93 protein-coding genes, 1 pseudogene and 1 riboswitch (1 of these 95 cut by a window edge) are annotated in these 110313 nt (G+C 70.8%); of the genes and pseudogenes, 23 read left to right on the top strand and 71 right to left on the bottom strand.

What is annotated here, in order from left to right:
- Positions 1 to 186: 186 nt before the first annotated feature.
- From ACIBBB_RS21365 to ACIBBB_RS21355, 3 genes are all read right to left on the bottom strand, one after another.
- Positions 187 to 1290, bottom strand: coding sequence for a branched-chain amino acid aminotransferase (locus ACIBBB_RS21365; protein ID WP_398984222.1), 1104 nt, complete (start codon positions 1288 to 1290; stop codon positions 187 to 189).
- Between the two features lie 228 nt (positions 1291 to 1518).
- Positions 1519 to 2559, bottom strand: coding sequence for a 3-isopropylmalate dehydrogenase (locus ACIBBB_RS21360; RefSeq protein WP_398984220.1), 1041 nt, complete (start codon positions 2557 to 2559; stop codon positions 1519 to 1521).
- 145 nt (positions 2560 to 2704) lie between these two features.
- Positions 2705 to 2833 (bottom strand): hypothetical protein, encoded by a 129-nt coding sequence (locus ACIBBB_RS21355; RefSeq protein WP_398984218.1) that lies wholly within the window; start codon positions 2831 to 2833, stop codon positions 2705 to 2707.
- 292 nt (positions 2834 to 3125) lie between these two features.
- Here ACIBBB_RS21355 and ACIBBB_RS21350 point away from each other — a divergent pair, with 292 nt between their 5' ends.
- On the top strand, positions 3126 to 3464 hold the full coding sequence (locus tag ACIBBB_RS21350; protein ID WP_398984216.1) for a PadR family transcriptional regulator: 339 nt from the start codon (positions 3126 to 3128) through the stop codon (positions 3462 to 3464).
- 108 nt (positions 3465 to 3572) lie between these two features.
- On the opposite strand, the gene ACIBBB_RS21345 is transcribed toward ACIBBB_RS21350, so the two are convergent.
- Positions 3573 to 4118 carry a GNAT family N-acetyltransferase gene (locus ACIBBB_RS21345; protein WP_398984214.1) on the bottom strand — a complete coding sequence of 182 codons (546 nt, stop codon included), beginning with the start codon at positions 4116 to 4118 and terminating at the stop codon, positions 3573 to 3575.
- Between the two features lie 101 nt (positions 4119 to 4219).
- Between ACIBBB_RS21345 and ACIBBB_RS21340 the strand changes: the two genes are divergently transcribed.
- From ACIBBB_RS21340 to ACIBBB_RS21325, 4 genes are all read left to right on the top strand, one after another.
- Complete coding sequence (locus ACIBBB_RS21340; RefSeq protein ID WP_398984212.1) at positions 4220 to 4795, top strand: CDP-alcohol phosphatidyltransferase family protein; 576 nt, start codon at positions 4220 to 4222, stop codon at positions 4793 to 4795.
- Positions 4792 to 5670: a phosphatidate cytidylyltransferase gene (locus ACIBBB_RS21335; RefSeq protein ID WP_398984210.1), complete on the top strand. Its 879-nt coding sequence runs from the start codon at positions 4792 to 4794 to the stop codon at positions 5668 to 5670. Before ACIBBB_RS21340 ends, ACIBBB_RS21335 begins: the two co-directional genes overlap by 4 nt.
- A complete protein-coding gene (locus tag ACIBBB_RS21330; RefSeq protein ID WP_398984208.1) occupies positions 5667 to 7106 on the top strand; it encodes a lysophospholipid acyltransferase family protein in 1440 nt (479 codons plus the stop codon). Before ACIBBB_RS21335 ends, ACIBBB_RS21330 begins: the two co-directional genes overlap by 4 nt.
- A 67-nt stretch (positions 7107 to 7173) precedes the next feature.
- Positions 7174 to 8007, top strand: coding sequence for a DUF1206 domain-containing protein (locus ACIBBB_RS21325; protein ID WP_398984205.1), 834 nt, complete (start codon positions 7174 to 7176; stop codon positions 8005 to 8007).
- Positions 8008 to 8139: 132 nt separating this feature from the next.
- Here ACIBBB_RS21325 and pruA read toward each other — a convergent pair whose 3' ends face one another.
- Both pruA and ACIBBB_RS21315 read right to left on the bottom strand, forming a co-directional pair.
- Positions 8140 to 9771: an L-glutamate gamma-semialdehyde dehydrogenase gene (pruA, locus tag ACIBBB_RS21320; RefSeq protein ID WP_398984203.1), complete on the bottom strand. Its 1632-nt coding sequence runs from the start codon at positions 9769 to 9771 to the stop codon at positions 8140 to 8142.
- A 59-nt stretch (positions 9772 to 9830) separates the two neighbouring features.
- Positions 9831 to 10757: a proline dehydrogenase family protein gene (locus tag ACIBBB_RS21315; RefSeq protein WP_398984201.1), complete on the bottom strand. Its 927-nt coding sequence runs from the start codon at positions 10755 to 10757 to the stop codon at positions 9831 to 9833.
- 174 nt (positions 10758 to 10931) lie between these two features.
- Here ACIBBB_RS21315 and ACIBBB_RS21310 point away from each other — a divergent pair, with 174 nt between their 5' ends.
- Together ACIBBB_RS21310 and ACIBBB_RS21305 are read left to right on the top strand one after the other, a co-directional pair.
- On the top strand, positions 10932 to 12134 hold the full coding sequence (locus ACIBBB_RS21310) for a PucR family transcriptional regulator (protein WP_398984199.1): 1203 nt from the start codon (positions 10932 to 10934) through the stop codon (positions 12132 to 12134).
- 94 nt (positions 12135 to 12228) lie between these two features.
- Entirely contained in the window at positions 12229 to 12759 is a 531-nt protein-coding gene (locus tag ACIBBB_RS21305; protein WP_398984197.1) for a hypothetical protein, read from the top strand.
- Positions 12760 to 12924: 165 nt separating this feature from the next.
- Here ACIBBB_RS21305 and serA read toward each other — a convergent pair whose 3' ends face one another.
- The 6 genes from serA to ACIBBB_RS21275 all read right to left on the bottom strand — a co-directional run bounded on the left by serA (position 12925) and on the right by ACIBBB_RS21275 (position 22999).
- Positions 12925 to 14529 (bottom strand): phosphoglycerate dehydrogenase, encoded by a 1605-nt coding sequence (serA, locus tag ACIBBB_RS21300; RefSeq protein WP_398984195.1) that lies wholly within the window; start codon positions 14527 to 14529, stop codon positions 12925 to 12927.
- 337 nt (positions 14530 to 14866) lie between these two features.
- Positions 14867 to 15865, bottom strand: a complete 999-nt coding sequence (ilvC, locus tag ACIBBB_RS21295; protein WP_398984192.1) for a ketol-acid reductoisomerase — start codon at positions 15863 to 15865, stop codon at positions 14867 to 14869.
- A gap of 127 nt (positions 15866 to 15992) precedes the next feature.
- Positions 15993 to 16520, bottom strand: coding sequence for an acetolactate synthase small subunit (gene ilvN / locus ACIBBB_RS21290; protein ID WP_078074922.1), 528 nt, complete (start codon positions 16518 to 16520; stop codon positions 15993 to 15995).
- A gap of 35 nt (positions 16521 to 16555) precedes the next feature.
- Positions 16556 to 18442, bottom strand: coding sequence for an acetolactate synthase large subunit (locus tag ACIBBB_RS21285; protein ID WP_398984190.1), 1887 nt, complete (start codon positions 18440 to 18442; stop codon positions 16556 to 16558).
- 210 nt (positions 18443 to 18652) lie between these two features.
- A complete protein-coding gene (locus ACIBBB_RS21280) occupies positions 18653 to 21565 on the bottom strand; it encodes a putative bifunctional diguanylate cyclase/phosphodiesterase (protein ID WP_398984454.1) in 2913 nt (970 codons plus the stop codon).
- Between the two features lie 495 nt (positions 21566 to 22060).
- The gene (locus tag ACIBBB_RS21275; protein ID WP_398984188.1) at positions 22061 to 22999 is read right to left on the bottom strand and encodes a 2-hydroxyacid dehydrogenase; all 939 of its coding nucleotides are present in this window, start codon (positions 22997 to 22999) and stop codon (positions 22061 to 22063) included.
- Between the two features lie 240 nt (positions 23000 to 23239).
- On the opposite strand from ACIBBB_RS21275, the gene ACIBBB_RS21270 reads away from it, so the two are divergent.
- Both ACIBBB_RS21270 and ACIBBB_RS21265 read left to right on the top strand, forming a co-directional pair.
- Positions 23240 to 24385: a PQQ-dependent sugar dehydrogenase gene (locus ACIBBB_RS21270; RefSeq protein WP_398984186.1), complete on the top strand. Its 1146-nt coding sequence runs from the start codon at positions 23240 to 23242 to the stop codon at positions 24383 to 24385.
- Between the two features lie 99 nt (positions 24386 to 24484).
- On the top strand, positions 24485 to 25396 hold the full coding sequence (locus ACIBBB_RS21265; protein WP_398984184.1) for a helix-turn-helix transcriptional regulator: 912 nt from the start codon (positions 24485 to 24487) through the stop codon (positions 25394 to 25396).
- Here ACIBBB_RS21265 and ACIBBB_RS21260 read toward each other — a convergent pair.
- The 6 genes from ACIBBB_RS21260 to ACIBBB_RS21235 all read right to left on the bottom strand — a co-directional run bounded on the left by ACIBBB_RS21260 (position 25368) and on the right by ACIBBB_RS21235 (position 34767).
- The gene (locus tag ACIBBB_RS21260) at positions 25368 to 28412 is read right to left on the bottom strand and encodes an AAA family ATPase (protein WP_398984452.1); all 3045 of its coding nucleotides are present in this window, start codon (positions 28410 to 28412) and stop codon (positions 25368 to 25370) included. The two genes, ACIBBB_RS21265 and ACIBBB_RS21260, sit on opposite strands and share 29 nt — an antisense overlap.
- Before the next feature lie 126 nt (positions 28413 to 28538).
- Positions 28539 to 28712, bottom strand: a complete 174-nt coding sequence (locus tag ACIBBB_RS21255) for a hypothetical protein (protein WP_398984182.1) — start codon at positions 28710 to 28712, stop codon at positions 28539 to 28541.
- A 184-nt stretch (positions 28713 to 28896) separates the two neighbouring features.
- Complete coding sequence (locus ACIBBB_RS21250) at positions 28897 to 29598, bottom strand: hypothetical protein (RefSeq protein WP_398984180.1); 702 nt, start codon at positions 29596 to 29598, stop codon at positions 28897 to 28899.
- A gap of 46 nt (positions 29599 to 29644) precedes the next feature.
- On the bottom strand, positions 29645 to 30208 hold the full coding sequence (locus tag ACIBBB_RS21245) for a GNAT family N-acetyltransferase (RefSeq protein WP_398984178.1): 564 nt from the start codon (positions 30206 to 30208) through the stop codon (positions 29645 to 29647).
- 44 nt (positions 30209 to 30252) lie between these two features.
- Complete coding sequence (locus ACIBBB_RS21240; protein ID WP_398984176.1) at positions 30253 to 32511, bottom strand: MMPL family transporter; 2259 nt, start codon at positions 32509 to 32511, stop codon at positions 30253 to 30255.
- A 129-nt stretch (positions 32512 to 32640) separates the two neighbouring features.
- Entirely contained in the window at positions 32641 to 34767 is a 2127-nt protein-coding gene (locus ACIBBB_RS21235) for a phosphocholine-specific phospholipase C (protein ID WP_398984173.1), read from the bottom strand.
- 287 nt (positions 34768 to 35054) lie between these two features.
- On the opposite strand from ACIBBB_RS21235, the gene ACIBBB_RS21230 reads away from it, so the two are divergent.
- The gene (locus tag ACIBBB_RS21230; RefSeq protein WP_398984171.1) at positions 35055 to 35672 is read left to right on the top strand and encodes an NAD(P)-dependent oxidoreductase; all 618 of its coding nucleotides are present in this window, start codon (positions 35055 to 35057) and stop codon (positions 35670 to 35672) included.
- 35 nt (positions 35673 to 35707) lie between these two features.
- On the opposite strand, the gene ACIBBB_RS21225 is transcribed toward ACIBBB_RS21230, so the two are convergent.
- From ACIBBB_RS21225 to ACIBBB_RS21170, 12 genes are all read right to left on the bottom strand, one after another.
- On the bottom strand, positions 35708 to 36220 hold the full coding sequence (locus ACIBBB_RS21225; protein ID WP_398984169.1) for a tetratricopeptide repeat protein: 513 nt from the start codon (positions 36218 to 36220) through the stop codon (positions 35708 to 35710).
- 66 nt (positions 36221 to 36286) lie between these two features.
- Entirely contained in the window at positions 36287 to 36751 is a 465-nt protein-coding gene (locus ACIBBB_RS21220) for a universal stress protein (protein WP_398984167.1), read from the bottom strand.
- Entirely contained in the window at positions 36748 to 37995 is a 1248-nt protein-coding gene (locus ACIBBB_RS21215; protein WP_398984165.1) for an SLC13 family permease, read from the bottom strand. The genes ACIBBB_RS21220 and ACIBBB_RS21215 overlap by 4 nt, the downstream gene beginning before the upstream one ends.
- A 672-nt stretch (positions 37996 to 38667) precedes the next feature.
- On the bottom strand, positions 38668 to 40185 hold the full coding sequence (gene gatB / locus ACIBBB_RS21210; protein ID WP_398984163.1) for an Asp-tRNA(Asn)/Glu-tRNA(Gln) amidotransferase subunit GatB: 1518 nt from the start codon (positions 40183 to 40185) through the stop codon (positions 38668 to 38670).
- A gap of 25 nt (positions 40186 to 40210) precedes the next feature.
- A complete protein-coding gene (locus ACIBBB_RS21205) occupies positions 40211 to 40453 on the bottom strand; it encodes a hypothetical protein (RefSeq protein WP_398984161.1) in 243 nt (80 codons plus the stop codon).
- Complete coding sequence (gene gatA, locus ACIBBB_RS21200; RefSeq protein WP_398984159.1) at positions 40450 to 41955, bottom strand: Asp-tRNA(Asn)/Glu-tRNA(Gln) amidotransferase subunit GatA; 1506 nt, start codon at positions 41953 to 41955, stop codon at positions 40450 to 40452. The genes ACIBBB_RS21205 and gatA overlap by 4 nt, the downstream gene beginning before the upstream one ends.
- Before the next feature lie 5 nt (positions 41956 to 41960).
- Positions 41961 to 42257, bottom strand: coding sequence for an Asp-tRNA(Asn)/Glu-tRNA(Gln) amidotransferase subunit GatC (gene gatC / locus ACIBBB_RS21195; protein ID WP_015036350.1), 297 nt, complete (start codon positions 42255 to 42257; stop codon positions 41961 to 41963).
- Positions 42258 to 42394: 137 nt separating this feature from the next.
- Positions 42395 to 44521, bottom strand: a complete 2127-nt coding sequence (locus ACIBBB_RS21190; protein ID WP_398984157.1) for a putative bifunctional diguanylate cyclase/phosphodiesterase — start codon at positions 44519 to 44521, stop codon at positions 42395 to 42397.
- Positions 44522 to 44755: 234 nt separating this feature from the next.
- Positions 44756 to 47020: an NAD-dependent DNA ligase LigA gene (gene ligA / locus ACIBBB_RS21185; protein WP_398984155.1), complete on the bottom strand. Its 2265-nt coding sequence runs from the start codon at positions 47018 to 47020 to the stop codon at positions 44756 to 44758.
- Between the two features lie 68 nt (positions 47021 to 47088).
- Positions 47089 to 48171, bottom strand: coding sequence for a methionine synthase (locus tag ACIBBB_RS21180; protein ID WP_398984153.1), 1083 nt, complete (start codon positions 48169 to 48171; stop codon positions 47089 to 47091).
- Positions 48168 to 48857 (bottom strand): SDR family oxidoreductase, encoded by a 690-nt coding sequence (locus ACIBBB_RS21175; protein ID WP_398984150.1) that lies wholly within the window; start codon positions 48855 to 48857, stop codon positions 48168 to 48170. The genes ACIBBB_RS21180 and ACIBBB_RS21175 overlap by 4 nt, the downstream gene beginning before the upstream one ends.
- A 61-nt stretch (positions 48858 to 48918) precedes the next feature.
- On the bottom strand, positions 48919 to 49458 hold the full coding sequence (locus ACIBBB_RS21170) for a TIGR00730 family Rossman fold protein (RefSeq protein WP_398984148.1): 540 nt from the start codon (positions 49456 to 49458) through the stop codon (positions 48919 to 48921).
- 114 nt (positions 49459 to 49572) lie between these two features.
- Here ACIBBB_RS21170 and ACIBBB_RS21165 point away from each other — a divergent pair, with 114 nt between their 5' ends.
- The gene (locus ACIBBB_RS21165; RefSeq protein ID WP_398984146.1) at positions 49573 to 49902 is read left to right on the top strand and encodes a DUF427 domain-containing protein; all 330 of its coding nucleotides are present in this window, start codon (positions 49573 to 49575) and stop codon (positions 49900 to 49902) included.
- A 110-nt stretch (positions 49903 to 50012) separates the two neighbouring features.
- On the top strand, positions 50013 to 50798 hold the full coding sequence (locus ACIBBB_RS21160) for an alpha/beta fold hydrolase (RefSeq protein WP_398984450.1): 786 nt from the start codon (positions 50013 to 50015) through the stop codon (positions 50796 to 50798).
- 148 nt (positions 50799 to 50946) lie between these two features.
- On the opposite strand, the gene ACIBBB_RS21155 is transcribed toward ACIBBB_RS21160, so the two are convergent.
- From ACIBBB_RS21155 to mnmA, 3 genes are all read right to left on the bottom strand, one after another.
- Positions 50947 to 51870, bottom strand: coding sequence for an acetamidase/formamidase family protein (locus ACIBBB_RS21155; RefSeq protein WP_398984144.1), 924 nt, complete (start codon positions 51868 to 51870; stop codon positions 50947 to 50949).
- Positions 51871 to 52066: 196 nt separating this feature from the next.
- Positions 52067 to 54637, bottom strand: a complete 2571-nt coding sequence (locus tag ACIBBB_RS21150) for a beta-galactosidase (RefSeq protein ID WP_398984142.1) — start codon at positions 54635 to 54637, stop codon at positions 52067 to 52069.
- Positions 54638 to 54841: 204 nt separating this feature from the next.
- Positions 54842 to 55972 carry a tRNA 2-thiouridine(34) synthase MnmA gene (mnmA, locus tag ACIBBB_RS21145; protein ID WP_398984140.1) on the bottom strand — a complete coding sequence of 377 codons (1131 nt, stop codon included), beginning with the start codon at positions 55970 to 55972 and terminating at the stop codon, positions 54842 to 54844.
- Between the two features lie 84 nt (positions 55973 to 56056).
- On the opposite strand from mnmA, the gene ACIBBB_RS21140 reads away from it, so the two are divergent.
- On the top strand, positions 56057 to 56824 hold the full coding sequence (locus ACIBBB_RS21140; protein WP_398984138.1) for an N-acetylmuramoyl-L-alanine amidase: 768 nt from the start codon (positions 56057 to 56059) through the stop codon (positions 56822 to 56824).
- 479 nt (positions 56825 to 57303) lie between these two features.
- Here the strand turns inward: ACIBBB_RS21140 and ACIBBB_RS21135 are convergent, their stop codons facing one another.
- On the bottom strand, positions 57304 to 58467 hold the full coding sequence (locus tag ACIBBB_RS21135; protein WP_398984136.1) for a cysteine desulfurase family protein: 1164 nt from the start codon (positions 58465 to 58467) through the stop codon (positions 57304 to 57306).
- A gap of 175 nt (positions 58468 to 58642) precedes the next feature.
- Here ACIBBB_RS21135 and ACIBBB_RS21130 point away from each other — a divergent pair, with 175 nt between their 5' ends.
- Together ACIBBB_RS21130 and ACIBBB_RS21125 are read left to right on the top strand one after the other, a co-directional pair.
- Positions 58643 to 59197 (top strand): DinB family protein, encoded by a 555-nt coding sequence (locus tag ACIBBB_RS21130; protein ID WP_398984134.1) that lies wholly within the window; start codon positions 58643 to 58645, stop codon positions 59195 to 59197.
- A 51-nt stretch (positions 59198 to 59248) separates the two neighbouring features.
- On the top strand, positions 59249 to 60100 hold the full coding sequence (locus tag ACIBBB_RS21125; RefSeq protein ID WP_398984132.1) for an alpha/beta fold hydrolase: 852 nt from the start codon (positions 59249 to 59251) through the stop codon (positions 60098 to 60100).
- A 38-nt stretch (positions 60101 to 60138) separates the two neighbouring features.
- On the opposite strand, the gene ACIBBB_RS21120 is transcribed toward ACIBBB_RS21125, so the two are convergent.
- From ACIBBB_RS21120 to ACIBBB_RS21050, 15 genes are all read right to left on the bottom strand, one after another.
- Positions 60139 to 61005: a thioesterase family protein gene (locus tag ACIBBB_RS21120; RefSeq protein ID WP_398984130.1), complete on the bottom strand. Its 867-nt coding sequence runs from the start codon at positions 61003 to 61005 to the stop codon at positions 60139 to 60141.
- A 38-nt stretch (positions 61006 to 61043) separates the two neighbouring features.
- Positions 61044 to 61718, bottom strand: a complete 675-nt coding sequence (locus ACIBBB_RS21115) for a trimeric intracellular cation channel family protein (protein ID WP_398984128.1) — start codon at positions 61716 to 61718, stop codon at positions 61044 to 61046.
- A 92-nt stretch (positions 61719 to 61810) separates the two neighbouring features.
- Entirely contained in the window at positions 61811 to 62866 is a 1056-nt protein-coding gene (locus tag ACIBBB_RS21110) for an ABC transporter ATP-binding protein (RefSeq protein WP_398984126.1), read from the bottom strand.
- Positions 62863 to 63900, bottom strand: a complete 1038-nt coding sequence (locus ACIBBB_RS21105) for an ABC transporter ATP-binding protein (protein WP_398984124.1) — start codon at positions 63898 to 63900, stop codon at positions 62863 to 62865. Before ACIBBB_RS21105 ends, ACIBBB_RS21110 begins: the two co-directional genes overlap by 4 nt.
- Before the next feature lie 6 nt (positions 63901 to 63906).
- Complete coding sequence (locus ACIBBB_RS21100; protein WP_398984448.1) at positions 63907 to 64860, bottom strand: ABC transporter permease; 954 nt, start codon at positions 64858 to 64860, stop codon at positions 63907 to 63909.
- Between the two features lie 31 nt (positions 64861 to 64891).
- Positions 64892 to 65896 carry an ABC transporter permease gene (locus tag ACIBBB_RS21095; protein WP_398984122.1) on the bottom strand — a complete coding sequence of 335 codons (1005 nt, stop codon included), beginning with the start codon at positions 65894 to 65896 and terminating at the stop codon, positions 64892 to 64894.
- A gap of 104 nt (positions 65897 to 66000) precedes the next feature.
- Positions 66001 to 67671, bottom strand: coding sequence for an ABC transporter substrate-binding protein (locus ACIBBB_RS21090; RefSeq protein ID WP_398984121.1), 1671 nt, complete (start codon positions 67669 to 67671; stop codon positions 66001 to 66003).
- A 289-nt stretch (positions 67672 to 67960) separates the two neighbouring features.
- Positions 67961 to 69208 carry an ABC transporter ATP-binding protein gene (locus ACIBBB_RS21085; protein ID WP_398984119.1) on the bottom strand — a complete coding sequence of 416 codons (1248 nt, stop codon included), beginning with the start codon at positions 69206 to 69208 and terminating at the stop codon, positions 67961 to 67963.
- An 11-nt stretch (positions 69209 to 69219) separates the two neighbouring features.
- A complete protein-coding gene (locus ACIBBB_RS21080) occupies positions 69220 to 70353 on the bottom strand; it encodes an ABC transporter ATP-binding protein (RefSeq protein WP_398984117.1) in 1134 nt (377 codons plus the stop codon).
- Positions 70350 to 71363: an ABC transporter permease gene (locus ACIBBB_RS21075; RefSeq protein WP_398984115.1), complete on the bottom strand. Its 1014-nt coding sequence runs from the start codon at positions 71361 to 71363 to the stop codon at positions 70350 to 70352. Before ACIBBB_RS21075 ends, ACIBBB_RS21080 begins: the two co-directional genes overlap by 4 nt.
- Before the next feature lie 107 nt (positions 71364 to 71470).
- A complete protein-coding gene (locus tag ACIBBB_RS21070) occupies positions 71471 to 73225 on the bottom strand; it encodes an ABC transporter substrate-binding protein (protein ID WP_398984113.1) in 1755 nt (584 codons plus the stop codon).
- Positions 73226 to 73319: 94 nt separating this feature from the next.
- A complete protein-coding gene (locus ACIBBB_RS21065) occupies positions 73320 to 74318 on the bottom strand; it encodes an ABC transporter permease (protein WP_398984111.1) in 999 nt (332 codons plus the stop codon).
- A gap of 450 nt (positions 74319 to 74768) precedes the next feature.
- Positions 74769 to 75563: an enhanced serine sensitivity protein SseB C-terminal domain-containing protein gene (locus tag ACIBBB_RS21060; protein WP_398984109.1), complete on the bottom strand. Its 795-nt coding sequence runs from the start codon at positions 75561 to 75563 to the stop codon at positions 74769 to 74771.
- A 132-nt stretch (positions 75564 to 75695) separates the two neighbouring features.
- On the bottom strand, positions 75696 to 76445 hold the full coding sequence (locus ACIBBB_RS21055) for an enhanced serine sensitivity protein SseB (RefSeq protein ID WP_398984107.1): 750 nt from the start codon (positions 76443 to 76445) through the stop codon (positions 75696 to 75698).
- A gap of 145 nt (positions 76446 to 76590) precedes the next feature.
- Entirely contained in the window at positions 76591 to 77265 is a 675-nt protein-coding gene (locus ACIBBB_RS21050; RefSeq protein WP_398984105.1) for an AAA family ATPase, read from the bottom strand.
- A gap of 202 nt (positions 77266 to 77467) precedes the next feature.
- A riboswitch (glycine riboswitch) is annotated at positions 77468 to 77565 on the top strand.
- Positions 77566 to 77725: 160 nt separating this feature from the next.
- Here ACIBBB_RS21050 and gcvT point away from each other — a divergent pair.
- The 4 genes from gcvT to ACIBBB_RS21030 all read left to right on the top strand — a co-directional run bounded on the left by gcvT (position 77726) and on the right by ACIBBB_RS21030 (position 82171).
- Positions 77726 to 78892: a glycine cleavage system aminomethyltransferase GcvT gene (gcvT, locus tag ACIBBB_RS21045; RefSeq protein ID WP_398984103.1), complete on the top strand. Its 1167-nt coding sequence runs from the start codon at positions 77726 to 77728 to the stop codon at positions 78890 to 78892.
- 90 nt (positions 78893 to 78982) lie between these two features.
- Positions 78983 to 79360, top strand: coding sequence for a glycine cleavage system protein GcvH (gcvH, locus tag ACIBBB_RS21040; RefSeq protein ID WP_398984101.1), 378 nt, complete (start codon positions 78983 to 78985; stop codon positions 79358 to 79360).
- Between the two features lie 16 nt (positions 79361 to 79376).
- The gene (gene glyA / locus ACIBBB_RS21035; RefSeq protein ID WP_398984099.1) at positions 79377 to 80645 is read left to right on the top strand and encodes a serine hydroxymethyltransferase; all 1269 of its coding nucleotides are present in this window, start codon (positions 79377 to 79379) and stop codon (positions 80643 to 80645) included.
- 143 nt (positions 80646 to 80788) lie between these two features.
- Positions 80789 to 82171, top strand: a complete 1383-nt coding sequence (locus ACIBBB_RS21030) for an L-serine ammonia-lyase (protein WP_398984097.1) — start codon at positions 80789 to 80791, stop codon at positions 82169 to 82171.
- 96 nt (positions 82172 to 82267) lie between these two features.
- On the opposite strand, the gene ACIBBB_RS21025 is transcribed toward ACIBBB_RS21030, so the two are convergent.
- Positions 82268 to 83038, bottom strand: a complete 771-nt coding sequence (locus ACIBBB_RS21025; protein WP_398984095.1) for a hypothetical protein — start codon at positions 83036 to 83038, stop codon at positions 82268 to 82270.
- A 66-nt stretch (positions 83039 to 83104) separates the two neighbouring features.
- A complete protein-coding gene (locus ACIBBB_RS21020) occupies positions 83105 to 83476 on the bottom strand; it encodes a hypothetical protein (RefSeq protein ID WP_398984093.1) in 372 nt (123 codons plus the stop codon).
- Positions 83477 to 83793: 317 nt separating this feature from the next.
- On the opposite strand from ACIBBB_RS21020, the gene ACIBBB_RS21015 reads away from it, so the two are divergent.
- A complete protein-coding gene (locus tag ACIBBB_RS21015) occupies positions 83794 to 84120 on the top strand; it encodes a DUF3140 domain-containing protein (RefSeq protein ID WP_398984091.1) in 327 nt (108 codons plus the stop codon).
- 12 nt (positions 84121 to 84132) lie between these two features.
- On the opposite strand, the gene ACIBBB_RS21010 is transcribed toward ACIBBB_RS21015, so the two are convergent.
- The 15 genes from ACIBBB_RS21010 to ACIBBB_RS20940 form a co-directional block, all read right to left on the bottom strand.
- The gene (locus tag ACIBBB_RS21010) at positions 84133 to 84483 is read right to left on the bottom strand and encodes a hypothetical protein (RefSeq protein WP_398984089.1); all 351 of its coding nucleotides are present in this window, start codon (positions 84481 to 84483) and stop codon (positions 84133 to 84135) included.
- Positions 84480 to 86249, bottom strand: a complete 1770-nt coding sequence (ctaD, locus tag ACIBBB_RS21005; RefSeq protein WP_398984087.1) for a cytochrome c oxidase subunit I — start codon at positions 86247 to 86249, stop codon at positions 84480 to 84482. The genes ACIBBB_RS21010 and ctaD overlap by 4 nt, the downstream gene beginning before the upstream one ends.
- A 282-nt stretch (positions 86250 to 86531) precedes the next feature.
- Entirely contained in the window at positions 86532 to 87785 is a 1254-nt protein-coding gene (locus tag ACIBBB_RS21000) for a cytochrome P450 (RefSeq protein WP_398984085.1), read from the bottom strand.
- Positions 87782 to 89158, bottom strand: a complete 1377-nt coding sequence (locus ACIBBB_RS20995) for a cytochrome P450 (protein ID WP_398984083.1) — start codon at positions 89156 to 89158, stop codon at positions 87782 to 87784. The genes ACIBBB_RS21000 and ACIBBB_RS20995 overlap by 4 nt, the downstream gene beginning before the upstream one ends.
- On the bottom strand, positions 89155 to 89760 hold the full coding sequence (locus ACIBBB_RS20990; RefSeq protein WP_398984081.1) for a GTP-binding protein: 606 nt from the start codon (positions 89758 to 89760) through the stop codon (positions 89155 to 89157). The genes ACIBBB_RS20995 and ACIBBB_RS20990 overlap by 4 nt, the downstream gene beginning before the upstream one ends.
- Positions 89738 to 90106 carry a DUF742 domain-containing protein gene (locus tag ACIBBB_RS20985; protein ID WP_398984079.1) on the bottom strand — a complete coding sequence of 123 codons (369 nt, stop codon included), beginning with the start codon at positions 90104 to 90106 and terminating at the stop codon, positions 89738 to 89740. Before ACIBBB_RS20985 ends, ACIBBB_RS20990 begins: the two co-directional genes overlap by 23 nt.
- A complete protein-coding gene (locus ACIBBB_RS20980) occupies positions 90103 to 90510 on the bottom strand; it encodes a roadblock/LC7 domain-containing protein (protein ID WP_398984077.1) in 408 nt (135 codons plus the stop codon). The genes ACIBBB_RS20985 and ACIBBB_RS20980 overlap by 4 nt, the downstream gene beginning before the upstream one ends.
- A 2-nt stretch (positions 90511 to 90512) precedes the next feature.
- The gene (locus tag ACIBBB_RS20975) at positions 90513 to 92186 is read right to left on the bottom strand and encodes an ATP-binding protein (RefSeq protein ID WP_398984075.1); all 1674 of its coding nucleotides are present in this window, start codon (positions 92184 to 92186) and stop codon (positions 90513 to 90515) included.
- A 259-nt stretch (positions 92187 to 92445) separates the two neighbouring features.
- Positions 92446 to 92826: a DUF6221 family protein gene (locus tag ACIBBB_RS20970; protein WP_398984446.1), complete on the bottom strand. Its 381-nt coding sequence runs from the start codon at positions 92824 to 92826 to the stop codon at positions 92446 to 92448.
- Positions 92827 to 93120: 294 nt separating this feature from the next.
- The gene (locus ACIBBB_RS20965; protein ID WP_398984073.1) at positions 93121 to 94029 is read right to left on the bottom strand and encodes a CopD family protein; all 909 of its coding nucleotides are present in this window, start codon (positions 94027 to 94029) and stop codon (positions 93121 to 93123) included.
- 209 nt (positions 94030 to 94238) lie between these two features.
- Positions 94239 to 94454: an EF-hand domain-containing protein gene (locus tag ACIBBB_RS20960; RefSeq protein WP_398984071.1), complete on the bottom strand. Its 216-nt coding sequence runs from the start codon at positions 94452 to 94454 to the stop codon at positions 94239 to 94241.
- Between the two features lie 117 nt (positions 94455 to 94571).
- A complete protein-coding gene (locus tag ACIBBB_RS20955) occupies positions 94572 to 95081 on the bottom strand; it encodes an ATP-binding protein (protein WP_398984069.1) in 510 nt (169 codons plus the stop codon).
- 262 nt (positions 95082 to 95343) lie between these two features.
- Positions 95344 to 96114, bottom strand: coding sequence for an enoyl-CoA hydratase/isomerase family protein (locus ACIBBB_RS20950; RefSeq protein WP_398984067.1), 771 nt, complete (start codon positions 96112 to 96114; stop codon positions 95344 to 95346).
- Positions 96115 to 96221: 107 nt separating this feature from the next.
- Positions 96222 to 97466, bottom strand: coding sequence for an Ig-like domain-containing protein (locus ACIBBB_RS20945; protein ID WP_398984065.1), 1245 nt, complete (start codon positions 97464 to 97466; stop codon positions 96222 to 96224).
- Between the two features lie 237 nt (positions 97467 to 97703).
- Positions 97704 to 98927, bottom strand: a complete 1224-nt coding sequence (locus ACIBBB_RS20940; RefSeq protein ID WP_398984063.1) for an Ig-like domain-containing protein — start codon at positions 98925 to 98927, stop codon at positions 97704 to 97706.
- Between the two features lie 150 nt (positions 98928 to 99077).
- Here ACIBBB_RS20940 and glgX point away from each other — a divergent pair, with 150 nt between their 5' ends.
- Complete coding sequence (glgX, locus tag ACIBBB_RS20935; RefSeq protein WP_398984061.1) at positions 99078 to 101405, top strand: glycogen debranching protein GlgX; 2328 nt, start codon at positions 99078 to 99080, stop codon at positions 101403 to 101405.
- Positions 101406 to 101474: 69 nt separating this feature from the next.
- Here glgX and ACIBBB_RS20930 read toward each other — a convergent pair whose 3' ends face one another.
- The 4 genes and pseudogenes from ACIBBB_RS20930 to ACIBBB_RS20915 form a co-directional block, all read right to left on the bottom strand.
- Positions 101475 to 102113: a response regulator gene (locus tag ACIBBB_RS20930; protein WP_398984059.1), complete on the bottom strand. Its 639-nt coding sequence runs from the start codon at positions 102111 to 102113 to the stop codon at positions 101475 to 101477.
- Positions 102076 to 103385, bottom strand: a pseudogene (locus ACIBBB_RS20925) (sensor histidine kinase). The gene ACIBBB_RS20930 and the pseudogene ACIBBB_RS20925 overlap by 38 nt, the downstream one beginning before the upstream one ends.
- 127 nt (positions 103386 to 103512) lie before the next feature.
- On the bottom strand, positions 103513 to 104256 hold the full coding sequence (locus ACIBBB_RS20920; RefSeq protein ID WP_398984057.1) for an ABC transporter permease: 744 nt from the start codon (positions 104254 to 104256) through the stop codon (positions 103513 to 103515).
- Between the two features lies 1 nt (position 104257).
- Positions 104258 to 105220: an ABC transporter ATP-binding protein gene (locus ACIBBB_RS20915; protein WP_398984055.1), complete on the bottom strand. Its 963-nt coding sequence runs from the start codon at positions 105218 to 105220 to the stop codon at positions 104258 to 104260.
- A gap of 135 nt (positions 105221 to 105355) precedes the next feature.
- Between ACIBBB_RS20915 and ACIBBB_RS20910 the strand changes: the two genes are divergently transcribed.
- Positions 105356 to 107227, top strand: a complete 1872-nt coding sequence (locus ACIBBB_RS20910) for an ABC transporter ATP-binding protein (RefSeq protein WP_398984053.1) — start codon at positions 105356 to 105358, stop codon at positions 107225 to 107227.
- On the top strand, positions 107224 to 109176 hold the full coding sequence (locus ACIBBB_RS20905) for an ABC transporter ATP-binding protein (RefSeq protein ID WP_398984051.1): 1953 nt from the start codon (positions 107224 to 107226) through the stop codon (positions 109174 to 109176). The genes ACIBBB_RS20910 and ACIBBB_RS20905 overlap by 4 nt, the downstream gene beginning before the upstream one ends.
- A 29-nt stretch (positions 109177 to 109205) precedes the next feature.
- On the opposite strand, the gene ACIBBB_RS20900 is transcribed toward ACIBBB_RS20905, so the two are convergent.
- A protein-coding gene (locus ACIBBB_RS20900; protein ID WP_398984049.1) for a cytochrome P450 crosses the window boundary here: on the bottom strand, positions 109206 to 110313 show its 3' portion. It continues 221 nt past the right edge of the window; the window shows 1108 of its 1329 coding nt (coding positions 222–1329); its start codon lies beyond the right edge, outside the window; the stop codon is at positions 109206 to 109208.

Genomic DNA, 110313 nt, shown 5'->3' with positions numbered 1-110313 from the left:
AACCCGAACGCGCGGGACGCGCCGAACCCGTCCCACGCGCCGAACCCGCCGAAGGCGGCCCCCCCCCCCCCCCCCCCCCCCCCCCCCCCCCCCCCCCCCCCGCGGGGGGGGGGGGGGGCCCCCCCCCCCCCCCCCCCCCCCCCGCGACCATGTCGGCGTCCCCGCCGGCGTCCGCGACAGCGCGCGTCAGACCACGTGGTGCATCCACCCGTGGACGTCCTCCGCCCGGCCCGTCTGGATGTCCAGCAGCGCCTTGCGCAGCTTCGTCGTGACCTCGCCGGTCTCACCGCCCGAGTGCGTCCACTCACCGCTCGTCGACCTGACGAGGCCGACCGGCGTGATGACGGCGGCCGTACCGCAGGCGAAGACCTCGGTGAGGGTGCCGTTCTCGGTGTCGCGGCGCCACTCCTCGGTGGAGATACGGCGCTCCTCGGACGAGTAGCCGAGGTCCTTCGCCATCTTGAGCAGCGAGTCACGGGTGATGCCGGCCAGCAGCGAGCCGGTGAGCTCGGGAGTGACGATCTTGTCCCCGTACACGAAGTACAGATTCATCCCGCCCATCTCCTCGACCCAGCGGTGCTCCAGCGCGTCCAGCCAGACGACCTGGTCGCAGCCCTCGGCCGCCGCCTCGGCCTGCGCGAGCAGCGAGGCCGCGTAGTTGCCGCCGGTCTTGGCGAAGCCCATGCCGCCGGGAACGGCGCGCACATAGTTCTCGGAGAGCCACACCGAGACGGGCTTCACACCGCTCGGGAAGTAGGCGCCGGCGGGGGAGGCGATGACGAGGAACAGATACTCGTTCGACGGCTTCACGCCGAGGCCGACCTCGGTCGCGATCATGAACGGCCGCAGATACAGCGACGCCTCGCCACCGTGCGGCGGCACCCACGCCTCGTCCTGCCGCACCAGCGCGTCGCACGCCTCGATGAACGTCTTGGCCGGCAGCTCGGGCATCGCGAGCCGGCGCGCCGAGACCTGGAAGCGCAGGGCGTTGGTCTCGGGCCGGAAGGTGGCGACGCTGCCGTCGGGACGGCGGTACGCCTTCAGCCCTTCGAAGATCTCCTGCGCGTAGTGCAGCGTCATGTTGGCCGGGTCGAGCGAGAGCGGCCCGTACGGCACCAGCTCCGCGTCGTGCCAGCCCCGGCCCTCCGTCCACCTGATGGTCACCATGTTGTCGGTGAAGTGGCGGCCGAAGCCGGGAGCGGCCAGGATCGCCTCGCGCTGCGCGTCGGACAGCGGATTCGACGAGGGCTTGAGCGCGAGAGTGGGCAACGACGTCGTGGGCGTGGTCATGAGTTCTTGTCCTTCACCGGTTGTGTATGACGGACCGCGCTCACGCCGCTACAGGTACTAGGACGTCCGAGCTTTCCCTCACGCTACGGCCCACTGCCATTGTGGCGCGTGGCTGAGCCGGGCATGAAACGGGGTGAATGCGGCCCTACGGATGATGGTGACACCCGGTGGCCGCAAAGCACAGCCGCCGGGTGCTGGGACCCGGCGGCTGCGGAAGGCGTCGTCGGGTCAGCTCGCTACTCGTACGACGAGCGCGTCACCGATCTCGTCGGTCGTACGGGGAGCGCTGCCGCGCTCCGCGAGGTCGGCCGCGACGGCCTCCTCGATACGGGCGGCCTCGGCGTCGAAGCGGAGGTGCCGCAGCAGCAGTGCGACCGAGAGGATCGTGGCCGTGGGGTCGGCCTTCCCCTGGCCCGCGATGTCCGGCGCCGAGCCGTGGACGGGCTCGAACATGGACGGGAACGCCCGGTCGGGGTTGATGTTCGCGGAGGCGGCCAGGCCGATGCCGCCGGTCACGGCAGCGGCGAGGTCGGTGAGGATGTCACCGAAGAGGTTGTCGGTGACGATCACGTCGAAACGCTCGGGCTGGGTGACGAAGAAGATCGTCGCGGCGTCGACGTGCAGATAGTCGGTGGAGACGTCGGGGTACTCCTGGCCGACCCGGTCGAAGATCCTCTTCCAGAGGTGGCCCGCGTACACGAGGACGTTGTTCTTGTGGACAAGCGTCAGCTTCTTGCGGGGGCGGGAGTTGGCACGCTCGTACGCGTCGCGCACGACCCGCTCCACGCCGTACGCCGTATTGAGGCTGACCTCGGTGGCCACCTCGGCGGGCGTACCGGTGCGCAGGGAACCACCATTGCCCGTGTACGGGCCCTCGGTGCCTTCACGTACGACGACGAAGTCGATGTCCGGACGGCCGGACAGCGGTGTGGCCTGGTTCGGGTAGAGCTTCGACGGCCGCAGGTTCACGTAGTGGTCGAAGGCGAACCGCAGCTTCAGCAGCAGCCCCCGCTCCAGGACCCCGGACGGCACGGAGGGGTCGCCGATGGCACCGAGGAGGATCGCGTCGTGCGTCTTGAGCGCGGCGAGCTCCGCGTCCGGGAGGGTCTCCCCGGTACGGTGCCAGCGCCGGGCGCCGAGGTCGTACTCCTTGGTCTCCAGCTTCACATCCTGCGGGAGTACGGAGCCGAGGACCTTCAGGCCCTGTGCCACGACCTCCTGGCCGATGCCGTCACCGGGGATCACTGCGAGATTGATGCTGCGAGACATGACGGGCACCTTACTGCGCGTCCCAGTGCCTGACACGCGTGGTCCACGATTCGGACAGGGCGTGTTTCACGCGGGGCGTGTGCGCGGGGTAAGGCGCCGGCCGGTCCCGCGGGGGTACGGCGTCGGTGACGGGGCCCGCTCCGGCTCAGTGGCCGGTGGAGCCGCCGTTGTCCCTGCGGTCGAGGGCGCGCTGGAGGGCCGCTGCGGCGTTCTTGCGGTCCGACTCGTTGCCGCGGGCGTGGTGACGGACGCGGCGGGCTGTTGTCTCGGCCATGGTGATCGACTCCTTGAGACAGCTGAGGCATACGGATTGGGGGGCCGTACGAGGCATCTGCTGGGCGCCGGATGGGCGGGGAGCTCGCGCCGCAGGGGTTGCCTGCGTGAGGGCGATCGCTCACGTCCGCCGTTCGCTGGATCAAGCGAGTCGTTCGGCTCCTACAAAGCTAAGGGAGCCGGGCCGTTCTGTCTCCACAGTTACTCGGACTTCCTACTATCTGAGACGGCGGCCTTGATCCGGCATGGCTATCTAGCTCGTATGCCTATCTAGGTGGTGGTGGAATGGAGGCATGGCGGCAGACCGCAGATCAAGCTGGCTCAAGGGGGTCCTCGACCTCCTCGTCCTGTCCTGTCTCACCGGCGGGGAGAGCTACGGGTACGAGATCTCCAAGGCCCTCGCGGGCGCCGGGCTCGGCGACATCAAGGGCGGCACGCTCTATCCGGTGCTCAACCGGCTCGAAGAGGCCGGACTGGTCGTCGGGGAGTTCCGCGCCGCCGAGCGCGGCCCCGGGCGGCGCTACTACCGGCTGACGGACGAGGGCCGGCGCCTGCTCGCCACCGAGAGCGGGAAGTGGCGGGAGTTCCACACCACCGTGCGGAGCATACTGCGCACCGAGGAGGCGTCATGAGCGTCCCGACGGAGTTCGCGCCGGACGGCTGGGAGCCGTGCGGGCAGCGGAGGGGCAGCGCGGGCGGTGAGCGGTGCGGCGAGGGCCGAGCCGACGCGGTCCGCCCGTCTACAGCACGTCGCCGTCGCGCCAGTCGAAGATCAACGCGCCGTCGGGGGACGGAAGTTCACGATCGGGCACCGGCCAGAGAAAGGTCGTCCCCTCCTCCTCCGGCAGCCGCACGACCCCGTCCGGGCCCAGCACCTCGACGCGGCCCTCCCAACGATGCCAGCCCCGTGACCGGTAGAGCCCGGAGCCCGTCTCGGAGGCGGAGAGCGCGCCGACGTCGTACGCCCGGCCGACGACCCGCTCCAGCACCTCCAGAACCCGGCCGCCGAGCCCGTCCCCGCGCCGGTCGGGACGGACGGCGACCGCCTCCACGTAACCCACCCGGTAGGACTGGCCCGCGTGCGTCAGCCGGCGCTGGATCACGCTGCCGTGCGCGACGAGGGCGCCCGCCCCGTCCCGTACGAGGACATGGACGCCGCCGAGCCCGTGCGTCCAGTCCTCCTCACTGAAATTCCCGTCGAAGGCGTCGTCCAGGAGGGTGCGGATCTCGCCGAGGGTCGCCGGGTCGAGCTCGAAGGTGTGCGCGGTGCGCAGCGGGTCTGACATGCGTCTCACTCTTTCAGGCCAGGGGCCCGCGCAGGTACTCAGTGCTCGGTTGAGTAGTTGCTCCATGTCGAAAAAACGTGCCTGCCACGACAGTTGGCCACATGAACGGCCTTTACGCACTCAAGCCCTGGTACGCGTCCCGGCTCTCCGGAGTCCGGGCCGCCCTCGTCCGTCGAGAGGTGTCGCCCGACACGCTCACCGCGGCGGGTGTCGTCAGTGCGGCCGGTGCGGGCGCCGCCGTGGCGTTGCTGCCCGCCGGACCGCTCGCCGCGCTCCCGGTCGCCGTCCTCCTCGCCGCCCGCCTGGCCTTCGCCAATCTCGACGGGGCGCTGGCACGGGACACCGGCCGGACGACCCGGCGCGGCGCCGTCCTCAACGAACTCGGCGACCGCGCCGCCGACTTGGTCGTGCTCGCCGGCTTCATCACGCTCGCGCCGCTGTGGCTGGTCGCGGTGGCGGGGCTGGCGGCGACGCTCCCGTCCTGGGTGTCCCTCGCGGGTACCGCGGCGGGCGCGCCGCGCCGTAACGGCGGCCCCGTCGGCAAAACCGAACGCTGCCTGCTCGTCGTCATCGCCACCGCGACGGGCTGGGCGGTGCCGGTGCTCCTCGTGATCGCGGCGGGCTCGGCGCTCACGGCCGTCGTCCGCTTCGGCTGGGTCTGGAGGAAGCTCGCATGAGCGGCGTCCTGGTCGCGGGCGAGGCCGTTGGGCGCGCCGCGCCCCTCGTCGCCGGCGCCCTCGGGGCGAGCGGCATCGCCGTGGCGGCGCTGCCGGCGCGCGTCGCGATGCGGGCGGAGCTGCGCAAACGATGGCGGACGTGGGCGATCGCCGCGCCTGTCTTCCTCGGGTCGCTGTTCCTGGGAGCCGGGGGCGCGTTCGCGCTGGCCGCGGCGCTCGGGGTGACTGCGGTGAGCGAGTACGTACGGATGGCGGGGCTCCCGCGCGCGGAGCACGCCGTGCTGGCCGTGGCCGCCGTCGTACTTCCGGCGCTCGCGTGGCTGGTGCCCGAGGCCGTGGACCCGGGGGCGGTCGATCTCCGGGTGGTGGTTCTCCTGTTGGTGGCGGCGGCACTGCCGGCGCTGCTGGCCGGCGACCACGAACGGGGCTTCACCCGCTCCGCTCGCACCGTCTTCGCCCTGTTGTGGATTCCCCTTCCGCTCACCGGACTTGTGGTGCTTCAGGACACGGCTGTCGCGGTCGGGCTGGCGGTCGCGCTCGGCGACGTCGGGGCGTGGTGCGGCGGCACGGCGCTGGGTCGGCGCGGCCCGCTGGCGCGGCCGTTGTCGCCCCTCTCCCCCAGCAAGACGTGGGCGGGGGTGCTGGGCGCCGCGGGGGCGACCGGCCTCGCCCTGGCCGCGGTCGGCGCCTTCACACCGCTTCTGTGGGCGGCGGTGCTGATCGGCTGCGTACTGGGCGACTTGCTCGAATCCATGGTCAAGCGGGAGGCGGGCGTGAAGGACGCGGGCAGTTGGCTGCCGGGCTTCGGCGGACTGCTCGACCGGATCGACTCCCTGCTGTTGGCTCTCCTGCTCGCGATGGTGGTGACGGCATGACCGCACGGATCTCTGCCCGAAGGGCGGCGCGGTCGGCTCCGCGACGACTGCGGGAGCGCACCACGCGCGCCGTCGGACACCGACGAGGGCGTACGGGGGTGGGGGCGGGCTCGGTGGCTGTCGCGTTCGCGGCCGACAGGCCCGGCGAGCCCTGCGAGCGGGGGACGCGGGGGCGGCTTCGTGGGCCGGGGCGGCTGGGTGGGCGCGGGCGGGGGCGGCGCACCGTCTCCGGCGGGCGCGGCGGCCCCCCTCCCGCGCCGACGCCCGCCGTCTCGCCCTCCCGGCTCGGCGCGGTGCTGCGGCGCGCCCTGTGGTGGCTCGTCCTCACCGTCACCGGCGGTGTGCGGCGGCACGGTCAACTGCCGCCCCGTGGGTGCGTAGTTGTGGCCAACCACTCCTCGCACGCGGACACCGCCGCGCTGCTGGCGGCGCTCGACGCCCGGCACCGTCCCACCATCGGTGCGGCGGCCGACTACTGGTTCGCCTCCCCGTGGCGGCGCCGAATCTGCCGTGTGCTCGCCGCCGGTTTCCCCGTACGGCGCACCGGCGGCGGTATGGACGACCTGCTGTCCATGGCGGACGGGCTGCGGGCCGGCCGCGCGGTCGTCCTCTTCCCCGAGGGCACGCGCGGGGCGGACGGCGCCGTCGGCGCCTTCCACCGCGGGGCCCTGGTACTCGCCGAGCGCGCGGGCGTCCCCGTCGTACCGGTGGGTATCGGCGGCACGGACCGGCTGCTGCCCAAGCACGGGCGGCTGCGTTCGTCGCTGGTGCGGGTACGGATCGGTGAGCCGCTGCCGCCGTCGGCGACGCCGGAGGACGCGCGGGCGGCGGTCGCGGCGCTGCACGCGCGTGCGGGTTCGGAGCCGTTGCCCGACTCCCCCGTACGGCGCCGGGTCGCGGCGGTGGCCGCGTCCCGCCTGGGGCTGCCGGCCGCCTTCGCCTGGGCCTGCGCGGAGGCGCTGAGCTGGCCGCTGATGCCCGAACTGCTCCTGGGTGTCGCGTGCGTCGCCGTCCCCCGCGCCGCGCTGCGGCTCTCCGTCGCCGCGCTCGCGGGGAGCCTGGCCGGCGGGCTGCTGGCGCTCCAACTCGCGAACACGGGGCTCCAGTTGCCCGCGCCGCTGACGACGGACCGGATGCGGGCGGAGGTACGCCACGAGCTGGCGGTCGAGTCCGCCGGCGCCGTACGCCACCAGCCGTGGAACGGCATCCCGTTCAAGGTGTACGCCGCCGAGGCGGGCCGCGCCGGCGTACCGGCGGCCGGCTGGCTCGCGGAGTCCGCGCAGGCGCGCGGCGCACGGACGCTGACGGTCGGCGCCGCCTTCGCCGCGCTCGGCCTCCTGCTGCGCCGATTCCGACGCCACTACGGCGCGTACGTGGCCCTGCTCGCTGTCGGCTTCGCCGCCGGGCTGTCACTGATCGTGGCGGGCTGGAGCTGAGCGTGCCGGCCGCCCTGTTTCCACGTCCGGCCCCGGGGCACCCGACGGACGAAGGGGAGGGTGCCACATGAACGTACAGGCGATGTCACTCAGAGGCCGTAACAAGGGCCGCCAGGCGGCGAACAGTTCGGCGATGGACGCCGCGGCGCGCTGGGGTTTCGTGGCGCGCGGCGTGATCTATCTGCTGATCGGGCTGCTGGCGCTCCAGATCGCCTTCGGCGGTGGCGGCAAGCAGGCGGACCGCGGTGGCGCGCTGGCCGAGATCGGCGAGAAGCCGATGGGCTCCTTCGTCCTGTGGGCACTGGGCATCGGTCTCGTCGGCATGTCCCTGTGGCGGCTGTCCGAGGCGCTGTTCGGCGCCTCGGGACCGGACGGTCACAAGCCCGGCAAACGGCTGCTGTCGGCCGCGCGCTTCCTGTTCTACGGCTTCGTGGCCTACTCCGTGCTGAGCTTCGCCGCCGGGGACAAGGGCGGCTCCTCGGGCGATCAGCAGTCGCAGGACGTCACGGCCAAGGCTTTGGAACTGCCGGCGGGCCAGTGGCTCGTCGGTGCCGCGGGCATCGGCATCCTGGCCGCCGGTCTGTGGATCGGGGCGCGCGCCGCGAAGCGGTCGTATCACAAGCATCTGAAGCTCGGACAGATGTCCCACAGGGCGAAGCGGTTCATGGACGTGACCGGGGTCGGCGGCGGGCTGGCGCGCGGGCTGCTGTTCGCGGCGATCGGCTGGTTCGTGATCAAGGCGGCCGTCGATTACGAGCCCGACAAGGCGAAGGGCTTCGACGACACGCTGCGCTCCTTCACCGACACTCCCGCCGGCCCCTGGCTGCTGGCACTGGTCGCGCTGGGCCTCGTACTTTTCGGCCTGTTCTCGTTCGGTATGGCGCGCTATCGCAAGGTCTGAGCCCACTGCCGCCGCTGCCGCCCCGCCTCCGTGAAGAGGCGGGGCGGCGGCGTGATCCTTCTGAGGAAGACACCGCCCCCGTACCGGGTTGGGCCGGCACGGGGGCGGGGGTTGTGGGGACGGGGCCCGGCCTCAGCCCATGTGCGGGTAGCGGTAGTCCGTCGGGGACACGAGCGATTCCTTGATCGAACGCGTCAGGGTCCATCGCATGAGGTTCTGCGGGGCACCCGCCTTGTCGTTGGTGCCGGAGGCACGGCCGCCGCCGAAGGGCTGCTGGCCGACCACGGCGCCGGTCGACTTGTCGTTGATGTAGAAGTTGCCCGCCGCGTAGCGGAGCTTGGCCATCGCGTCGGCCGCCGCCGCGCGGTCACCGGCGATGACGGCGCCGGTCAGCGCGTACGCCGAGACCGACTCCATCTGCGCCAGCATCGCCTCGTACTCCGCGTCCTCGTAGACGTGGATTGCGAGAATGGGGCCGAAGTACTCCGTCGTGAAGACCTCGTTGGCCGGGTCGGTGCAGGCGATGACCGTGGGGCGGACGAAGTAGCCGACGGAGTCGTCGTACGTACCACCGGCGACGATCGTGCACGTCGGGTCGGCGGCGGCGCGGTCGATCGCGGCCTTGTTCTTCGCGAAGGCCCGCTCGTCGATGACGGCGCCGATGAAGTTGGACAGGTCGGTGACGTCGCCCATGGCGATGGCGTCGACCTCCGCCGCGAACTCCTCCTTGAAGCCGTCGTTCCAGATCGAGGCCGGGACGTACGCACGCGAGGACGCCGAGCACTTCTGGCCCTGGTACTCGAACGAGCCGCGGGTCAGCGCCGTCTTGAGGACACCGCGGTCGGCGCTCGGGTGGGCGACGACGAAGTCCTTGCCGCCGGTCTCGCCGACGATGCGCGGGTAGGAGCGGTACTTCTCGATGTTGCCGCCGACGGTCTTCCACAGGTGCTGGAAGGTCTTGGTGGAGCCGGTGAAGTGGATGCCCGCCAGCTCGGGGTGGTTGAGCGCCACCTCGGACACGGCCAGTCCGTCACCGGTCACGAGGTTGATGACGCCCTTGGGCAGCCCCGCCTCTTCAAGAAGGCTCATCAGCAGCACGGCGGCGTGCGTCTGCGTCGGCGACGGCTTCCATACGACGACGTTGCCCATCAGCGCGGGCGCGGTCGGCAGGTTTCCGGCGATCGCGGTGAAGTTGAAGGGCGTGATCGCGTAGACGAAGCCTTCGAGCGGCCGGTGGTCGAGCCGGTTCCACACACCGGTGGAGTTGGCCCGCGGCTGCTCGGCGAGGATGTCGCGCGCGTACGAGACGTTGAAGCGCCAGAAGTCGATCAGCTCGCACGGGGTGTCGATCTCCGCCTGCTGGATGGTCTTCGACTGGCCCAGCATGGTCGAGGCGGCCAGGGTCTCGCGCCACGGGCCCGACAGCAGCTCGGCGGCGCGCAGGATGATCGCGGCGCGGTCGTCGAAGGCCATCGCGCGCCAGCCGGGGGCGGCGGCCAGCGCGGCGTCCACGGCGTCCTGCGCGTCCTGCTCGGTGGCGTTGCCGTACGTACCGAGGACGGCCTGGTGGTTGTGCGGCTGCACGACGTCGAAGCGCTCGCCGCCGCCCATCCGCTTCTCGCCGCCGATGGTCATCGGCAGGTCGACGGGGTGGTCGGCCAGCTCCTTGAGCTTCGCTTCGAGGCGGGCGCGCTCCGGGGAACCGGGGGCGTAGCCGCGCACCGGCTCGTTGACCGGCGTGGGGACCTGGGTCACAGCGTCCATGGGGGCCGCATCTCCTTGATCAGTGGACGGTTCACGGTCGACGGTCTCGGTGCGGCGCGTCAGCCGCGGGTGGCGAGCGAGCGCAGGAAGAACGCGAGGTTGGCGGGGCGTTCGGCCAGCCGGCGCATGAAGTAGCCGTACCAGTCGGTGCCGTACGCGATGTAGACGCGCATCCGGTGGCCTTCCGCCGCGAGGCGGCGCTGCTCGGCCTCACGGATGCCGTAGAGCATCTGGAACTCGTACGTGTCGAGCTTGCGTCCGGCCCGTACGGCGAGGTCCTGCGCGATCGCGATGAGGCGCGGGTCGTGAGAACCGACCATCGGGTAGCCGTCACCCGCCATCAGGGTCTTGAGGCACCGTACGTACGCCTTGTCGACCTCACCCTTGTCCTGGTGCGCGACCCGCGCCGACTCCTTGTAGGCGCCCTTGACGAGCCGTACGCGCGATCCCGAGGCGGCGAGAGTGCGGCAGTCGTCCTCCGTACGGAAGAGATACGACTGGACGACGGCGCCGGTTTCCGGGAAGCGCTCCCGCAGCGTCCGGTGGATGGCGAGCGTCGAGTCGACGGTGGTGTGGTCCTCCATGTCCAGCGTAACGGTGGTACCGATCTCGGTGGCGGCCTCGACGACGGTGGTGATGTTGCTCAGCGCCAGGTCGTGACCGCCGCGCAGGGCCTGTCCGAAGGAGGAGAGCTTCACCGACATCTCCGCGCGGGCGCCGAGCCCCAGCGGCGCGAGGGCCTCGATCAGCTTCAGATAGGCGTCTCGGGCGTGCAGTGCCGCGGCCCGGTCCGTGATGTCCTCTCCGAGGACGTCCATCGTGACTTCGAGGCCGCTGTCGGCCATGTCCTGGATGACCGGCGTCGTACCGTCGACGGTCTCACCCGCGATGAAGCGGTCCACCACGGGCCTGGTGACCGGCGCGGCCGAGACGACGCGCCGCATGAGGTCGCTGCGCGACGCGGCGAGAATCACGGGACCCAGCACAGGGCACCTCCACGGGAGAAAAGAGCAGGCCGTACGGGGCGCGAGCGCCCGGCGACGGCACGGAGAACCACTGTGAAATCTAGGGACCGGTCCGATCCTCTGCCATCGACACCTGTCACGCATCCGTGGCCGGGATCTCAGACATATGTCTGAAAGCGGTGCGAGAATGTCCGGGTGAAGGACGATTACCAGGAGCTGGTCGACGAGATCTCGGCGCTGCTCGGAATGCCGCTGACGCTGGAGAACAGGGACTTCGGGCTGATCGCCTTCGGGGTGCACGACAGCGAGGACGAGGGCGTGATGGATCCCGTCAGGACGCGTTCGATCCTGACCCGGAAGTCCACTCCCGCGGTGCGCGCGTGGTTCGAGGGTTTCGGCATCACCCGCGCGACCGGCCCCGTCCGGATCCCGGCCGCGCCGGACGCCGGGGTCTTCCGGGGGCGGATCTGTCTGCCCGTACGGCACCGGGGCACGGTGCTCGGTTACGTATGGCTGCTCGACGACACCGGCCAGGGCCCCACGGACGACCGATTGGCGGCGGCCATGGAGGTGACGGGGCGGATCGGGGCGCTGCTCGCCGAGGAGGTGAAGGCGGGCGCCGATCTGGCGCGTGAGTTCCGCGCCGTACTGACGGCGGAGCGCGGCTGGCAGCGTGACATGGCGGTGGAGGCGCTGCGCAGTGCGCTGGGGCCGGGGGCCGACGGGCCGCACATGGTGGTGTGCGTCGCGCCATGGGCCGGCGCCGACCCGGCGGTGCGCGCCGTGCCCGGTACCGCGGCGCTGTGCACGGTGCCGGAGCTGTCCGCTCTGCCGGAGCTGTCCACCCCGCCGGATGCCGCCTCGGCGCGCCGCGACACCGGGGAGGTGCCCCGGGTGCTGGCCGTGCTCGTACGGCTCCGGTCGCCCGACGCCCTGGCGCCCACGCTCGCGGCCACGGCCCAACTGCGCGAGGCCGCGCCCCCCGGCGCCACCGCCGGGGCGGCGACGCCGCGCCGCGGCCTGGCCGACCTGCCCGCCGCCTGGCACGAGGCGGTCGCGGCGGCCCACGCCTCGGCCGCGCAGCCGCGCTTCGGCGCGGTGGCGCAGTGGTCGGAGATCGGCCCGTTCCGGATGCTGACGTCGCTCCCCCGGGGCATCGACCCGGCGGTACGCCCGCTGCTGACGCCCGCGAACACGGAGCTGACGCACACGGCGGAGGTCTACCTCGACTGCGCGGGCCAGGCGGGCCGTACGGCCTCGAAGCTCGGCATTCACCGCCAGACCCTCTACTACCGGCTGTCGCGCGTCGAAAAGCTCACCGGCCTCGACCTGGCCGACGGCGAGGACCGACTGCTGCTGCACATGGCGCTGAAATCCGCGCGGCTCAGGTCCTCCTGAGCGTCCTGATCCGCCGAGCCTCACCCGCCTCTTCACACTTTCCCCGCATGAGGAATAGTCGGGGCCGACGATTGACTCAGGGGAGGGGACGCACGTGAGCGATGCGACGGCGGGCAACGGGATGGCCAGGGGAAATTCCGGGGAGTTGACCGGCGAGGAGGGCGGGGAACTGGCGGCGAGGTGGTGGCAGTGGGCGCTCTCGGCGCCGGACGCCCACAGCCCGGTCCTCGACGAGACGGGCGAGCACGCCGGCTGGAACCAGCCGCACGATCTCTGGTTCCTGGCGGGGACCTATGGGGGACGCGTCGTGCGACGGTGCGACATGCCCGCCGGGCGACCGGTCTTCTTCCCGGTACTGAACGTCCAGCGGCCCGTCGTGTACGTGAAGGCGCCCCTCGCCATGCCCGTCGCGCGCGCCGAGGCCGCCCTCAACGGTGTCCCGCTCCCCTTGCGGGAGTTCACCTCGCCGACGTTCGAGGCGGAGTCGTACCGGCGTAACGCGTGGGGTGTCTGGGCGGCCATGACGCCGTTGCTCCCGGGGCAGTACGTCCTGGAGATCAAGGCGGCCTACCACAACGGCTTCTGGGTCGACACGACGTACCACCTGAACGTCACAGCCTCCTGATACCGGATCGGCACCGGACCGACGCCCGACCGCCCCCGGCCTGCCCCCGGGCGCCGCCCCGCTCCACGTCGGCCACATTGACGCGAGACCGGACGCGGCGAGGGGCCCGGGAAGAATCCCGGGCCCCTCGCCGCGTTGAACGATCCAGCGGTCGGATCAGTTGGGTCAGTCGGTCAGATCCACCGAGCGAGCCGAGTTCGCGCCGATCTCGTCGGAGATCTCCACCAGCACCGCCGGCGGCACGTTGTCGTCGACGGACAGGACGACCAGCGCCTCGCCGCCCTCCTCCGCGCGCGAGACCTGCATCCCCGCGATGTTCAGCCCCGCCTCGCCGAGAATCCGGCCTACGGTGCCGACGACGCCGGGACGGTCCTCGTACCGCATGACGACCATGTGCTCGGCCAGGGACACATCGACGTCGTACTCACCGATCGCGACGATCTTCTGCAGATGCTTCGGACCGGCGAGCGTGCCGGAGACCGACACCTCCTCGCCGCCCGAGAGCGTGCCCCGCACGGTGACCACGTTGCGGTGGTCGGGCGACTCGCTCGATGTCGTGAGACGCACCTCGACGCCGCGCTCCTGCGCGAACAGCGGCGCGTTCACATACGACACCGTCTCGTCGACGACGTCCTCGAACACGCCCTTCAGCGCGGACAGTTCGAGCACCTTCACGTCGTGCTGCGTGATCTCGCCGTAGACCTCGACATCGAGCCGTACGGCGACCTCGCCCGCCAGCGCCGTGAAGATCCGGCCCAGCTTCTCGGCCAGCGGAAGACCCGGCCGTACGTCCTCGGCGATGACCCCTCCCTGGACGTTGACGGCGTCGGGCACCAGCTCACCGGCGAGCGCGAGCCGCACCGACCTGGCGACCGACACACCCGCCTTCTCCTGTGCCTCGTCCGTCGACGCGCCGAGGTGCGGGGTGCAGACGACCTGGTCGAACTGGAAGAGCGGGGAGTCCGTGCAGGGCTCCTTCGCGTACACGTCCAGACCGGCGCCCGCGACGCGGCCCTCCTTGAGCGCGGAGGCCAGCGCCTCCTCGTCGACGATGCCGCCGCGCGCGGCGTTGACGATCCGCACCGTCGGCTTGACCTTGTGCAGCGCGTCGTCGCCGATCAGACCCAGGGTCTCGGGGGTCTTGGGCAGGTGCACGGTGATGAAGTCCGACACCTCGAGCAGCTCGTCGAGCGAGAGCAGCTTGACGCCCATCTGCGCGGCTCGCGCGGGCTGCACGTACGGGTCGTACGCGACGATCTTCATCCCGAACGCCGACATGCGCTGCGCGACCAGCACACCGATACGGCCGAGGCCGACGACGCCGAGCGTCTTCTCGCTCAGCTCGACGCCCGTGTACTTGCTCCGCTTCCACTCGCCGTTCTTCAGGGCGGAGTTGGCCTGCGGGATGTTGCGCGCCGTGGCGACCAGCAGACCGCAGGCCAGCTCGGCGGCGGTGACGATGTTCGAGGTGGGCGCGTTGACGACCATCACGCCGGCCTTGGTGGCGGCGGAGACGTCGACGTTGTCGAGGCCGACACCGGCGCGCGCGACGACCTTCAGCTTCTTCGCCGCGGCCACGGCCTCGGCGTCGACCTTGGTCGCGGAGCGAACGAGGATGGCGTCCACGTCGGCGATGGCGGGCAGCAGTTCGGCGCGGTCGGCGCCGTTGCAGTGGCGGATCTCGAAGTCCGGACCGAGCGCGTCGACAGTGGCGGGCGACAGCTCTTCGGCGATGAGTACAACCGGCTTTTGATTGGAACGCGAGCTCACGTGGGTCCTCACAGGTCCATTGCGGACGGCCGTCCCGACGGCCGCAGGCGGCGGAGGGTGCCAGGCCCTGGTCCGGGCCTGATCGCGTGGAAGACGCACGACGTTGTGGGCCTGACGCGTATGTGTTCAGCAGTGTAGTGGTGTCGTGGGCGGGGGTTTCCCGCCCTGGCGGGCGGATCACCCGTACGTGGCGGACCCGCCGCAAGCGCTTACCGACGGGCCGTCCGGCGACCGGCCGGACGACCGGTGCGCGCTCGGTTCGTACGACCGGCGCGACGGGCGTCCCTCGACCCGCCCGGTGCCGGACCCGAGGCAGGGGCCCGGCACCTCGGACGGCTCAGGCGTCGTTGTCGACCCAGCTCATGAGCTTGCGCAGCTCACGGCCCGTGCTCTCCAGCAGCGAGTCGCTGTCGGCCTTCTTGTACTCGTTGTACTTCTTCAGACCGCCGTGGTACTCGTCCATCCAGTTCTGGGCGAACGTACCGTCCTGGATCTCGGCCAGGATCTTCTTCATCTCGGCCTTGGTCTGGTCCGTGATGATGCGCGGGCCGCTGACGTAGTCGCCCCACTCGGCGGTCTCGGAGACCGACCAGCGCATCTTGTCCAGGCCGCCCTCGTACATCAGGTCCACGATCAGCTTGAGCTCGTGGAGGCACTCGAAGTACGCGATCTCCGGCTGGTAGCCGGCCTCGACCAGCGTCTCGAAGCCCGCCTTGACCAGCGCGGAGGTACCACCGCAGAGGACGACCTGCTCACCGAAGAGGTCGGTCTCGGTCTCCTCGCTGAAGGTCGTCTTGATGACGCCGGCGCGGGTGCCGCCGATGCCCTTCGCGTAGCTCAGGGCCAGCTCGAAGCCCTTGCCGGTGGCGTCCTGCTCGACGGCCGCGATACACGGCACGCCGCGGCCCTCCTCGTACTGACGGCGGACGAGGTGGCCGGGGCCCTTCGGGGCGACCATCGCGACGTCGACACCCGCGGGCGGCTTGATGAAGCCGAAGCGGATGTTGAGGCCGTGGCCGAAGAAGAGCGCGTCGCCGTCCTTCAGGTTGTCCTTGATGGACTCCTCGTAGACCTGCGCCTGGATCGGGTCCGGCACCAGGATCATGATGACGTCGGCCTCGGTGGCCGCCTCGGCGGGCGTGACCACGCGCAGGCCCTGCTCCTCGGCCTTCGCCTTGGACGTGGAACCCTCGTGCAGGCCGACCCGGACGTCGACACCCGAGTCACGCAGCGACAGCGCGTGGGCGTGGCCCTGGCTGCCGTAGCCGATGACCGCGACCTTACGGCTCTGGATGATGGACAGGTCGGCATCGTCGTCGTAGAACAGCTCGGCCACTGGGTCTTCTCCTTGGTGTGCAAACTGGGTGTCGCTGTGTGCGCCCCACCGTACGGCGGGGCGGGTAAAGGGAGTCTCACGGTCTCGGCATACGAACCGGGATGCCGTACGGCTCCGAGGGCACGGGCTACGCGCTGCGGTCGAGCGCCCGCAGGCTGCGGTCCGTGATGGACCGTGCGCCGCGCCCTATGGCGATCGTGCCGGACTGGACGAGCTCCTTGATGCCGAACTGCTCCAGCATCTTCAGCATCGCGTCGAGCTTGTCACTCGATCCGGTGGCCTCGATGGTGACGGCCTCGGGTGAGACGTCCACCGTCTTGGCGCGGAAGAGCTGCACGATCTCGACGATCTGGGAGCGGGTCTCGTTGTCGGCGCGGACCTTCACCAGGACGAGCTCGCGCTGGATCGCGGCGCCGGGCTCGAGTTCGACGATTTTCAGGACGTTGATCAGCTTGTTGAGCTGCTTGGTGACCTGTTCGAGCGGCAGGTCCTCGACATTGACCACGATGGTGATGCGGGAGATGTCGGGGTGCTCGGTGACACCCACCGCGAGTGAGTCGATGTTGAAGCCGCGCCGGGAGAACAGGGCGGCGATCCTGGCGAGGATGCCGGGGGTGTTCTCCACCAGGACGGAGAGGGTGTGCTTGGAAGACATTTTCGTCGTTCTTTCTCTCGCTCTCGGCATCCGGCTCAGTCGTCCAGGCTGTCGCCGAAGTCGGGGCGCACACCCCGGGCGGCCAGGACCTCGTCGTTGGAGGTGCCCGCGGCGACCATCGGCCAGACCTGGGCGTCCTCGTGGACGATGAAGTCGACCACCACGGGGCGGTCGTTGATGGAGTTGGCCTTGGCGATCACTGCGTCCAGGTCGCCCGGGGACTCGCAGCGCATCGCCACGCAGCCCATGGCCTCGGACAACTTCACGAAGTCCGGGATCCGGGTGCCGCCGTTGGGCTTCGCGTCGTCCGCGCGGCCCGACCCCTCGAAGGAGCCGCCCGCGGCCACGTCGGGGCCGCTGTGCAGGACGGTGTTGGAGTAACGCTGGTTGTAGAAGAGGGTCTGCCACTGGCGGACCATGCCCAGCGCCCCGTTGTTGATGATCGCGACCTTGATGGGGATGCCGTTGAGGGCGCAGGTGACCAGTTCCTGGTTGGTCATCTGGAAGCAGCCGTCGCCGTCGATCGCCCAGACCGTGCGGTCGGGCCGGCCGGCCTTGGCGCCCATCGCGGCGGGGACCGCGTAGCCCATCGTGCCCGCGCCGCCGGAGTTGAGCCAGGTGGCGGGCTGCTCGTAGTCGATGAAGTGGGCGGCCCACATCTGGTGCTGGCCGACGCCCGCCGCGTAGATCGTGTCGTCCGGGGCCAGTTGGCCGATGCGCTGGATGACCTGCTGCGGGGAGAGGCTGCCGTCCGCCGGCTGGTCGAAGCCGAGCGGGTACGTCTCACGCCATCGGCTGAGATCGCGCCACCAGGCGCTGTAGTCACCGACGTTGCCCTCGGTGTGCTCGGCCTGGACCGCCTGGACGAGGTCGGCGAGGACCTCGCGGGCATCGCCGACGATCGGCACGTCGGCGGCACGGTTCTTGCCGATCTCGGCCGGGTCGACGTCGGCGTGGACGATCTTCGCGTACGGGGCGAAGCTGTCCAGCTTGCCGGTGACACGGTCGTCGAAGCGGGCTCCGAGGGCGACGATCAGGTCGGCCTTCTGCAGCGCGGTGACGGCGGTGACCGCACCGTGCATGCCCGGCATTCCCACGTGCAGCGGGTGGCTGTCGGGGAACGCGCCCAGCGCCATCAGGGTGGTGGTGACGGGGGCGTTGGTCAGTTCGGCGAGGACGCGCAGCTCGGCGGTGGCACCGGCCTTGAGGACGCCGCCGCCCACGTACAGCACCGGTCGCTTGGCCTGGGTGATCAGCTTGGCGGCCTCACGGATCTGCTTGGCGTGCGGCTTGGTGACCGGGCGGTAGCCGGGCAGCTCCTGGGTGGGCGGCCAGCTGAAGGTGGTCTTCGCCTGGAGGGCGTCCTTGGCGATGTCGACCAGGACCGGGCCGGGGCGGCCCGTGGAGGCGATGTGGAACGCCTCGGCGATGGTACGGGGGATGTCCTCGGCCTTGGTGACCAGGAAGTTGTGCTTGGTGATCGGCATCGTGATGCCGCAGATGTCCGCCTCCTGGAAGGCGTCCGTGCCGATCGCCTTGCTCGCGACCTGGCCGGTGATCGCCACGAGCGCCACGGAGTCCATGTGCGCGTCGGCGATCGGGGTGACCAGGTTGGTGGCGCCGGGGCCCGAGGTGGCCATGCAGACGCCGACCTTGCCGGTGGCCTGCGCGTAGCCGGTGGCCGCGTGGCCGGCGCCCTGCTCGTGGCGGACGAGGATGTGGCGGACCCGGGTGGAGTCCATCATCGGGTCGTACGCGGGGAGGATGGCGCCGCCGGGGATGCCGAATACGGTCTCGGCCCCCACTTCCTCAAGAGAGCGGATGAGGGACTGCGCGCCCGTGACGTGCTCAACGGTGGCGGATGTGGGTCCGCCGTTACGGGCGCGCGGCGTCGGGTGGGCCCCGGTGGCCTGCTCGGTCATCGTCGGTCTCTTCTCGAAGCTGAGGGTTTTTGCGTGGGTTTGGGCTGTGCCAGTACAACAAAAAACCCCTCGTGCCGGGAGGCAGGCGAGGGGAGCGCGTCGGTGCGGTCTACAGAGCCGGTGGTGGGCACTGCTTCAGCCGACGCGCTGTCCAAGTACGAGAATTCGAGTGCGCATGGCATTGACCCTCCCTCTGACGCGCTACCACTGTCAAGTGGGTGGGACCGGCGTCTCAACATTTGAGCGCACGGAGGGTCGGGTGATCGGCCTGGGGATCATGTCGGGGGTCGCCGCGCGCGTACGGCGCACGGGCAGTGAGCCTCCGGTGAACACGGGAAGCGGGGCCGCGCCGGGGAGCGGATAGTCGCCGCGGACCAGCGCGCGGCGCAGCCGGTACTCGTCGAGGGGGCCGGAGAAGGCCATGCCCTGGCCGTGGGTGCAGCCCATGGCACGCAGCGCGAGCACCTGCTCCGGTACGTCGACGCCCTCGGCCACGGAGACCATGCCCAGGTCACAGGCGATCCGGAGCAGCCCGGCCGTGATCTTGTGCAGCCTGGCGGACTCGACGACGCCCTCGACCAGCCCTCGGTCCAGTTTCACTACGTCGATGGGAAGCCTGCGCAGTGCGTTTATCGCCGCGTAGCCACTGCCGAAGCCGTCCAGCGCGATCCGTACGCCCAGCCGACGCAGCGCGACCAGGCGGTGCTCCAGCTCGTCGATGGACGTGCGGGGGTCGCTGTCGGCCAGCTCGATCAGCAGGGCGCCCGAGGGGAGGCCGTGGCGGGTCAGGAGGGCCTCGATGGAGCCGAGTGGCATGGACCTGTCGAGCAGCCTGCGGGCGGAGAGACGGACGGTGACCGGGACCAGGTGGCCCGTCCGGCCCCGCTCGGCGGCCTGCTCGACGGCTTCTTCGAGCAGCCAGCGTCCTAACTCGGCGGTGCGGTCGCTGTCGTCGGCGACGCGTAAGAACTCGGCGGGCGTGAAGAGGATGCCCTGGGCGGAGCGCCAGCGGGCCTGTGCGGCGACGGCGGAGATCTGCCCGGTGGCCAGGTCGACCACGGGCTGGTGCAGGAGGGCGAACTCGCCGTCGCGCAGGGCGGTGCGGAGCCTGACGGCCAGCTCGGTCCTGCGGACCACGTCGGCCTGCATCTGGGGGGCGTACAGCTCGACCCTGTCCTTGCCGCCCGCCTTGGCTCGGTACATCGCGAGGTCGGCGTTGCGCATCAGGTCGGTGGGGGTGATGCCGGGTTCGGCGAAGGCGACTCCGATGGAGGCGGCGACGCGGACATCGTTGCCTTCGATGCGGTACGGCTGCGAGAGCCTGAGGCGCAGCCGGTCGGCGATCTCGTGGACCTGGTACTCCCGGGCGGTCTGGTCGTCGGTGCCGTCACCGAGGATGAGGGCGGCGAACTCGTCCCCGCCGAGGCGGGCGGCGGTGTCCCCGGCCCGTACGGAGTCCTGGAGGCGGCGGGCCGCGTGGATCAGCAGTTCGTCGCCGACCTGATGGCCGAGGCGGTCGTTGACGCCCTTGAAACCGTCGAGGTCGATGAAGAGCACCGCCGTACCGGGGTCGCCCGCGCGGCGCCCGGAGAGGGACTGGCGGACCCTCTCGGTGAAGAGCGCGCGGTTGGGCAGGTCGGTGAGCGGGTCGTGCTCGGCGTTGTGCTGCAACTGGGCCTGGAGCCTGACGCGTTCGGTGACGTCGCGGCTGTTGAGGATCAGGCCGCCCTGGTGCCGGTTGACGGTCGATTCCACGTTCAGCCAGTCGCCCGAGCCCGATTTGAAGCGGCATTCGATGCGGGTGGTGGGCTCTTCCGCGGGAGGGGCGGCGAGGAAGCGGCGTACTTCGCGTTTGACCCGGCCGCGGTCGTCCGGGTGGATGATCGATTCCAGTTGGGCGCCGACGAGGCCGTCCGCCTCACGTCCGTAGACCCCGGCCGCCGCGGGGCTGACGTAGTCGAGGGTGCCCTCGGGTCCGGCGATCATGATGACGTCGCTCGATCCCTGGACCAGGGAACGGAAGTGGTTCTCCTTCTGGGCCAGTTCATGGGCGAGCGCGATGTTGTCGACGAGCATGATGCCCTGCCGTACGACCAGGGCGAGGACGACCGTGCAGCCGGTGAGGACCACCACGCGGTCGACCCGGCGGCCCTCGATGACGTTGTACAGAATCCCCAGGGTGCACACGGCGGCGGCGAGATACGGCGTGAGGGCGGCCAGGGAACCCGCGATCGGCCTGCTGGAATGCCTGGAGGGGCGAGGGGCCCGCACCGGTGCGGGCACGGTCTCGGCGGCGCTGCGGACGCCCCAGGGCGCGTAGGCGAGCAGCAGGGAGCCGGCGAACCAGCCCGCGTCGAGCAGCTGGCCCGAGCGGTAGGTCTCCCGGAGCAGCGGGGAGGTGAACAGGGCGTCGCACAGGACCGTGAGAGCGAGGGCGGCGATGGCGGAGTTGATGGCCGTACGGCTGCCGGCCGAGCGCCGGAAGTGCAGCGCGAGCACCATGCTGACGAGCACGATGTCCAGCAGCGGATAGGCGAGGGAGAGCGCGGCGTGGGCGACGGTCTCGCCGTCGAAGTGCGTGGTGTGCGCGAGGGCCAGGCTCCAGGAGAGTGTGAGGAGCGAGCCGCCGATCAGCCAGGCGTCGAGGCCGAGGCAGACCCAACCGGCTTTGCTGACCGGGCGTTTGGCCAGGACGAGCAGGCCGACGATGGCGGGCGGCGCGAAGCAGAGGAAGAACAGGTCGGCGAGGGAGGGGCTCGGTACGGGCTGGTCGAGCACGACCTCGTACCAGCCCCAGACCGCGTTCCCTCCCGCGGCCATGGCGGAGGAGAGCGAGAAGAGCAGCCAGGCGGGCCGGAAGCGGCTGTCGTTGCCGCGGGCGTAGAGGAAGCAGGAGATGGAGGCGATGAGGGCGGCGATGCTGAGGCCGAAGTCGCCCATGAACAGAGCCACTTCAGGGGAGCCCCAGCCGAGGGCCGCGCCGGTGGCGTAACCGCCGCAGATCAGGGCGAGGAGGAGCTGCGCGAGGAGGCCCGAGCCGCCGCCTCCTCCGCCGACGTTGCCGCCGTCGGCGCCGTCGCCCGGGGCGGTGCGGCGGCCGAGGAGCGCCCCGGGGGCGCTCACGGGGTCACCTCTGAGGGTGTCGCCGTCACCGCCGACGCGCTCGGTGCGGGCGCCGGTGGGATACGGGTCGGGGAGAGACTGACCGGTGGGACGCGCGGTGGTGACGTGTGCGTCGCCGGGATGCGCGTCGGCGCTGTGCACGCCGGTGGTGAGATGCGCGCCGGTGAGATGCGCGCCGGTGACGTGCGCATCCGCCGAATGCGCGTCAGCGAGACGCACGTTGGCGAGGTGTGCGTCAGCGTGGTTCGCGTCACCGGGCATGGCCCCGTCGGGTTCGAAGGCCGTCGTGGGCGGCCCTTCCGCGTCGGATCGTTCGTCCATCGGCAGTACATCGCCCGTCGCCCCCCTCGGATTCTGATCGCTCCGCCACGCCGCCCGCACGACGCGGCCCCCAGATCGGGACGATACACCAGACTCGTCACTCAGGGACATAGTTCTTCTACTCTCCGTGACGAGCAGGGGACTTGTCGATCCCGAGTGCGGATCGGCGGTGACTCAGCCGGTGGTGAGCACCTCGTTGCGCAGAGCGTCTCCCGCGGCGTAGCGGGTGAGTTGGTCGGCGAGCAGGCGCTTGGCGCGCGGCATGAAGGCCGAGGTGGATCCGCCCACGTGAGGGCTGATGAGGACACCCGGAGCATGCCAGAGAGGGTGGCCCGCCGGGAGGGGTTCCGGATCAGTGACGTCCAGAGCGGCTTTTATCCTTCCGCTTTCCAGCTCGGCGAGGAGCGCCTTGGTGTCGGCGACCTGGCCGCGCGCGACGTTCACGAACAGCGCGCCGTCCTTCATGCGGGCCAGGAACTCCGCGCCCGCGAGGCCCTTCGTCTCGTCGGTGAGCGGCGTCGACACGATCACGATGTCGGCCTCCGGAAGCAGATCCGGCAGATCGGTGAGTGCGTGCACGGGACCGCGCTCGGTGGCGCGGGCGGAGCGCGCCACGCGCGCCACCCGCGCGCACTCGAAGGGCGCGAGCCGGTCCTCGATGGCGGCGCCAATCGAGCCGTAGCCGACGATCAGCACGGACTTGTCGGCCAGCGCGGGGTAGAAGCCGGACCGCCACTCCTCGGCGTCCTGGCCCCGGACGAAACCGGGGATGCCACGCAGGGAGGCGAGGACGAGCCCGACGGTGAGTTCGGCGGTGCTGGCCTCGTGGACGCCCTTGGCGTTGCAGAGGCGCACGCCGGAGGGCAGCGAACCGAGCCCGGGTGCCACGTGGTCGATGCCGGCCGAGAGGGTCTGTACGACGCGTACGGAGGTCATCGCGGCGAGCGGCCGGAGCGCGACCTCCATGCCCTTCATGTACGGGACCACGTAGAAGGCGCAGTCGGCCGGGTCGGCGGGGTAGTCCTCGCCCCCGTCCCAGTGGCGGTAGTCCAGGCCCTCGGGGAGCCCTTCGATCTCGTCGGCCGGGATCGGCAGCCATACGTCTGAAGTCATGGTCGGGAGGCTATGCGACACCCATGGGGGCGTTGAAGAGCGGGCCCTGGGCCTGTGGCTCCCGGAGCGGGGCCCGCCGAGCCGGGCGGGCCGCGGCGCGCTCGCCGCGCAGTCGGCGGCTCGGGACTCGTGGCACGGATACCGGGTCGATGGGAACCTGGACGCGGGTCGCGGTGTATGAAACGTAGAGACGCAGCCGTCGAAGGGATCAAGACCGTGCAACGTGCTCCAGTGACGGCCATGTTGGCCGCAGCGGCGCTATTCGTGGTGACCGCGTGCTCGTCCTCCGACGGCGGGGCGGAGTCGGGGGGCCCGGCGGGTTCCCCGTCCGCGTCTGTGTCCGACGGGGCGACGCCGCCGGACGGCGAGGCGCAGCCGTCGGCGCCGCCCGCGAAGGGCTCGGCGAAGGTGGTGTCCACGCTGACCGAGGGCCTCAAGTCGCCGTGGGGAATGGCGGCGCTGCCCGAGGGCGATCTGCTGGTCTCCTCGCGTGACGAGGGGACGATCACACGGGTCGACGCGGAGAACGGCAAGAAGACAGAGGTGGGTGAGGTGCCCGGGGTCTCCCCCGGCGGTGAGGGCGGTCTGCTGGGCCTCGCGATCTCCCCGTCGTTCGCCTCGGACACCTATGTGTACGCGTACTTCACGACGGACTCGGACAACCGCATCGCCCGGATGCTGTACGACCCGAAGCGGCCGGTGGGCCAGCAGTTGGGCGCGCCGGACACGATCCTGCGGGGCATCCCGAAGGGCAACATCCACAACGGCGGCCGGATCGCCTTCGGTCCGGACAAGATGCTCTACGCGGGCACGGGCGAGTCGGGTGAGACGGGTCTCTCGCAGGACAAGAAGTCCCTGGGCGGGAAGATTCTGCGGATGACCCCGGAGGGCGAGCCTGCGCACGGCAATCCGGAGGCGGATTCGGTCGTGTACACGTACGGGCACCGCAATGTGCAGGGTCTCGCCTGGGACTCGGAGAAGCGGCTGTGGGCGTCGGAGTTCGGCCAGAACACCTGGGACGAGCTCAATCTGATCGAGCCGGGGAAGAACTACGGCTGGCCGGAGGCCGAGGGCAGGGCCGGGAAGCCCGGGTTCGTCGACCCGGTGGAGGAGTGGAGGACGGCCGACGCGTCCCCGAGCGGTATCGCCTTCGCCAAGGGGTCCATCTGGATGGCGGCCCTGCGCGGTGAGCGGCTCTGGCGGATCCCCCTGGCCGGGGTGAAACCGTCGGCCGACGCCCAGGCCTTCCTGGAGGGCGAGCACGGCCGTCTTCGAACCGTGGTGGCGACCGGGGACGGGGCGCTCTGGCTGCTGACGAGCAATACGGACGGCCGGGGCACCCCGGAGCCGGGAGACGACAAGATCGTTCGGGTGGACATCACGTAGCGGAGGCGACCCGACGGCGGGGCGGGGCCCGGGGGCGCCCGCCGGCCTGGTGGTGACAGGGACAGGACTGGCTTCTCGCGCGCGCCTACCGTTGGAGGTATGGAATCGGGAAGCCCCCTGGGCGACTATCTGCGCACCCGGCGCGAACGGATCCGGCCAGAGGACGCCGGGCTGCCGCCCGGTGAGCGTCGGCGCGTGCCGGGGCTGCGCCGCGAGGAGGTGGCGCTCCTCGCGGGTGTCAGCACCGAGTACTACCTCCGGCTGGAGCAGGGGCGGGACCGGCACCCCTCCGATCAGGTGCTGGAGAGCCTGGCCCGCGCGCTTCAGCTGGACGGCACCGAGGCAAGGTATCTGGCTCAGCTGGCACGACCGGCCCGGTCGGCGCGGCGCCGGACACCGAGGGCGGAGAAGGCCGACGCGGGTGTGTCCGCCCTGATCGACCAGTGGAGTACGCCCGCGCAGGTCCAGGGCCTGTATCTGGGCACGCTCGCGGCCAACCCGATGGCCGTGGCGCTGAACCCGTACTTCGCGCCGGGCGTGAACACGTTGAGCGCGCTGTTCCTGGAACCGGAGATGCGCGAGTTCTACCGGGACTGGCACGCCACCACCGCCAAGGCCGTCGCGTATCTGCGCTCGCTCATCGCGGACGCCGGACGGAACGACGATCCCCGGCTGATCGAGCTGGTCGGGGAGCTGAGCCTGCGCAGCGAGCGGTTCCGGGGCCTGTGGGCGCGGCAGGACGTACGCCACTCGACGAGCGGGCTCAGCCTCATCAGGCATCCGCTGGTCGGCGATCTCGACCTGCACTACGAGAAGTTCGCCCTGGCGGGCGCGCCCGGCCAGATGCTGGTGACGTACCACGCCGAGCCGGGGTCGGACTCGTACGAGCGGCTTCAGCTTCTGGGCCACCTCGCCGCCCGGGGCGACGCCGAGCGGCTTCCGCCGGCCGCCCCGCCGGCGGATGCCCGCCCAACAGGACGGCCTAGAGGTGGGTCGGTTCCAGGTCGCTGAAGAGCTGGAGACGGTGCGCCATCGCCGCCGCTTCCGTACGGCCCGAGACACCGAGCTTGGCCAGGATGTTGGAGACGTGCACGCTCGCCGTCTTGGGCGAGATGTACAGCTCCTCGGCTATCTGGCGGTTGCTGCGGCCCTTCGCGACCCGGCGCAGGACGTCCTGTTCGCGCGGGGTCAGGCCCAGCGAGCTGACGGCGTCGGCCTGCGGATCGGATGCCGGGGCGACCCGGGGGGTGGTGGCGAGGCTGATGCGGGCCCGGCCGGCGAGGAGTTCGGTCTGCTCCACGAGGAAGCGTGCGCCGAGCCGCTTCGCCGTGGTGTGGGCCCGGACCAGGAGGGCGGCGGCCTGCTCCCGGTCGGCGGACGCGGCGAGGAGGTCCGCCGCCCAGCGATAGCGGGCGTTGGCCAGTTCGTGCGGCCGGGCCAGCGCCTCGAAGGCGGCAGCCGCGCGGGCCCACAGTTTCGGGGCGACGATGCCGTCGGCGCGGGCGAGTTCGGCTTCGAGCAGCAGGTCGTACGCCTGCCAGACCGGGACGACGGCGGGCAGCCGCTTCGCCTGGTCGCGGACGGTCGCCAGGATCGCGTCCCGTCCCGCGTCGGCCTCCGGCAGTCCGCGCGCGTCAGCTTCCATCCCGGCGACGGAGCAGAGCAGCGGCAGCGCGTACCGCTGCATGCCCGGCGGGAAGCCGTGCGCGACGACCTGTTCGAACTCGACGCGGGCCTCGGCGAGCCGGCCCTGCCGCGCGGCGCTGACCATCGCCAGCCTGGTCGGGCCGATGACATGCTGCGGCTGTGGGTCGTGCGGCCCGAAGACCGCGCGGGCCAAGGCCACTTGGCTCTCCGCCTCGGCGAAGTCGCCGCGCCCGAGGGCGAGCGTCGCGCGCCGTACGGCCACCAGGGCGCGTGCCTTGGGGGTGTGTGCGATCCGGGCCGCTTCGTCGATGGCGGTCTGTACCTCGGTCCAGCGGCCGAGCGAGAAGAGGGATTCGCTCAGGTTGGCCCTGACCCAGGCCTCCTTGTCGGTCAGACCCCGCTGATGGCAGAGGGTGATGCCCAACTCGGCGGCGGCCACCGCCTCCTCGGAGCGGCCCACGCTCTCCAGAGTGGACGGCAGGTTGATGGTGATGCGGCCCAGGAGCGGGAGGGCGGCGACATTGCCCAGTTCGATGACGCGGTCCCGTACCGCGTACATCTCGGCGAGGCCCTCCTCGATCGATCCCGCCTCGGTGGTGAGCCAGCCGCGCGTGATCCTGGCGTTCAGTTCGATGTTCTCCGCGCCGACCAGGCGCGCGTACTCCACGGCGCGGTCGGCGGCGGCCAGGCTGTTGGCGCCGGGACGGTGCAGGGCGCCCCAGCCGGCGACGTCGGAGAGGACGGAGGCATGGACGGCGGACGGCGGGAGGCCGAGCACCAGGTCCTGGGCGGTGGCCAGTTCGGCCCAGCCGTCGCTGCGTGAGAGGTCCTGGACCAGCCGGGAGCGCTGGGTCCAGAACCAGGCGGCGCGCAGCGGGTCGTCCACGGTCTCCAGCACCCGCATGGCCTTCTTCGACAGCGCCAGGGCCCGCTCGCGGTCGCCGCCCGAGCGTGCCGCGACGGTCGCCTCGGACAGCAGGTCGAGGTAGCGCAGCGGGGCGCTCGCGCCGTCGGCGGCGGCCGGGTGGACCTCGGTGTCGTCCGGGGGTCTGAGGCGGGCGCGTACGGACTCGGGCGCCGTGTCCCACAGCTCCATGGCGCGCTCCAGCAGCCGCAGTTGCTCCGCGTGGGCGTAGCGCCGGCGGGCCTCGACGGAGGCGAGCAGGACGACGGGCAGGGCCTTCGCCGCGTCGTGCGCGTAGTACCAGTAGCTGGCGAGGCGGGTGGTGCGCTCGTCGTCCCGTACGAGGGAGGGGTCGGCCTCCAGGGCTTCGGCGAGGCGGCGGTTGAGCCGGGAGCGTTCGCCGGGGAGGAGGTCGTCGCTGATGGCCTCGCGGACGAGCGAGTGCCGGAAGCGGTAGCCGTCGCCGTCCGCCGTGGTGAGGAGGATGTTCGCGCCGACCGCGGCGCGCAGCGCCTCGATCAGGTCGTCCTCGGAGAGCTGCGCGACGGCCAGCAGCAGGGGGAACTCGACGGTGGCGCCGCCCTCGGCGACGATCCGGGCGACCCGCTGGGCGTTCTCCGGCAGCGTTTCGACACGGACGAGCAGCAGATCGCGCAGGGAGTCGGTGAGTCCGGAGCGGCAGCCGGCCTCGATGGCGACGGCCAGTTCCTCCACGAAGAACGCGTTGCCGTCGGAACGCCCGAAGATCTCGTCCACCAGCCGAGGGGCCGGCTCGTCCCCGAAGATGCCGCGCAGCTGCCCTGTGACCTCGGCGTGGCTGAAGCGGGAGAGTTCGATCCTGCTGACCGTACGCAGCCGGTCCAGCTCCGCGAGGAGCGGGCGCAGGGGGTGGCGGCGGTGGATGTCGTCGGCGCGGTAGGTGGCGATGACGAGGAGCCGGCCGCGTCGCAGCGTACGGAAGAGATAGGCGAGCAGATGGCGGGTGGAGGCGTCCGCCCAGTGCAGGTCCTCCAGGACGAGGACGACGGTGCGGCCCGCGGCGACGCGCTCCAGCAGCCGGACGGTGAGTTCGAAGAGACTGGCCCTGCCGTGCTCGCCCAGGGCGCCGCTCTCCGAGGGGCCCAACTCGGGCAGGATCCTGGCCAGTTCGCCTTCCTGTCCCTCGGCCGCCGCGGCGATCTCCTCGGGCAGGCGCCGCCGCAGGGCGCGCAGAGCCGCGGAGAACGGTGCGAAGGGCAGACCGTCGCCGCCGATCTCCACGCAGCCGCCGATCGCGATGACGGCGCCTTCGCCGCAGGCCACCGAGGTCAGCTCCTCGATGAGCCTGGTCTTGCCGACCCCCGCCTCACCGCCGACGAGCATGGCCTGCGGCTCACCGGCGGCGGCGCGGGCGAGCGCTTCGGTGAGTACGGTCAGCTCGCCGTCACGACCGACGAACACGGGACTGACGGACTTGGTCTCCACGATCCCGAGCATCGCACAGGGGTCTGACAGCGCGGCACTCGTTTTCGCGGCGGTCACCGCACGCACCGCCGGCACGTGCGGCGACCGCCGGTCGGCATCTTCAGGAGGCCGGGGCGGGCGCCCATCTCCGTACGCCCGTCACGCCGCGCGCTCGAAGCGGGCGCGGAGCGAGTCCACCCGCCCCTCGCCCTTGTCGCGGGCGTTTCGCGCCGCCTCCTTGCGGGCCTTGCGGACCTGGCGGATCAGCCGCCGGTTGTCGGCCTCACTGATCAGCTCGGCCGCCCGCATCCGGTGCATCTCGTATTCGAACATCCCGACTCCCCTGTCACGAAGTGTTGTGGCGTCCTGCGATGCCTCAACATTCGTCCCCCAGGGGGTGCGCCCGCATCGGGCGAGTGCCGCATCTTCGGGGCGCGGGTGACTTAGGCGGACCGGCAGAGGGCCCGGCCGGGGCCTAAGGCCCGGCCCAGCACCCGCTCGGTACCGCCTTAGTCACCTAGGGCCCGGCCGGCGGAGCGGCCGGGGGCGGCTCGGGCAGGGACACGAAGACGTCGAAGTACATGCCGATGGCGATCAGCAGGCCGAGCGCGGCGAGGGAGATACCGGCCACGGCGAACGGGCGCACCCAGCTCTTGCGCTGCGGCAGGCCGAGCGCCACCAGGCCGACGATGAGCGCCAGTACGGCGAAGATGCCGTTGGTCAGCGCGATGGCGTGCCAGGCGTCGCCGTAGATCTCGGAGATCTGCTGTTCCGCCGTGCCGGTCTGGCCGAGGTCGATCTGGCCGACGAGCGTCTCGCGCTCGGAGATGACCTTGCCGGACCAGGTGCCGATGAGGCCGACGAGCGACAGCAGTACGGAGATGAGCGCCGCCGACGCCGCGGCGAGCCCGCCGGAGGGCGGCGGGGTGTACTCGCCGTCCAGTTCGTCGTCCAGGAGGTCCCCGTCGCCCCCGTCGTCCGCGGTGGTGCCGTCACCGTCGGCGCCGGCGGCGTGGTCGGCGCCGTCCCGGTCACCGGCCGTGCCGTCATTCACGCCCTCGGCGGCGCCCCCCTCAGGGCTCTCACCAGGCTCTTTGGCCAGGCTCGGGCCCGGCGCGTCGTTCTTCTCGGCAGCATCGGCAGCAGCCGGAACGGCGCGCTCCGCCTCGTTGTCGCCGCTGTGGTCAGCGGGCTGTTCTGACTTGGTCGTGGGGTTCATGCGCCGCACGGTAGGCGGCCCGTATGAGAGATCCATGAGAGTTTTCTCAAGTGGTGTTCCGCTGCCGCTCGGACCACTCAGGAGCGAGTACGGACCAGATCTCGTTGTCCTGCCGAACCCCGTGGTGGAGGCTGCTCTCCCGCAGCACACCCTCGCGCCGCATGCCGAGCCGTTCGGCGGTCCTGATGCTCGGCGCGTTGGCCGACGCGACCACCCACTCGACGCGGTGGATGCCGCGCCGTTCCACCGCCCAGTCGACGAGCACCCGCACCGCGCGGGTCACCAGTCCGCGCCCCGTCGCCGCCGGTTCGAGCCAGCAGCCGACCTCGCAGGTGCCCTCCACCGCGTCGAAGAGCCGGAACATCACTCCGCCGACGAGGGTGTCGTGCACCCAGATTCCGTAGATCCGTCCGCCGTCGGCGGCCTGGCTCTGGGCATATCTGACGAGCATGGCCCGCGCCGATTCGAGGTCGAAGACGACCTCCCCGAGCCGGACGTGCCGGTCCACGAACTCCCTGGCGCGGTCCATGTGCGCGAGGAACTCCTCGGCCTGCCACGGCTCCAGCGGTCTCAGTTCCGCCCCGTCGTCACCCAGTGATGTCGCGAACATCGCACTCCTCCGGTCCGGTCGGCTCAGTGCCCCGCGCGGCCGGTTCACCGCGGCATGTGCTCCGCGGGCTCCTCGCGCCGTGCGGGGATCTTCCCAGACGTACGCCGGCGGGCCGCGGGCGCCTCGATGCTGATCCGCGGCAGCCAGCGGTCCAGCCGCCGCGGCAGCCACCAGTTGGCGCCGCCCAGCAGATGCATCAGGGCGGGCACGAGGAGCGTACGGAGGACGAAGGCGTCCAGGGCGACGGCGGCGGCCAGTCCGATGCCGAACATCGCGATGACGCGGTCCCCGCTGAGGACGAAGGCGAGGAAGACCGAAATCATGATCACGGCGGCCGAGTTGATCACCCGGCCGGTCTCGGCGAGGCCGACGCGCACGGCCCGTCTGTTGTCGCCGGTCTCCAGCCACTCCTCGTACATCCGGCTCACCAGGAAGACCTGGTAGTCCATGGAGAGGCCGAAGAGGACCGAAACCATGATCACGGGCAGGAACGGCTCGACCGGGCCGGAACTGCCGAGACCGAGGAGCTCGCTGCCCCATCCCCACTGGAAGATCGCGACGACGATCCCGAAGGACGAGGCGACGGCGGCGACGTTCATCACCGCCGCCTTCAGTGGGATGCCGACGGAGCGGAAGGCGAGCAGGAGCAGCAGGGAGCCGAGGGAGACGACGACTCCGACGAACAGGGGCAGTTTGCCGACGACGACCGCGGCGAAGTCGTCGTGGGCGGCGGTGACTCCGCCGACCGCCACGTCCAGGGAGGTGCCCTCCTGCGCGCGGGGCAGCACATCGTCGCGGAGGTGGTCGACGAGGTCGCTGGTCTCCTTCGACTGGGGCGCCGACTTGGGGACCACGGTGAGCAGGGCCCTGTCGCCGCTGCCGCTGAAGACGATCGGTCCTACGGAGGCGACGTCCGCCGACTCGCGCAACGTGTCCGGCAGTTGGTCCATCGCGAGGCGGTCGTCCGCGCCGTCGAGTTCGGCGACGAGGGTCAGCGGACCGTTGACGCCGGGGCCGAAACCGTCGGCGAGCCGCTCGTACGCCTGCCGGGTGGTGCTGGACACCGGGTTGTTGCCCTGGTCGGAGGTGCCGAGATGGAGCGAGAACGTGGGCAGCGCGAGCACCAGCATCACGACCACCGCCGCGCCGCCGAGCAGCCGGGGGTGGCGCTCCACGAAGGCGGACCAGCGCGCGGCGAAGCCGGTGGGCGGCTCGGGCAGCGGACCGTGTTCGGCGAGCCGGGCGCGCTCGCGGCGGCTCAGCGCGCGCGTGCCGGCGTACGACAGCAGGGCGGGCAGCAGTGTCACGGAGGCGGCGACCGTCAGCGCGACGGTGAGCGAGGCGGCGATCGCGACGCCGTTGAGGAAGCTGAGGCGCAGCACCAGCATGCCGAGCAGCGCGATACAGACGGTGGCCCCGGCGAAGACGACGGCGCGCCCCGTCGTGGCGACGGCCTCGGTCGCGGCCTCGGTGACCGCCAGACCCCGTTCGAGGCCCTTGCGGTGTCTGGTCACGAGAAAGAGCGCGTAGTCGATGCCGACGCCGAGCCCGACGAGCATGCCGAGCATGGGCGCGAAGTCGGCCACGGTCATGACGTGGCCGAGGAGCGCGATGCCGGCGTACGCCGTCCCGACGGACACCAGGGCGGTGGCGATGGGCAGCAGACTGGCCGCGAGCGACCCGAAGGCGAGGAAGAGGACCACGGCGGCTATGGCGACGCCGACGATCTCCGACAGGTGCGCCGTGGTGCCTTCGGTCAGCGGGACGACGCTGCCTCCGAGCTCCACCTGGAGATCCTCGGTGGCCGCCTTCTTCGCGGTGTCGACGACGGCCTGCGCCTGGGCGACGGAAATGTCGTCGACCCGTTTGTCGTAGGTCACGACGGCGAACGCGGTGCGGCCGTCCTCGCTGATCTGGCGGGCGCTCTCGCCGTCCTCCGGGCCGGGTGCGCGCGCGGGCGCCCCGTCGCCGCCGGTGACGGCGTACGGGCTCATCACGGAGGCCACTCCGGGCAGCTTGGCGATCTCACCGAGCGTGACGTCCATGCGCCGTTCGACGTCGCCCGCGCGGACGGAGCCGCGTTCGGTGTGCCAGACCACGGTGTCGCTGTCACCGCCGCGCCCGGGGAAGCCGCTCTCCAGGAGGTCGACGGCGTGGCCGGCCTCGGTGCCGGGAGCGTCGTAGTCGTTGGAGTACGACGTCCCGGCGACGACGGCGCCGGTGGCGGTGGAACCGAGGGCCAGCAGCCACAGAAGTACGACCAGGAGCCGGTGCCTGACGCACCACCGCGCGACTGCTGCCAACGGTCTGCTCCCCTGCGGTGGTCCCGGAGAGTCAACTCTGACATCAAATCGTGATCGTTTGCCCGTTTGGTGGGGTTCCTCACACGGTCGTGACCTGGCGTTCGATCAATGGGAGGCGGGAATTCCGGTTCAGCCGGAGACGCTCGGCTTCCCGTTCTCGATGTGGCCCATGAGCCGTCGCCGGAAGCCCCGGCCCGCCGTCACCTCGATGTCGTACCACCCGTGCGCGTCGGCGGCCGAGTGCACGACATGGCGGCTGCGTCCCGGCTTGACCCTGAACTCGCGCTTCCAGTCGCCGAGATCGGCCTCGTCGGCGTACCCGAGGACGCGCACCGTGAAGGTGACGGGCAGATCACCCTCATTACGGAGGGTGAGATGCAGATCGCGGTCATGGTGGTCGAGGGACGAGGAGAGCTCGGCGCCGCGGCCCGCGACGGGGCCGGCGAACTCGCGGCGGAATCCGTTGGGGCCGGTGATCGTGAACCGGTAGTCGTCACCGGTAAGGGGCACCGTCCACTGTGCCGTGCCCCTTACATCCCGGTGCTGTGGGGCGTCGAACTCACCCGCGTACGGATAGAGCGCGAAGTGGGCGCTCTCCCGTCCCGTGTTGCGCAGTTCGAGCTGAAGGACTCGTGCCCCGGCGCGGCCGGCCAGGCGGCCGTGGGCGTCCGGCTGGTACGGCAGCGGACGGGCGGGGCGCGTACCGGGCTCCTGCACCGGCATCCGCTGCACCGTCGGTGGCACCGGCCGCCAGCGCCCGGTGAACGGCGGGAGGGACCCGGGCCGCTCGACGTCCGGCTGAGGACGGCCACGGCCGAAGTCGAAGGCGGAGGTCAGATCGCCGGTGACGGCGCGCCGCCAGGGCGTGATGCTGGGCTCCCGCACGCCGGTCCACTTCTCCAGGAAGCGGACGACCGAGGAGTGGTCGAAGACCTGCGAGCAGACGTAGCCGCCGACGGTCCAGGGCGAGACGACGAGCAGCGGCACGCGGATACCGAGCCCCGTGGGGAGCCCCTCCCAGCGCTCGTCCGGGTCGTCCACGGGCGGCACGGGCGGCGGGACATGGTCGAAGAAGCCGTCGTTCTCGTCGTAGTTGATCAGTACGACCGTGTGCCGCCAGACGTCCGGGTGCGCGCCGAGGGCGTCGAGCACCTGGTAGACGAGGCCCGCGCTGGCGACCGGCGACGAGGCGCCGGGGTGCTCGGAGTCGACCGCGGAGGGCACCAGGTAGGACACCTCGGGCAGCTGCCCGGCGGCCACGTCGGCGCGGAACGCGGCGGCGAGGGTGCCCGACTCGACGCGCCGCAGGCCGCGTTCGAAGAGCGACCGCTCGTCGGCGGTGAGAGTCTCCACGCCCTCTTCGAGGGTGTCGAGCAGCCGGGCCCGGACGGCGGGGTCGTCGCTGTCACGCACCGCGGCGTAGAAGGCCTCCATGTATGTGAAGTCACCGCCGCCCTCCAGCTCTCGCGTCTTGGCGAGCGCCTTGCGCGCGATCTTCTTGAAGGAGGTGAAGAACTCGATGTTGTTGTCGGTGAAGTTCTCCCACTCGGTGTACGTCTTCCAGCTCCGCCCGGCCTTCTCCAGCCGCTCGGCGTAGGTCGGCCATTCGTAACCGGGATGGGTGCCCTCGTCGTACGCGTCGTTGCCGACGGCCCGCCGCCCGTCCGCCTCGAAGCCGGTCCAGCCGCTCCAGAGGTGGTTGCGGTTGGGGCTGGTCGAGGTGTGGACCGACGAGTGGTAGGCGTCGCAGACGGTGAAGGTGTCGGCCAGCTCGTAGTGCAGCGGGATGTCGGCGCGGTCGTAGTACGCCATCGTGGCCGCGGTCTTGGCGGAGATCCAGCGGTCCATCCAGCCGTTGTTCCACGCCTTGGCGCCACCGCTCCAGGAGTGGTCGAGGTCGCCTATGTACTGAAGGTCCTTCTTCTGCGTCTCGGCGGCGTCGCGCACGGGAAAGGGCAGCACGGTGCCGGTGCCGGACGCGGCCGGCTGCTCGAACACGGTGCGGCCGGTGGGCAGTTCCACCGCGTTGCGGTCCCCGAAGCCCCGTACGCCGCGCAGCGTGCCGAAGTAGTGGTCGAACGACCGGTTCTCCTGCATGAGCACCACGACATGGCGCACGGAGTCCAGTCCCCCGGCCGGCGCCTCGGCGGCGATGGCGGCGCGCAGGGACGGCGGCAGTACGGATCCCGCCGCGGCGGCACCGACGGCGCCACCTCCGAGAGCGAAGAGCCGTCGCCGTGAAATGTCCGTGGCCAAGAGATCCTCCCGAGTTCAGGTCCTACGGCCCGGAAGCTAGCCACCGCAGGTGGCGGCGGGAAGACCCCGGGACGGCCCGGCGATGAACGTCCGAGAGTCGCCACGTCCGGGCGGCGCCCACGGGCGTGCCGAACCGACGGGTACGGCCGGATCCGTGGCGGTCCGGCGCCGCGTGCCCCAAGCTGAACGGGTTCGGCGACCGCCCCTCCCCTTCGGGACCCGGCGGGCTCCGGACAGGTGCCACCCACGATGAATGAACCCATGAAAACGACAGGGACAACCTGCCCATGAACGTCTCCGTGTTCGGCGCCACCGGGCGTACCGGACAAGCCCTCCTCACCTCCGCCGCACGCGCCGGACACCGCACCACCGCGCAGGTGCGCGAGCCGGCTCGGCTCGGATCCGCCCCCGTCGACCGGGTGGTGACCGGAAGCCCCTTCGACGAGAGCGCCGTGACCGACGCCCTCACCGGCGCGGACGCCGCGGTGATCGCCTTCGGTCTCAAAGGCAACCGGACGACGCCGCTGTACTCGCGCGGCACCGAACTGATCGTGGAGGCGATGCGGAAGCTGGCCGTACGGCGGCTGATAGTCGTCTCGGAGGCCGGATACGGGCCCCATGTACGCGGACTCTCGGGCCGTACCATCGCCGCCCTCTACCGCGCGACGGCGCGGCCCCTCCTGCGGGAGCGGGAGGCCCAGGACGCGGTGATCCTCACCAGCGGCCTCGACTGGACCGTCGTGCGGTCCGGGGTGCTGCACCACGGGCCGGCGCGCGGCAACCGCCCGCGCTCCTTCACGCCGTACCGGGGCCTCGCGCCCCGTACGACCTACGCGGACCTCGCCGACCTCGTCCTGGACGCGCTGGACGATCCCGGGACGTACGGCCGGGACGTCTACCCGTAGGGCCTGTCCATCGGAGCCTGCCGGGCGGTGGGCGATCAGCTCTGCCGCGCCACGATCTCGCGCAGGTCCTTGGCGTAGTGGCCGATCGCCCTCCGGTACGTCCGCACCCGGGGGTCCTCGCTGGTCGTGGCCAGCAACTCCAGCAGGATCCGCATCGCTTCGTCGTGCTGCCCGGTGTTGAACAGCGCCATGGCGAGGAAGGTCAGCAGGGCGCCGTCGCCGGGGAACTCCGCCAGCCCGCCCCGCAGCGTCCCGACGGACTCCTCGTACCGGCCGAGGATCCGGAACGTGCTGCCGAGACCCACCAGCGCACCGAGACGGTCCTCGTCCGAGAGGTCCGTTCCGGCCAACGCGCGTTCGTAGTAGGCGACCGCCTCCGCCTCCAGACCGAGGGCGTCGTGCGTCCAGGCGGTCTGATAGGCCACCTCGGCGTCGTGCGGGTGCCGGTCGGCGAGAGCCACCAGGCGCTCCCTGGCCTGCTCCGCTTCCCCCCGTGTGCGCAGGCCGACGGCTTCCGCCAGAAGCTCGTCCCTGCTGTCAGTCGTCATGCGGGGATTGTCGCACCGGCCGGAAACCGGGTGGCTCCCCGGCCCGGCGGTCCCGCGCGGCGGCGTTCAGCTCTGGTACGGCCACACCAGCAGGACGGGGCACGGCGCGTGGTCGACCACGAAACGGGACTCCGGGCCGAGGCTGTGCGGGCCGGGCCGGTCGGGGTCACCGTCGCGCGCGCAGATCAGCAGGTCCACGTCCGCCGCCGCGCGGACGACCTCCTCCTGAGGACGGCCGTGCCGGTCGAGCAGTTCGCAGGGCCGGCCGAGCCGGTGCGCCGCCTTCTCAAGGAGGTCGGCGCCCACCACCCCGGCCAGCGCCTCCAGCCGGGCGCCGGGATCGTGATCGGGCCCGTGTCCACGGCCGAGCAGCCCCGCGTAGGCGCGGTGAGCCTCTTCGACGATCCGGTCGTCGCCCACGTGCAGCAGGACGACATGGTCGTCGGGGGCCCGTTCACGGGCGGCGTCGACGCAGGCGGGCCAGGTCGACGGACTGATCCAGACGAGGGCGGTTGTCTTCACGTCGGTCACAACTGCAGGGTGCCCCACAGGGCAACGGTCGAAGCGATCAGCGTCGCGGGCACGGTGAGCAGACCGAGCCGGGTGAACTGCCGGAGCGAGGGCGCCGAGTCGTGTTCGTGCAGGACACGGCGCCACAGGAGGGTGGCGAGGGAGCCGACGTACGTGAGGTTGGGACCCAGATTCACCCCGATGAGCGCGGCGAGCACGGGGCCGGGGCCCGCGGGCGCGACGAGGGGCAGAAGGGCGAGGATCGCGGGCAGGTTGTTGATCAGATTGGCCAGGAGGGCGGCGACGCCGGCGACGGCGAGGAGCGTGGTGAGGGATTCACCGGCCGGGAGGATCCGGCTGATGCCGGTGTCGAGGCCGTTGTCGACGACGGCCTTGACGACGATGCCGAGCGCGAGCACGAAGAGGCAGAAGAGCGGCGACGCGGCCCAAAGGAGCGCGAGCGGTGTGGTGCGCCTTCGCCGCAGCGCGCGGGCGGCGAGCACCGCCGTACCGGCGAAGGCCGCCCAGAGCGGTTCGATACCGACGAGGGAGGTGACGGCGAACGCGACGAGTGTCAGGCCGAGGACGACGAGCGTGAAGGTCGGTACGGTGCGCGACTCGACCTCCTTGGGAGGGTGCGCCCCGGTGGCCAGATCGGTCGCGAAGAACCGGCTCAGGACGACGTACTCGACGGCGATCGCGGCCAGCCACGGGAGCGCCATGAGCACGGCGAACCGGGTGAAGGAGAGACCGCTGGCGGTGAAGGCGAGGAGGTTGGTGAGGTTGGAGACGGGGAGCAGGAGCGACGCGGAGTTCGCGAGGTGGGTGCAGGCGTAGACGTGCGGGCGCGGGTGGGCTCCGACGCGGCTCGCGGTCACGAACACGACGGGTGTGAGGAGGACGACCGTGGCGTCGAGGCTGAGGACGGCGGTGGTGACGGCGGCGACGCCGAACACGCCGCCGAGCAGTCGGCGAGGATGCCCGCCGCAGAGACGGGCGACGAGGTCGCCGGCGGCCTGGAACAGGCCGTCGTCGTCGCAGAGTTGGGCCAGTACGAGAATGGCGGCGAGGAACCCGACGACGGGCAGCAGGCTGTGCGTCTGGTCCCACGCGTCGGCGGGCGACACGGCGCCGAGTACGACGACGAGTCCGGCGGCCGGGAGGGCGACGACGGCTTCGGGCAGACCTCTCGGCCGCGCGACGGCGAAGGCGAGCACGGCGAGGAGCAACCCGACGGACACGATCTCGGCGACGAGGCTGTTCACGGGCGGCGCCTGGGGGCTGGTGGGCGGACGGAACGTTCATACGACGCGCCGCGCGACACGCGACGCCGGCCCAACGTACGGTCCCCACGCGGGTCTGCCGGGCAACGCCCCCGGGGCGCGACCGACCGCTTGGCGGGTGTGCTCGACGACGAGCCGTGGGATTCCGCGACCCGGCCCGGTGCTGTCGCGGGGAACGGGTGGGCCGGTGCGCGCGGCCCGTGGGCCGCGTGCGCGACCCGACCGCCGGGCGGCACCGGTGGCCCACCCCGACGCGGCCCGTGGGCTGCCCCCGGCCCTCGGTGCCGGGGCTACGATCGAAGTCGAACCGGCCCACCGTGACCGGTAGAGGCCGTACATCTGGACCGCGGCGTCAACACGGACGGTCTGGCCGGGCGGACTCGACCACGACGATGCCGTCACCGACGAGCACCGCGCCGGACGGCTCGCACAGGTCGCTGGCGAGCGTCGTGACCTCGCCGGTCGCTGCTCCTGTCCCCCGCTCGCGCGGCGGCGGAGAACCGTCCCGCCGCGACCCGCCACGCCCGTTCCCCGCTCGCCCGGCGGGCTGCCGGCGCGGCCGAACCGGCCACCGGCCCGCACCGGCGAACCACTCCCGGTACCGGCCGGCAGCCGGCGGTACGGGGCCGAGCCCTCCCGGGCCCGGCCCCCTTCTCAGCCCTCCACGCCCAGGCGTTCCAGGATCAGTTCGCGGACCCGAGCCGCGTCCGCCTGGCCGCGGGTGGCCTTCATGACCGCTCCCACCAGTGCGCCCGCCGCCGCGATCTTGCCCGCGCGGATCTTGTCCGCGATCGCCGGGTTCGCGGCGATCGCCTCGTCCACCGCCGTACCGAGTGCGCCCTCGTCGGAGACGACCTTCAGGCCGCGTTTCTCGACGACGGTGTCCGGGTCGCCCTCGCCCGCGAGGACGCCCTCCAGGACCTGCCGGGCCAGCTTGTCGTTGAGGTCGCCCGCGGTCACCAGTTCCGCCACCCTGGCGACCTGCGCCGGGGTGATCGGGAGCGCCGCGAGGTCCGTGGACGTCTCGTTCGCGCTGCGCGCCAGCTCGCCCATCCACCACTTGCGTGCCTGGTCGGCCGGGGCGCCCGCCTCGATCGTGGCGGTGATCAGGTCGACCGCGCCCGCGTTGAGCATCGACTGCATGTCGTGCTCCGAGACGCCCCACTCCTCGCGCAGGCGCTTACGGCGCAGCCGCGGCAGCTCAGGCAGTCCGCCCCGCAACTCCTCCACCCACTCGCGCGGGGGCGCGATCGGGACGAGATCCGGCTCGGGGAAGTACCGGTAGTCCTCCGCCTCCTCCTTCACACGGCCGGACGTCGTGGAACCGTCCTCCTCGTGGAAGTGGCGGGTCTCCTGGATGATCGTGCCGCCGCCGTCGAGAACCGCGGCGTGCCGCTGGATCTCGTAACGCGCCGCCCGCTCGACGCTGCGCAGCGAGTTGACGTTCTTCGTCTCCGAGCGGGTGCCGAACTTGCTCCGCCCGTGCGGGCGCAGCGACAGGTTGACATCGCAGCGCATCTGGCCCTGCTCCATCCGGGCCTCTGAGACGTCCAACGCCTTGATCAGCTCGCGCAGCTCCGCGACATACGCCTTCGCGACCTCCGGCGCGCGCGCCCCGGCGCCCTCGATCGGCTTGGTGACGATCTCGATGAGCGGGATGCCCGCGCGGTTGTAGTCGAGCAGGGAGTGGGACGCGCCCTGGATACGGCCGGTGGCGCCACCGACGTGCAGCGACTTGCCGGTGTCCTCCTCCATGTGGGCGCGCTCGATCTCCACACGGAAGATCTCGCCGTCGTCCAGCTGGACGTCCAGATAGCCGTTGTAGGCGATCGGCTCGTCGTACTGCGAGGTCTGGAAGTTCTTCGGCATGTCCGGGTAGAAGTAGTTCTTCCGGGCGAACCGGCACCACTCCGCGATCTCGCAGTTCAGCGCGAGACCGATCTTGACGGCGGACTCTACGCCGATCGCGTTGACGACCGGAAGCGCGCCCGGCATGCCGAGACAGGTCGGACAGGTCTGCGAGTTCGGGGCGGCGCCCAGTTCGGTGGAGCAGCCGCAGAACATCTTCGTACTGGTGCCGAGCTCGACATGGACCTCCAGGCCCATGACGGGGTCGTACGTCGCGAGAGCGTCCTCGTACGGAACGAGCGACACGTGTTCAGTGACGGTCACGGTGAAACTTTCCCTCTCTGCGGGCTCAGCCCAGCAGGACGTCGTCGTCGCCCAGCCGCTTCAGCTCGCGGTAGAGCAGAGCGATGCCGGTGACGATGGCGGCGGCGGAGACGGCGGCGTCGATCAGCCGCAGCGTGTCGTTGTCCTGACGGGCCATCCTGGCCTGCTTGACGACGCTGACCGCTCCGAAAGCGGTCGTGCCGATCGACAGGTACACGCCGGACTTCGACTTCTTGAAGCTCTTGGCCTTCTTGGTCATTGCGCTCATAGCGACGGTGCCTCCTCCAACAGCGGATGTCCCCAGCGTTCCACGAACGCCGCCTCGACCGCTGCGCCTACCCGGTAGAGACGGTCGTCCTTCATCGCGGGGGCGATGATCTGCAGTCCGACCGGGAGACCGTCCTCCGGCGCCAGTCCGCAGGGCAGCGACATGGCGGCGTTTCCGGCCAGGTTGGTCGGGATGGTGCACAGATCGGAAAGGTACATCGCCATGGGGTCGTCGGCGCGTTCACCGATCGGGAAGGCGGTGGTCGGCGTGGTGGGTGAAACGATCACGTCGACCTGCTCGAAGGCCCTCTCGAAGTCCCGCACGATCAGGGTGCGGACCTTCTGCGCCGAGCCGTAGTACGCGTCGTAGTAACCGGAGCTGAGCGCGTACGTACCGAGCATGATGCGCCGCTTGACCTCGTCGCCGAAGCCCGCCTCCCGGGTGAGGGCGGTGACGTCCTCGGCCGAACGGGTGCCGTCGTCGCCGACCCGCATGCCGTAGCGCATGGCGTCGAAGCGCGCGAGGTTGGAGGAGCACTCGGAGGGCGCGATCAGGTAGTACGCCGAGAGGCCGAGGTCGAAGGACGGGCAGTCCAGCTCGACCACTTCCGCGCCGAGCTCCTTGAGGAGGTCGACGGACTCGGCGAACCGCTGCATGACACCGGCCTGGTAGTGCTCGCCGGAGAACTGCCGGACGACACCGACGCGCATACCGGTGACGGTGCCGTTGCGGGCGGCCTCGACCACCGGCGGGACGGGGGCGTCGATGGAGGTCGAGTCGAGCGGGTCGTGTCCGCCGATGACCTCGTGGAGGAGGGCCGCGTCCAGGACCGTACGGGCGCACGGGCCGCCCTGGTCGAGCGAGGACGAGAAGGCGACCATGCCGTAGCGGGAGACGCCGCCGTAGGTGGGCTTGACGCCGACCGTGCCGGTGACGGACGCGGGCTGGCGGATCGAGCCGCCGGTGTCCGTGCCGATGGCGAGCGGCGCCTCGTAGGCCGCCAGGGAGGCCGACGAGCCGCCGCCGGAGCCGCCGGGGATACGGGTGAGGTCCCAGGGGTTGCCCGTGGGACCGTAGGCGCTGTTCTCCGTCGACGACCCCATGGCGAACTCGTCCATGTTGGTCTTGCCGAGGATGACGACACCGGCCTCCTTGAGGCGCCGGGTGACGGTCGCGTCGTACGGCGGGATCCAGCCTTCGAGGATCTTGGAGCCGACGGTGGTGGGGATGCCCTCGGTGGTGAAGATGTCCTTCAGCGCGAGGGGGACACCGGCGAGCGAGCCGAGCTTCTCGCCCCTGGCCTTCTGCTCGTCGACGGCACGGGCCTGCGCGAGGGCGCCCTCACGGTCGACGTGCAGGAAGGCGTGGACCTTCTCGTCGACGGCCTCGATACGGGTGAGGTGGGCCTCGGTGACCTCGACGGCCGTCAGCTCGCCGGAGGCGATCTTCTCGGCGATCTCGGCCGCTGTGAGCCGGATGATGTCGGTCTTGATGTCCGTCATGGCTTTTAGTCCTCCCCCAGGATCTGCGGCACCTTGAAACGCTGCTGCTCCTGGGCCGGGGCGCCGGAGAGCGCCTGCTCGGGGGTGAGCGACGGGCGTACCTCGTCCGCGCGCATGACGTTGGTCAGCGGCAGCGGGTGAGAGGTCGGCGGAACGTCTTGGTCGGCGACCTCGGATACGCGGGCGACCGCGCCGATGATGTCGTCGAGCTGACCGGCGAAGTGATCGAGCTCTTCGCCCTTCAGCTCCAGACGCGCCAGCCGTGCGAGGTGGGCGACCTCCTCGCGCGTGATGCCAGGCATGCGGCGATCCTCTGGGTGAGTGTCGGGATTTTGACCCAATCCTATGGGGCGCGACACCGTGCCCACGAAACGGTTTCCCGTTCCGCCCCGCTGTCCCGGCCGCGTACGGGCGTCCGCCGGTCGCGTACAGGCGTCTGTTACTGGACCACGCGGCTGGAGGGACCCGAGGCGTCGGTGCGCGGCGGCTCCAGGGCCGGCGCGGGCGGCGGGCGGTGCCAGCCGGTCTCACCGCGGGCCAGCAGCCAGGACGTCGCCTCGTGCGGGGGCATCGCGGCGGCCACGAGCCAGCCCTGGACGGCGTCGCAGCCCAGGTCGCGCAGGCGCTCCCAGGTCTCGTCGTCCTCGACGCCCTCGGCGACGACGACCAGGCCCAGCGAGTGCGCCAGGTCGATCGTGCAACGGACGATCTCCGCGTCCTCGTTGTCGATGGCGAGGCGGGCCACGAACGAACGGTCGATCTTCAGTTCACTCACCGGGAGACGGCGCAGATGGACCAGCGACGAGTAGCCCGTACCGAAGTCGTCGAGGGACATCTTCACGCCGTGGCCCGTCAGGCCCGCCAGGGTGTCGGCGGCCCGCTGCGGGTCCTCCAGCAGGACGTGCTCGGTTATCTCCAGCTGGAGCGCGCCGGCCGGGACGCCGTGCCGGGCGAGCCGGGCGGCGACCGCGCCGGCGAAGCCGGGGGTGTGGACGTCGCGCGGCGAGACGTTGACGGCCACCGGTACGAACAGGCCCTGCGCCCGCCAGCGGGCGACCTGGCCGAGGGCCGATTCCAGTACGTACTCGGTGAGGTAGGGCATCAGGCCCGAGGACTCGGCGATCGCGATGAACTCGTCCGGGGGCACTCTCCCCCGGTCCGGATGCACCCACCGTACGAGCGCCTCCAGGCCGACGACCTGGCCGTCGAAGCGGACCTTGGGCTGGTAGTGCAGCTCCACGTCGCCCGCGTCGAGGGCGCGCCGCAGATCGCCCAACAGGCCCAGCCGGTCCGGGGTGTTGGAGTCTCTCTTGGACTCGTACACCTCCACGCCCGTACGGTCCCGCTTCGCCTGGTACATCGCGACGTCGGCCCGCTGGAGCAGCCCTTCCGCGTCCACCGCGTGCTCGGGGTAGACGGCGACGCCGGCACTGGCCTCCAGGACGAGCGTCAGGCCGTCCAGGTCGAGCGGCGAGGACAACTCGGCCGCGAGATGCCGGGCCACGCGCTGCGCGCTGGTCGTGGAGTCGACCAGCGGCAGCAGTACGGCGAACTCGTCACCGCCGAGCCGCGCGGCCTCCGCTCCGCGCGGCAGGGCCAGCTTGAGCCGCTCCGCTATCTGCAACAGGAGTCTGTCGCCCGCGAGATGACCGAGTGTGTCGTTGACGGAGCGGAACCGGTCGAGGTCGATCAGGACCAGCGCCGAGCGTGCGCCGAGGGTCTTGGCCTCCTCCAGCGCCGTCCAGGTCCGCTCCAGTAGCCACTGCCGGTTGGGCAGCCCGGTCAGGGGGTCGCGCAGCTGCTCCTCGGCCCGTGCCCTGGCGATCCAGAGCGTGGAGTCGAGGGCGATCAGCGGGACGGCGAACAGGGGCAGCACCACGGGTCTGGAGACGGCGACGACACAGATCAGTGGAGTGATTCCGAGCAGTGCGACGGCGAGCAGGCTCTGCCGCAGCACGGCCGTACGGGCGATGGTCGGCAGGCCACCGCCCTGCGGGGTCAGCGAATACCACAGGAGCAGCCGGGTCACCACCAGATAGGCCCCGGCCGCCAGCACGATCTCCGGGACGGTGCCGATCCCCCAGTGGAGGGGCTGCCAGGGCTTCGCGACGGTCGGTACGTCGCCGAAGGCGAGCAGGACCAGCGCCGCCGCCCCGATGCCGAGGATGTCCACGGCGCCGTGCAGGGCGCCCTGGCGCCAGCGGTGCCTGCGGGCGATGCCGACCAGGACCACGACGGCGAGGCTGACGAGGCCGGCGGCCACCCAGCCGTACAGGAGCAGCACGGCGAGGGTGAGGGCTGCGCCGGAGCCCGTGCCGCCCCACCAGCGGTCGCGGCCGAGTGCGACGAGATGACCGACGACGATGCCGGTGAGGATCGCGAGCGACCAGCCCGTGGTGCCGTCCGGGAAGAGCGCCCGGCCGTCCCGGATCTGCAGGACGATGCCGAGTGCCAGCACGAAGGCGGCGAGTCCCACCACAACGAGGCCCACTCCGGCCGACGTGCCTCCAACTCCCGCGAATGCGCGCGGGCGTGAGACCGGGGCGGCGCTCTCGGTCGGTTTCATTCCCGTCCCTCTCACAGCCGGCAGTGCCATTACCACGCGATGGCACGTTGTCATGCCACCACGGCTGATTTCCCACACGCAGCCGTGCACGACAGGCGTACCCCTCAACAGTAGGCCGCGAACGGCGTCGGCGGGCAGCGCTCTACCGCTGTTGCCCGAATGCAACCCGCCCTTCCGTATCCATCTGGTATGCGCCGAACGGGTGACCTACGAGGGCTCGTTGTGCCCGTTCGGTCACTCTGCTCCACTCTCCGCAGACGCCTCGTCAGCCGTCTCCGGGGCGTCCTTGGCCGATTCCTTCGCCCCCTCCTCCGGGGCCTCCGGCGCCTGTAGGGCGGCCTCCCGCGCCGCGTCGGGGCCTTCGGCGAGCAGGACGGCGAACCCCGCCTCGTCGAGCACCGGCACCTTCAGCTGCATCGCCTTGTCGAACTTGGAGCCGGGGTTCTCACCGACCACCACGAAGGCCGTCTTCTTCGATACGGCGCCCGTCACCTTCGCTCCGAGCGTCTGGAGCGCCTCTTTCGCGCCATCCCTGGTGTGATTTTCGAGCGTGCCCGTTACGACGACGGTGAGGCCCGCCAGCGGGCGCGGTCCCTGGTCCTCGTCGGCGCCCTCGTCCTCCATGCGGACCCCGGCCTCGCGCCACTTGCGCAGGATCTCGCGGTGCCAGTCCACCTCGAACCACTGCTTGAGCGAGGCGGCGATCGTCGGGCCCACTCCCTCGACCGCCGCCAGCTCCTCCTCGGTGGCCTGTTCGATACGGTCGATGGACCGGAACTCCCTGGCCAGTGCCACCGAGGCGACCGGCCCCACATGCCGGATCGACAGCCCGGCGATGACGCGGGCCAGGGGGCGCCGCTTGGCCGCCGCGATGTTCTCCAGCATCGCCAGCGTGTTCTTCTTCGGCTCCCCCTTCTGGTTGGCGAAGACGGTGACGATCTTCTCCTTGCCGGTCTCCGGGTCACGCTTGGGCAGGCCGGTGTCCGCGTCGCGCACGTACGCCTTGATCGGCAGCAACTGCTCCACGGTGAGGGTGAAGAGGTCGCCCTCGTTGAGCAGCGGGGGCGTCGGCGGCTCCAGCGGCTTGGTCAGCGCGGCGGCGGCCACATAGCCGAAGTTCTCGATGTCCAGGCACTTGCGTCCGCCGAGATAGAACAGCCGCTCGCGCAACTGGGCCGGGCAGGAACGGGCATTGGGGCAGCGCAGGTCGATGTCGCCCTCCTTCATGGCCCGCAGCTCGGTCCCGCACTCGGGGCAGACGGTCGGCATCTCGAACTCGCGCTCGCTGCCGTCCCGCAGGTCGGCGACCGGACCGAGAATCTCCGGGATGACGTCGCCCGCCTTGCGCAGCACCACCGTGTCGCCGATGAGGACGCCCTTGGCCTTCACCACTTCCTGGTTGTGGAGGGTGGCGAACTCGACCTCGGAGCCGGCGACCTGGACCGGCTCGACCACCGCGTACGGAGTGACCCGGCCGGTGCGTCCGACGCCCACCCAGATGTCGATCAGCTTGGTGTTGACCTCCTCCGGCGCGTACTTCCAGGCGATCGCCCAGCGCGGGGCGCGGGAGGTCGAACCGAGCCTGCCCTGGAGGGAGATCTCGTCCAGCTTGACGACGACACCGTCGATCTCGTGCTCCACCGAGTGACGGTTTTCGCCGAAGTACGCGATGAACTCCCGTACACCGGCGAGGTCGTCGACGACCTTGTTGTGCCGGGCCGTCGGCAGGCCCCACTCCTCCAGCAGCTCGTACGCGTGCGAGAGACGGTCGATGTCGAAGCCCTGCCGCGCGCCGATGCCGTGCACCACCATGTGCAGCGGGCGCGACGCGGTGACCTTGGGATCCTTCTGGCGCAGCGAACCCGCCGCCGCGTTGCGGGGGTTGGCGAACGGCTTGTCGCCGGCCTCGACCAGCCGGGCGTTGAGCTCCTGGAATGCCTCCATCGGGAAATAGACCTCGCCGCGGATCTCCACCAGCTCCGGAACCCGGTCGCCCTTCAGCCGGTGCGGGATCTCCGCGATCGTACGGACGTTGGGCGTGATGTCCTCGCCCGTGCGGCCGTCGCCACGGGTGGCGGCCCGCGTGAGTCTGCCCTGCTCGTAGGTGAGATTGACGGCGAGGCCGTCCACCTTCAGCTCGCACAGGAGGTGGTAGCCCGGAGCGCCCACCTCCCTCGCGACGCGCTCCGCCCAGGAGGCCAGCTCCTCGTCGTCGAACGCGTTGTCCAGCGAGAGCATGCGCTCGCGGTGCTCGACCGCGGTGAACTCCGTCTCGTACGCCCCCGCGACCTTCTGGGTCGGCGAGTCGGGCGTACGCAGCTGTGGGTACCGCTCCTCCAGCGCCTCAAGGTCGCGCAGCAGTTTGTCGAACTCGCCGTCGCTGACGACCGGCTGGTCCTTCACGTAGTAGCGGAAGCGGTGCTCCTCGACCTGCTCGGCGAGGTGCGCGTGCCGCTCACGCGCTTGCGCGGGTACTGCCGTCTGCTGTTCGCCGGCCACCGTTTCATCCTCCCGTTCCACCGCGTGCCGCGATTACCGCGATCAGCGCGAGCCATGTCTCACCCATGTCACTCAGGGTTGTCCGCGAGGGATCGCGCCGCCCTGACACAGTGCTCCATGGCGGCGCGGGCGTACGCGGGCGAAGCACCCGCGAGCCCGCACGCCGGAGTGATCACCACGGACTCCGCCAGAGTCCCCGGATCCAGCCCCAGCCTGCGCCACAGCGTTCTGACACCCATGACGCTACCCCCCGGGTCCGACAACGGGGCGTCCGTGCCCGGCACCACCCCGGCGAGGAGTTTCACGCCGCCCTCCACCGCCTCGCCGATCGTGTCGTCGTCACGCTCGGTGAGCAGCGAGAAGTCGAACGACACGGCTGCGGCCTCCGCGCGGCGCAGCAGCGCGAACGGCACGTCGGGGGCGCAGGAGTGGACGAGGGCGGGGCCGTCGTTCGCCCGCATCACCTGGCGCAGGGTGTCCTCGACGACCTGCCGGTCCACCGCCCGGTGGGTGCGGTAGCCGCTGGCCGTCCTGATCTGCCCGCGCAGTACGGCGGTGAGGGACGGCTCGTCGAGCTGGAGCACCGGCCTGGCGCCGGGCACCCTGCGCCGTACGTCCGCGAGATGGGCCGTCAGCCCCTCCACCAGGGACCCGGCCAGGTCGCGGCAGGCTCCGGGGTCGCTGAGCGCCGACTCGCCGTTGCGCAGTTCCAGGGACGCGGCGAGTGTCCACGGGCCGACGACCTGGACCTTGAGCGGGCCCTCGTATCCCTGGGTGAACTCTTCGAGCGCGTCGAGATCCTCGCCCAGCCAGGACCAGGACCGCCGGGTGTCGCGGCCGGGGCGGTCGCCGATCCGCCAGCCGCTGGGCTCCACACGGGCGAAGACCTCGACGAGGAGCCCGGCGGTCCGGCCGATCATGTCGGCGCCGGGGCCGCGCGCGGGCAGTTCGGCGAGGTGCGGGAAGTCGTCGAACGTGCCGGTGACGGCCTTGGCCGTCTCACGCGCGTCGTCGCCCGGCATGGACCCGACGCCGGTGGCGGCGCCCCATACGGCCTTCGCCGGGGCGTCGGTGGCGGCCTCGGCGGTCCGCCGGTCCCGCCCGGTCCCGCTGTCGGTACTGCTGTCGGTACTGCTGTCGGTCTGGTTCATCGTCCCGGCCGCACCGTCAGGTCGTTGATCTCCGCGTCGCGCGGCAGGTCCAGGGCGGTGAGGATCGTCGTCGCGACCGACTCCGGGTCGATCCAGCGGGGGGCGTCGTACTCCTTGCCCTCCTGGCGGTGCACCTTGGCCTGCATGGGCGTGGCCGTACGGCCCGGATAGACCGAGGTGACGCGCACGCCGTTCGGCCGCTCCTCCTGACGGAGGGCGTCGGCGAGCGCCTTGAGGCCGTGCTTGGAGGCGGCGTACGCGCCCCACATCGCGTGGGCGTTCAGGCCGGCGCCCGAGTTGACGAAGATCACCTGGCCCTTGGCGGCGCGCAGTTGGGGCAGGAAGAGACGGGTCAGCTCCGCCGGCGCGACAAGGTTCACATTCAGCTGACCGGTCCATGTCTTGGGGGTCAGCTCGCCGATCGGGCCGAGCTCGACGACACCCGCGAAGTGCAGGAGCGAGTCCAGGTGGTCGGGGAGCGTCTGGTGCGACAGCGCCCAGGAGAGACGGTCGGGGGTCGCGAGGTCGCCGACGAGCGTGCGGGCGCCGGGAAAGTCCGCGGCGATTTCCTTGCCGCGGCCGGCGTCGCGGGAGAAGAGCAGCAGGTCGTCGCCGCGCTCGTGCAGTCGGCGCGCGACAGCGGCGCCGATGCCGGAGCCCGCGCCGGTGATCAGATGGGTAGCCATGGGGTCATGTTCGCATCACCGCATGGCGCGCCCATACGGTCCCGCCGCGCCCCTCGCCTGCTCAGCGCATGCCGGCGGACTCCTCCAGATAGGCGAGGGCGCCCACCGCCTCCTCCGCGAAGAAGACCAGGTCGGTCAGGGGCACCGGGAGGAAGCCCTCGCTGTCCATACGCCTGAACTGCTCCTTGAGCCCGTCGTAGAAGCCCGCCGTGTTGAGCAGCACCACCGGCTTGTCGTGCAGGCCGTGTTTCTTCAGTTCGAGGATCTCGGTCGCCTCGTCCAGCGTGCCCGTACCGCCGACCATGATCACTACGGCGTCGGACTTGGCGAGGAGCAGCGCCTTGCGCTCGGCGAGGTCCTCGGCGATCACCATCTCGTCGGCCCGCGCCCGCATGGAGGCCCCCAGGAAGCCGACGGAGACCCCGACGAGACGCCCGCCCGCCTCCTCGACCCCGTCGGCGACGACCTTCATCAGCCCGGCGTCGGAACCGCCCCAGACGAGCGTGTGACCGCCCTTGCCGAGGAGTTCGGCGAATTCCCGGGCGGGGCGGGTGTAACGCTCGTCCAGGTCGGCGGCGGAGAGGAAGACACAGATTCTCATGACCCCACGGTAACCGGGTGACCTCCTGGGGAAGAGGGCGTGGCCCGCCGTTGCTGACGGTAGAAGGGACCAGCGCGGGAAGCGGGACCGAGTTAACCGAAGGAGCCGATCGCCATGGCCAAGGGCCACACCATCACCGTCGAGCAGGGCACGGAGCATGTTCGCGCCGTGCGCGACGGACAGGTCGTCGCGGAGAGCCGCCGGCCGTTGCTGCTGCACGAGACCGGACTGCCCGTCCGTTACTACCTGCCGCCGGAGGACGTGCGCACGGAGCTGCTGACTCCCTCGGACACCACCACCCACTGCCCGTTCAAGGGCGATGCCTCCTACTGGTCGCTGCCGGACGCGCCCGATCTGGTCTGGGCGTATCCCGAGCCGAAGGACGAGGTCGCCGAGATCAAGAACCACTTCTGCTTCTACGAGACCGAGGTCGTCGCGGGCTGAGCGCACAGCCCCGGACGCCGTGCCCGAGGGCCCGGAAAAGAATTTCTCCAATTTCCGCTCACCGGCGATGAGTTCCGGTGAGTGCGCGGGTCTCAACCCGTATGGACCAAGTGGGCAAGGCGAAGTCGGGTGATGGCACCCTCATCGCGTACCGGCGCACGGGCGGTGACGGGCCTCCGGTGATCATGGTGGGAGGAGCGTTCAGCACGGCGGCGGCGGAAGCACCGCTGGCGGCGCTCCTCGCACCGCGCTTCAGCGTGATCACCTACGACCGGCGGGGGCGCGGCGGCAGCGGGGACACCGCCCCGTACTCGGTGGAGCGCGAGGTCGAGGACATCGCCGCCCTCCTTACGGAGGCGGGCGGCAGCGCCTCCCTGTACGGGATGTCCTCGGGCGCGGCTCTGGCGCTGGAGGCCGCCGCGACGGGGCTGCCGATCACTCAACTCGCCGTGTACGAGCCTCCGTACGACACCGGCGCGGCTGACCGCGCGGACAAGTCGGCCTTCACCGCACGGCTTGACGATCTGCTGTCGCGGGGGCGGCGGGACGAGGCCGTGGAGTTGTTCCTGTCGGTGGTCGGGGTGGAGCCCGACGTGGTGGCGGGGATGCGCCGGGCCGCGATGTGGCAGGGCATGACGGCGCTGGCGCACACCCTCGCGTACGACAACGCGGTGGTGGGTCCCGGACCGGTGCCCACGGAACGGCTCGCACGGATCACGGCGCGGGTGATGGTCGTGGACGGGGGCGCGAGTCCGCCGCCGGTGCGGGTGGCCGCGCGGGCGGTGGCCGAGGCGCTGCCGCGCGGGCGGCACCGCACTCTGACGGGGCAGATCCACGAGGTGGCGCCGCATGTGCTGGCGCCGGTCCTCGAAGAGTATTTCGCCGCGGCGGCGTGAGGGTCGGTGGACGACATGAGAACAGTGGGAGCGGTGGGAACGGCGGAAGCGGCCGTGGCGGTGGACGCGGTGGCAGCTGTGCCGGTGAGAGCGGCGACGGGCGCCATGCTCGCCGCCCAGGCCCGGTGCAGGCACGGGCGCGTGGGGTTCAGCGGATCGCGTCGTCCGGCAGCAGCGCGTGGACGCCCCACACCTGGTTGGCCACCTGCGTCACCCGCAGATCGACCGTCGTACTCGCCAGAGCCAGCGCCGTGGCCCGCTTCACCCCGTACAGCGACGTCATCCACGTCAGCATCGCGTCGAGAGCCAGCGCCGACGCCTCGTTGAGATCCGCGTCGAAGCCGAAGGTGATCCGGCCGGCCGGAGTCACCGCGTGGGGCGTGGGGAGGGGCGGGGACGACAGGAGGTCCACGGTGAGCCGGGTCGTCATGCCGCACTCGACCGCCGTTCCGGAGACCTCGCCGTCGCCCTGCGCGGCGTGGCCGTCACCGATGCTGAGGAGCGCGTCCGGCACGGTGACGGGGAGGAACAGGGTGGATCCGGCGACCAGTTCGCGGCAGTCGATGTTGCCGCCGCCGAGGGTGCGGGGCGGTGTCGTGGAGTGCTCGCCCGGTTCGTTCGGGGGTGTGCCGATGACGCCGAGGAAAGGCGCGAGGGAGATCGTATGACCGTACTGGTCGGTGCCGGTGCCCTTGTCCGCGTCGAGGTCCCAGACCAGCCACTCGGACTCCCCCTCGGCGATGCCCAGCCGGCGGTTGAGCGGGGTGTCGGACGTCGCCGCCGCGGTGAAGCCCCAGTCGTCGGGGCGCAGGGACTCCAGCCGTACGGACAGGGCCATGCCCGGCTCCGCGCCGCGTACGGCGATCGGCCCCACCAGGCAGTGTCCGCGACGCTCTTCGAGCATGCGCGGCACGGTCTCGTCCGCCGTACGGCGCCGCTTCAGATGCCCCGAGCAGTCGAGCGTGTGGACGGTGAGGGTGTCTCCGGGGTCGACGGTCAGCACCGGGGGCAGTTCGCGCGAGAAGACGTTGCTCACCGTTCCGGGCACGGAGTCCAGGAGGTGCTCGGCCATGGGGGCTTCCCTTCGGTCGGTGCGGTCGGGGCGGGGCGTTCGGGTCAGCCGGCCGCGACGGACGAGGCGCCGTACGGCATCGCCCCGGCGGTGACCAGGCTCCCCTCACCGTAGTCCGCCCCGCGGGCGGGCCGGTAGCGGGCCCCACGGGACGCGACCGCGCGGCCCGGGAGCCTTCTCCCGGGCCGCGCGGGGCTCAGCCGCGGCGCACGGTGAACTCGGCTCGGCGTACGCGCAGTACGGTCCGGCCGCCCTCGGTCGAGACACGCGCGCCCTCGCACCGTGCCGGGCCGTCCACCGCGACCACCGACTCCCCGCCGGAAGCACCGGAAGCGCCGGTGGCGCCGAGCGCGCGGAACGTCGCCCGGCCGTCGGCGGCGCCAGCGAGTTCCGCCGTCGCGTACGCGACGCGCAGGCCGCCGAGGTCCAGTCCGAGCGGCAGGATCGCCGCCGTACGACCGGGCAGGCGCAGTGTCTCGCCGCCGAGGAGAGGCTTGCCGTTCTCCGTGACCGTGAAGTCCTGGTCGTAGCCCGAGGAGACGTTGAAGGCGTGCAGCAGCCGTCCGCGCTCGCCATCCGCCGTCGTCGGCAGGAAGACTCCCGGGTCGGTCGCGCTGTGCCGGAGGGCCGGTGCGGCGTCCAGGGCACGGAAGGCACGTCCCCAGAAGGTCAGGTCGCACTGGTAGTCCGTGGTGATCACGACAGCTCGCCCCCGGCCGAGCGGGATGTCGAAACCACAGCCCTTGCCGGTGGACAGCTCGCGCAGCACCGTGCGGCCCCGCGCGGGCTCGCACAACTGGGCACGTGAGAGCCGTACTTCGGGGAGCGGCGCCGCCCAGTCGTGGGCGGTGACCGACAGCCAGAAACGGTTCGCGTCGGTGAGCGTGGAGCCGGCCTTGAGACCCAGCGCGTCCGCGAGCACGGTGCAGCGCTTGTCGGCCATGTCCTTGACCGGCAGCCTCCCCGACAGGAGCAGCTTTCCGCCCGCCTCCGTATAGCGGACCAGGCGCCGCTGGAGTTCGGCCCCCAGATGTTCGCCGGTGGCCAGCGCGATCACCGGTACGGCCTCCGGGTCCGGGTCGCCCGCCTGAAGGTTCACGCTCCGGTAGCGGAAGCCGCCGAGCAGCATCGCGCGGGCCAGGGAGCCGCGCGGGCCCGCGCCGCGCGTGTTCACCGCTTCGTCCAGCACACGCTGTACGGATGCCAGCTCGGGCGGGTGGTACTCGGTCAGATAGTGATCCGGTACAAAACCGAGCGCCACGTCGTCGTAGGTCGTACGCATCGGCGCGAGGACGTCGGCGAGCCCGCCCATCGCGCGTACGGTCTCCCGCGTCGACGCGTAGCTGACCCCCGGCCGGCCCTCCGGATCGACGGGTGCGGCGAAGCCGTGCCGCTCGCCCGTGATGCCGATGCGGTCGTTCCCGTCGCCGGTCGGCTTGTCGAGCTTCGGGTTGAACCCGCCCGCGAACAGGTAGTAGTTGAGCATTTTCGCGCCCTGCGCGACACACAGGCGGGTCTTGAGATCAACGCCGGTGGGGCTGGTCTGGCTGTCCATGTTCTGCCCGTAGTCGGCGTGTCCCGCGTCGAACTCCAGCGCCGTGACCGGCTGGTCCTCGTCGTTGACCGCGTCCATGAACGCGTTGATGAGATACAGGTCGGTGACATTGCGCAGGGTCAGGTCGCCGAGGTAGAAGTCCGCTCCGGAGATCGTCCCCTCGATCCCCCCGTAGGTCTCCATCAGTTGGCTGATACCGATGGGGAACGGCTCGGCGCGGCTGTCGGAGGTGCCGTGGATGTTGATCACGAACGGGACGCCGGTGACCCCGTACTCCTCGGCGGCAGAGCGCAGTTCGGCGACGTACCGCGCGAAGGGGCCCCGCATGAAGCGGCCCAGATCGTGCATCAACGCCGCCCCGTACGCGTCTTTCGGGTTGCGGACCGCCTTGCGCCGCCCGGCGAGGTCCTCGCCCGCGAAGGGGGAGCGGGCCCCGAGCCCGTCCCCGTACTCCTCGCGCAGCCAGCCGTCGAAGTCGGCCGTCACGTGGTCGGTGAGGTCGGGCGAGTTGCTGACCCAGGCCAGCATCCCGATCTCGTTGTCGAGCTGTACGGAGATGACGGGGCCACCGCTGCCGTGCAGCCGCTTCGCGAGGACCGGCATGACCGCCGCGTACCAGTGGCGCGTCTCCTTGAGGAAGGCGGGCGCGAGGTAGTCGACGGTGGGGGCGGTGGGGGCGGTGGCGGGAGCGTCGTTCCAGCCGGTGGAGACGATCTCGGGATGGTCCTTACGCACCCGCTCGGGGACGCCCTCGCCCTTCAGCTCGGCCATGGTGAAGGGGCCGGGGCGGGCGATGAAGAGGAAGCCGTTGCGGTGGCAGAGGTCGATGAAGGCGCCGAGGTCGCGCTCGGCGCGGGTACGGCCGGTGACGTCGATCGTGCCGTCGGGCAACTCGTGCCACATCCAAGGGATGTAGGAGGCGATGGTGTTGAGGCCGGCGGCCTTGGCGCGGTCGAGCCTGGACTGCCAGTCCGCCTTCTTCAGACGGAAGTAGTGGATCTCTCCGGCGAGTACGAGCACGGGCTTGCCGCCGATGAGGATCTGCTTGTTCCGGTACGAGACGGTTCCGGCCGGGGCGGTGTCGCCGGACGCGGCCGGGGTCGCCGGGGCGGCCTGGGCTTCGGGAGCGGACAGGCCGGCGGTGGCGAGCGTACCGAGGGCGGCTCCGCCCAGGACGGCGCGGCGGCGTGGGGCGGGGGCGGCAGGCGTCATGGCGTCGTTCTTCCTGGGGGGAGAGCAGAACGGGGGGCGGCTCGGCGACGCGGACGGCAGCATGTATGCGCTGCCTGTATGCGCATACATGCACCCTGGAGCAGCCCCTCACGAGCCACAAGAGCCCGTCTGATCACGCTTGCGCAACGGGGTCGGCCGCCGGTGATCCCGGTCGGCCGGTGAGCCGGCCAGGCGGTAGGCCGGTCAGCCGGTCAGGGCTCCCGTGCGTCGTACCGTCGTCGCGATCGTGGCCGAGCCGACCACGCGCGTGCCGTCGTACAGCACGATCGCCTGGCCCGGGGCCACGCCCCGTACGGCCTCCGCGAAGTCCACGCGCAGGGTGCCGTCGACCAGTTCGGCCGTGACCGGTGTCTCGTCGCCGTGGGCGCGCAGCTGGGCCGTGTAGGCGCCGGGGCCGGACGGGGCCGTGCCGCCGCACCAGCGGGGCCTGATGGCCGTCAGGGCGGTCACGTCGAGGGCGGCGGCGGGGCCGACCGTCACGGTGTTGTCGACGGGCGAGATGTCCAGCACGTAGCGCGGCTTGCCGTCCGGCGCCGGGTGGCCGATCCGCAGGCCCTTGCGCTGGCCGATGGTGAATCCGTGCGCGCCGTCGTGCGTACCGACCTTGGACCCGGACTCGTCGACGATGTCCCCCTCGGCCTTGCCGAGACGGGCGGCGAGGAAGCCCTGGGTGTCGCCGTCCGCGATGAAGCAGATGTCGTGGCTGTCGGGCTTCTTCGCCACGGCCAGGTCGCGGCGCTCGGCCTCCGCGCGGATCTCGTCCTTCGTGGTGAGGGTGTCTCCGAGCGGGAACATGGCGTGCGCCAGCTGGCGCTCGTCGAGCACCCCGAGGACGTACGACTGGTCCTTGGCCATGTCGCTCGCGCGGTGCAGCTCACGGGTCCCGTCGGGGCCGGTGACGACCGTCGCGTAGTGGCCGGTGCAGACGGCGTCGAAGCCCAGCGCGATCGCCTTGTCGAGGAGCGCCGCGAACTTGATCTTCTCGTTGCAGCGCAGACACGGGTTCGGGGTGCGCCCGGCCTCGTACTCGGCGATGAAGTCCTCGACGACATCCTCACGGAAGCGCTCGGCGAGGTCCCATACGTAGAAGGGGATGCCGATGACGTCGGCGGCCCGGCGTGCGTCGCGGGAGTCCTCGATGGTGCAACAGCCCCGCGCGCCCGTACGGAAGGACTGCGGATTCGCGGAGAGCGCGAGGTGGACACCGGTGACGTCGTGACCGGCTTCGGCGGCGCGGGCGGCGGCGACGGCGGAGTCCACGCCGCCGGACATGGCGGCGAGCACACGGAGAGGGCGCTGGGGTGTCTGAGTCATAGCCACACCAGCGTAAGGGTGCCGGGGAACCAGAGTCGCGCGAGTATCCGTTGTCGGTCCATGGGCAAGAGAAGGCGGGGCGCCGTGAGCGGTGACACCCCGGGTGCGGGCGGCTCGGACGAGGGCGGGACCCCGGTCGGCGAGGGATCGGTGGGCAACGGGCCCGGGGGCGGTGGAGAGCGGGGCGGTGGGCCGAGGATCGGCCGGCGCACGCTCCTGATCGGCGGCGCCGCCGTGCTGGTGGGCGGCGGGGCGGTCGCGGTCGTGGCGGGCCAGGACCAGGCGACGCGGCTCTGGTATCGCGTACCGGGCGTGGAGAAGCCGCGCAAGCCGGGTGAGCTGGATCACGTGGGCGCCGAGTGGGTGGCGGCGTCGTCGGCGAACTGGCGCCGGGCGGACCGGCCCGACGACTACGACGTGGACCGGGTGATCATCCACGTCGTGCAGGGCAGTTACCTGACGGCGCTCAAGGTCTTCAAGGACCCGGCGCACCAGGCGGCCACGCACTACGTGGTGCGCAAGGACGGGCATGTGGCACAGATGATCCGCGAACTGGACGTGGCGTACCAGGCGGGGAACCGCTCGTACAACGAACGCGGCGTCGGCATCGAGCACGAGGGTTTCGTGGACCGGCCGGAGGACTTCACGGACGCGATGTACGCGTCGTCGGCGCGGCTGACGGCGGGAATCTGTGAGCGGTACGGGATACCCGTCGACCGCGAGCACATCATCGGGCATGTGGAGGTGCCGGGAACGGACCACACGGACCCGGGGCCGCACTGGGACTGGGACCGGTACATGAAGCTGGTACGGGCGGCGGGGGCGGGGACGCGGGCGGAGGGTCCGAGCTAGGGCGTGCCCGCGGTTGTCCGCGCCTGCGAGCCGGTGGTCGGGGTGTCCTCAAGCGCCGGCCGGGCTGGGGGTGGTCGCGGCCGGTGGCCGGGTGCCGCTCCGGGGGTCATGCCCGGACGGCGTGATTTACGCCGCGTGCGAGGCTCGTTGGACCCAGGGAAACCGGCAGGTCCACGCGACACAAATCAGCCCAGGTGTCCGGACACGCCCTCTGCGCGTCCCCCTTCCAACCCGCGGACCGGAGCGGGTGGGAACAGCGCCCCGTGGCGGCGTGAGGGGGCGGGGTCGCAGGAGGGGTGTGTTCGGACACTCAGGCTGATTTGTGGCGCGTGAACAAGAACGTCCCCTCGGGTCCAACGAGCGGTCCACGCGCCGTAAATCACGCCGTCCGGACATACCCCTCCGGAGACCCCGAACCCCGCCCGGCAACCGACAACCGCAACCAAGCCCCGCAACCCCGCCGGAGGCGACCCCCCGTCCTAGCTCAGACCCGCGTTCCGGGCCCGCTGGACCGCCGGGCCGATCACCGACGCGACCGCCTTGACGTCGGCCTCCGTAGATGTGTGGCCGAGGGAGAACCGCAGCGTGCCGCGCGCCAGTTCGGGGTCGGTGCCGGTGGCCAGCAGTACGTGGCTGGGCTGGGCGACCCCCGCCGTACAGGCCGATCCGGTCGAGCACTCGATCCCCTGCGCGTCCAGCAGCAGCAGCAGCGAGTCGCCCTCACAACCGGGAAAGCTGAAATGCGCGTTGGCGGGAAGGCGGTCGACCGGGTCGCCGCCGAGGATCGCGTCCGGCACGGCCTTCCGTACGGAGGCGATCAACTCGTCGCGCAGGGCGCCGATGTCGCGCGCGAACTCGCCGCGCCGTTCGGCGGCCAGCCGCCCGGCGACGGCGAACGCGGCGATGGCGGGGACGTCCAGGGTGCCCGAGCGCACATGGCGTTCCTGGCCGCCGCCGTGCAGGACGGGGACCGGGGTGTACTCACGGCCGAGCAGCAGCGCGCCGACGCCGTAGGGGCCGCCGATCTTGTGGCCGGTGACGGTCATCGCGGCGAGCCCGGAGGCGGCGAAGTCGACCTCGGTCTGGCCGAACGCCTGGACGGCGTCCGAGTGCAGCGGAACGCCGAACTCGGCAGCGACCTCGGCGAGTTCCCGTACGGGGAGGATGGTGCCGATCTCGTTGTTCGCCCACATGACGGTGGCGAGTGCCACGTCGTCGGGGTTGCGTTCGATGGCCGCGCGCAGGGTCCCGGGCGAGACCCTGCCGTATCCGTCGACGGCCAGATACTCGACGTTCGCGCCCTCGTGCTCGCCGAGCCAGTCGACGGCGTCGAGGACGGCGTGGTGCTCCACGGGGCTGGCGAGCACGCGCGTCCTGGCCGGGTCGGCGTCGCGGCGGGACCAGTAGAGGCCCTTCACCGCGAGGTTGTCGGCCTCAGTGCCGCCGGACGTGAAGACGACCTCGCTGGGCCGGGCGCCGAGGGAGTCGGCGAGGTCTTCGCGCGCCTCCTCGACGGTACGCCGGGCCCGCCGCCCGGCGGCATGCAACGAGGACGCGTTGCCGACGTCGGCGAACCTGGCGGTCATCACCTCGATCGCCTCGGGAAGCATCGGGGTGGTCGCGGCGTGGTCGAGATAAGCCATGGTGCCGACGATTCTACGAGCCGCGCCGGGCGCCGGGCGCCGTGGGCAGGGGTCCGGCGGGGCGCGGGCAGGCCGAGCGCCGTCCCGGACGGATCCGGTCCTGGCCGCGGCCGCCCCGCTTCGGGCCGTTGGGGCGGCCCGCGAGGCGGGACCCGCCACCGGAATGATGGGTGGTATGACCGGACGCAGCAGAAGAGCCGAGATGTTCGTCACCGCCGGGCCGGATCGCCGGTTCGACACCCGCACCACCGGCGACGAGCGCGCGATGCTCACCGGCTTCCTGACCGCCCAGCGGGCCACGCTGGAGATCAAATGCGCGGGCCTGGCGGACCTGAGGCTGTCGCGGCGCGCCGTACCGCCCTCCACGCTCTCGCTGCTCGGCCTCGTGCGGCATCTGGCCGACGTGGAGCGCCGCTGGTTCCGGTCCGTCCTGGCCGGGCAGGACGCACCGCCCCGGTTCTCCTCGGAGGCCGATCCGGACGGCGACTTCGACGGCGCCGTCCCCGATCCGGAGGCGGTCGCCGCCGCCTGGGCGGCCTGGCGCGAGGAGGTGGCTTTCGCGGACCGGTTCGTCGCGGCGGCGCCCGGCCTCGACGTCGTGGGCGAGGACGCGTGGCGCGGGACGGTGTCACTGCGCTGGGTGCTGGTCCACATGGTCGAGGAGTACGCCCGCCACAACGGCCACGCCGATCTGCTCCGCGAGGCGATCGACGGCGCGCGGGGGGTGTGAACAACTCCCGGGTCCGGGCCGCTGTCAGTCCCGGCAATTAGCCTGATGGCCATGGATGGATGGACTCTCGACCGCACGTTCGACAGCTCGATCGGTGACGTCCGGTGGGGAGTTCTCGGGCCCGCCGACGGGCCGCCCGTCGTGCTGCTGCACGGGACGCCGTTCTCGTCTTACGTGTGGCGGGCCCCCGCGCGGGCCCTCGCGCGGCGGCATCGGGTGTACGTGTGGGACATGCCCGGGTTCGGGGTGTCCGAGATGCGGCAGGGGCAGGACGTGTCGCTCGGCGCGCAGGCGCGGGTCTTCGGCGAACTGCTCGGGCACTGGGCGCTGGAGCGGCCCGCCGTCGTCGCGCACGACTTCGGGGGGTGCGTCGCCCTGCGCGCGACGCTGCTGCACGGCGCGCGGTACGAACGGCTGGCGCTCGTGGACCCCGTGGCACTCGCGCCCTGGGGCTCGCCCGCGTACCGGCTCCTCGGCGAACACGCCGACGTCTTCGGCCGGTTGCCGCCCGGACTGCACCGGGCGCTCGTGCGGGAGTACGTCGGTTCGGCCAGCCACCCCGGGCTGCGCGCCGACATCCTGGACGCGCTGGTGGAGCCCTGGTGCACGGAGGCCGGGCAGGCCGCGTTCTACCGGCAGATCGCGCGGAACGACCAGCGTTTCACCGACGAGATCGAGGGCCGGTACGGCGAGTTGGACCTGCCGGTGCTGATCTGCTGGGGCGAGGAGGACACCTGGATCCCGCGCGAGAAGGGACGGCAGCTCGCCGGACTGGTCCCGGGGGCCGAGCTGCGTCTCATCGCGGGCGCGGGCCATCTCGTACAGGAGGACGCTCCCGCCGAACTCACCCTGGCGCTGGCCGACTTCCTGCGTCCGGCCCCGCCCCTCGGTACGGCCCGGTGACCGCGCCGCGCGAGGCGGGGGCCTCCACGGCGTCGCCGCTACCGCGCTCCCGGCACCCTGACCTCCCGAGGAGCCCTGGCCAGTTGGCGGGCCTGGGCGACCAGGCGGTCCGCGCTGTCCCAGACGTCCGCGTCCTCCTCCAGATAGCCGCCCGCCAGATTCCGCGTGGTGACGAAGACGCGCAGCGGCCCCGGCGCGGGCCGGGCGCGGATGTGCGTGGTCAGTTCGACGGTCGGGGTCCAGCCCGTGAGCCCGAGGTCGAAGGCGGTCGGCGGGAAGGAGTCCACCGTCAGCAACAGTGAGAGCGGATCCGGCTCACGGCCGTCGGCCAGCGAGAACCAGCCGCGCATCTCGCCCTTGCCGGACGGGGCGCCGATCGCCCAGCCCGCGGTCGCCGGGTCCAGCCTGACCGTCACCCGCCGCGAGAAGCCCGAGTCGTCCGGAAAGGCGGCGGGCCCGTCCTCTGTACCGAGACACTGCTCGGACGGCGGCAGCGTGGGCGGCTTCACCAGAGTGCGGACGTCGTCGCCGAGCGAGTCCAGCGAGCCGTACGCGGCCATGACCCGGACGCGTTCGACCTCGGTGCCGTCCGGCTCGTACTGGAAAAGCGACGCCTGGCCGGTGGCGAGACTCCGGCCGGTCCGCACCGTCTCCGTACGGACGACCGCCGGGCCGGGCTTCGACGGGGTCAGATAGTGGGCGGTGACGGTGAACGGATCGGGGTGCGGCAGCGCCTCACGCAGGGCGCGGGCCACGATCGCCAGCAGATAGCCGCCGTTGACGGCGGAGAGGATCGCCCAGCCCTCGGAGAGGTCGGCGTCGTAGACGCCCGGTGCGCGAAGGGAGACGGAGGTGTCGCGGTCGAACTCGCTGTCCGCGCTGATTGCCCGCGCTGCCTGTGACATGACCAGAACGGTACAACAACGCACTACTGAGCGGTAGCTTAGATGTTCGGTTCCGACAGCTCCTCGGCGGCCGTCGAGCGGCGGTTGTACGCGCGCGGCGCCCGCCAGTGGAAGCGCATCGCCAGCAGCCGCAGCACAAAAGCGGTGACGACCGCGAGCCCGCTCGTCAGCCCGTTCAGCGCGTCGAGACGGATACAGATCACCACCATCGTGGCGCCGACGATCGCGGGCACCGCGTACAAGTCTCGGTCCCAGCGCAGCAGCGACGGGACCTCGTTGGCGAGCACGTCGCGCAGGACACCACCGCCGGCCGCGGTCGCGAGGCCGAGCGCCGCGGACGCGGTGAGGCCGAGCCCGTACTCGTGCGCCTTCACCGTGCCCGTGACGCAGAAAAGCCCGAGCCCCGCCGCGTCGAAGACGTTGACCGCGCCCTGGATGCGCTCGACGTGCGGGTGCAGGAAGAAGACCAGGACCGTCGCGACCAGCGGCATGGTGAAGTAGCCGAGGTCGGTGAAGGCGGCGGGCGGTACGGCTCCGATGATCAGGTCCCGGAGCAGACCGCCGCCCAGCCCGGTGACCTCGGCGAGCACCGCTATGCCGAAGACGTCGAAGTTCTTGCGGACGGCCAGCAGCGCGCCGGATATCGCGAAGACGAAGATGCCGGCGAGGTCGAGCGAGTGCTGGACGGAGGGGGTGAACAGTTCCTCAAACACCCGACATTTCTACACCGCCGGCAAAACGCCGGGTCAGGCCCGCACATGGCCCGCACATGGCGCGCACCCGCCGCCCGCGAACGGCCTGCCCCTCACACGGTCTCCGGCTCCGTCTCCGTCACCGCCGCGATCCCCGTCGCCCTCGTCCGCGCCACCGTCCCCGCCTCGATCTCCGCCGCGAAGTGGCACGCCACCCGGTGGCCGTCCCCCACCACCGTCAGCTCCGGCCGCTCCGTCGCGCACCGCGTCTCCTGCTTCCACGGGCAGCGCGTGTGGAAACGGCACCCCGCCGGCGGGTTCGCGGGGGACGGCAGGTCGCCGTGGAGCAGGATGCGTTCGCGGCGGTCCTCCACGGCCGGGTCGGGCACCGGCACCGCCGACATCAGCGCCTTCGTGTACGGGTGCCTCGGCTCGGCGTACAGCGCGTCGCTCGGCGCCTCCTCCACCAGCGAGCCCAGATACATGACCCCGATCACATCCGAGATGTGGCGGACCACGGCGAGGTCGTGGGCGATGACGAGATAGGTCAGGCCCTTGGACTCCTGAAGCTCCTCAAGGAGGTTGATCACCTGCGCCTGGATGGAGACGTCGAGCGCGGAGACCGGCTCGTCGCAGATGATCACGTCCGGTTCGAGGACGAGCGCCCGCGCGATGCCGATGCGCTGGCGCTGGCCGCCGGAGAACTCGTGCGGATAGCGCGAGAGCGCGTTCGTCGGCAGGCCGACCTCCGCGAGGATCTTCTTGATCCGCTCGCGGCGTTCCTCCTGGTCCGCGCCGATGCCGTGCGCCGCCATGCCCTCGGAGAGGATCGACTCGATGTTCTGCCGGGGGTTGAGGCTGCCGAGCGGGTCCTGGAAGACCATCTGGAGGCGGTGCCGGATCTGGCGCATCTCCTCGTCGGGGAGCTTCGCCAGATCCGTACCGTCGAAGACGACCTCACCCTCGGTGATGTCGACGAGGCGCAGGACGGCCCGGCCGAGGGTGGTCTTGCCGCAGCCGGACTCCCCGACCAGGCCATACGTCTGACCGGCCTCGACCTTCAGCGAGACACCGTCGACGGCGTAGACGTGGCCGACGGTCCGGTCGAAGAAGATGCCCTTCTTGACGGGGAAGTGGACCTTCACGCCGTCCAGTTCGAGCAGACTCATGAGGAGACCTCCGCCGTGCCGGCGGAAGTCTCCGCCGGGAGGACCGGGTTGACGCAGCGCACCTGGTGGCCGCGTGCGCGCGGTTCGGTGAGTTCCGGCGCGCCCGTCAGGCACTCCATGGTGTAGAAGTCGCACCGGGGCGCGAACGCGCAGCCGTCGGCCCACGCGATCTTGTCGTTGATCGATCCGCGGATCGGCCTGAGCGGGTCGCCGCGCGGTGCGTCAAGGCGCGGGATGGAGCCGAGCAGACCGTGCGCGTACGGATGGGTGGGGTGCGCGAACAGTTCGCGGCGCCCTGCCGTCTCCACCGCCCGCCCCGCGTAGAGCACATTGACCTGGTCGCACAATCCGGCGACGACGCCCAGGTCATGAGTGATCATCAGAAGCGCCGTGCCCTGCTGGTCGACCAACTCCTTGAGGAGTTCGAGGATCTGGGCCTGGATGGTGACATCGAGCGCCGTCGTCGGCTCGTCCGCGATCAGCAGCCGCGGCGCGCACGCGACCGCCATGGCGATGAGCGCTCGCTGCCGCATGCCGCCGGAGAGCTGGTGCGGGTACTCCTTCAGCCGCCGGTCCGGGTCCGGGATCCCTACCCGGTCGAGCAGTGAGGCGGCCTCTTTACGGGCGGGCTCGCCCTTCAGCCCGCGGTGGCGGCTCAGGATCTCGGTGACCTGGACGCCGATGGGAACGACCGGGTTGAGCGAGGAGAGCGGGTCCTGGAAGATCATCGCCAGCTGGCTGCCGCGCAGGTCGCGGATCTTCTTCTCGCCCATGGAGAGCAGGTCGGCGCCGTCGAACTCCGCGCGCCCGCCGACGCTCACCCCCTTGCGCGGGAGCAGCCCCATCAGGGCGAGCGCCGTCACGGACTTGCCGCAGCCCGACTCGCCCACCAGGCCCACGACTTGGCCTTCCTCGACGTCGAAGGAGACGCCGTCGACGGCCTTGGTGTCGCGCCGCGCACCGGCACGCGCGCCCCGCCCACCGCCCTGCCCGACGAAGGTGACCGACAGATCGTCAACCGACAGTAGCGACATAGGACTTCAGCCTCGCAGCTTCGGGTCGAGGGCTTCCCGCATCGCCTCACCGAGCAGCGTGAAGCCGAGAGCGGTGACGATGATCCCGACCGCCGGATAGACCGACATCATCGGCGCGTTGTCGAAGAAGCGCTGTGCCTGCGACAGCATCACGCCCCACTCCGGGATCGCCGGGTCCGGATTGCCGAGGCCCAGATAGGACAGGGCGGCGGCCTCGATGATCGCGGTGGCGAGGCTGAGCGTCGCCTGGACGATCACCGGGCTGAGCGAGTTCGGCATGATCTGGGTGAGGACGATACGGCGCTTGCGGATGCCCACCGCCTTCGCCGCCAGGACATAGTCCGAGCTGCCCTGCGCGAGCATCGAGCCGCGCAACAGCCGTGCGAACACCGGTACTTGGACCACACCCACCGCGATCATCACGGTGGTCAGCGACTGGCCGAGCACGGCGGCGACGGACACGGCCAGCAGCAGCGAGGGCAGCGCCAGCATGATGTCGGTGACGCGCATGATGACGGTGTCCACGCGCTTGCCCGGCTCCCCGCCGAGCGTCGCCGCCGCGCCGGACACGGCGCCGATGACCGCGCCGGCCACCAGCCCGATGAGCATCGACACGACGCCCACCAGCAGGGTCTGCCGGGCCCCGACGAGCATCCGGGAGAACTCGTCACGGCCGAGGTGGTCGAGACCGAACCAGTTCTCGCCGCGCGGTCCGACGAAGCGCCCCTGGTTGGGGAAGACCTCGCCGCGCCAGTCCTGCGCCGTGGGGCTGTACGGGGCGAGCCACGGGCCGACGATCGCGATCAGTACGAACAGGCCGATCACGGCGCCGCCGATGATCGCCGCCTTGTTGGTACGCAGCCGCCGGAACGCCTCGCGCCACAGTCCGGCGCCGGAGGTGGTCTCGGTCCGCTCGGTGAGCTGCGCGAGCCGGTCGATCTTGTCGGCCCTCTTCGTCAGCTTCGGGGTGCTGTCCGGGGTGGCGTTCACGTCAGTGCACCCGCACTCTCGGGTCGATGAGGCTGTACGCCACGTCGACCAGCAGATTGATCAGGACGTACACCAGCGCGATGAAGAGGATGAAGCCGACCAGCACGGGATAGTCACGGGCGTCGATCGACGTACGGATGAACGATCCGATCCCGCCGAAGGTGAAGACCGACTCGGTGAGGACGGCGCCGGACAGCAGGCTGCCGGTCAGCAGACCGACGGCGGTGATCACCGGCAGCAGCGCGTTGCGCAGGACGTGCCGGGCGCGTACGACGCGCTTGTCCAGGCCCTTGGACTCCGCCGTACGTACGTAGTCCTCGCCCAGCACTTCGAGCACGCTGGCCCGGGTCATCCGCACGATGACGGCGAGCGGGATGGAGGCGAGCGCGACGGCGGGCAGCACCAGATGCGTGATCGCGTCCCACGAGGCGTCGAACTCACCGGTCAACAGGCCGTCCAGGACGGCGAATCCGGTGACTTTCGTGGCGTCGATGCCGGTCGACAGCCGGCCGTAGCTCGGGAAGATACCGAGGTTGACGGCGAAGAGCCCCTTGAGGAGCAGGGCCAGGAAGAAGACGGGGATGCAGATGCCGAGCAGTGAGCCGGACACGGCCGTCACGTCGAGCCAGCTGCCCCGGCGCCGGGCGGCGAAGTAGCCGAGCGGGATACCCACCACGATCGCGATGGCCATGGCGGCGACGCTGAGTTCGACGGTCGCCGGGAAGCGCAGGGTGAATTCCTCCCACACAGGCCGGCCGGTCTGTGTGGAGGTGCCGAGGTCGAGCTGGAAGATCCGCTTGATGAACCGTCCGTACTGGACCCAGACCGGCTCGTCGAGCCCCAGCACCCGGTTGATGCGCGCCACTTCGGCCTCGGTCGCCCGCTCGCCCAGGATCGCCGACGCGGGCCCGCCGGGCAGCCGGTTCAGCCACAGGAAGAGCAGAACCGACAGACCGAGCAGGGTGGGTATCAGCTGCAGCAGTCGTCGTGCGACGAGTCTCAGCACCCCGCGTGCCCCTTTCTTCGGTGCGTAAGGACGAACGGCCTACAGATGGGTCCGCCCGGCCGGGGTTGGTGCGCCGCCGGCCGGGCGGACCCTGGCAGATGCCGTTACTTGAAGGACGTCTCGGCGAAGTTCTCCTGCGTCAGCGGGGAGACCTTCGGCGGGTTGACGTCGTCGGCGAACGCGATCGCGGGCGGCGACGAGGAGATCGGCACGCCCGGCAGATACGCCATGATCGTCTCGTTGGCCTTCTTGTAGAGGTCCGTCCGCTTGGCCGGGTCGGTCTCGATCGACGCGACCTTCAGCGCGTCGAAGACGCCCTTGTCCTTGAAACCCCACTGCTTGTCGTACTCGGCGAACCAGGTGCCGATGAAGTTGTAGCCGTCGTTGAAGTCACCGGTCCAGCCCAGCATGTGCAGTTCGCAGCTGCCGGCCTCGGTGGCGTCGAGGTAGTCCGGCGCCCACTTCATGGGCTTGGGCGTGACGGTGATGCCGGCCTTCTCCAGGTCCGCCTTCATCAGCTCGAACATGTCCTGCGGAGCGGGCATGTACGGGCGGGTGACCTCGGTGGGGTAGCAGAACTCGATCTTCAGCGCGCTCTCGTCGGCCCCCGCGAGGAGCTGCTTGGCCTTGGCGGTGTCGAAGGGGTACGTCTTCACCGCGTCCGAGTAGCCGGCGACCGTGTCGGGCATGAACTGCGTCGCCGCGACGCCGCCCTCGGGCAGCTGCGTCTTGACCAGGTTCTCGCGGTCGATGGCGTGCGCGATGGCCTGGCGGACCTCGGGCTTCTGGAGCGCCTTGTTCTTCTCCTGGCTCATGCCGACGTAGAAGATGTTGAAGACGTCACGCGTGGGGACCTGGAAGCCGTCGCTCTCCAGGGTCTTCACGTCCGCGGGCGCGACCAGGTCGTAGCCGTCGATGTCACCGGCCTGGAGAGCCTGACGACGGCCGTCCTCGGTGTCGATGGTGCGGAAGACCAGCTTCTTGATCTTCGCCTTGGACCCCCAGTAGCCGTCGTAACGGTCCAGGGAGACTTCCTTGTTGCTCTTGTTCCACTCGGTGATCTTGTACGGTCCGGTGCCCGCGACCGTGCCCGCCACCTGGCTGTACTCGGGGTACGTGATCGCGTCACCCTTGGCGGTCGCGTCCTGCTTCGCGTACTCCGCGAGGGCCTTCGGCGAGTGGATCGCCAGGGCCTGGAGGGAGAAGCCGCCGGGGAGGTTCGCGGAGGGCTGGTTGACCTCGATGACGGCGGTGCTGTCGTCCGTCGCCGTGCAGGACTTGTAGTTCGCCTTCGGCGTCTCGGGGTCCTCGTTGGCCGCGAAGCCGCCCATGACGGTCTGCCAGTAATAGGAGACCGCGCTGGACTGGTACGTGCCCTTCCAGTTGAACCAGTGGTCGTAATTGGCGCACACGGCGGCGGCGTTGAACTTCTCGCCGTCGTGGAAGGTCACGTCCTTACGGAGGTTGAACGTCCAGACCGTGCCGGCCTCGTTGCTCGACCACTTCTCGGCCAGGGCGGGGGCGAGCTCGCTGCCGCCCGGCTCGTGCTTCAGCAGGGCCTCGAAGGCCTGACGGGTGACCCGGAAGGTCTCGCCGTCGCTCGCGAGCGCCGGGTCCAGCGATCCGGGGTCCCCGGGGCCGCCGAAGACGAAGGTGTCCTTCGCGCCGCCCGAGTCACCTTCCTCGTCGCGCTCGCTGGAGCAGCCTGTGGCGATCAGCGCGACGGCCAAGGCCGTGACGATCGCCCCAGCGGATCGGGACTTGAATATTCGCATGGTCCACCCCAGGGGTCCGGACGAGTCGAGAGCTCGGTCTTGACGGCCGAACATTACAGTCAAGAAAGTGCCAAATGAACAGGCCGCAATGCGGAGTTGCAGACCTGAGATCCGGACAGTCGACAAAGGGGCAGACTCCGGGGCATCGCGCCCCAACCAGGCAAGTCCTTCCAGGCGAGCCGTAGTTGGGGCGGGCGAACCGGGTGAATCTCCCGTACGACGCAGAAGCCCCCCGTCCGCATGGTGGGACCATGCGGACGGGGGGCGTGCGTGACGTACGGGCCCCGGGCTACTCCTTGGTGAGCCCCTTCGGTGCCTCGGAGGTCTCCGCGGAAGCCTCGGCCGACTTACCGGCCGCCGGCTCGCCGACCGCTGAATTACCGACCGCCGGCTCGTCGGCAGACGCCTTCCCGGCACCCGCGTCGGCCGCCACCGCGTCGCCCACCAGCGCGATCGCCTCGCGCGCCGAGGCGAGCACCTTCGTGTCGTCCGGGATCTGGTCGGGCGCGTTCTCCGGGTGGTGGCAGGCCGCCTCGTGCCCCGGCTCCAGCCGGATGAGCGGCGGCTCCACCGTCCGGCACACCTCCGTCGCCTTCCAGCAACGGGTGTGGAACCGGCACCCGCTCGGCGGCGAGATCGGCGACGGCACGTCGCCCTTGAGCAGGATGCGCTCGCTCTTGACCCCGCGCCGCTTCGGGTCGGGCACCGGCACCGCGGACAGCAGCGCCTTGGTGTACGGGTGCATCGGCCGCTCGTACAGCGACTTGCGGTCCGACAGCTCGACGATCTTGCCGAGGTACATGACGGCGATCCGGTCCGAGACATGGCGGATGACCGAGAGGTCGTGCGCGATGATCACGTACGTGAGGCCCAGCTCGTCCTGGAGGTCGTCCAGCAGGTTGACCACCTGCGCCTGGATCGACACATCCAGCGCGGAGACCGGCTCGTCGGCCACGACCAGCTTCGGGCTCAGCGCCAGGGCCCGCGCGATGCCGATGCGCTGGCGCTGTCCGCCGGAGAACTCGTGCGGGTAGCGGTTGTAGTGCTCGGGGCTCAGGCCCACCAGGCCCAGGAGGCGCTGGACCTCCTTCTTCACCCCGCCCTCGGGCTCGACCTTCTGGAGCTTGAACGGCGCGCCGACGATCGTGCCGATCGTGTGGCGCGGGTTCAGCGACGAGTACGGGTCCTGGAAGATCATCTGCACGTCGCGGCGGAGCGGACGGATCTTGCCCGCCGACATGTGCGTGATGTCGTGGCCCTGGAACTCGATCCGCCCGCCGGTCGGCTCGTCCAGCCGCGTGATCAGCCGGCCCATGGTCGACTTGCCGCAGCCGGACTCACCGACGATGCCGAGCGTCTCACCGGGATGGACGTCGAAGGACAGCCCGTCGACGGCCTTGACGGCGCCCACCTGGCGCTGGAGCAGCCCCTTCTTGACGGGGAAGTGCTTGACCAGCCCCTCCACCCGCAGCAGGGGCTCGCCCGCCTTGTCTTCTTCCGGCCTGTCCGCCACAGCGGCATCCTTTGCGTTGCTCACGGCGTCGGCGCTCACAGCTTCGGCGCAATCTCTTCGGTCCAGATCTTGGTCCGCTCCTCCTGCGTCATATGACAGGCGGAGTGGTGCCCGGTGCCGACCTGCTTCAGCTCGGGGCGCTCCGTACGCGTGATGCCGTCCTTGGGGACATCGGCGTACGGGCAGCGCGGGTTGAAGGCGCAGCCCTGCGGCACGTTGATGAGGGACGGCGGCTGGCCCTTGACGGGGATGAGCCGTTCCGTCTGCTCACGGTCGATCCGGGGCATCGAGCCGAGCAGTCCCCAGGTGTAGGGGTGCTGCGGCTCGTAGAACACCTTCTCGGCCGGGCCGCGCTCGATGCACCGGCCGCCGTACATGACCAGCAGGTCGTCGGCCATCTCGGCGACGACCCCGAGGTCATGGGTGATCATGATGACCGCGGAGCCGAACTCCTTCTGCAGATCCCTGATGAGGTCGAGGATCTGCGCCTGGACGGTGACGTCCAGGGCGGTCGTCGGCTCGTCGGCGATGAGCAGTTCGGGGTTGTTGACCAGGGCCATCGCGATCATGGCGCGCTGGCGCATACCGCCGGAGAACTCGTGCGGATAGCTGTCGACGCGCTTGTGCGGCTCGGGGATACCGACCCGGTCGAGCATCTCGACCGCCCGTGCGCGGGCGGCCTTCCTGGTGACCTTGTGGTGGACGCGGTACGCCTCCACGATCTGCGAGCCGACGCGGTAGTACGGGTGCATCGCGGACAGCGGGTCCTGGAAGATCATGGCCATCTTCCGGCCGCGCAGCCGCCGTACGTGGTCGGGGTCGGCCCCGACCAGTTCCTCGCCGTCCAGCCAGACCTCGCCCGATATCGCGGCGTTGGCGGAGCGGTGCAGGCCCATGACGCCGAGCGAGGTGACCGACTTGCCGGAGCCGGACTCACCGACGATGCCGAGGGTCTTGCCGGCGTGGACGTCGAAGCTGACGCCGTCGACCGACTTCACCAGACCGTCGTCGGTGCTGAAGTGGATACGGAGGTCACGTACGGAGAGGAAGGGCGCCCCTGATTCACCGGACCCGGCGGGCCCGGCGGCCCGGGAGACCACCGGCTCGCCCGGCGCGGACGCGGGACCGGGCACCCGTACCGCGGACTGCTCCTTGGAAACCTCGCTCACGAGTACCTCACCCTGGGGTCGATGGCGGCGTACACCAGGTCCACCAGCAGATTGCAGAAGACGATGAAGAATGCGGCGAACAGGGTCACGCCCATCACGATCGGCAGGTCGGCGTCCTTCACCGACTGGATCGCGTACGAGCCCATGCCCTGGAGGGAGAAGACCTGTTCGGTGATGACGGCGCCGCCGAGCAGCAGGCCGAAGTCCATACCGAAGATCGTGACGATGGGCGTCAGCGCGGACCGCAGTCCGTGCTTGGCGACGACCGTGCTCTCCCGCAGACCCTTGGCCCGCGCCGTACGGATGTAGTCCTCCCCCATCACTTCCAGCATGCCGGCCCGGGTGAGCCTGGCGTACAGGGCGGAGTAGAGGAAGGCGAGGCTGCACCAGGGGATGATCAGGTTCCAGGCCCAGTCCGCCGGATTGTCCGCGAACGGGACGTAGTTGACGCCCTCCGACCACAGGGGCCACTGGACGGTGAAGAGGGCCAGACCGAGCATGCCGGTGAAGAAGATCGGCAGCGAGACACCGGCCAGGGCCAGCGTCATGGCGAAGCGGTCGAAGATCGAGCCCCGCTTGAGCGCCGACAGGACACCGATGGCGACACCGGAGATCAGCCAGATCACCGCGGCACCGATGGCCAGGGAGAACGTGATCGGCACCCGGTCCATCAGCTCGGGCCACACCTCGACGTGCGTCTTGAAGGAGTAGCCGAAGCAGGGCGCGTTGCACATGGACGGGTCCGGGCCGAAGTTGTACTCGGCGCCGACGAAGATGCCCTTGATGAAGTCGAAGTACTGGGTGTAGAGGGGCTGGTCGAGCCCCAGATTCGCCTTGACGGCGGCGATCGAGTCGGGGTTGGCGTCCTTACCGACGTACTGGACTGCCAGCTGGTCGATCGTCTGCCCACCGAGCCGTGGAACAAGGAAGAAGATCGCGAAGGTGACTGCGCTGACCACCAGCAACAGCATTACCGCGGCGATCACGCGTCGGATGATGTACGCAGTCACAGCCGATCGGCGCCGGGTCCGCCGGCCGGGGGTGACCCGGCCGGCGGACCCGAAGCCTTCACCTGCCTTTCAGGCATTTCGGGGGGTTGGGAAGCTCTACCGCTGGATTAGGTGGTGGAGCCGATCAGCAGGTAGTCGTACATACCGAGGTACGCCTGGGTCACGGTGACATTGGTCGCCGAGTCCGGGCGGTACAGCAGGTTCTTGCGGTAGATCAGCGGCACGGCCGAGGCGTTCTCCATGACGAGCTTGTCGACCTCGCCCCACGCCTTGGTGCGGGCGGCGGCGTCGGTCTGCGCGATACCGTCCGACAGCGCCTTGTTGATCTTCGGGTCGTCCAGCTCCATCAGGTTGTTGCCGCCCGAGGGCTTGATGGCGGAGCCGTTCACGATCTGGTCGAGGAAGCCGAAGCCGGTCGGCCAGTCGGCGCCCCACGCCATCATCATCATGCCGAGGTCGTGCTCGTGCACGTAGCTGGGGACACCGGCGAAGTTACCGAAGTACTTGCCCGACGGGTACTGCTTGATCTCCGCCTCGATGCCGACCTTCTTCAGCGAGGCCTGGATGGCGGTCGCCATCTGCACCTCGTCGGGACGGTCGGAGCGGGCCGTCAGGTTGGTCTTGAAGCCGTTCGGCTGACCGCAGTCCGCGAGCGCGGCCTTGGCCTTCGCGACGTCGCCCTTGTTGCCCTCGGTCTGGTACAGGTCGAACTTCTGGTACCCGTTGACCGTCGGCGGGAGCAGCGTGCTCGCCACGTCGCCCTTGGTGTCGCCACCGAGCGCGGCCTGGACGGACGCCTTGTCGATCGCGTAGTGGACGGCCTTGCGGCAGTCCGCGTTGTCGAAGGGCTTCACCTTCGTCGACAGCGCGAGGTACGAGGTGGCGCCGGCGTACGAGTTGTCCGTCTTCGCCTTCTCGCTCGACTTGGTGAGGACCTTGGGCTGGGTCTTCGTCTGAAGACCGGTGCCGGCGGCGTCCACCGTGATGTTGTCGCTCATCAGGTGCTGGTCGACCGTGGTCGGGTTGACCTTGAACTTGATGGTGATCTTGTCGGCGAGCGCCGGGCGGATCGGGTCGGTGGCCTTGTCCCAGTGCGGGTTGCGCACGAGGGTCGCGCTGCGGCCCTCGTTGTACGACTCGAACTTGTAGGGGCCCGACGACGAGATCTGCTTGACGTACTCGGCGCCCTTGTCCTTCGCCTGCGGCACGGGGGCCGTCTGCGAGAAGGTCGCCAGGTAGTCGAAGTCGGCGAACGGCTTGTTGAGCTTGAAGACGATCGTCTGGTCGTCCGGGGTCTCGATGGACTTCAGACCCTCGGCGGACTTGTCCTTGTACGGACCCTTGTACTTCTCGCCGCCCAGAAGGTAGGCCTTGAAGTACGTGGGACCGTGCGAGAGGGCCTCGGGCGCGAAGTTGCTGCGCTCGATGGCGTACTTGACGTCCTTGGACGTGACCGGGCTGCCGTCGTCGAACTTGACGCCCTTACGGAGCTTGTACGTCCACGTCTTGGCGTCCGCGCTCGGCTCACCCAGCGACTCGGCGAGGTCGGGAACGACCTCCAGGCCTTCCTCGCCGGCGGCCGGCTTGAAGGTGGTGAGCGTACGGCCGTACAGGCGCGAGAAGTTCTGCACCCAGCCGTAGTAGGTGTTGCCCGGGTCGAGGGAGTCCGGCACGTCCGAGTGCTCGAAGGTGACGGTGCCCCCCTTCTTGTCGGACTTGTTGACGACGGACGTCAGTCCGGCGTCGACTCCGGCGCCTTCGCTCTTGTTGTTGTCCTTGCTGTCCGAGCCGCCGCACGCCGACGCGCCGAGCGCCAGCACGATGGCTGTCGCCAGGACAGCTGTCGCTTTCTTGGTCTTCATCCTGAGGAAAGCCCCTCTATCAATGGATACGGCACGGAGCTCAAGGTCGGCCGCTGTGGATGGTGCTGGGTGGTACCGGGTGATGCAGGGGGGACTACTTGCTGCGGGGGTCGAGTGCGTCACGCAGCCCGTCACCCAGCAGATTGAATGCCAGCACGGTGATGAAGATCGCCATGCCGGGCACGAACATGTAGTGCAGATCGACCTCGTACAGGTCCACCGCGGTGGTGAGCATGCCGCCCCACGATGCTTGCGGCGGGGCGATGCCCACTCCGAGGAAGCTCAGACCGGCCTCGAAGAGGATGTTTGTGGGGATCAGGAGCGTCGAGTAGACGAGGATCGGCGCCACGAGGTTCGGCAGCAGTTCCCTGAAGAGGATGAAGGGCCCTCGGGCCCCCAGACTTCGGGACGCGTCGACGAACTCACGCCGTCGCAGGCTCATGGTCTGCGCGCGCACGATCCGGCCCATGTAGGGCCAGTTGAAGAAGCCGATCACGAAGATCAGCACACCGATCCGCAGGGGCAGTCCGCTGAGTCCGAAGGCGCCGTCCTGGAGGGCGGCCGAGATCGAGATCGCGAAGAGCAGCAGCGGGAAGGCGAGGAAGGTGTCCATCAGCCGGCTGACGATCGCGTCGACCCAGCCTCCGTAGTAGCCGGCGATGACGCCGAGCAGGGTGCCGATGGCCACGGAGAGCAGCGTGGCTCCGGCGGCGACGAGGAGCGAGACCCAGGAGCCCTCGATGATGCGGGCGAGGAGGTCACGGCCGAGACCGGGCTCCACACCGAGCGGGTGGTCCCAGCTCATGCCGCCCCAGGCGCCCTTGGGGGCCAGCAGCTCCGGGTCGACCAGGTCCTGGTTCAGGGCGTTGGGGTCGAGATCGAAGAGTGCCTGGATGGGCTTGGCAAGGACAGCGAGCAGGACCAGCAGGATGACAACGATGCCGCCGGCCACGGCGGCCTTGTCGCGCTTGAAGCGCGTCCAGGCTATTCGACCGAGCGAACGCCCCTCTATCTGGCTCTGCTTGGCGCCCGTGAGCACTGCCTCCGGCTGCACTTCGGCAGCCGACTTGGTGGTCTCGATCGGTGCGGTCACAACGTCTTCGACCCCTCCTGGCCGGCGGTCGCCGGCCCGTACCCGCCGTTGTAACGGCCTGTCTCGCATCAGTTGGCGCACACATCGGTGCTGGTGTCGCGGAAGCGTCCCGTCAAGGGCTTCCCGTGGAGCGATGCCGGGCTGCTCGCACAAGGGACCGACGGTCCCCGCTGCGGGGAGTCTTCATGGCCGAAGTGATCACCCGCCAGTGGTCAAGGGGAATGTTTGCTCAAACGTGATGGAGTCAGACACCTACCGTTATCCGGACGTTGTGATCGCCTCAGCGGAACGGCCGACCGTTTTCGCTATGTTTCGGTACGGCTCGCGACGTCCGTAGTCCGTACGGTACGCCTGTCGTACCGGCCGGTACGGCGCGGGGCGCAGGCGTTACCGGCTCGGCGGCCGGCGGGGGCGGGGCGGTGCGGGGATCTGCCGCCGGTCGGCGGCTGGTCAGTAGGCGCGTGGCGCGGCCGGCGGGTAGCCGTAGCCGGACGCGGCCTGGGGCGCCCCGTGGGCCTCCCGGTCGTAGAACGGCCGGGAGTTGGCCCGCAGCCACATCGTGACCGGGTCGTACTCGTCGGACATCGCGACGGTGGAGACCGGCAGCCCCTCGGGGACCGCACCGATCGACTGCTGCATCATCGCGCGCACGGCGTCGACGGACGCCGGACTCGTGTCGTACAGATCCAGCCCGATCGTGAGATATGGGGCACCCAGTGCCGGGTGGACCCATGCGCGGCGCAACGACCGTACGGCGGGGGTGCGGTGGGCGTTCTGCGTGAGCAGCGCGTAGAACTGCGGGATCTCGACGGCCGGTTCGGAGAGCCGCAGCGGGCCCGCGGGCATCCGGTCGAGGCCGGTGGCGATCCGGCGCAGGTCGAGCCAGGGGATGCCGACGCCGCCGCCGGGCGCGTGCGGGTTCAGCCAGATCCCCCAGCGTTCGGGGTAGAGGGCGCGGGCGATGTCGCGGCCGGTGACGACCTCGTGCGCGCGGTTCCAGCCACTGACGGAGAGCTCCTGGGCGGAGGTGACGCAGGGCGCGTAGCCAAGGCCGTCGACCTCCATGTTCCCGTACTGGGCGTCGGGCGAGCCCGCACGGCCGTGCCAGAGCAGCATCCACACCTGACCCGCCGAGCCGTCCGCGAGTGCCTGGAGCAGCGCCTCGTAGGCGTCGTAGCGTCCTGGCGTCACCTGGCGCATCATGTGCTCGACCTGCCCGGCCGCCGCGGTGCCTGACGCGCTCACTCTTGGTCCCGCCCCTCGTCGATCCACCATTTGGACCGGCCTCCCCCGCTTCGGGCCCGTGCCGGCCAGGCCATCAAACCAGCTTAGTCCGGCGGGTCATGGCCGGATCCGGGGCACGGGCCGCACGGCGTGTTACGCGGGCGGGACGGCCGTCCGCTGGTAGAAGGGCCGCACCCGCGCCACCATCCACGTTCCTACCGGATCCTGGGTGGCGTCCAGCAGTACGAGATTGACCGGCCAGCCGACCTGGACCCGGCCGAGCGCCCTGCCGAGCGCGTCCATGGGCGCGTTGCGTTCGGCGGCCTCCCAGGAGGAGAGCTGGACGCCGATGAAGAGCACCGGGGGTTCGCCCTCGATGCTCGCGAGGCCCCGGCGCGCGGTGAGGACGACGCCGGACGCCTCGAACTCCTCGGCGGCCGCCGTCAGGAAGTCGACGGGGTCCTCCTGCCAGTCGGGCTCGAAGAGCCGCACCCGGCCGCCGCTCGCGGGCCCGTCCAGCGGCGTACGGCCCACCCGGCACAGCTCGGCGACGGCGAGCGGCGGCAGCGGCGCGCCGACCATGCCGCCGGGGTTCACGGCGATACCGAGCTGCGGGGGCAGGCCGCGCGCGAACTCACGGGCCGGGGCGACCGTGAAGGGCATATGGGCCCCGACGCACTGGAGGAACTGCTGCTCGGAGCTGAAGACCGGGACGTACGGCGCGCCCTCGATCTCCAGGGTGGGCAGATCGAGTCCGGGGCTGTCCGGTCCGCCGCCGTTGGGGAGCGGCACCCAGAGTTGGCTGCGGCCGAGGACCTCGACCAGCCGCCCGCCCGCCGCCGTGTTCCCGAGCGACGCGGCGAGCACCTCTTCCAACTCGTTGCCCGGCCATGCTGTGTTCACTGACTCTCCCGTATCGCCCCGTACGACTTCCCCGCCCCCGCGTACCCCGGAAGACCCTAACCCTGCGGGGTCGCTGCCGTTGTGGCCCTGCGCGGGCCCGGCCGGCCGGGCGCCGGTGGCCGGATCCGACCGGCGCGCGCCCCGCTCATGCCCCCCGGAAGTCGATCCCCACCAGCGCGCCCGCCGCGTCACGGTCCAGCAGGACCGCCGAGACACAGCCCGCCGGGAGGCGGCCCGACTCCGCGCCCGTGACCAGGCGGGACACCGCGCGGCGGTGGCGGGCGAAGGCGTAGCCCGACACACCGCGGCCGCGTTCGCGCTGGCCGGCGCGGGCCGTCTTCGGCGTGACGTCCAGCAGGACGAGATGGAGCCGTCTGCCGCGCCGCCGCGCCTCGCGGGCCAGCCAGCGGCGTACCCACGCCTGGGTGCCGCAGTCGTGCACCACGACGCTCGCGCCGGAGCGCAGCGCCCGCCGCAGCCCCGCGTAGTGCGCGAGGCGCACCAGCGGCCGGTAGACCGCGTACGGCAGCCGCGCGGGCAGCCGGCGTGCCCAGCGGTCGCGGGTGTCCTGCGAGTCGATCCCCCGGCCCGCCGCGGCACGGCCGATCAGCGTGGACTTCCCGCTGCCCGGCAGCCCGGAGACGACGACCACGTCGCCGTCGCCGAACGTCAGGCGCCGGGGCCCCCGGCTGCTCCGTTCGCGCAGGTCCCGGACGACCGGCGGGACCGCCGCCAAGGTCCGGCGGGGGACGGCTGCCGGCTGGGCGGGCACCCCCGCGGTCGTCGCGTACGCGCCTGCACGGGACCGCTGCAACGTCATCGCCCTCCCCCTGTGGGGTCCATCGCCCTGGTCGATGTTCCCTGCCCTTGAAGTGTAAAGAATGGGTAATACGGCACAAGCGTTTTGCTGATCACGGCCCTGTCGGCCCGTCCGATCGGCCGGACGGACGCCCTCGCCGCCCTCCCTCCCCGGGGAGACCGGCGCGTGCGATGATGTGCGCGCCAACTCCATAACGGCCGTTCGAATCCGCGCGGGAGAGTCCTGGTCACCGTGGGTGCCAGGCGCCGAAGGAGCAAGTCCCTCCCTTGAATCTCTCAGGCCCAGTACCGCGCGGACGAGGCAGATCTGAAAAGCGAATCGCCGTCAGGCGCTTCCACCCAAGGTGCAAGTCACGACCTCCGTATGCGTACGTGTACGTACACGTCGTGGTGAACCTCTCAGGTTCCGATGACAGATGGGGAGGATTGTCCTCTCTGTCATGCCCCTGGGAGCCACACCTATGAGCAATACGTCTCACACCCCCGCCCCCGACGCGGCGGCTGGTCCCGACGGCCCGCGCCACACCGCGCTCGACGCCGTGCACCGCGCGCTGGGCGCCACGATGACCGACTTCGCGGGCTGGGACATGCCGCTGCGGTACGCCAGCGAGCGCGAGGAGCACCTCGCCGTCCGTACGAAGGCCGGGCTCTTCGACCTCTCCCACATGGGTGAGATCACCGTCACCGGCCCACAGGCGGCCGAGGCGCTGGACTACGCGCTGGTCGGCAATATCGGCTCGGTCGCCGTGGGCCGCGCCCGCTACACCATGATCTGCCAGGAGGACGGCGGCATCCTGGACGACCTGATCGTGTACCGCCTCGACAGCCACGGGTCACCCGAATTCATGGTCGTCGCGAACGCCTCCAACGCGCAGGTGGTGCTCGACGAGCTGACGGGCCGCGCCGCGGACTTCGACGTCGAGGTGCGGGACGACCGCGACGCGTACGCGCTCCTCGCCGTCCAGGGCCCCGAGTCGCCCGGCATCCTCGCCCCGCTCACCGACGCCGATCTGAACGGGCTCAAGTACTACGCCGGGCTGCCCGGCACCGTCGCGGGCGTGCCCGCGCTGATCGCCCGCACCGGCTACACGGGTGAGGACGGCTTCGAGCTGTTCGTGGAGCCCCGGCACGCGGAAGGGCTGTGGCAGGCGCTGACGGCCGCGGGCGCGTCCGCCGGACTCGTACCGGCCGGGCTCTCCTGCCGCGACACCCTGCGCATGGAGGCCGGGATGCCGCTGTACGGGCAGGAGCTCAACACCGGTCTCACGCCCTTCGACGCGGGCCTGGGCAGGGTCGTCAAGTTCGAGAAGGAGGGTTACTTCGTGGGCCGTACGGCGCTGGAGGCCGCCGCCGAGCGGGCCGAGAGCGCGCCGCCGCGCAAGCTGGTGGGGCTCGTCGCCGAGGGCCGCCGGGTGCCGCGCGCCGGATATCCGGTCGTGGCCGAAGGACAGGTGGTGGGCCACGTCACCTCGGGCGCGCCGTCGCCGACGCTGGGCCGGCCGATCGCGATGGCCTACGTGGACGCGTCGCACGCCGCGGCGGGCACGGCGGGTGTCGGGGTCGACATCCGCGGCTCGATCGAGCCGTACGAGGTCGTCGCGCTGCCCTTCTACAAGCGACAGAAGTAGCGCCCGGCACCCGCGAGGTGCCGGGCCGGTATCTCACTGGGCAAGACACGTGTTCACCACCACTCCCCCGCGTACAGGAGAATTCACGCCATGAGCAACCCCCAGCAGCTGCGCTACAGCAAGGAGCACGAGTGGCTGTCGACCGCCGAGGACGGCGTGTCGACGGTCGGCATCACGGAGTTCGCGGCGAACGCCCTCGGCGACGTCGTGTTCGCCCAGCTCCCCGCGGTCGGTGACACGGTGACCGCGGGCGAGACCTGCGGCGAGCTGGAGTCGACCAAGTCGGTCAGCGACCTGTACTCCCCCGTGACGGGTGAGGTCACCGAGGCGAACCAGGACGTCGTGGACGACCCCTCGCTGGTGAACTCCGCGCCCTTCGAGGGCGGCTGGCTGTTCAAGGTACGCGTCGCGGAGGAGCCGAAGGACCTGCTCTCCGCCGACGAGTACACCGAATTCTCCGGCAACTGAGACCCCAGGGACTGTGATGTCTTCGAAGTCGCTCCTCAACTCCTCACTCCACGAGCTCGACCCGGACGTCGCCGCCGCCGTCGACTCCGAACTCCACCGACAGCAGTCGACGCTCGAAATGATCGCGTCGGAGAACTTCGCTCCGGTCGCCGTCATGGAGGCCCAGGGCTCCGTCCTGACCAACAAGTACGCCGAGGGTTACCCGGGCCGCCGCTACTACGGCGGCTGTGAGTACGTCGACGTGATCGAGAACATCGCGATCGACCGGGTGAAGGCGCTCTTCGGCGCCGAGCACGCCAATGTGCAGCCGCACTCCGGCGCGCAGGCCAACGCCGCGGCGATGTTCGCGCTGCTGAAGCCCGGCGACACGATCATGGGCCTGAACCTGGCCCACGGCGGTCACCTGACGCACGGCATGAAGATCAACTTCTCCGGCAAGCTCTACAACGTGGTCGCCTACCACGTCGACGAGGAGAGCGGCCAGGTCGACATGGCCGAGGTCGAGCGCCTGGCGAAGGAGTCGCGCCCCAAGCTCATCGTGGCCGGCTGGTCCGCGTACCCGCGTCAGCTCGACTTCGCCGCGTTCCGCCGGATCGCCGACGAGGTCGACGCGTACCTGATGGTCGACATGGCGCACTTCGCCGGTCTGGTCGCGGCCGGGCTGCACCCGAACCCGGTGCCGCACGCGCACGTCGTCACCACGACCACGCACAAGACCCTGGGCGGCCCTCGTGGCGGCGTGATCCTCTCCACCCAGGAGCTGGCCAAGAAGATCAACTCCGCGGTCTTCCCGGGTCAGCAGGGCGGCCCGCTGGAGCATGTCATCGCGGCGAAGGCGGTCTCCTTCAAGATCGCGGCGACCGAGGAGTTCAAGGAGCGCCAGCAGCTCACGCTGGACGGCGCGCGCATCCTCGCCGAGCGGCTGGTCCAGGACGACGTCACCGAGGTCGGCGTCTCGGTCCTGTCGGGCGGTACGGACGTGCATCTGGTCCTGGTCGACCTGCGGAACTCGGAGCTGGACGGCCGGCAGGCCGAGGACCGGCTGCACGAGATCGGCATCACGGTCAACCGCAACGCCGTCCCGAACGACCCGCGCCCGCCGATGGTCACCTCCGGCCTGCGGATCGGCACCCCGGCACTGGCCACCCGCGGCTTCACGGCCGAGGACTTCACCGAGGTCGCGGACGTCATCGCTTCGGCCCTGAAGCCGGAGTTCGACCGCGAGGCCCTGGCGGCGCGCGTGACGGCACTGGCGACGAAGCACCCGCTGTACCCCAGCCTGTAGTCGCACCCGCGACCAAGGCCCACGGCCGCGCCGCGCGCACCCGACCGGCGCGCGCGGCGCGCCGTACCGTCGCACCTGTAGTTACGTTTTCTGCACCACCCCCGGCAGACAACGGCGTCTACCAGTCCACAAGGAGTCCCACCGTGGCCATCTCGGTCTTCGACCTGTTCTCGATCGGCATCGGCCCGTCCAGCTCCCATACGGTCGGCCCCATGCGCGCGGCCGGTCTCTTCGCGCGGAGGCTGAAGAACGAGGGCCTGATGGCCCACACCGCCTCGGTTCGGGCCGAGCTGTTCGGCTCTCTCGGCGCCACCGGCCACGGCCACGGGACGCCCAAGGCGGTGCTGCTGGGCCTGGCCGGCGAGTCCCCCCGTACGGTCGACGTCGAGTCCGCCGACGCGCGGGTGGAGGCCATCCGCGGCAGCGGCCGGATCAGCCTGCTCGGGATGCACGAGATCCCCTTCGACTTCGACGCGGACCTGATCCTGCACCGGCGCAAGGCGCTGCCGTACCACGCGAACGGCATGACGGTCTTCGCGTACGACTCCGCCGGCGGCACGCTCCTGGAGAAGACGTACTACTCGGTCGGCGGCGGCTTCGTCGTGGACGAGGACGCCGTGGGCGAGGACCGCATCAAGCTGGACGACACGGTGCTGACGTACCGCTTCCGCAGCGGTGACGAGCTGCTGCGGCTGGCCGGCGAGACCGGGCTCTCGATCTCCGCGCTGATGCTGGAGAACGAGAAGGCGTGGCGCACGGAGACCGAGATCCGCGAGGGGCTGCTGGAGATCTGGGGGGCCATGCGGGAGTGCGTGTCACACGGCATGACCCGCGAGGGCCTCCTGCCCGGCGGCCTCAAGGTCCGCCGCCGCGCGGCGAACTCCGCCCGGCAGCTGCGCGCCGAGGGCGACCCGGCGGCCCGCGCGATGGAGTGGATCACCCTCTACGCGATGGCGGTCAACGAGGAGAACGCGGCGGGCGGCCGCGTCGTCACCGCCCCCACGAACGGCGCGGCGGGCATCATCCCGGCGGTGCTGCACTACTACCTGAATTTCGCCGCGGCCGGCCACACGGACGCCGAGAAGGACGACGACGTCGTCCGTTTCCTGCTCGCCGCCGGCGCGATCGGCATGCTCTTCAAGGAGAACGCGTCCATCTCGGGCGCCGAGGTCGGCTGCCAGGGCGAGGTCGGCTCCGCCTGCTCGATGGCGGCGGGCGCCCTCGCGGAGGTCCTGGGCGGCAGCCCCGAGCAGGTCGAGAACGCCGCCGAGATCGGTATGGAACACAACCTCGGCCTGACCTGCGACCCGGTCGGCGGCCTCGTACAGATCCCCTGCATCGAGCGCAACGGCATGGCGGCGGTCAAGGCGGTGACGGCGGCGAAGATGGCACTGCGCGGCGACGGCAGCCACAAGGTGTCGCTGGACAAGGTCATAAAGACGATGAAGGAGACCGGCGCCGACATGTCGGTCAAGTACAAGGAGACCGCGCGGGGCGGGCTCGCGGTGAACATCATCGAGTGCTGACGGCGGCATCGGCCGGACTGCGCCCATGAGCCGTCCCCGCCCATGTCCGTGCTGTGGGCATCTCGTCCTTGCCGACATGCCCGGTTCCTACGACGCTCAGCGGAAGATGGCTACCGCGTCCAACGTCAGCTCGCCCGCCTCGCGGTTCCAGGTCTTCACCTTGCCGAGGCAGCGGGCCTGGAACTCCCCGCTGAAGTACTCCTCGTGCTGGAACCCCTCGCGGACCCCGGTCGACTCGCAAATGATCTTCACATGGGAGGGCGGCTCCGCGTTGCCGTAACGGGCGCGCAGCACGACCTCGCCGCCGCTCGAACTGCGGGCGGTGAACCGGCCGGTGACCGAGACGAACTCCGACATGACAGCGCTCAGCGATGCCTCGTCGGCGCCGCTCTCGCGCATCGTGTCGGCGAATGTTCGGTTGGGCACGAGGTGGTCGGTTGTGAGGTCGGCGTGCACCACGACGTCCTCCTTGCGCATCGTGTCCATGAGCATGCCTATCACCGTGATGGGGGTGTTCTCCTGCACATACGTGGTGAACCGCTCTTTGGTGACCTCACGGTGCGCCTTCCCCTCCCCGAACCCGAACTTGCCCAGCAGCCCGACGCCGCTGTTGACATTGGTCCGGTCGGCCACCTCCTGCTCAAGGGCTGCCGAGAAGCCACCGGTCTGGTAGATGTCCATGACGCGCTGGTGGTGCAGGTAGAAGCACATACCGGGGAAAGTGCGATCCGTCGGGCGCCGGCGCCGCAGCCAGCCGAAGCGCAGCAGCACATGCCGGGCGAGGACCAAGACGCACGCGGCCGTCAGCAGCCAGACGAGTACCCATGGCCACCACAGGCTCCACCATTGACCGTCAACGACACCCACGGATCTCCTTGAACGAGTCGGAAAGCGCCAGGCAACCCGTCAGGGCGCGCACGCGCAGCCTCGGTCTCACTGAGTTTCCTCATCAGGCAGCGGACATTCGCCCACATAGGTGATGATCTCCTCCAGGGTGTCCTGATCGGGTTCATCGACCTTGGTCCGGTCGGAGTTCGGCGTAGGCACCTGTATTCCGCGCTCACGGAGATAGGCATCGAACTGCTCGCCGGTCCCGTCGTCGCCGGAGAAACGGGCCCGGAATCCCAACTCGATGGCCCGCCGGCCCAGTCCGGAGTCTCTGTCCTCCAGAAGGTCCGACAGCTTGTCACCCTGGTCGCTGAGAGAGATGAGCTGCGGCTCCGTGAGGGCGTGGGGCGTGGGGTAGAGCAGGACGCGACGGGTGTCCTGCTTCTTGTGCTTCTCTCGTTCCAGCCGCTCGACCAACGGTCAACAGGCTTTCCGCACAGGGAAGTTCGGCCGGGTGATCGCATCCGTCATCTTACGGTGATCCCCACCACCCTCCCCGCTCGCACGTTCGATCCCGACCGTCGTATCCAGCTCGCTCAGGCCGCACTCCCAGATACCCGGCAGGGGTATAATGCCGGGCCCCCACGAGGCCCCTGAGGAACCGGATCGGCATCGCCCTGGTGCGGGGCACTCCACTGAGCTGCGTCCAAGTCGCCTCCGCCGGGTAAGAGCGGTATCGAAGTACCGGGGGAAGGAACTCCATCCGCACGGCGAGGATCTCAGGAGCGAATGACATGGCCGGTATGTCCGCACTCGAACTCGAAACGCTCTGGACCGAATTCCACGGCGTGGTCAACATGACCTCCCAGGAGATCGGTGTGGTCCTCCAGACGGACGCGGGCGCCGACGGCGGCTCCGAGTGGACGAGTACCGGGCTGCGGGTGCTGGAGATCCTGCAGAAGCGCCGGAGCGAGCTGACCGAGGAGGACACCCGGGTCATGTACGACGTGGTGGAGCGCGTCGAGGACTTCGCTCCCGGTGCGGACGGCCGGCCGAGCCGTGACCAGCTGATGAGGCTGGGTCACGACCCGCTCAGGTCGGCGCCCGAAGGCTCGCTCTGAGGCCGCCGGCCGTCAGCGGGGGACGTGCCACACCACGACGCAGCCGGCGCCGATCACCGCGGTGAGGCTCGCGCACACCAGGCGCCGCCGCAGCAGCTCGTAGCGCGCGGTGTACTCCTGGCGCAGTTCACCGGCGCGCGCCACCACCAGTTCCAGCGCTCGCCGGGACATGGCGATGTGGTCCTGGGTGTAGAGGCTGACGACCTCTTCGTGCTGTGCGGTGGTCAGCCACGGCATGCGGTCGGCGAAAACCACGGCGTGCGCGCGGGCCTCCCGTACCCGGCTCTGGGCCAGCAGGTAGCCCTCCAGCTGCTGGATGCCCGCGGCGGCCTCGTTCGACGACGGTGAGGACTTGCCGATCACGGCCGGTCCTTGTCGTCTCCCGATGGACCGCGGACGTCCGCCTCGGGTTCCACGACGTCCCTGCGGCCCGCGTTGTGCGCGTCCTCAAGTGCGGTGACCTCCGGGTGGTGCAGGTCGAACGCCGGGGATTCGGAGCGGATACGCGGCAGCGTGAGGAAGTTGTGCCGCGGCGGCGGGCAAGACGTCGCCCATTCGAGTGAGCGGCCGTAGCCCCACGGGTCGTCCTCCTCGATCTTCTTCCCGTACTTGGCGGTCTTCCAGACGTTGTAGAAGAACGGCAGCAACGAGAGGCCGAGCAGGAACGAGCTGATCGAGGACGTGGTGTTCAGGGCGGTGAAACCGTCGGCGGCGAGATAGTCCGCGTACCGCCGTGGCATACCTTCCGCGCCCAGCCAGTGCTGCACCAGGAACGTGCCGTGGAAGCCGATGAACAGCGTCCAGAAGGTGATCTTCCCGAGCCGTTCGTCCAGCATCTTGCCCGTCATCTTCGGCCACCAGAAATGGAAGCCGGCGAACATCGCGAACACCACCGTGCCGAAGACGACGTAATGGAAGTGGGCGACGACGAAGTACGAGTCGGAGACATGGAAGTCCATCGGCGGCGAGGCCAGGATGATGCCCGTCAGACCACCGAAAAGGAACGTGACGAGAAATCCGATCGACCACAGCATCGGTGTCTCGAAGGACAGCGAGCCTTTCCACATCGTGCCGATCCAGTTGAAGAACTTCACCCCGGTCGGTACCGCGATCAGGAAGGTCATGAACGAGAAGAACGGCAGCAGCACCCCACCGGTGACGAACATGTGATGGGCCCAGACGGTGGCGGACAGCCCGGCGATGGCGATCGTCGCGCCGACCAGACCGATGTAGCCGAAGACCGGCTTGCGGCTGAACACCGGGAGGATCTCGGTGACGATCCCGAAGAACGGCAAGGCGATGATGTACACCTCCGGATGGCCGAAGAACCAGAAGAGGTGCTGCCACAGCAACGGACCGCCGTTGGCGGCGTCGAAGATGTGCGCACCGAATTTCCGGTCGGCCTCCAGGGCGAGGAGAGCACCGGCCAGGACGGGGAAGGCGAGCAGGACCAGTACGGCCGTCAGCAGCACGTTCCAGCAGAAGATCGGCATCCGGAACATCGTCATGCCGGGCGCGCGCATACAGACGATCGTCGTGATGAAGTTGACCGCGCCGAGAATCGTGCCGAAACCGTTGAAGGCCAGACCCATGATCCACAGGTCGCCGCCGATGCCGGGCGAGCGGACCGAGTCCGTGAGCGGGGAGTAGGCGAACCAGCCGAAGTCGGCCGCGCCCTGCGGGGTGAGGAAACCGGACACCACGATGATCGAGCCGAACAGGTAGAGCCAGTAGGCGAACATGTTCAGCCGCGGGAACGCCACATCGGGCGCGCCGAGCTGGAGCGGCATGATCCAGTTGGTGAATCCCGCGAACAGCGGCGTCGCGAACATCAGCAGCATGATCGTGCCGTGCATCGTGAACGCCTGGTTGAACTGCTCGTGCGACACGATCTGGATGCCGGGCCGGGCCAGTTCGGCGCGCATGACCAGCGCCATGATTCCGCCCATCACGAAAAAGGCGAAGGACGTGATCAGATAGAGCGTGCCGATCGTCTTGTGGTCGGTGGTGGTCAGCCACCTGATGACGACATTGCCGGGCTCTTTCCGCCGCACCGGCAGCTCGTTCTGGTACGAGTCGTCCTCACTCTCCTGCGGGGCTTCGACTCCAAATCCGGGCTGTGCTGCCACACCAACTCCAGTTCACTCACCGACCACCGACGCGAACCCGCACATGCCGGCAGGGCAAACCCAGCGAAAAAAGGATGATTACGCCCGCAATGTATTCCATGCCAGTTGTCCTGACTTGCCCGGAAGGGGCCGTCAGGCGGGGTTTCACACGTTCGTGGGGCATGCCGGTGCTCACGTCGACCATGCGCGCATATTGTTCTTTGTTCGGCAAAAGGCCCCGTTCCCGATATCGCGCCCGGCGTGGCGCGGTGTCGGGACCGGGGCCTTCGGCGGCGGCGCCTGTCAGACGCCCAGGCGGACCGGGAGTGTGGTGGAGCTGTTGGAGAAGAGGGACGGGACCGGGATCAGGTCCGACGGGTCGATCGCCAGCGTCAGCCGGGGGTACCTCTTGAAGACCGCCGGGATCGCGAGCGCCGCTTCCAGCCTGGCCAGCGGGGCGCCCAGGCAGAAGTGGGGGCCGTGGCTGAAGGCCAGGTGTTTGCGCTGGTCCCTGGTGATGTCGAACTCGTCCGCCGCGTCGCCGTGTTGGGCCTTGTCGCGGCCGACCGCGCTGTACGGGGCCATGATCGCCTCGCCCTGGGGGATGCGGACGCCGGCGATCTCGACGTCCTCCAGGGGGTAGCGGAAGGGGAAGTTGCCGATCGGGGCGTCCCAGCGCAGGGTCTCCTCGACCACGTCCGACCAGACCGCCTCGTCGCCCTGTTCGGCCACCGTGCGCTGGTCGGGGTGCGTGAGCAGGGCGCGTACGGCGTTGGTGATGAGGCTCAGCGTCGTCTCCTGGCCGGCGGAGAGCATCAGCAGGAGTGTGCCGACCAGTTCCTCCTCGCTGAGCGAGTCGGGGTCCTCCTCGCGGGCGGCGATGAGCGCGCTGGTCAGGTCGGGGCCGGGGTTGTCGCGGCAGTTGTCGACGACCCGGGCGAGGAGCTCGTACTGCTCGATCTGACTCGCCGTCACCTCCTCGGGCCCCAGGTCGGAGCGGAAGATGTTGTCCATCAGCTCCTTCAGCCGGGGCCTCTCGTGCTCGGGCACGCCGAACAGTTCGCAGATCACCCGCATCGGCACCGGGTGGGCGAAGTGGCGGCGGAGGTCGACCCTGCCGTCGGCGTCCGCGTGCGACGGCAGCGCCTCCAGGAGCTCGTCGACGATCTGCTCGATGCGCGGGCGCAGCTCCTGGACCCGGCGGGGCGTGAAGGTCTGGGTGACCAGTTTCCGCAGCCTGCGGTGCTCCTGGCCGTCCGAGGTGACCATGTTGGTGACCTTCACCATCCCGATGAGCGGCCAGCCGTCGGATATCTCGCCGCGCAGGACCGCGTTCCAGTTGCGCCAGTCCTTGCTGAAGCGCGGGTCGGCGATCATGTCGTTCAGCAGGGCGTGGTCGGTCACCGACCACGCCATCACGTCTCCGGGCAGCTTGATACGGACCACGGGGCCCAGTTCACGGAGTGCGGCCGCTTCGCCGTGGTGGTCCCTGCCGCGCGGGTCGAGGGTGACGACCGGTATCTCCGACTCGGAGGGGGCTGTGGCTCGCAAGGTCATGGTGCGTCTCCAGAACTCGGGCTGGTGTGTGGCGAACTAGGGCGTGTCCGGAGCGGAATCCGCGCCGCCGAGAACCGTGCCGGGAGTGCGACGGGGACCCGCGTCCACGGCGAGGGGCGCCAGGTCAGCTCCTCGGCGGGGAGGTCAAGTTCCATGTCGGGCAGCAGATTCAGCGCGGTGTTCACGGCCGTACGTGTGATGAGCCGCGCCGGTACCTGCGCCGGGCAGACATGCGGTCCGGCCGAGAAGGCGAGGTGGGCGCGGTTGCCCGGCTCCTCGTCACCCTCGTCGGGGCGGATCGCCGGGTCGTCGTTGGCGGCGGCGTGTCCGAGGATGAGGCAGTCGCCGCGCTGGATGAACCGGCCGCCCAGCTCGGTGTCGTGCAGGGCGTAGCGGGCCGGCATGTTGTTCATGGGCGGGTCGCGCCACAGCGCCTGGTCGAGCGCGTCGTCGACCCCGAGCCGGCCACCGTGCAGCCGGGCGGCGAAGCGCGGGTCGGTGAGCATCAGGCGCAGCGTGTGCGCGATCCAGGCGGTGACCGTCTCGTTTCCGGCGGAGATCATCACCACGATCGACTGGAGGCGCTCGGCCTCGTTGTGGAGGTTGGGGTGGTTGATGAAGACCGTCGTCATGTCGTCGGTCGGGTTGCGCCGCCGCTCGCGCACCGTGTCGAGCAGGATCTCCTCGAAGTGCCGGTTACCGGCCTGCGAGTCGTCCGCACTGCCGAACAGGGCGATGAGCGCGTCCAGCAACTCCCGTCCCTCGATGGCGTCCAGACCGAAGAGCGAGGCGAGGGAGAGCATCGGCACGATCGTGGCGTACTCGTTCACCAGATCCGCGCTGCCGCGCTCGGAGAACTCCGCGATCAGGTCGGTGCAGATCTCCTCGACATGGCGGCGCACCTTGCGCTGGTCGATCCGCGCGATGCCGTCGTCGAGCGGCTTGCGCAGCCGCCGGTGCTCGGGGCCGTCGGACCCGATGACGCTGGCGCGCCAGCCCATCATCGGCAGCAGACCCGAGTCGGGCGCGACGACACCGTCGTACATATGGCGCCACTTGCGGCCGTCGCGGGAGTAGATCTGCTCCTGCCGGGTGATGGTCAGCAGCTCCCGGTAGCCCATCACGAGCCAGGCGGGGACGCCCGGTTCGAGTTCCACCTTGGCCACGTTGCCCCATTCGGCGCGGAGTTGGCGGTAGACGGCGCGCGGGTCGGGCGCGCCGACGGCGGCGGACAGCGGGAGCAGCCCCGTGCCGCCGCCGGAGTGGGAGCGGTGCGCCGGGCACCCGGGCGGAGGCGACGTCACCGGCTCGGAGGCGTCGGCGGAGGCGCCGGCGGACGCGGACGTCGACGCGGGCTTCGGGGCGGAACTCATGAGGTGGTCTCCGGGGTACGTAACGAGCTCGCCGACACATACTCGACAAGGCTGATCAGGGCGTCGACGGACGACGCGTGCTCCCGCGCGTCGCACACCACCACCGGCGTCGCGGGCAACAGGTCGAGCGCGCCGCGCAGTTCGTCCGCGCCGTACCGCTCGCTGTCCGGGAACTGGTTGACGGCGACCGCGAACGGCAGCCCCCGCAGCTCCAGTTGTTCGAGGACGTCGAAGCTGTCCTCCAGTCTTCGGGTGTCGACGATGACGAGGACGCCGAGCGCGCCCTCCGCCAGCCCCTCCCACAGGTCCCAGAAGCGGCGCTGTCCGGGTGTCCCGAACAGGTAGAGCACGAGGCGGGAGTTGAGGGTGATCCGGCCGAAGTCCATGGCGACGGTGGTCGTGGTCTTCGTACTCATGCCCGCCAGGTCGTCCACGCCGATACTCGCCTGCGTCATGACCTCCTCGGTACGCAGCGGTTCGATCTCGCTGACCGAGCCGACCAGCGTGGTCTTGCCGACGCCGAAGGCGCCCACGATGAGGATCTTGACGGCCTGCTGGACAGTGTCGGGCAAATAGCGGTCAGCGGAGCCGACGGAGACCATCCAGTACCTCCTGGAGGAGTTGCGGGTCGGACATGGCGGCCTTGGGCACACCCGAACGGGCGGCCAGATGGCCGCTGTCGACGAGATCGGACGCCAGCACCTTCACCAGGCTGACCGGCAGTTCGAGATGGGCGGCCGCCTCCACGACGGAGAGCAGCCGCTCACACATCCGCACCAGGGCGCGTTCTTCCCTGGTCGCCGAGACCGGCAGGGCGCGTGGAGGACTGATCGCCACGAGGAGGGTCTCGATACTTATGGTGTTGCGGGTCGGCCGGGAGCGCCCTTTGGTGATCACATACGGACGTAACGCGCTGTCCGCGTACTCCTCCTCTCCCGGACCACTCATACGGAGTCCTGGCGCGGCGGACTGCTCAGGTTGCCCGCGCCGATCTTGATCACCTGCGCCTGCATCTGCTTGGCGACGAGTTTCGGGTCCACCACGGGGCCCGTCACGACGGCGAGATGGGCTCCGTTGGCGCTGCGCATGAAGAGGAAACCGCCGTTGAACTCCACCATCTGCTGGTGTACGGCTCCGCCGTCCTCGCCGAACTCGCGGCCGAGGCTGCGGCCGAGGGACTGGAGGCCGGAGCAACTGGCCGACAGGCGCTCGGCGGAGTCCCGGTCCATGCCCTCGGAGCTGGCCAGCAGGAGCCCGTCGGCGCTGAAGACGATCACGCGCTCGACCCCGGGTACGACGGCGACCTCGGCGATCATCCAGCCGCGCTGCTCCGGGTTCTCCACGTAGCTCATAGTCACGTCTGTCCTTCTGGGGGGAGGGGGGTGGCTGACGAGGGTGGGTCGTGCGGGCCCTCGTCGGTGGCGGAGTCCGTGGCGGCGGACTCGCCGGAGGGCGGCAGGGTGCGGCCGCCCTCGAAGAACTGCTCCATCCAGTCGCCTGCCTCTTCCGGCGAGCCGGGCGGGGTGACGGCGGTGGGGGCGGGGGGCACCGTGGGGGCGCCGGGCTCGTACTCGTCGCGCCGCGAACGGCGCTGCGGAAGCCGGCGGCCGGTGCGCGGCGGGGTGGGGGCGGCGGCCGGAGGGGGGATCACCGGCGCGGGGGCGGGTGCCTCGGCCGGGGCGGGGAGCTCGGCAGGGGCGGGTGCCTCGGCCGGGGCGGACCCGCCGGGCGCGGGCGCGGCCTCCGGAGCCGACGCGGGCGTCGGGACCTCCGGGACCGGCTGCGTCGAGGGCAGGACCCGCCCGGCAGGCGTACCGGCGGGTGCCAGCGTCTGGAGTACGTCCACCGGCACCAGGACCACGGCCCGGACACCGCCGTACGGCGAGGGCCCGAGATCGACCTGGAAGCCGTGCCGTTCGGCGAAACGGCCCACGACCGCGAATCCGGTCCGCGGAATCTCGCCCACGTCGCCGACACCGAGCAGCCGGCGGCCCGAGACGATCTCGCGCGCCCCGCCCAGCCGGTACTCGTCCAGGCCGAGCCCGCCGTCGTCCACCTCGATGACCGCACCGCGCTGCACCGTACGCACCGTCACGGGCACGCCGGTCTTCGGCGGCGAGTACTCGGTGGCGTTGGCGAGGAGTTCGGCGATGAGATGGATCAGCGGTTCCACGACGGACGGGGTGACGCCCACGTCCGGGTCGCCGCTGACCTCGACGCGCTTGAAGGCGACGATACGTCCGGACGCGGCGCGTACGACGTCCACCAGTGCGAGCGGTCGCTGCCACTGCTGGCCGGGCCACTCGCCGCACAGCACCTTGAGGCTCTGTGCGTGCCGGGCCTGCTGGGTGGCCGCGTGGTCGACCAGCATGGTGGTCTCCAGCAGATCCGCGTCGCCCGGGTAACGGTCGGCCAGACCTGTCACGGTCGCCTGGATCCGGTGCGCGGAGGTCTGCACCCGGCTCGCCAGCTCGACCAGTGAGAGCCGCTGCGACTCCTCACGGTCGTCGGCCGCCTCGGTGACGGCGGTCAGCATCCGGTCGAGCCACTCGGCGACGCCCGGACCCAACTCGTCTTCGCCGTGCAGCGGCTTCGGGATCTCCTCGGTCCTGGAGAGCGCGGCGGGCAGTCGCTTCATGACGGTGAACTCGACTTCCGCGCGGACCAGTTCGGCCCGGTCCCGGACGCGGCCCTGCCAGTGGGCTTCGCGGCTGTCGAGTTCGGCCCGTACGTCCTCGGCCTCCGCCCGTACGTCTTCCGCCTCTGCCCGTACGCGCTCGGCCTCCGCCCGCCACCGCGCCGCGTCCGACACGGCCGCACGGTGCTGTCCGCGCAGGGATTCCATGGCGGCGAGGACCAGCAGGGCGACCGCGCCGTACGCCACCGCCGCCCCGATGTGTACGCCCGCCAGAGGCACCCCGCCCGCGGCGAAGGCGAGCGGGGCCAGAAGCCGCGTGACCGGCCACAGGAGCCGTGTCCCACCGGCGGCCGGAGGTAATGCGGGGGGAATCGTGGGGGATCGGACCATGGGAGAACCTTCGAGTTGACTGAGGTCGATGTCCGGTCGGTGAGTCGTCCGCGGCGGCTCGTGCGCGGGTGCGCATGCGGGTGACTCGCCAACCACCCCCGAACCAGACATGGTTGAGTGATCGTATATCCGATCGGCATATGGAGCGGTCACTTCTCGTACACGGGCGGTGACCTGCCCGCTCCGCACCGGGACCGCACTCCCACATGCCCGAACGGACAGCCCCTCCGACCCCCGTGGCGGCCCCGGTTCCTGCCCGCTACTGCGTGAATCGCGGCAGCCACTTCGCCTGGTACTCGGGGTGCCCGGCGTACTCGGCCGCCATCTGCCGTACGACGAAGCCCATCCCCACGGCGCGGCCCGAGGGGAAGTCGTGCCGCGGGCGGTCGACGTCCAGATGCTCGACCTCCGCGTACTCGCCCAGAAGTACTCTGCTCGTCTCGATGCGGCGCAGTGTGCGGGCGGGGTCCTGGAGGGCGATGTGGCGGTCGTACCCCTGTGTCCGCACGCTGAACGAGATCCCGCCCGAGCGGTCGTGGACCTCGCCCGGCGCCTCGGGCGGACACCGCCAGGATTCGCCGCCTGCCGCCCTCGCGACCTGCTCCTCCTCGTCCAGGCGTGCCCGAATGAAGGCCAGCATGTTCGTGTTGTCTGCTTTCACGTCCGGATCCCTCGCCGTGCCGTTCCGCTCATCACTCGTACCCGTATCCGTGCTCGTACCCGCACTTGTTCACGTCCTTTCAACAGAGGATGCACCACCGAAGTGGGCGGCCGGACCGCCACTGCGACCGGTCCGGGGCGAAAGGGCGGAGATCCCGGTACACAAGTACCGTGCCGTGGGGGCCGGTTACGCGCTCAGGACCGCCGAGGCGCAGGACTGGGCGCCGGGCCACGACGCGGCGGCCTGAGACCCGGCACCGGCCCGCACCCCCGCTCAGCGCGTACTGAGCCAGTGCGGGTCGGGGACCACCGTGAGGACGGCCGAGAGCAGCACCACGGCCGCCAGGACGGCCAGTTCGACACGGGCCGCGACATGCGCGTCCCGGCTGCGCCGGAGGCGTCCGCGTGCCGCCAGGGCGAGCGCGCTCGCCACCGCGACGAGTACGAGCTTCGCGATGAGGACGCGCCCGTACGCCGACGTCAGCACCACGTCGGCGGGCAGCCGGCGCAGCGTGGACAGCGTGCCGGTGGCCCCCAGCACGACCAGCGTCCAGACGGCGCCGCGCGCGTAACGGGCCAGCACGGCGCGGGCGTCCGCCGGGGTGGCGCGCCGCAGCCACATGGTGCGCAGGACATGGCAGAGGCCGCCGGCCCACAGGGAGGCGGCGGTCAGGTGGACGACCGTGAGGGCGGTGCCCCACTCCGGCGAGTACGGCTCCGGGTGGGCGCGCAGCGCCTCCGCGAGGATCACCCCGGCGAGCGGGAGGAGCGCCCGGCGCGGGCGCCCGACGCCGACGCATCCGGCGGCGAGCAGGAAGCCGTTGGCCATGACGAGCAGCAGGCCGCCCTCGCGGGTGCCGTACGTCGCGGGGATGTCGAGGTCGCTCACCACCGCGAGGACCACGATCTGCCCGGCCGACGCGGCGGCTCCGGCGAGCGCGGCGAGGAGTGCCAGGGAGCGCGGCAGCGGGCCGGAGCGGGCGAGCGCGGCGCCCGCCAGTTCGCCGAGATGCAGGGCGAGCGCCGCGAAGACAGCGGCGCGCAGGAAGGAGGTGGTGCCGGCGGCGGGGATCCGCAGCTCGCCGGTGCCGCGCGAGGCGAGGCCCGCGCCGTACAGCACCACGAGCAGCGCCGCTATGGCGCCGACGACGCCGGCGGCCTCGCTCCGTCTCGCCGGCCTCACCCCGCCCGGCTCTGGACGGGCAGTCGGTACAGGGCGTGTTCAGAAGTAGCGACGTCCGCCCGCAGGGTGGGGCTCACGGCGGCTGATGCGTGCGATCCCAAGACGGAGGATCCGCGTTGTGGATGGACCGGACGTACTCGGGCGACCCGACAACGCGGGGAGCGCGCGTGCCGGGCGCCGCGAGCCGGACGGGATTTGTCAGACACTGCCTAGCCCTTGGCGCGGGACGCCAGGAATTCCTCGAAGGTGAGGAGTCCGTCGTTGTTGGAGTCGTGGGCGTTGATCACGGCCTGCGCGACGGTCTCCGTGACACGGAAGTCGCCGAGCTGGGCCATCGCGCTCTTGTACTCGGCCGCCGTGATCAGTCCGTCCTTGTCCGCGTCGAAACGGTCGAACGCCTTGCGTGCCTCTTCGATGTCCGCCACTGCTTCCGCCCCTTCTCGTGCCCTACTGACAGAAGTCAGATTATCGGCACACCTCCACCACCTCGGCGGGGGCCCGGCGAAGCCCCGTACGGGGACGGTCCTCGTCTCCGTACGCCCTCAGGGGCGTCGGTCGGAGACCCGCATCTCGAACCAGGTCGTCTTGCCGCGCGGCAGCAGATCCACGCCCCACCGGTCGGAGAGTTTGTCCACCAGGAACAGTCCCCGCCCGCTGGTGTCCAGATCACGCACCGGCAGCAGACACGGCAGTCCGCGCGAGGGGTCCCGCACCTCGATACGGATCCAGCCGCGGCGGCGCAGCATCCGCAGGCCGAACACGCGCGCACCGGTGTGCCGTACGGCGTTGCCGACGAGTTCGGAGACGAGCAGCACCGACTGCTCGGCCATCAGCGGGGTCAACGCCCACTGGCGCAGCACCACGATGTGGGTGAGTCTGCGGGCCGCGAGGGCGGACTCGGGGAGGGAGGCCAGGCGGACCTCCCCCTCCGTCGGGTTTCCGAACAGTTCGAGCACTCCGCGCGCCTGTTCGTCCTCGACGGCCGGCGTCAATCGCGTAGCGGTCCGGTCGCCGCCGTGCCGCGGTTGTTCCACACCCTCAAGGCCCGCCATGTGTCCATCATGGCTGCCCAGGCGGGCTCTCGGGGGCGTTCCGGGGGAATCGGCGCCCCCGGACGGCCCACCCGGACTATTGGGTTTGGCATATGACCATGGCAGGACGCCGCCCCTCTTACCCACTCTGATCTGCGATAACACGTCACGCACGGGTGATCACCAGAAGTGATCGACCGCTCCGCCTTAAGGCTGCCTTAAGGCGGAGCTGAGCCGGGCACCAGGTTGACGCGCACCCTTCCGCTGTCCAACGGGGGTGGAGTCAGAGGAAGTTGGCCTTGCCCGGCCCGTCCTCCACGAAGCTGCGCATGCCGCGCTCACGGTCCTCGGTGGCGAACAGGCCCGCGAACCAGTTGCGTTCGAGCGCGAGTCCCGTCTCCAGATCCGTCTCCAGGCCCGCGTCCACGGTCTCCTTGGCCGCCCGCAGCGCCAGCGCCGGGCCCTGGGCGAGCTTGCCGGCCCACGCGTGCGCCTGCTCGTACACCTCGTCCGCCGGTACGACGCGGTCGACGAGCCCCAGCGTGAGCGCCTCGGGCGCCTTCACCTGACGGCCCGTGAAGATGAGGTCCTTGGCCTTGGACGGCCCGATCAGCCGGGCGAGCCGCTGGGTGCCGCCCGCGCCCGGGATCAGGCCGAGCAGGATCTCGGGCTGGCCGAGCTTCGCGTTGTCGGCGGCGATCCGGAAGTCGGCGCAGAGCGCCAACTCGCAGCCGCCGCCCAGCGCGTAGCCGGTGACGGCGGCGACCACGGGCTTGGGGATCCGCGCCACGGCCGTGAACGACTCCTGGAGGGCCCGGGAGCGTACGACCATCGCCGCGTGGTCCATGTCGCGCATCTCCTTGATGTCCGCCCCGGCGGCGAACACCTTCTCGCCGCCGTAGAGGATCACGGCCCGCACGTCGTCGCGCGCGCCGGCCTCCACCGCCAGTTCACGGAGCCGGTCCTGGATCGCGATGTTCAGCGCGTTCATGGGCGGGCGGTCCAGCCGGATGGTGCCGACGCCGCCGGAGACTTCGAGATTCACAGATGACATACGAGGCACATTAGGGCCTGATCCAAAACAGGCCCCAGCCCCTGACACGCGGAAGGGCCCGGCGCACCTGGCAGGGGTGCGGCGGGCCCTCGGGTCCTGCGGTGGGACTACTTCGTCCACTGGGCCCAGGACATGTTCCAGCCGTTGAGGCCGTTGTCCGGGGCGATGTCCTTGTCGTTGGAGTTCTTCACGATCACCACGTCACCGATGATCGACTGGTCGTAGAACCACGCGGACGGCATGTTCTTGTCGTAGCCGCCCCGCACGTCGCGCAGTCCGACGCAGCCGTGGCTGACGTTGGCCGACCCGAACGTCCCGGCGGACGCCCAGTAGTTGCCGTGGATGAAGGTGCCCGACGTGGACAGCCGCATCGCGTGCGGCACGTCCTTGATGTCGTACTCACCGCCGAAGCCCACCGTGGCGCCGTTCATCCGCGTCACTTTGTGCTTCTCGCTGATGACCATCTGGCCGTTGTAGGTCGTGGTCGACGGCGCGCCGGCGGTGATCGCGACCTTCTTGATCTGCTTGCCGTCCTTGACGACCTTCATCGTCTTGGCCTTGGCGTCGACCGTGGAGACCATGGAGCGGCCGATGGTGAACTTCACCGTCTTGGACTGCTCGCCGTACACCCCGGGCCGTCCCTCGACACCGTCGAGGCCCAGTTCCACGGTCACCTTCGTGCCCGCGGCCCAGTACTTCTCCGGGCGGAAGTCGAGGCGGTCGTTGCCGAACCAGTGGCCCTCGATGGGGACCGACGGTTCGGCGGTCACCTTGATGGCCTTCTCCACGGCCTCGGGATCGGTGATCCCGCGGGTGAAGTTGAGCGAGACCGGCATACCGACGCCCACCGTCGAGCCGTCCTCGGGCGTGTAGTGACCGATGAAGGTGTTCTTCGGTACGAGCGTGGTGAACGTGGTGTCCTTCGCCGAGACCCGGCCCTCGGCGTCCTTGGCGATCGCGTGCACCGAGTACTTGGTGGCACCCGCCAGATGACGGGCCGGCTCCCAGGCCGTCCCGCCGGCGGCCATCTTGCCCTCGACCGCGTTGCCCTTGCTGTCCTCGACGGTGACGGTCGTCAGCTTGCCCTTGCTCGCCGTTATCCTGAGCGCGCCGCTCGTCGCGACCGACTTCGCGCCGTCCTTGGGAGCGACCGTCACGACCGCCTGCGACGCGGCGTTCTCTACCTTCCCGCCGTCCTTGTCGTTCTTGCCGTCACCGCCCTCGTCGGAGCCGCCGCCCCCACCGCACGCCGTCACGAACAGCAGCAGAGTCCCCAGCGCGAACGCCGTCAGTCCTCTGCCCCGTCCCCGGCCGGCTGTCGCCGATGTCCCCGAAATCGGCTGCCCGTTCAATGGTCGTCTCCCCTCACACGGCCGGGTCCCGCCACGGCCTCGGAGCCGGGTGCGAACGACGCACGACCGGGCTCCACACCCCCGCGCGCTTTGCTCGCGCGCACGGCGCTAGATAATCACACCGCGAGCCGTCCCGGACTCCCCGGGAATGTCACTGTTCCGTTCCAACGTTCCCTGGAGTCAAGGACGGCCGCGCAGGTGAGGGCGGGTGCGGAGGAGACGTACGGTCCGTTCCGGTCAGCGCGCGAGCGCCGAACCGGCCTTCCACTTCCGCCAGTCGAGGTTCCAGCCGCTGAGTCCGTTGTCCGGATCGACGGTCCTGTCGGGTGAGTTGACCACTTCCACGACATCGCCGACGAGGGTCCTGTCGAAGAACCAGCCCGCCGGGGTGTCCGCGCTGCCGCCCTTGACGTCGCGCAGACCGACGCAGCCGTGGCTGACGTTCCGCGCGCCGAACGTGTCCGGAGTGGCCCAGTAGTTGCCGTGCAGGAACGTTCCCGACGTCGTCAGCCGCAGCGCGTGCGGTACGTCCTTGATGTCGTACTCGCCGCCGAAGCCCACCGTGGCGCCGTTCATCCGCGTCACGTCGTACAGCTCGGTGACGACCATCTTCCCGTTGTACGTGGTGGTCCTGGGCGCCCCGGCCGTGATCGGCACCGTCGAAACGAGCGCACCGTCGCGCCGTACCTCCATGGTGTGCTTCGCCGCGTCGACCAGGGACACCTGGGAGCGGCCGACGGTGAAGCCGACGGTCTTCTCCTGGATACCGAAGACCCCCGGCGCCGCCTGCACGTCGCGCAGCCGCAGGTCGACCGTGACCCGGGTGCCCGGCTTCCAGTACTCCCGCGGCCGGAAGTCCAGGCGCTGCCCGCCGAACCAATGGCCGACGATCCCGACCGGAGGGTCGGAGGTGACGCGGATGGCGCGCTGGACGGCGGCGCGGTTCACGATCTTCCGGTTGAAGTCGAAGGAGACGATCATGCCGGTGCCGACGGTCGAGCGGTTCTCGGGTTTGAAGTAGCCGATGAAACGGTGTCTCGGCACGGCGGTCGTGAAGGTCGAGTGCCGGGCCGAGCGGCGGCCCTCGCCGTCCACCGCGACCACGTCGACGGTGTACTTCGCGGCGAGCACGACGTTCGCGTCCGCCTTGGGCGTCCACACGAGCCCGTCGTCGGAGATCCGGCCCGGCAGCTCGGTGCGCTGCGCGTTCCCGACCCGCGCGATCTCGACCCGCTCCAGCCGCCCGTCCGGGACTTTCACCTCGATCCGGTCGCCGCGCTTGATGTCCTTGGCCCCGTCCTCGGGGCTGATCCGGATCGTGTCCCCAGGCGCCCGGGACTTGCTTTCGGTGAAGGTCTCGCCGACGGTGCAGCCCGTCAGCCCGGCCAGCCCCGCGATCAGTCCTGCCCATGTCAGGACGGCGGCCATGCCGGTCCCTGTCCGCTTCAGTACGTGTGTCACGACCCGACCAACGACGACCCCCCTCGGGGGGAAACGTGAGTGCGGGCCTTCCGGCGGGCAGAACACCTGGGAGGACCGCGCGGGGGGAGCCATGGCCGGGACGCCGTGGCTGCCGCACGCGCGGGGCCGAAGAGCCGGGAGGCCTGACAGGTGGCGAGCGCAGCCGAGCAGGAGACAGTGCGGGAACCGGTCCCGGATCCGATGATGGATCACGTGAGAGATCCGGTCGCAGAGGGCGAGAGGCGAGCGGGGAGCGGGGCGGCGGCCGTCGGGGCGGCGGCCTCCGCCGCTCCCCCGCCCGAGGTGTGGCCGGGCGCGCCGACGCCCCTGGGAGCGCGCTTCCGGGTCGGTCCCGACGGGGTCGCGGGGACGAACTTCGCCCTCTGGGCGGCCGGCGCCGAGGCCGTGGAGCTCTGCCTCTTCGACGACGGCGCCGACGCGGCCTCCGTAGGAGGTGATCTTGTCGAGACCCGCATCCCTCTGACCGAGCTGACGCACGAGATCTGGCACGGCTTCGTGCCCGACATACGCCCCGGACAGCGGTACGGCTTCCGGGTGCACGGCCGCTGGGACCCCTGGACGGGCGCCCGCTGGAATCCGGCGAAGCTGCTGCTCGACCCGTACGCGCGCGCCGTCGACGGCGACTTCGCGCTGCCGCCCGAGGTGTACGGCCATGTGCGCGACTGGCCGCAGCAGCAGGTCGCCGACACGGTGCGCGACGAGCACGACTCGGCGCCGTTCGTCCCCAAGGGCGTCGTCGTCCACGACGACTCCCCCGACGACGAGTGGGCCGACGACCGGCGTCCCAAGACGCCCTGGGCGGACACGGTCATCTACGAGCTGCACGTACGCGGCTTCACCATGCGCCATCCGGGCATCCCCGAGGAGCTGCGCGGGACGTACGCGGGCCTCGCCCACCCGGCGGCGATCGAGCATCTCGTACGGCTCGGGGTGACCGCCGTCGAGCTGCTGCCGGTGCACCAGTTCGCGCACGAGGACCATCTGCTGCGGCGCGGACTGCGCAACTACTGGGGTTACAACTCCATCGGCTACTTCGCCCCGCACGCCGGCTACGCCGCGGGCGGCACCCGCGGCCGGCAGGTCGACGAGTTCAAGCAGATGGTGCGGGCCCTGCACGACGCCGGGATCGAGGTCATCCTCGACGTCGTCTACAACCACACGGCGGAGTCGGGCGAGCTCGGCCCGACGCTGTCGCTGCGCGGCATAGACAACCGCGGCTACTACCGCCTCCAGCCCGAAGCCCGCCGGTACGCCGACTACACGGGCTGCGGCAACACCCTCGACGTCGTCCAGCCGCAGGTCCTGCGGCTGATCACGGACTCGCTGCGGTACTGGGTCACCGAGATGGGCGTCGACGGTTTCCGCTTCGACCTGGCCGCGGCGCTGGCCCGCTCCATGCACGACGTCGACATGCTGTCGCCCTTCCTGGCCGTGATCGCGCAGGATCCGGTGCTGCGGCGGGTGAAGCTCATCGCCGAGCCGTGGGACGTCGGCGCCGGCGGCTACCAGGTCGGGGCGTTCCCGCCGCTGTGGACGGAGTGGAACGACCGCTACCGGGACGCCGTACGCGACTTCTGGCGCGGCGCCACGCCCGACGTACGGGACCTGGGGTACCGGCTGTCCGGGTCGAGCGACCTGTACGCGTGGGGCGGCCGGCGGCCGTACGCCTCCGTCAACTTCGTCACCGCGCACGACGGCTTCACCCTGCGCGACCTCGTCAGCTACGAGCGCAAACACAACGAGGCGAACGGCGAGGGCAACAGGGACGGCACGGACGACAACCGCGCGTGGAACTGCGGCGTGGAGGGCGAGACCGACGACCCGGGGATCAACGCGCTGCGGCGGCGGCAGCTGCGCAACCTGCTCACCACACTGCTGCTGTCGACGGGTGTGCCGATGCTCGTCGCCGGCGACGAGATGGGCCGTACCCAGGGCGGCAGCAACAACGCGTACTGCCAGGACAACGAGACGAGCTGGCTCGACTGGTCCCTGCTCGACCAGCCCGGCTCCTACGGCCTCTACCGGCTCACCAGACGGCTGCTGGCCCTGCGGCACGCCCATCCGGTGCTGCGCCGCCGCGCGTTCTTCTCCGGCCGCGCCCAGGCGCCGGACGGGCTGCGCGACCTGGCGTGGTTCCGGCCCGACGGCAAGGAGATGACCGAGCGGGACTGGTACGCGCCCGCGTCGACGCTCGCGCTCTTCCTGTCCGGGCGCGACATCCCTGGACGCGACGCGCGCGGGCGGAAGATCACCGACGACAGCTTCCTGGCGATCCTGCACTCGGGCGCCGAGCCGCTGGACTTCGCGCTGCCGGGCGAGCCCTGGGCCCGGTCGTACGAAATGGTGGTCGACACCTCGGCGGAGGACCAGGAGGACGAGCCGGGGACGGTGCTCGACGGGGGGACGGTCACGACGGTGCCCGCGCGGTCGGTGCTGCTGCTGCGGGTACGGGGGTGAGCGGGGCCCCGTCCACGAGCGGGGCCCTCCCAGGGAGGGGGCGCTGAGCCGGAGGCCCCGCCGGGCACGTCAGCCGAGGATCTTGCGGTCGTATCCCACGGCGACCGCCGCCGCCCGGTCCTTGACGCCCAGCTTGGCGTAGATATGGGTGAGATGGGTCTTCACCGTCGCCTCACTGATGAACAGTTCGGCGGCGATCTCCCGGTTCGACGTGCCCCGCGCGACGAGTTCGAGGACCTCGCGCTCGCGCGCCGAGAGCGGTTCGTTCCGGGCGACGGGCGTACGGACGCGGGAGACCAGCCGGGACGCGACCGCGGGCGAGAGGACGGTACGTCCTTCGGCCGCCGCCCGTACCGCCGTGAACAGTTCCTCGCGCGGCGCGTCCTTGAGGAGATAGCCGGTGGCGCCCGCCTCGATCGCGGGGATGGTGTCGGAGTCCGTGTCGTACGTGGTGAGGACGAGGACCCTGGAGCGGGCGCCGCGCGCGGTGAGCGCCGCGATGGCGTCGACGCCGCCGCCGTCCGGCATCCGCAGGTCCATCAGAACGACGTCCGGGTCCAGCCGGAGGGCCAGCTCGACGCCCTCGACGCCGCCGGACGCCTCGCCCAGCACCTCGAAGCCGACGGCTGATTCGAACATGCCGCGCAGACCGTCCCGTACGACGGGATGGTCATCGACGACGATCAGGGTGATGCTCCGCTCCTGCATGACGGACCAAAGGTACGCGAGCCGAGACGGCCGTGCCGCCGTCCTTCTCCGACTCGACGGTGACGGTGCCGGCGATGCGCTCCGCGCGGGCCCGCATGCCGCCGAGTCCGAAACCGTTCGAGCCGGAGCGCGGGCGCGGCAGGAGCGGGTCGAAGCCGCGGCCGTCGTCCCGTACGTCGAGGGTGACCTCGTCGCCCATGTACGAAAGGGTGACGCCGGCCCGGTGGGCGGACGCGTGCTTGGCGGTGTTCGTGAGGGCTTCCTGGGCGATGCGCAGCAGGGTGGCGGCGACCTCGTCGTGCAGGACCTCCTCGGTGCCGGTGACGGTGAACCGGGCCTCCACACCGGTCCGCCCGCCCCAGTCCGCGACGGCCTTCTTGAGAGCTTCGGCGAGGGAGTCGTGGTCCAGTTCGGCCGGGCCGAGGTTGTGCACCGAGCGGCGCGCCTCGCCGAGGCTGTGGCGGGCGAGGGCGGCGGCCCGGGTCAGATGCTCACGGGCCCGTTCGGGGTCGGAGGCGGCGGAGACCACCTGGAGCTGGGCGATGATGCCGGTCAGCCCCTGGGCGATGGTGTCGTGGATCTCGGCGGCGAGCCTGCGCCGCTCGTCGGCGACACCCGCCTCCCGGGCCTGGACGAGAAGCTGGGCGTGCAGGCCGGCGTTCTCCGCGAGGGCCTGTTCGAGACGGGCGTTGGCCTGTTCGAGCTCAGTGATGGTCGCGGTGCGCTCGGCCGCGATCTCGGCCTCTCTGAGTCCGAGGTTGGCGAAGACCGTCGTGAGCGAGCCGTTGAGCAGCAGGAGCCCGCCGACAGAACCCACTGGAGGGTGTTGGCGGGCGGCAGCCCGCCCGACTGCGAGCCGGCCATGGTGACGGAGCTGACGAGCAGCCCGGGACGGACGGCGCGTTTCGGGAGGAGATAACCGCTGTCGAAGTAGCCGAGGACGGCGTAGATCGCGAACAGTGGGTTGATCCAGGTCAGCACGGAGGCGACGGCGGTGCGGATGACGTAGTAGGCGCAGCTCGCGGCCGTCTGCTCACGTTCGCGCAGCGGCTGACCGTCGCCGATCCGGTCCCACCACACCTGGAGGGCGAGGGCGGCCACGACCAGGGCCCCGGCGGTGTACTTCTCGGCACGGGTCATACCGAAGGCGTCCACGCTGAGTGCCGAGATCAGGGTGGAGAGCGCCAGCAGGGCGTACGGGCCGCGCCGGTAGAACTGCTCCCACCGCTCCTCCACGGAGACGGTCGGGCGCGCCGCTTCGGCTGTCGTCATCCCCATCGTCACAGTGTGCGCCGTCCCGGGGCCGGGAGCGGCGTGCGGCGTGAGCGGCGTGCGGCGGCTGCGGCTGCGGCTGCGGACACCCCGTGGCCCGCACCCGCCGCCCGCCCGCTCGTCGTGGTCATTCCCACCGGAACCAGCGGGCGGCGCCCGCGGTCAGCAGGGCCGCCCACAGGGCCATCACCGCCAGGTCGATCCAGTGCGGCCAGCCGCCACGCATCGCGGCGTCCAGGGCCTCGGACGAGGCGCCCATCGGCGAGTAGCTGACGATGTCCCGCAGCAGGTCGGGCATCGTCTGGACGGGCAGCCAGACGCCCGCCGTGAACATCGACGGGAAGAACAGGGCCGAGCCGATGGCCTGGCCGGCCCGCTGTGTCGGGGCGATCGCGCAGACCAGACCGCCCATGGCCAGGGCGCCCGCCGTCGCGAGGATCAGCGCCAGCAGATAGCCCACGATGTTCCCCGGCAGCTCCACCCCGAAGGCGATCCCGCCGACGGCGATCACCAGCGCGGCCGAGGCGAACGCGCCGCCGCCGAGCAGGATGATCTGCGAGGTGAGCAGGGTGGCGGGCCGCACGGGCGTCGTGGACATACGGCGCAGGATGCCGCGCTCGCGGTAGCCGATCAGGATCGGCGGCATGGCCTGGAGTCCGGCCATGATCACGGCGAGCAGGGCGGCGACGGGGACGTACAGGTCGATGATCCGCCTGCCGCCGAGGTCGGGGTCGACGTCGTCGAAGCCGGGGATCAGCCCGAGAATCACCATCAGGAGGGTCGGGAAGGCGATGATCCAGAAGAGCACCCCCGGCTCGCGGGTCATCAGGCGCGCTTCGGTCTTGAGGACGGTGGCGGAGGCGGAGGCCATGTCAGACCCTCTCTTCGGGCTGCGCGGCGGCCTCGTCGGGCTGCCCGGCTGTGATGGTCGTACCGATGTCGTTCTCGGTCAGGTCCAGGAACGCGTCGTCCAGCGTCGCCTCGGTGACCCGGAGCTGGTGGGCGGTGACGCGGCGGCGGGCGAGCAGGGTGATGACCGCGTTGACGGTCTCGTCGGTGCCGTTGATGACGATCCGGTCGCCCCGCGTCTCCACCGACGCCGTCTTGGGCAGCGCGGCCAGTTCCTCGTCCCCCAGGGGCTCCGACGGCGTGAAGGAGATGACGGTGGACGCCGTCGAGCGCGCGATCAGCCCGGACGGGGTGTCGAGCGCGGCGACCTTCCCCCGGTCGATCACGGCGATCCGGTCGCAGAGCCGCTGGGCCTCCTCCATGAAGTGGGTGACCAGCAGCACCGTCACCCCCGAGTCCCTGATCTCCTCGATCAGGCGCCAGGTGTCGCGGCGGGCGCGCGGGTCGAGGCCGGTGGTCAGTTCGTCGAGTACGACCACGCGCGGGCCGCCGATCAGGGACAGCGCGATGAACAGGCGCTGTTTCTGGCCGCCGGAGAGCTTCGCGAAGCGCGTCGAGAGCTTCTCCTCCAGCCCCAGGCGGCCGGCCAGCGGGCGCCAGTCGACGGGCTTCGGATAGAACGCGGAGTACAGCTCAAGCGCCTCGCGCACCGTCAGCTTCGCCTGGAGTTCGCTCTCCTGGAGCTGTGCGCCGAGCAGCTGAGTGACTTTCTTGTGGTCGCCGACCGGATCGAGTCCCGCCACCCGGACCGTGCCGGCGTCGGGGACCCTGAGTCCCTCGACGCATTCGACGGTCGTCGTCTTGCCCGCACCGTTGGGGCCGAGAATCCCGAAGATCTCGCCCTCCTCGACGCTGAAGTCGACACCGTCGACCGCGGGCTTTCCCCCGTAGGCCTTGCGCAGGCCCCTGACTTCAATGATCGCCATGCCGGAAGGATGCCTCCGTACGGCCGGGGGCGGCATCGGCCATCGCGCTCGACCTCATATCAACCGATCGGATGATGCCGACGTCAGCCGGAAATCGGTGGGCAGTGTCAGTGATGATACGTAGGCTCGCTCCTGATGCCGACCTCCGAAGATGTATCTACCAAGGACCCCTCCGCCGTCCGGAACCGCTCCGCCGTGCGCTCACTGCTCAGGCTGTGGCCGTACGTGCGGCCCGTACGCGTACGCCTGTTCAGCGCGGCGTTCGTCGCGGTGGTGGCCTCGTGCCTGGGGCTGGTGATCCCCCTCGTACTGAAGTGGATGGTCGACGGCCCGATCGCGGACGGCGACAAGGGCGGCATCTGGCTCGGCGCGCTGTATCTGCTGCTGCTCGGGATCTTCGAGGCCGGTCTCTTCGGCTTCCGGCGGTGGCTGGTGGCGAGGCCGCTGGCGGGGGTCGAGGCGGCCATGCGGGCGGATCTCTACCGGCATCTCCAGAGACTGCCGATCGCCTTCCACGACCGGTGGCCCTCGGGCCAGCTGCTGTCGCGCGGTACGACGGACCTGATGCTGCTGCGGATGTTTCTGGCCTTTCCGCTGACCTTCCTGCTGGTGAACGGAACGACGATCCTCGTCGGATTCCTGATTCTGCTGATGCAGGAGTGGACGCTGGGACTGGTGCTGCTGGCGCCCGTGGTGCCGCTGGTCGTCCTCTGTTCGGTCTTCGAGGCGAAGTACTCACTGGTCGCGCGGAAGGCGCAGGACCAGGTGGGCGATCTGACGACGGTGGTCGAGGAGAGCGTTCTCGGCATACGGATCGTGAAGGGCTTCGGCAGGCACCGCAGCCAGGCCCTCGCCTTCCGGGCGCTCGCGGAGCGGCTGCGCGGTACGGAGCTGGGCAAGGCCCGGCTGCTGGCGGGCATCTGGGCGCTGATCATGGTCATCCCCGAGGTGGCGATCGGCGCGGCGCTGGTGCTGGGCACAATCCAGGTCGCCGACGGGCATCTCTCCACGGGCACGCTGGTCGCCTTCCTGTCGACGGCGCTGGCGCTGCGCTGGCCGGTGGAGTCGATCGGCTTCCTGCTGGCGATGAGCCAGGAGTCGGCGACCGCGACGGAGCGGTTCTTCGAGGTGATGGACGCCAAGGAGGAGACGGCGGACACGGAGGGGCCGGCGGGCGCGATGGCGGGCGGCGAGTCCGACGGGCTGCGCTTCGAGGGGGTGTCGTTCCGGTATCCCGACGCGAAGGCGGGGTCCGTACCCGTACTGGCCGAGGTGGACCTGCACATCAGGTCCGGCGAGACGATGGCCCTCGTCGGCGCGACGGGCTCCGGGAAGACGACGCTGACCGCGCTGGTGCCGCGGCTGCACGAGGTGACGGGCGGGCGGATCACGCTCGACGGCGAGGACATCACGTTGATACCGCGGCGGCGGCTGCGGGAGCTGGTGTCGGTGGCCTTCGAGGAGCCGACGCTCTTCTCGGCGACGGTCGGCGAGAACGTCCGGATGGGCGCGGAGAGCGCCGACGACCCGGCGCTGCTGCGGGCGCTGGACGTGGCACAGGCCGACTTCGTGCGGGATCTGCCGCAGGGGGTGCACACGGAGGTCGGCGAACAGGGTCTCAGTCTCTCCGGCGGCCAGCGGCAACGCCTGGCGCTGGCACGGGCGGTGGTGGGCAGACCGCGCTTCCTGGTGCTGGACGACCCGCTGTCGGCGCTCGACGTCCACACGGAGGCGCTGGTGGAGGCCGCGCTGCGGCGGGTGCTGGAGGAGACGACGGCACTGGTCGTGGCGCACCGCCCGTCGACGGTGATGCTGGCGGACCGGGTGGCGCTGATCTCGGACGGACGGATCACGGCTGTGGGGACGCACCAGGAACTGCTGCGGAGCAACGCGGAGTACGCGTGGCTGATGTCGGGAGCGGACGCGGAGGGCGAAGCGACGCCCGGAGCCGCGCCCGGAGCCGGAAGCGACACGGGGGCGGAAGCCGTCGAGGGGAGCATGCGATGACGTCGTCGCCGACAACCAGGGGCGAGGGCCGGCCGGGCGGGGAGCGGGACGCCGCCGCCGGCGCCGGCACCCGCACCGTCAGCGTCACCGTCGGTGCGCCTGCCCCGGACGTCAGGAAGCCCGACGGGCCCGACGGGCACCGGCCCGCCTCCCTGGACGGGGACCCCTTCGCGCAGGACGCGTTGCCCGCTCCCCCCGGGGCCACCGGCGCGCTGCTGCGGTCGTTGTTGCGCGCCCGGCGGGGGAAAGTCGTCGTCGCCGCGCTGTTTCTGCTGCTTCAGCAGGCCGCCGTGCAGGCAGGGCCGCTGCTCGTCGCGTACGCCATCGACCGCGGCGTGCCCGCCTTCCGTGCCGACGACAACGGCCCGCTGATCGCCGTCGCCGTCGGCTATCTGCTCTGTGCCGCCGGGGCCGGGACCTTCCAGTACGCCTTCATCCGGGCCTCCGCCCGCGTGAACCAGGACGTGCTGCTCGATCTGCGCGGCCGGATCTTCCGTCATGCCCAGGCGCTGAGCGTGGACTTCCACGAGCGCTTCACCTCCGGGCGGCTCATCTCCCGTTCCACCACGGACGTCGAGTCGCTGCGCGAACTGCTCGCCGAAGGGCTCCAGGAGCTCATCGGCGTCATCCTCGCCTTCGTCTACATCTCGGCGATGCTGCTCTACCTCGACCTCGGTATCGGCGGACTGGCCGTTCTCTCCTTCGTACCGCTGTACGCGCTGGTGCGGCTGTACCAGCGCCGGGCCGGTGCCATCTTCGGCAAGCGCTCCACCGCCATCGCCGCGGTCATCGTGAAGTTCGCGGAGACGATGAACGGCATCCGTCCCGTACAGGCGTTCCGCCGCGAGAGCGCCAACGACGCCGACTTCCACACCCTCAACCATCACCACGAGCGCACCAACGGCGACGCGCTCCTCGAAATGGCGCGCTACGTGGTGGGTTCACGGCTCGTCGCGAACATCGCCGTCGCCGGGATCGTGCTGTGGGGCGCCTACCGGGTGGCCGACGGCACGCTGGCCCTCGGCGTCCTGGCCGCGTCCGTGCTGTTCCTGCGGAGGCTGTACGACCCGATCGACCGGCTCGGGATGTTCCTCAACTCCTACCAGTCGGCCGCCGCCTCGCTGGAGAAGATCGCCGGTCTGCTGGCCCAGACCCCGTCCGTGCCGGAGGCGGCGGACCCGCGCGCGCTGCCGGAGCTGACGGGCGGGCACCCGGGCCGGGAGGTCGTGTTCGACTCGGTCAGCTTCTCGTACCGTACGGGCGGCGAGGTCCTGCCGCGCTTCGACTTGACGATCCCGGCCGGGCAGACCGTCGCCGTCGTCGGCTCGACCGGCGCGGGCAAGTCGACGCTGGCCAAGCTGCTGGCCCGGTTCTACGACCCCACCGCGGGCCGTGTCCTGCTCGACGGCACCGACCTGCGGGACCTGGACACACCCGAACTGCGGCGCGGCGTCGTGATGGTGACCCAGGAGGCGTTCCTCTTCTCCGGCACGGTCGCCGAGAACATCGCGATCGGCCGCCCCGACGCCTCGCGCGACGAGATCGAGCACGCCGCGAAGGCCATCGGCGCGCACGACTTCGTCAGCGGTCTGCCGGAGGGGTACGACACGGACGTACGGAAGCGGGGCGGCCGGATCTCGGCAGGTCAGCGCCAACTGGTGGCCTTCGCCCGCGCACTGCTCGCCGACCCCTCCGTGCTGATCCTGGACGAGGCGACGAGTTCCCTCGACATCCCCGGTGAGCGGGCCGTGCAGCGCGCGATGGACACGGTGCTGGGCGGCCGTACGGCGGTGGTCATCGCGCACCGCCTGTCGACGGTGGAGATCGCGGACCGGGTGCTCGTGATGGAACACGGCCGCATCGTCGAGGACGGCTCCCCGGCCGAACTGATCGGCGGCGTGGGCCGGTTCGCGGGCCTGCACCGCGCGTGGCGGGACAGCCTGGCCTGACCGCCCGGCCGTTCCCGTCACGGCTCGCCTCAGGCAGGTGGTCGCACCAAGGTCGCGGGTGTGGGGCCGTCGGGGCGGACCGTGATGCCGTACACCGCCTTCGCCGGAGTGGCGGAGAAGGCCAAGGTGTGGACCGGCAGCAGGTGTTCGAGGAGGACCGTCGATTCGCGGAGCGCGAATCGCAGACCGAGGCAGGCGCGGGGACCGATCCCGAAGGGGAAGTAGGCGCCCGGGTGGACGGGCCGGCCGTCGGGCGCGGTGAAGCGCCGGGGCTCGAAGTGCTCGGGGTCCGCCCACAGTTCGGGGTCGCGGTGCGTGAGGTACGGGCAGACCAGGAGGTCGGTGCCCGCCTCGACGGTGTGGCCGGCGAGGGTGTCGTCCTCGGTGGCGTGGCGGGGCAGGATCCAGGCCGACGGGTAGAGCCGGAGCGTCTCGTGGACCAGCGCCTGGACGGCATGGCGGCGCTGCTCCGAGCCCTCGCCGCCGGCGAGGGCCTGTCCGCGGGCGGCGGGGTGCCGGTCGAGGAGCAGATAGAGCCAGGTCAGGGTGGTGGCGGTGGTCTCGTGCCCGGCCACGAGCAGCGTGACCATCTCGTCGCGGATCAGCCGGTCGGTGTACTCGGGACGCTCGGCGGCGGCGTCGGTCAGCACGTGGAGCAGGCCGGGGCCGTCGGGGCCGGCCGCCCCGCCGCGGGCGGCCTCGACGGCGTGCCGGGCGACCGTGTCGATGCGGGCGAGATCGGCGGCGACGGCGTCGTGGGCGTCGGTGGCATCGGCGGGCAGGGTGGGGAGGGCGGTCGCCACGGCGGCCACGGCGTCCAGTTCGCGCTCGGTCCCGTCGTCGAGGGGGTGCCCGGTGAGTGAGCGCCAGATCGCGTCCAGGGCGAAGCGGCGCATCTCCCGCCCGACGTCGAAGGTCTCCCCTGTGCGGGCGTATCCGTCCCAGCGAACGGCGGTGGTCCGGGCGGCCCCGGTGATCCGGTGTTCGTAGCGGCGCATGCCGGGGCCGGTGAACTGGGACTGCAACAGGCGGCGTTGGGACTTCCACGCCGCACCGGTGGCGGCGAGGACTCCGTCGCCGATCAGCAGACGGGCACGGTGGGAGCGCTTGACGTACCGGTCCGGGTGGCGGGCGAGT

This window comes from Streptomyces sp. NPDC051217 (assembly GCF_044455465.1).
Lineage (GTDB): Bacteria > Actinomycetota > Actinomycetes > Streptomycetales > Streptomycetaceae > Streptomyces.
This window is presented reverse-complemented; position numbering and strand designations above follow the sequence as displayed.

Coding starts and splice junctions, on each gene's coding strand:
- ACIBBB_RS21365 (WP_398984222.1), bottom strand. CDS start 1,290: ATGACCACGCCCACGACGTCGTTGCCCACTCTCGCGCTCAAGCCCTCG.
- ACIBBB_RS21360 (WP_398984220.1), bottom strand. CDS start 2,559: ATGTCTCGCAGCATCAATCTCGCAGTGATCCCCGGTGACGGCATCGGC.
- ACIBBB_RS21355 (WP_398984218.1), bottom strand. CDS start 2,833: ATGGCCGAGACAACAGCCCGCCGCGTCCGTCACCACGCCCGCGGCAAC.
- ACIBBB_RS21350 (WP_398984216.1), top strand. CDS start 3,126: ATGGCGGCAGACCGCAGATCAAGCTGGCTCAAGGGGGTCCTCGACCTC.
- ACIBBB_RS21345 (WP_398984214.1), bottom strand. CDS start 4,118: ATGTCAGACCCGCTGCGCACCGCGCACACCTTCGAGCTCGACCCGGCG.
- ACIBBB_RS21340 (WP_398984212.1), top strand. CDS start 4,220: ATGAACGGCCTTTACGCACTCAAGCCCTGGTACGCGTCCCGGCTCTCC.
- ACIBBB_RS21335 (WP_398984210.1), top strand. CDS start 4,792: ATGAGCGGCGTCCTGGTCGCGGGCGAGGCCGTTGGGCGCGCCGCGCCC.
- ACIBBB_RS21330 (WP_398984208.1), top strand. CDS start 5,667: ATGACCGCACGGATCTCTGCCCGAAGGGCGGCGCGGTCGGCTCCGCGA.
- ACIBBB_RS21325 (WP_398984205.1), top strand. CDS start 7,174: ATGAACGTACAGGCGATGTCACTCAGAGGCCGTAACAAGGGCCGCCAG.
- pruA (WP_398984203.1), bottom strand. CDS start 9,771: ATGGACGCTGTGACCCAGGTCCCCACGCCGGTCAACGAGCCGGTGCGC.
- ilvN (WP_078074922.1), bottom strand. CDS start 16,520: ATGTCTTCCAAGCACACCCTCTCCGTCCTGGTGGAGAACACCCCCGGC.
- ACIBBB_RS21285 (WP_398984190.1), bottom strand. CDS start 18,442: ATGACCGAGCAGGCCACCGGGGCCCACCCGACGCCGCGCGCCCGTAAC.
- ACIBBB_RS21275 (WP_398984188.1), bottom strand. CDS start 22,999: ATGACTTCAGACGTATGGCTGCCGATCCCGGCCGACGAGATCGAAGGG.
- ACIBBB_RS21270 (WP_398984186.1), top strand. CDS start 23,240: ATGTTGGCCGCAGCGGCGCTATTCGTGGTGACCGCGTGCTCGTCCTCC.
- ACIBBB_RS21265 (WP_398984184.1), top strand. CDS start 24,485: ATGGAATCGGGAAGCCCCCTGGGCGACTATCTGCGCACCCGGCGCGAA.
- ACIBBB_RS21260 (WP_398984452.1), bottom strand. CDS start 28,412: ATGCTCGGGATCGTGGAGACCAAGTCCGTCAGTCCCGTGTTCGTCGGT.
- ACIBBB_RS21255 (WP_398984182.1), bottom strand. CDS start 28,712: ATGTTCGAATACGAGATGCACCGGATGCGGGCGGCCGAGCTGATCAGT.
- ACIBBB_RS21250 (WP_398984180.1), bottom strand. CDS start 29,598: ATGAACCCCACGACCAAGTCAGAACAGCCCGCTGACCACAGCGGCGAC.
- ACIBBB_RS21245 (WP_398984178.1), bottom strand. CDS start 30,208: ATGTTCGCGACATCACTGGGTGACGACGGGGCGGAACTGAGACCGCTG.
- ACIBBB_RS21230 (WP_398984171.1), top strand. CDS start 35,055: ATGAACGTCTCCGTGTTCGGCGCCACCGGGCGTACCGGACAAGCCCTC.
- ACIBBB_RS21225 (WP_398984169.1), bottom strand. CDS start 36,220: ATGACGACTGACAGCAGGGACGAGCTTCTGGCGGAAGCCGTCGGCCTG.
- ACIBBB_RS21205 (WP_398984161.1), bottom strand. CDS start 40,453: ATGAGCGCAATGACCAAGAAGGCCAAGAGCTTCAAGAAGTCGAAGTCC.
- gatA (WP_398984159.1), bottom strand. CDS start 41,955: ATGACGGACATCAAGACCGACATCATCCGGCTCACAGCGGCCGAGATC.
- gatC (WP_015036350.1), bottom strand. CDS start 42,257: ATGCCTGGCATCACGCGCGAGGAGGTCGCCCACCTCGCACGGCTGGCG.
- ACIBBB_RS21190 (WP_398984157.1), bottom strand. CDS start 44,521: ATGAAACCGACCGAGAGCGCCGCCCCGGTCTCACGCCCGCGCGCATTC.
- ACIBBB_RS21180 (WP_398984153.1), bottom strand. CDS start 48,171: ATGAACCAGACCGACAGCAGTACCGACAGCAGTACCGACAGCGGGACC.
- ACIBBB_RS21175 (WP_398984150.1), bottom strand. CDS start 48,857: ATGGCTACCCATCTGATCACCGGCGCGGGCTCCGGCATCGGCGCCGCT.
- ACIBBB_RS21170 (WP_398984148.1), bottom strand. CDS start 49,458: ATGAGAATCTGTGTCTTCCTCTCCGCCGCCGACCTGGACGAGCGTTAC.
- ACIBBB_RS21165 (WP_398984146.1), top strand. CDS start 49,573: ATGGCCAAGGGCCACACCATCACCGTCGAGCAGGGCACGGAGCATGTT.
- ACIBBB_RS21155 (WP_398984144.1), bottom strand. CDS start 51,870: ATGGCCGAGCACCTCCTGGACTCCGTGCCCGGAACGGTGAGCAACGTC.
- ACIBBB_RS21150 (WP_398984142.1), bottom strand. CDS start 54,637: ATGACGCCTGCCGCCCCCGCCCCACGCCGCCGCGCCGTCCTGGGCGGA.
- mnmA (WP_398984140.1), bottom strand. CDS start 55,972: ATGACTCAGACACCCCAGCGCCCTCTCCGTGTGCTCGCCGCCATGTCC.
- ACIBBB_RS21135 (WP_398984136.1), bottom strand. CDS start 58,467: ATGGCTTATCTCGACCACGCCGCGACCACCCCGATGCTTCCCGAGGCG.
- ACIBBB_RS21130 (WP_398984134.1), top strand. CDS start 58,643: ATGACCGGACGCAGCAGAAGAGCCGAGATGTTCGTCACCGCCGGGCCG.
- ACIBBB_RS21125 (WP_398984132.1), top strand. CDS start 59,249: ATGGATGGATGGACTCTCGACCGCACGTTCGACAGCTCGATCGGTGAC.
- ACIBBB_RS21120 (WP_398984130.1), bottom strand. CDS start 61,005: ATGTCACAGGCAGCGCGGGCAATCAGCGCGGACAGCGAGTTCGACCGC.
- ACIBBB_RS21110 (WP_398984126.1), bottom strand. CDS start 62,866: ATGAGTCTGCTCGAACTGGACGGCGTGAAGGTCCACTTCCCCGTCAAG.
- ACIBBB_RS21105 (WP_398984124.1), bottom strand. CDS start 63,900: ATGTCGCTACTGTCGGTTGACGATCTGTCGGTCACCTTCGTCGGGCAG.
- ACIBBB_RS21090 (WP_398984121.1), bottom strand. CDS start 67,671: ATGCGAATATTCAAGTCCCGATCCGCTGGGGCGATCGTCACGGCCTTG.
- ACIBBB_RS21070 (WP_398984113.1), bottom strand. CDS start 73,225: ATGAAGACCAAGAAAGCGACAGCTGTCCTGGCGACAGCCATCGTGCTG.
- ACIBBB_RS21050 (WP_398984105.1), bottom strand. CDS start 77,265: ATGACGTTGCAGCGGTCCCGTGCAGGCGCGTACGCGACGACCGCGGGG.
- gcvT (WP_398984103.1), top strand. CDS start 77,726: ATGAGCAATACGTCTCACACCCCCGCCCCCGACGCGGCGGCTGGTCCC.
- gcvH (WP_398984101.1), top strand. CDS start 78,983: ATGAGCAACCCCCAGCAGCTGCGCTACAGCAAGGAGCACGAGTGGCTG.
- glyA (WP_398984099.1), top strand. CDS start 79,377: ATGTCTTCGAAGTCGCTCCTCAACTCCTCACTCCACGAGCTCGACCCG.
- ACIBBB_RS21015 (WP_398984091.1), top strand. CDS start 83,794: ATGGCCGGTATGTCCGCACTCGAACTCGAAACGCTCTGGACCGAATTC.
- ACIBBB_RS21000 (WP_398984085.1), bottom strand. CDS start 87,785: ATGACCTTGCGAGCCACAGCCCCCTCCGAGTCGGAGATACCGGTCGTC.
- ACIBBB_RS20995 (WP_398984083.1), bottom strand. CDS start 89,158: ATGAGTTCCGCCCCGAAGCCCGCGTCGACGTCCGCGTCCGCCGGCGCC.
- ACIBBB_RS20990 (WP_398984081.1), bottom strand. CDS start 89,760: ATGGTCTCCGTCGGCTCCGCTGACCGCTATTTGCCCGACACTGTCCAG.
- ACIBBB_RS20985 (WP_398984079.1), bottom strand. CDS start 90,106: ATGAGTGGTCCGGGAGAGGAGGAGTACGCGGACAGCGCGTTACGTCCG.
- ACIBBB_RS20980 (WP_398984077.1), bottom strand. CDS start 90,510: ATGAGCTACGTGGAGAACCCGGAGCAGCGCGGCTGGATGATCGCCGAG.
- ACIBBB_RS20975 (WP_398984075.1), bottom strand. CDS start 92,186: ATGGTCCGATCCCCCACGATTCCCCCCGCATTACCTCCGGCCGCCGGT.
- ACIBBB_RS20970 (WP_398984446.1), bottom strand. CDS start 92,826: ATGCTGGCCTTCATTCGGGCACGCCTGGACGAGGAGGAGCAGGTCGCG.
- ACIBBB_RS20955 (WP_398984069.1), bottom strand. CDS start 95,081: ATGGCGGGCCTTGAGGGTGTGGAACAACCGCGGCACGGCGGCGACCGG.
- ACIBBB_RS20950 (WP_398984067.1), bottom strand. CDS start 96,114: ATGTCATCTGTGAATCTCGAAGTCTCCGGCGGCGTCGGCACCATCCGG.
- ACIBBB_RS20930 (WP_398984059.1), bottom strand. CDS start 102,113: ATGCAGGAGCGGAGCATCACCCTGATCGTCGTCGATGACCATCCCGTC.
- ACIBBB_RS20920 (WP_398984057.1), bottom strand. CDS start 104,256: ATGGCCTCCGCCTCCGCCACCGTCCTCAAGACCGAAGCGCGCCTGATG.
- ACIBBB_RS20915 (WP_398984055.1), bottom strand. CDS start 105,220: ATGGCGATCATTGAAGTCAGGGGCCTGCGCAAGGCCTACGGGGGAAAG.
- ACIBBB_RS20910 (WP_398984053.1), top strand. CDS start 105,356: ATGCCGACCTCCGAAGATGTATCTACCAAGGACCCCTCCGCCGTCCGG.
- ACIBBB_RS20905 (WP_398984051.1), top strand. CDS start 107,224: ATGACGTCGTCGCCGACAACCAGGGGCGAGGGCCGGCCGGGCGGGGAG.